Consider the following 112,854-nt stretch of genomic DNA (forward strand, 5'->3'; position numbering starts at 1 on the left):
GCTACCGCTTCGAGCGAACGGGAGAGATCAGCTTCCGGACGCCAGATTCAATATACAAGTAACCAAAGAAAGCAGCTCGTCACCGCCCGCGGTCACACGCAATTTGGGTAGTACTCTCGTCCAAGGTGGCACTCGCCTAAAGAGTGCCCTCAAAGGACTAACGGGGCTTGGATCGCGCACGGTCTGACGAGCTAGTTTTCCAAGGACACTGGTTCAGCACGAAAGAGCTTCGGCACAGCGCTACGCGCTGCCGCCGGGTATGCAAGGGAAACCAACGTGCGGCACTTGCGGTGAGATGGAGACGTTAGTAGAGAAGCACGCGCAGACCCGATTGACCGGTCGGCCGCGAAGCGGGCTGGAGCTATATGGTGCTGAACCAGTTTGGTGTGTGGTGCGATGTGACAGACCGTGCGCGAGCCAAGCCCGATTAGGTGTTTGAGGGCACTCTTTAGGCAGCCCACGATGGACGAGAGGACTACCCAAATTGCGTGTGACCGCGGGCGTATCGGGAGCTGCTTTCTTTGCTTACTTTCTTTGCAGCAGCAAAGAAAGTGAGTGCCGCCCCGCACAGGGGCAGTGCTAACAGACCGACACGAAAACGGGATCCAGCGAAATCGCAAGCGAACCACCACAACAAGCGCCAGCAAGAACCCCAAAAAAAACCATGCCCCGCCCAACCCCAGAAGAACTCCTCGACAAACTCCACCGCGAGGAAGAAAAACGCGAGCGCGGCAGACTGAAGATTTTCTTCGGCGCATCGGCGGGCGTAGGCAAGACCTTCGCGATGTTGCAGGCCGCACGCCGCCGCCGCGATGAAGGCGTGGAAGTAGTCGTCGGCCTGGTCGAAACGCATGGCCGCAAGGAAACCCTCGCACTGGTCGAAGGCCTCGAAACGCTGCCGCCCGCGCGCATCGAACACCGCGGCCGTCTGCTCGCCGAATTCGACCTCGACGCCGCGCTCGCCCGAAAACCGCAACTCATCCTCGTCGACGAACTCGCGCACTCGAACGTGCACGGCTCGCGCCACATGAAGCGCTGGCAAGACGTGCAAGAACTGCTCGACGCGGGCATCGACGTCTATACGACCGTCAACGTCCAGCACCTCGAAAGCCTCAACGACATCGTCGGGCGCATCACCGGCATTCGCGTCTGGGAGACCGTGCCCGATCGCATCTTCGACCTCGCCGATGAAGTCACGCTCGTCGACCTGCCGCCCGAAGAACTGCTCGACCGTCTGCGCGAAGGCAAGGTCTACCTGCCGGCGCAGGCCGAGCACGCCGTGCGCAACTTTTTTCGCAAGGGCAATCTGATCGCGCTGCGCGAACTCGCCTTGCGCCGCACGGCCGATCGCGTCGACGCGCAAATGCGCGAATACCGCGCCGATCAGTCGATCGAACGCATCTGGCGCGCGCGCGAACGGCTCATCGCGTGCATCGGCCCGGGACCGGAAAGCGCGACGCTCGTGCGCGCGGCCGCGCGGCTCGCCACGGCGCTCAAGGCCGACTGGCTCGCGGTGTACGTCGAGACGCCGAAGCTGCAGCGCCTCTCCGACGATCAGCGCCGCCGCACGCTCGACGCGCTCAAGCTCGCCTCCGAACTCGGCGCGGAAACCGTCACGCTCGATGGCGCCGATGCCGCCGCGACGCTCATCGACTACGCGCACATGCGCAACGTGTCGAAGCTCGTGGCGGGCGCGTCGGCGAGCGGCGAATGGCGGCGTCTCATCGCTCGGCCGGTGAGCGAGCGCATCATCCGGCAAGGATCCGATATCGACGTGACGCTCGTGTCGACCGGCACACGCGACGAGCCACGCCGCAGGATCACGCAAGCCTTCGGCACCTGGCGCGACGGCGCGCACTCGCCGCCGCGCGCCTATCTTCATGCGTTCGCGATCGGCGGCGGCATCACGCTCGTCGCCGACATACTCGCCGCCCGTCAGTTCGCAATCACGAATCTCGTGATGCTGTATCTGCTCGGCGTGATCTTCGCGGCCGTGCGGCTCGGGCGCGGTCCCGGCGTGATGCTGTCGTTTCTGTCGGTCGCCGCGTTCGACTTCTTCTTCGTGCCGCCCGAGCTGTCTTTCTCCGTGACGGACACGCAGTATCTGCTCACGTTCCTCGTCATGCTGCTGACCTCGCTCACGATCAGTCATCTGACGTCGAGCCTGCGGCGCGAGGCGCGCATCGCATCGCAACGCGAGCGGCGCACGGGCGCGATGTACGCGATGACCAAGGAACTCGGCGCCGCGTTGATGACCGAGCAGATCATCGAGATCGGCACGCGCCACGTCGCGGAAGTGTTTCAGGCGAAGGTCGCGATGCTCCTGCCCGACGCCGCCGAGAAAGTGCGGCAGAAAGTGGACGAACCGAATCCCGATGTGACGCTCGATGCCGCGCGTCTCGATCTCGACATCGCGCAATGGGTCTATGACCAGCAGAAACCGGCGGGACGCGGCACCGAGACCTTGCCCGCGAGCCAGGCGCTTTATCTCCCGCTCAAGGCGCCGATGCGCACGCGCGGCGTGCTCGCGCTCGTGACCGGGCGCGAAGCCGAACTCGCGGTGCCCGAGCAGCGCCGCATGATCGAAACGTTCGCGTCGCAGATCGCGCTTGCGCTGGAACGCGTGCATTACGTCGAAATCGCGCAGGACGCGCTCGTCAACATGGAATCGGAGCGCCTGCGCAACTCGCTTTTATCCGCGATATCGCACGATCTGCGCACGCCGCTCACGTCGATCGTCGGCTTCGCTTCGGTGCTGGAGGAAGAGGCGCGGGAAGCAGGCGGCCAGAGCGAGGCATCGCAGGAACTCGTGCACGCGATCCACGAAGAAGCGCTGCGCATGAGCGGCCTCGTGATCAATCTGCTCGACATGGCGCGTCTGCAGGCGGGCGCGATCCGGCTGAATCGTCAATGGTCGATGCTCGAAGAAACCGTGGGCGCCGCGCTCGCGAGTTCGCGCCGCGTGCTCGCCGGGCGTCCCGTACAGACGCGCGTGCCGGCGAACTTGCCGTTGCTGCAACTCGACGCCGTGCTGATGGAGCGTCTCTTCGCCAACCTGCTGGAAAACGCCGCGAAATACACGCCGCCCGCGACGCCGATCCGCATCGGCGCCGCGCTCGCGCACGACGGCGATGCGCGCTTCGTGCGCGTGTGCATCGACGATGAAGGGCCGGGCGTGCCGGCCGGCATGCAGAACCGTCTCTTCGACAAGTTCACGCGCGGCGAGAAGGAATCGGCGCAACCGGGCATCGGGCTCGGTCTCGCCATCTGCCGCGCGATCGTCGAGGCGCATGGCGGGCACATCGGCGTCGAGAATCGCGCGGACGCGAACGGGCGCATTCTCGGCGCACGATTCTGGTTCACGCTGCCGGCCAACGATGCGCCGCCCGAAGAATTGCCGCCCGACGAGGATGTCGACTCGAAGGCGGCCGCGCCGGGAACGGACGATGTCTGACGCGGCGAATTATGATGTCGGCTCACGAGCAAACTGAAAACCAACGATGAGCCAACCGACTTTGAACGGCGAGCGCGTGCAGCTTCGTCCGCTGCAACGCGAGGATCGCGCCGCCTTGCTCGATGCAGCCGCCGACGGCGAACTCTGGAATCTGAGCGTGACGGTCGTGCCGAACGAAGACACCATCGATCGTTATATCGACACCGCACTCGCGGGCCGCGATGCCGGCACCGTGATGCCGTTCGTGATCGTGCGCGCCAGCGATGCGCGCGTCGTCGGCAGCACGCGTTACTGGAAGATCGACCGCGTGAACCGCAAGCTCGAAATCGGACATACGTGGCTCGCGGCATCGACGCAGCGAACGGGCATCAACACGGAAGCGAAGTTTCTGCTGCTCGCGCACGCGTTCGAAGCAATGCGTTGCGTGCGCGTGCAGTTCACCACCGACGAGCTCAATGCGAAATCGCGCGCGGCGATACTCGGCGTCGGCGCGAAACAGGAAGGCATCGTGCGGCACGAGCGCATCATGCCCGATGGCCGCAAGCGCAATTCGGTGCGCTTTTCGATCATCGACGACGAATGGCCCGACGTCAAAGCGATGCTGCGCGCCAAGCTCACGCGTCGAGCGTAGCGCGCGCCTTCAGCGCTTTCACGCGCGCCTTCATGAACGCGACGAAGCGGCGCGTGACGGTGTCGTCGCGTTCGTCTTGCCATGCAAGTCCGACGCGCCAGCGCGCCGCTCGATCGCGCAATGTCAGCACGCGCGCATCGCGCAGCAAGTACTGCGCGCGCGATGGCAGGAACGCCGCGCCCACGCCGCCCGCCACCGATGCGAGCACGGACTGGATATCGTCCGCTTCCTGAATCACGCGCGGCGCGAAATCGTGCTCCGCGCACCAGCGATCGATCTGCGCAGCAAGCCCCGGCCCGCGCCCACGCGACAGCGCGATGAATCCCGGTTCGTTCAGTTCGTTCAGATTCGCGGGCAGACACTTGTAGCGCGTGTGCTCGGGCACGGCGAGCGCGAGCGTTTCATCGAGCACGGTGAAGCCGGAAAGCCCGGCGCTCGCGGGCATCCGCATGAATCCGACATCGAGCTTGTTCGCGAGGATGCGGCGCGTCTGTTCGTGCGACGAGAGATCGTGCAGCGTGATGCTCACGTCCGGATTCAGCGCGCCGAATTCGGCGATCAGCTTCGGCACATGCGTGAGCGTCGACAGGCACAAGCCGACGCGCAGAAATCCGCGCGCGCCGCTCGCGGCTTCGCGTGCGCGGGCCAGCACGGCGTCGGCGTCGCGCACGAGCGCTTGCGCATCGCCGATGAAGCCCGCGCCGAACGTCGTCAGATCCGCGCCGTGGCGTCCGCGTTCGAAGAGGCGCGCGCCGAGGCTTTCTTCGAGCGACGCAATCTGCTTGCTGAGCGCAGGCTGGCTCAAGTACAGCGCTTCGGCGGCACGGCCGAAATGACGCAATTCGGCGATGGTGAGAAAGGAGCGCAGGAGTTTTAATTCCATTTGGCGATCGAACACGTCGAAACATTCATTTTACTTATCGATTGCCGAGCGCTTCAATGAGGATACTCACTCGTCACATCGGGAGTTCCACTTGGATGCCGCATCGTTTCGTGTCGCCGTCATCGCGCTCGAATCGCGGAAGGGCGATGCCGCGCTCGACTGTCGATTCATCGCCGCAAAGCTCGCCTATGCCGCGCGCCAAGGCGTGTGGCTCGCGCTGTTTTCCCCTTCGGGTATCGACGATTCGCGCGCCGATCCGTTCGACGATCCGTCGATTCACGCGATCGCCGCCGCCGTCGATGAAAGCGGCGTCGCGGCGGGCGTCGGCTGGATCGAGCGCACCGAAGACGGCGGGCGCTTCGACAGCTACGCGATATGTTTTCCCGGCGGCGCGCGCGTGCGTCATCGCATGCCGCATCTCGCGCGACGCGGTTTGCACAGCGGCAATCGCCTCGGCGTATTCGACGCGCATCCGCTTGCGCACGAGACGGAGCGCACGACGGAACGCACGATGCCGCGCGGTTCGCTGCCGCTCAGTTTCGCGATCGTCGGCCGTCATCGATTGACGGGTTGAATCGCGCCTCCGCACGGCTTTTATGTCCCGATACAATCGGACGAACAGCCCGGCACGGAGGTTTCGCACATGGATTTGATCATTCGCCGCGCGGCGCTCGCTCACTCGCGCGAACTCGTCGACATCGGCATGGAGGCGGGGCGCATCGCCGCGATCGAGCGGCATCTTGCGGCCACCGCGCGCGAGGAAATCGATGCGAACGGCTCGCTCGTCACCGCGCCTTTCGTCGACGCGCACTTCCATATGGACGCGACGCTTTCCTACGGCCTGCCGCGCGTGAATGCGTCCGGCACGCTGCTCGAAGGCATCGCGCTATGGGGTGAATTGAAGCCGGATCTCACGCAGGAAGCGCTCGTCGAGCGCGCGCTGCAGTACTGCGACTGGGCCGTCGCGCGCGGATTGCTCGCGATCCGTTCTCACGTCGATGTGTGCGATCCGCGGCTTCTGGCCGTCGAAGCGCTCGTCGAAGTGAAACGGCGCGTGAAGCCGTATCTCGATCTGCAACTTGTCGCGTTTCCGCAGGACGGCGTGTTGCGCAGCCCGGGCGCGTTCGACAATCTGAAGCGCGCGATCGCGATGGGCGTCGATGTCGTCGGCGGCATTCCGCACTTCGAGCGCACGATGGCGGACGGCGCGGCATCGGTGAAACTGCTGTGCGAATACGCGGCGGAGCAGGGCTTGCGCGTGGACATGCACTGCGACGAGTCCGACGATCCGATGTCGCGCCACATCGAAACGCTCGCTGCGGAGACGCATCGGCTCGGCTTGCATGGACGCGTCACCGGCTCGCATCTCACGTCGATGCATTCGATGGACAACTACTACGTCAGCAAGCTTATTCCGCTGATGCGCGAGGCGGGCGTGAATGCAATCGCGAATCCTCTCATCAACATCACGTTGCAGGGGCGCTCCGATACTTACCCGAAGCGGCGCGGCATGACGCGCGTGCCGGAACTGATGGCGGCGGGCATCACGGTCGCGTTCGGGCACGACTGCGTGATGGATCCGTGGTACAGCCTGGGTTCGGGCGACATGCTCGACGTCGCGCACATGGGCTTGCACGTCGCGCAGATGACGGGCGTCGACGCGATGCGCGCGTGCTTCGATGCGGTCACGAAAAATCCTGCGCGGATTCTCGGGCTCGAAGGGTATGGCATCGAAGTGGGCTGCAACGCGGATTGCGTGGTGCTGGATGCGCGCGATCCTGTCGAAGCTATTCGGCTGCGGGCGGCGCGAACGGTTGTTGTCAGGCGCGGGAAGGTGGTGAGCCGGAGTCCGGCCGTGCGTGCGACGCTGGCGCTGGAAGGAAGGCCGGGGGAGGTGGATTTCAGGATTGAGAGGCGATAAAAAAAACCCGGTCCTCGCGGACCGGGTTTTCGCATCAATCGGCAGGAGACGTCAATGCACCGTCGCGCCCGACATCCCGTTATGCCTCAACAACGCGTCGATATCCGGCTCGCGCCCACGGAACGCCTTGAACGATTCCATCGCCGGACGACTGCCGCCGACTTCCAGAATCTCGCGACGATAACGCGTACCCGTGGTCGCATCGAGCACCGAACCGCTTCCGGCCTTCGCGGCTTCCTCGAACGCGGCGTACGCATCGGCGGATAAAACTTCCGCCCACTTGTAGCTGTAATACCCCGCCGCATACCCGCCCGCGAAAATATGGCTGAACGTATTCGGCCAGCGCGAGAAGGGCGCCTGCGGGATCACATGGAACTTCTCGTTGATCGCGCGTGCGAGATCGTTGACGTTCTGCGTCGCGTTGGCCGGATCGTAGGACGTGTGCAGCACCATATCGAACATCGAAAAGACGATCTGGCGCAGCGTGCCCAAACCGCTCTGGAAGTTCTTCGCGGCGAGCATCTTGTCGAACAGTTCGCGCGGCAGCGGCGCGCCGGTTTCGACGTGCGCGGACATGTCGGTCAACACGTCCCATTCCCAGCAGAAATTCTCCATGAACTGCGACGGCAGTTCGACCGCATCCCACTCCACGCCGTTGATGCCCGACACGCCCAGTTCGTCGATGCGCGTCAGCATGTGATGCAGCCCATGCCCGAATTCGTGGAACAGCGTGATGACTTCATCGTGCGTGAAGCATGCGGGTTTGCCGCCCACCGGCGCCGAAAAGTTGCAGGTGAGATAAGCAACCGGCGTCTGCACGCCGCCTTCGCCGCGCTTGTGACGCGAGCGCGCGTCGTCCATCCATGCGCCGCCGCGCTTGCCTTCGCGCGCGTAGAGGTCGAGATAGAACTGCGCGACGAGCGTGCCGTCCTTGTTCTCGACGCGGAAAAAGCGCACGTCCGGATTCCACACGGCGGCTTCGTCGCGGCGGATCGACACGTTGAAGAGCGTCTCCGTCACCTTGAAGAGGCCCTTCAACACGGCTTCTTGCGGGAAGTACTGCTTCACTTCGTTTTCCGAGAACGAATAGCGCTTCTGACGCAGCTTCTCCGCCGCGTACGCGATGTCCCACGGCTGCAACTCGGGCATGCCGAGCTCGGTCGCGGCGAACGCGCGCAGTTCCATCCAGTCGTTTTCGGCGTAGGGGCGGGCGCGCTTCGCCAAGTCTTCGAGGAACGCGATGACCTGCGCGGGCGATTCCGCCATCTTCGGCGCGAGCGACACTTCCGCGAAGTTCTGATAACCGAGCGTCTTCGCTTCTTCCTCGCGCAGCTTCAGATGCTCGACGACGTTCGCCGTGTTGTCCCATTCGGCCTTGCCGTTGCCATAGGTCGCGCCGAGTTCGGACGCGCGCGTGACGTACGCGCGATACATCGCCTCGCGCATCGGACGATGCTCCGAATACTGCAGCACCGGGAAATACGACGGGAAATGCAGCGTGAACTTCCAGCCGTCCTTGCCGTCGCGTTGCGCGGCTTCGCGGGCGGCTTCGATCACGTCGTCGGGCAGACCGGCGAGATCGCTCTTCTGCGTGACGATGTACGCATAGGCGTTGGTCGAATCGAGGACGTGATCCGAAAACGCCTTCGACAGCGCCGCCTGTTCTTCCTGCAACTGCGCGAAACGCGGCTTGCGGTCTTCGGGTAATTCGGCGCCCGAGAGACGGAAATCGCGCAGCGAGTTTTCGAGGATTTTTTTGCGCTCGGCCGACAAGCCCGCGAATTCGGTACCGGCGGCGATCGCCTTGTACTTTTCGTAGAGCGCGAGATTCTGTCCGACGCTCGCCGAGAATTCGGTCACGCGCGGCAGGTTTTCAGCGTGGGCGGCGCGCAGTTCGGGCGTATCGGCGACGGCGTTCAGATGGCCGACGATGCCCCACGCGCGCGACAATTTTTCCGATTCCTGCTCGACGGCCTCGACGACGTCTTTCCACGTCGCAGGCGTCTCGGGCGCGCTTGCACGGTCGACGGCGGCCTTGGCATTGGCAAGGAGCACATCGAGCGCGGGCGTGACGTGCGCCGGCTGAATCTCGCCGAAACGCGGAAGATCGGAGAAGTCGAGCAGCGGATTGGCCGCTGCCGCTTCGGACGTGATGGCTGACGTGGTATCGCTCATGGCTCTCCCGTGCTGATGTTGGATGACGCCGCACGGGTGTCGCGCCCCGCGCCGGCTCGTTCGGAGATTATTGGGGCGGGCGCGGCAAATTCCAATCGTTTGTTTTTAAGGGGCCGATTAAGGCAATGCCCGGCATTCCCCTACAACCCGCGGCCGCCCCGCGCCGCTCAAGCCTGCGCCGCGCGCTCGGCCGCTTCGATCGTGTTGACGAGCAGCATCGTGATGGTCATCGGGCCGACGCCGCCCGGCACCGGCGTGATATAGCCCGCCACTTCCTTCACGCCCGCGAAATCGACGTCGCCGCACAGCTTGCCTTCGTCGTTGCGGTTCATGCCGACGTCGATGACCGTCGCGCCCGGCTTCACCATGTCCGCCGTGAGGATGTCGCGGCGGCCGACCGCGGCGACGATCACATCGGCGTCGCGCGTATGTTTGGCGAGGTCGCGCGTCTTGCTGTGGCAGATCGTGACGGTCGCGCCCGCTTCGAGCAGGAGCAGCGCCATCGGCTTGCCGACGATGTTCGAGCGCCCGATCACGACGGCGTTCGCGCCTTTCAGGTCGATGCCGTGCGCTTCGAACATCTTCATCACGCCGTAGGGCGTGCACGGGCGAAAGAGCGGCTTGCCGGTCAGAAGCGCGCCGGCATTGGCGACGTGAAAACCGTCGACGTCCTTTTCCGGCGCGATCGCCTCGATGACCTTGTGGCTGTCGATGTGGGCGGGCAGCGGCAGTTGCACGAGGATGCCGTGGATCGACGCATCGGCGTTGAGCTTTTCGATGTGCGCGAGCAGTTCGTTTTCGGCGAGCGTCGCGGGGAAACGGTCCATCACCGAGTGCAGGCCGTTGTCCTGGCAGGCCTTCACCTTGTTGCGCACGTAGACTTCGCTCGCCGGATTGTCGCCGACGAGCACGACGGCCAGGCCCGGCTTGTGTCCACGGGCGGAGAGGGCGGCGGCGCGCCGGGCGACATCGGCGCGAAGGGTCTTGGATAGGGCGTTGCCGTCGATGAGTTGGGCGGTCATGGCGAATCGGATCGAGGATGGGCGAGGGCGCGCGAGGGCGTGAAGCCGACGCCGTGCCCGCCGCTCTGATCGGCGACGGTGCGCGGCGCTCGCGCAAGGTGCTGGGCGCTTGCTTGGCCGCTGTGCGGCAAATGCGCCCTTGGGAAGGGCGAAATTATACCGCCGGGCGCGCTCGGGAGTCTCGGCGGGTCACCGACGTGAAACCAGAATCTCGGATCCGCTGCGTGCCGATGAGTCTTCGCCCAGCGCTTGTCAAATTACTTGCCGCTTACCAGTAAACCACCGTTCTTCCGGGATACTCCCTGCCGCGTTATTTACCGATGCTTGCAGGAGAAAATCAAGAATGTCTTTCGGAAAATGTGCAGTCATATCATTGACGTTTAGCAGTGTCGTTTTGCTTTCCGCCTGCGGTGGCGGAGGCTCCGGCGGCGCGGATGAGAACCGTCAGCCCGCCAGCGCGCCCGCCGCGGCCGCACCGGCCAGCGCGGCGTCGTCGACGGTCCCTTCGACAGATTTGCCGACCAGCGCCAGCGCGCCTGCTGCGGCGTCTTCGCCGGCAACGGTGGGGGAAGCACTGCCGAGCCTCGCGAATCCGCAAGCAGGATCGACGGCGCAAACAGGAACGAACGCCGAAGGAATCTGGACGACGAATTCGCTGACGAACCGCACCATCGCGCTAGTCGATCCGGACGGCAATATCTCGTCGCTCAATGCGATTGGGTCGATCGTGACCAGCGCACTCTATGGCGTCATCTCATACTCGCCGCAGGCCTGGACGCTGACCTCCGGTCTGTCTTTCAACAACATGCTGTTCGCGTATCCGACGAGCTCGGGAAGCGGAACCTACTCGCCGCGAAACACTTTCAGCGGGAGCTACGTCGCGAATGGAGCGACCACGGAGTTCTCGTCGAACTACGATGCAGCGAACGCATTGAGTGTCACGCAGCAGAGCGTCGCGGGCACCTGGACGCAATCGTCGACGTCGCTGACGATCGCCGACGACGGCTCTTTCACAGGCAAACTAAGCGGTTGCGACGTCAGCGGAAAAATGTTGCTGGCGACGCCCGGCAGCAATCGCAACATGTACGCCGTGACGATGAGCGTGGCGCCCGCCACTTCCTGCTCGGTGCCCGCCGGCACGACCTATACCGGCAACGCGGCCATTCTGTTCGTGCCGATCACCGGCAGCAATGGTTATCGCCGAACGGTTCTGTACAACGTGCATAACCTGAACGAACTTCGTTATGCCTACGGCCAGTTGACGAAACAATAGTCCTCTCGCCCTGAGCCGCGCGCCACCCCGCGCCCGCTCAGGGCGTCACCACCTTCCACGACGAATCCGGGTTGAACGACTTGATCGCCGCCGCCTTGCTTGCGGAAGCCGGGCCCAGATCCTTCTCGTAGATCTGTCCGTCCTGATTGACCATGAACGTCATCACGCCCGTCTGGCCGTAGCGCGCGGGCGTCGCGATGACGCCGAAACCCTGCGTCAGCCGTCCGTCCTGAAGATAGTTCTTCGCGCCGCCCGGTGCGTTCGAGCCTTGCGACGTCAGAATGCGGTAGTGATAGCCGTAGTAGCCGTCCTTGTCGGTCGGCTTGTTCGGCATCGTCTCGGCGAGCGGACCGAGCGGGCTTTCCGGCTCGCCCGGCGCCGTGTCCCAGTAAAGGCCGTCGTGCTTGCCGGGCGTGCTCACGAAGCGGTCGGCGTAGCGCCCCGCCGTCTTGCGAAAGTCGTCCTGCGCGGCGACGACCGCGAGCGCGACCTGCATCGCCGATCGCTCGTTGCGCCCGATGCGCCTCGTCAGCAGCTCGTCGCGCGCGGCGCGCATGTCGAAGCGCCAGCCGTTCGCGACCTTGACGAGCGGAATCGGCAGCGTCCAGCCGTCCGTGCCCGCTTCGATGCGCGCTGAAGGATGTCCGTCGACCGTTTGCGCATCCTCGACGATGCGATGCTGCTGCGCCCACGCGCCGAGGTACGCGTAGATATCCTCCCGGCCGATGCTGCCTTCGGGCACATATCGGCGATGGTCCTTGCCGAGCACTTTGGCGAGCGCGGCTTCGTCGTTGGTGGCAATGGCGTCGGTGAACGCTTGCGCCGCCGCTTCGGGCGTCGGATAAACGGCCTGCGCGTGCGCGAGCGACGCGCCGAGCACGAGCGACGCGACCGCGAACGCGCGCAGGACGAGCTTCTTCGATGAGGCGAATGGTTTCATGTCGGGCTCCTGGATCTGGCGTTCGCCGCATTCGCGGCGTTTGACGATGGAATTGATCATCAACGGCGGAAGCCTCCGCCGCCGCCTCGATGGAACCCGCCGCCGCCTCCGCCACCGCCGTGGAATCCGCCACCGCCGCCTTGAAATCCGCCGCCGCCACGTTGCACGCCGCCTCCGCCCGCGCCCAAACCACCGCCACCGCCACCGCCCGCCTGACGCTGAACACCGCCGCCACCCGCGCCGGCGCGCTCATGCGACTGATTGAACGACTGCCGGCTCGCCTGTCCGCGCTGCATGTCCTGGCGCGCGCCGTTGCCGTCGCCCGCGCCGCGCAGCGCGTTGTCGCGATTTACGTCCTGCGAGCGCTGACGAAGATCGCTCGTCGTGCGCGCGTTCGGTCCGCCGCCCTCCCGGATGCTCTGCGCGCGCTGGCTCGCCGATTCGTTGAGGTTCTGGCCGGTGCGCTGCTGCAAGGTCTGCGCGGCTTGCGCGCGCGCATCCTCGCGGCCCCGGAACTGGTTGCCGTTCGCGCCGAGATTGGCGTTGTTCAGGTTCTGGCGGTTCGCGGCGACGTTCGTCCGGTTGAACTGCGGATCGTTGCGGTTCCAGCGCACGTTATTGCTGTTCGCATTGATGCGGTTGGCCGTGTTGATGTTGTTGTAGCGATTCACGTTGACGTTGACATCGCCGTGCCCCCAGTTGCAGTTGCCCCACAGCGAATTCACGACCGCGACGCCTGTTGCGAACGCCATGCCGGTCATGAACGCCGACCCGATCGCATATCCCGGAGGCGGCGGCACATAGACCGGCGGATACGCGGGATATGGCCACGTCCCGTACACGACCGTCGGGTTGTAGGTCGGCACGTAGACGACTTGCGGATTGGCGGGCTCGATCTGGATCACCGTAGTGCTGGTGGTCGTACTGCCCGCCGGCGCGGGCGCGCTCGTGACTTTCTGCTGCTCGTTCGTCTTCAGATTGCCCGCGCTTTGCGCCGCGCGCCGCAGACGCTGAACGGAGTCCATCACGTCGCTCGGCTGCGCGATGAACGCGTTGCCGAGCTGCGTCACCCAGTCGATCTTGGAGGCCATCGTCGCGAGCGCCTGCGGGAAAGCGACGAGCGACTGCACGCTCGGGTCCCATGGCTGCGTCTGCACGGCTTTCACGGCGTCGTCGCCCTTGACGTTCGGATTCGCCTTCGACCAGTCGGCCGCTTCGGTAATCTGCGACGGATACGTCGACGCCATCAGCACTTGCGCGAGCAGCGCATCCGGATAGAGCGCGACCGGCGCGGTCAGCGCGTCGAGTTGCTGGTTCGTGAGTTTCTGGCCGGCCGGCGCGGCGTTCTGCGCTTGCGCGTCGAGCGGATGCGCGGCGAAAAGCGGCATCGCGGCGAGCGTGACGGCGAACGCGATCGCTCTTGCCGTGCCGATTTGCGAACCAATGACACCCATTCGTTTCGACATCGAATCCCCCCGTGCGAGACGTTGCGAGATCGTTGCGCGTAGCCGGGATTGAAGCGAGGAAATCGGGTAGTGATCCGGCGTGATTCAGCCAATATCACTTTTCAGTTCGGCGTTCAACGAACTTTGGCGGGAAGGAGATTCGGGCGCATTCGCTCGCGAGCGCGCCGATAAACGCGCGGCCGGCATGACGATGCCGGCCGCGAAGGGGAGAGCCGAAGCGCTTATTGCTGCGGCTTGTTCGACAGCGCGAGACGCAGCAGATCGGCCACCGTGTTCACGGAAAGCTTCTCCATGATGTTCGCGCGATGCGCTTCGACCGTCTTGATGCTGATGCCGAGATCGTCGGCGATCTGCTTGTTCAGCCGCCCGGCGATGATGCGTTCTAGCACCTGATGCTCGCGCGCCGTCAGCTTGCCCAAGCGCTCTGCGGCCGCGCGCTGCTGCTGCACGCTGGTGCTCTCGCTGCGCGCCTTTTCGAGCATGCGCTCGACGAGCTTGCGCAGTTCGGCTTCGTCGAACGGCTTCTCGATGAAGTCCATCGCGCCCTTCTTCATGGTCGAGACGGCCATCGGGACGTCGCCGTGCCCCGTCACGAAGATGATCGGCAAGAGCGAGTTCTCGGCGATGAGCTTCTCCTGCAGTTCGAGCCCCGTCATGCCGGCCATGCGCACGTCGAGGATCAGGCAGGAAATCGCGCCGGAATGGGCGATCGGCAGGTAGACGTCGAGGAACGATTCCGCGCTGGAGAAACACTGAACGCGATAGCCGTTTGCTTCGAGCAGCCAGCGCAAGGAATCACGTACGGCTTCGTCATCGTCGACGACGAAGACGGTTTCCTGAGTGGTGACTGTGCTCATAGTTCTCCCGTAACTGTTTGTTGTCTCGTATGTTCGTCCTGCGCATCCGTGCCGCCCGTGCCCGAGCCGCCTTCCACTTCGCCGATCGGCAGGCTGCAGTGGAAAGTCGCGCCGGTCACGTGGCCGTCCGCTTCGACGTTGTTGACCACCCAAAGGCGCCCGCGATGCGACTCGATGATCGAACGGCAGATGTTCAACCCCATGCCCATGCCGTCGGACTTGGTGCTGTAGAACGGCTCGAAGAGACGCTCGGCGGTTGCTTCGTCCACGCCCGGACCCTGGTCGACCACGCTGATGCACACGAAGCCGCCGTCCATGCGCTGCACGACTACGCGTATCACCGGATCGACGGCGTGTGGTTTCGCATCATGCATCGCCTCGGCCGCGTTTTTCAACAGGTTGACCAACACTTGTTCGATCAAAACCGGGTCGACGTAAATGACGGGCATCCGCGAACGGATTTCGGTGACGATGCGGATCTTGCGTTTGCGCGCCTCGATCTCGGCGAGACCGACCGCGTCCGCGACGATATCCGCGACGCGCGCCGCCTGGCGCTTCGGTTCGCTGCGCTTCACGAACTCGCGGATGCGCTTGATGATCATGCCCGCGCGCACGGCCTGCTGCGCCGTTTTTTCGAGCACCGGAAGCAGCGTTTCCTGCGTCATGCGGCCGGATTTCACGAGCGCGACGCAGCCCGAGCAATAGTTGTTGATCGCGGCGAGCGGCTGATTCAACTCGTGCGCGAGCGACGACGCCATTTCGCCCATCGTCATCAGGCGGCTCGTGAACTGGAGCTTTTCTTCCTGCTGATGCGCGAGTTCCTGCGCCTGCTTCCTCTGCGTGATGTCGGTGGCGATCTGCATCTGCGCGAGATGGCCGTCGACCCACTGAATGTACTGGCGGCGCACCTCGAACCACTTCTGAATGCCTTCGACGTAGACCTCCTGCGCGTCCGCCGAGCTTTCCGTGAGGGCGGTGGCGGGCAGGCCCGCGTAGGTGTCGACCATGTCGATGGTGTCGGACGAACTCTGCGAACCGCCGTCGAACGCCGCGCCCGCGAGTTCCAGATGGCCATCCGGACGAATGCCGAACAGATGCCGGTAATAGCGGTTCGCGAACAGCAGTTCGGCTTCGTCGGCGGCGAGCACGGAGACGGCGGCGTCGAGACTTTCGAGGACGGTGGTGAAGCGCTCGTGCGCGGCGGCGAGTTCCTCACGCGCGCGTTTCGGTTCGGTGATGTCCGTCATCGACGACATCCAGCCCGTCTGACGGCCGGAACTGTCGATGAGCGGCGAGACATAGAGTCGCGCGTGGAAAAATGACCCGTCTTTTCGGCGCACACGCAGTTCGAAACCGGAAGAGGGCGCTTTGCCGCGCAGCGTCATGTCGAGCTGGCGCTGCATCTCCGGATACGCGTCGCGCGGCCAGTACGGGAACGGCGCGTTCTTGCCGACGAGATCGCTTTCGTCCCAGCCCGTCATCCGGCAGAACGCCGGATTCACGTGCGTGATGCGGCCGTGCATGTCGAGCACGCGCATGCCGATCAGCACGGAGTTTTCCATCGCGCGACGGAAGAACGCCTCGGCGTAGAGCGCCTGCTGCGCCTCGAAGCGCTGGCGCGTGTGCTTCCACAGACTCCAGAGACTCCACAGCACGAAGCACGACAAACCGGCGACGAGCCAGACGAGCGTGTTGTTGGTGAAGTTCGTGAGCTGCGGATACGAGTACACGCGCACCGACAGGCCTTGTCCGGGCGGGTCGAGCGGCAGGTCGTAGAACATGTCGCGCGGCAGGCGCGGGCGGCTCGATGTGGTCGCGAGCTCGCGGTTGTTCAGATCGGTGATGGAAATCTTGTATTTCGCCGACAATTCGCTCGGAATGTCGTGCTTCAGTATGCCTTCGATCGAGAACACGGCCGCGATCGAGCCGAGGAATTCGCGGTCGCGGAAAACCGGCGTCTGCAGCGTGATGTAGCCGTTGCCGAGATCGTCGTACAGCAACGGCGAGTAGACTTGGCGGCGGGTGGTGCGCGCTTCGTCGAAGGCGGCCTGCACGGCCTCGTCCATCTGCGTGTCGTTCGGCTTGGCGAGGCGCGATCCGAGCACGGGCAGCGGCGTATTCGGCCAGCGCGGCTTATGCTCGCTCGTGTACCAGTTCATGTAGAGGATCTCAGGATGCCCCTGCATGATGTCGGTGGACGATGTCTGGAAGGTTTGCGGATCGCCGTGCCCGGTCGCGATGTCGCGCGCGAGCGCCTGGATCTGCTCCTGCGCACCGGTCATCGACAGGCGAATTTGTTGCTGAGCCCACGCGACGTTGCGATAAAGCGTGTCTTCCTGCTGCTGTTGCTCGCGCCGGTTCAGGCTCCAGAGAATCAGACTCATCACGATCAGAAACACCAGGATCGAAATGAGCGGCGTGAGTAAATAGGAGTTCGACCACCACGGTCCGTGGTGCCAGCGGGAGGGCGAGGCGTCGGTCGGCTTGCGCGCGGACCTCGCCGAGCGTTTGATCAGCCGTTCGGTCAACATGGAGCGATTGTAACGCACCACCTGATTGTTAAATGGCGTAAAAAGACGGTAAAGCGTGCTCAGTTGCAGGAAAAGGAGGAGAAACATCTGAACAAAAAAGTCTTATCGGACGGTGCGTTGCAGCAATTTTTCGCATGGTGAGATTAGCTCTCATGATTTGAAAAATTCCTTGCGTCATGGTCTGGACCCTCTTTAGAATTGCCGGCACGCGGCCAGTGCCCGCTTTTCCGCGTGTGTTGCGGGCGTGCGCCGGCGGTTCTCATCGAGTGTTCCTCACATCAGGAGACGAGCATGTCCGCTGTACCCGACGAAGTTCTCAAATATGTCGCCAACGCCAAGGACGACGATCCTCAGGAAACCGCCGAGTGGCTCGATGCGCTCGACGGCGTGATTTCCGCGGTCGGTCCTGATCGCGCGCACTACCTGATCGAGAAACAGATCGAATTCGCTCGCGTGCATGGCGAGCACCTGCCGTTTTCGGCGAACACGCCGTACATCAACACGATCCCCGTCGCTTCGCAGGCGAAGATTCCGGGCGATCAGGACATCGAACACCGCATCCGCTCGTACACCCGCTGGAACGCCATCGCGATGGTGCTGCGCGCGGGCAAGGACACGAACGTCGGCGGTCACATCGCTTCGTTCGCATCGGCCGCGACGCTCTACGACGTCGGCTTCAATCACTTCTGGCACGCGCCTTCGAAAGATCACGGCGGCGACCTCGTCTTCGTGCAGGGCCACTCGTCGCCGGGCGTCTATTCGCGCGCGTTCCTGCTCGGCCGCCTGACCGAGAAGCAACTGAACAACTTCCGCCAGGAAGTGGGCGGCGAGGGCATCTCGTCGTATCCGCATCCGTGGCTGATGCCGGATTTCTGGCAATTCCCGACCGTGTCGATGGGCCTCGGCCCGATCATGGCGATCTATCAGGCGCGCTTCATGAAGTACATGGCCGCGCGCGGCATGGCGAAGACCGAAGGCCGCAAGGTCTGGGCGTTCCTCGGCGACGGCGAAACGGACGAGCCGGAATCGCTCGGCGCGATCGGCATGGCCGGCCGCGAGCGTCTGGACAACCTCGTGTTCGTCATCAACTGCAATCTGCAGCGACTGGACGGCCCGGTGCGCGGCAACGGCAAGATCATTCAGGAACTCGAAAGCGAATTCCGCGGCGCCGGCTGGAACGTCATCAAGGTCATCTGGGGCAGCCGCTGGGACGCGCTCTTTGCACGCGACAAGACCGGCGCGCTGATGCGCCGCATGATGGAAGTCGTCGACGGCGAGTACCAGACGTACAAGTCGGAGTCGGGCGCGTTCGTGCGCGAGCACTTCTTCAACACGCCGGAACTCAAGGCGCTCGTCGCCGACTGGTCCGATGACGACATCTGGAACCTGAACCGCGGCGGCCACGATCCGCACAAGATCTACGCGGCCTTCGACGCAGCGACCAAGACGAAGGGCGCGCCGACCGTCATCCTCGCCAAGACCATCAAGGGCTATGGCATGGGCGAGCATGGTCAGGCGATGAACATCACGCACCAGCAGAAGAAGCTGCCGATCGACACGCTGAAGAAATTCCGCGACCAATTCCGTCTGCCGCTTACCGACGAGCAGATCGCCGACGTGCCGTATCTCACGTTCGAGGAAGGCTCGAAGGAACTCGAATACATGCGCCAGAAGCGCATGGACCTGGGCGGCTATCTGCCGACGCGCCGCGAGAAGGCCGAATCGCTGCCGGTGCCGGCGCTGTCCGCGTTCGAGCCGCTCTTGAAGGGCACGGGCGAAGGCCGCGAAATCTCCACGACGATGGCGTTCGTGCGGATCCTCAACATCCTGCTGAAGGACAAGGCGCTCGGCAAGCGCATCGTGCCGATCGTCCCGGACGAGTCGCGCACGTTCGGCATGGAAGGCCTCTTCCGCCAGATCGGCATCTGGAATCAGGACGGCCAGAAGTACATCCCGGAAGACTCCGACCAGCTGATGTTCTACAAGGAATCGGAGACGGGGCAGATCCTGCAGGAAGGCATCAACGAAGCGGGTGGCATGTGTGACTGGATCGCGGCCGCGACGTCGTACTCGACGCACGGCGAGATCATGATCCCGTTCTACATCTTCTACTCGATGTTCGGCTTCCAGCGCATCGGCGATCTGGCGTGGGCCGCGGGCGACATGCGTTCGCGCGGATTCCTGCTGGGCGGCACCGCTGGCCGCACGACGCTGAACGGCGAAGGGCTGCAGCACGAAGACGGCCACTCGCTGCTGTGGGCGGCATCGATTCCGAACTGCGTGAGCTATGACCCGACGTTCGGTTACGAACTCGCCGTCATCATGCAGGACGGCCTGCGCCGCATGGTCGCGGACCAGGAAGACGTGTACTACTACATCACCGTGATGAACGAGAACTACGAGCATCCGGCGATCCCGCAAGGCGATGCCGTGGCTTCGGACATCATCAAGGGCATGTACGCCTTCAAGAAGGCCGATGCGCCGGCCAAGGCGCACGTTCAGTTGATGGGCGCGGGCACGATCTTCAACGAAGTCATCGCCGCGGCTCAACTGTTGAAGGACGACTGGGGCGTCAGCGCCGATCTGTGGAGCGTGCCGAGCTTCACCGAACTGGCCCGCGACGGTCAGGCGTGCGAGCGCTGGAACCTGCTGCATCCGACCGAAGAGAAGAAGCTGCCGCACGTCACGGCGCTGCTGAAGGACGCGAAGGGCCCGGTGATCGCATCGACGGATTACATCCGCGCGCTCGTCGACCAGATTCGCGGCTATGTCCCGCAGAAGTTCGTGGTGCTCGGCACCGACGGCTATGGCCGCTCGGATACGCGCGAAGCGCTGCGCCACTTCTTCGAAGTCGACCGCTACTGGGTGACGCTGGCTGCGCTCAACGCGCTGGCCGACGAAGGCACGATCGAGCGCAAGGTCGTCGCCGAGGCGATCAAGAAGTACAACCTCGACCCGTCCAAACCCAACCCGATGACCGTCTAAAGGCATCGCCCCCGTGCGTTGTGACGCGGCCTCTTTCCGAAGCGGAAGGAGGCCCGCGTGCGACCCAGGAGACACTAATAATGAGTCAAGCGATCGAAGTCAAAGTGCCGGACATCGGCGATTTCAAGGACATCCCCGTGATCGAGGTGCTGGTCAAGGTGGGTGATACGGTCGAACCCGAGCAGTCGCTCGTCACGCTCGAATCCGACAAGGCCACGATGGACGTGCCGAGCTCGGCAGCGGGCGTCGTGAAGGAAGTGAAGGTCAAGGTCGGCGATAACGTGTCGGAAGGCTCGCTCATCGTCGTGCTGGAAGGCGGCGCAGGCGGCGCGGCCGCACCGGCGCCCACGCCCGCGCCGGCGGCACCGAAGGAAGTGCCCTCGGATGCGCCCGCGAAGCCCGCGCCCGCGCCGAAGGAAGCGCCGTCCGCGCTCGCGCAGGCGCCTGTCATTCCCGCCGGCGACGGCTCGCGCACGTCGAGCCACGCGTCGCCGTCGGTGCGCAAGTTCGCGCGGGAACTGGGCGTCGATGTGTCGCGCGTGCGCGGCACCGGGCCGAAGAACCGCATCACGCAGCAGGACATCACCGCGTTCGTGAAGGGCGTGATGTCGGGACAGGGCGCGGCGCCTGCGGCTGCGGCGCCGGCTGGCGGTGGCGGCGGCGAACTCGGCCTGTTGCCGTGGCCGAAGATCGACTTCACGAAGTTCGGTCCGGTCGAGCCGAAGCCGCTCTCGCGCATCAAGAAGATCTCGGGCGCGAACCTGCATCGCAACTGGGTGATGATCCCGCACGTCACGAACAACGACGAAGCCGACATCACCGAGCTCGAAGAATTGCGCGTGAAGCTCAACAAGGAGCACGAGAAATCGGGCGTGAAGTTCACGATGCTCGCGTTCGTCATCAAGGCCGTGGTCTCGGCGCTGAAGAAGTTCCCGGACTTCAACGCGAGCCTCGACGGCGACAACCTCGTCTTCAAGCAGTACTACCACATCGGTTTCGCGGCCGATACGCCGAACGGCCTCGTCGTTCCGGTGATCCGCGACGCGGACAAGAAGGGCCTCGTCGATATCGCCAAGGAAATGGCGGAACTGTCGAAGCTCGCGCGCGAGGGCAAGCTGAAGCCCGATCAGATGCAGGGCGGCTGCTTCTCGATCTCGTCGCTGGGCGGCATCGGCGGGACGCACTTCACGCCGATCATCAACGCGCCCGAAGTCGCGATCCTCGGTCTGTCGCGCGGCTATCAGAAGCCCGTGTGGGACGGCAAGCAGTTCGTGCCGCGCCTCACGCTGCCGATGTCGCTGTCGTATGACCATCGCGTCATCGACGGCGCGGCCGCGGCGCGCTTCAACGCTTATCTGTCGGCGATTCTGGGCGATTTCCGTCGCGTCATTCTCTGATCTGCTGATCTGGCCGACGGCGGAACCTCGGACGTTCGTCCGAGGTTCCATCCGCATATCTCTTAGGGGACAACATGAGTCTCGTCGAACTAAAAGTACCCGACATCGGCGACTTCTCCGATGTCGATGTCATCGAAGTCAATATCAAAGCCGGCGACGTCATCGAAAAGGAACAGGGCGTCATCACGCTCGAAACCGACAAGGCCACGATGGAAGTGCCCGCGGATGTCGCGGGGACCATCAAGGAAGTGAAGGTCAAGCAGGGCGACAAGGTGAGCCAGGGCTCGGTCATCGCGATGATCGAAACCGCCGGCGCTGCGGCCGCGCCATCGCCGGCTCCGGCTCCGGCTCCGGCTCCCGCCGCTGCGCCCGCACCGGCTGCGGCTTCGGGCGGCGGCGTGCAGGACGTGAAGGTGCCGGATATCGGCGACTTCAAGGACATTCCCGTCATCGAAGTGCATGTGAAGCCGGGCGATACGGTCGAGAAGGAGCAGTCGCTCATCACGCTCGAATCCGACAAGGCGACGATGGACGTGCCGTCGCCTGCCGCCGGCACGGTCAAGGAAGTGAAGGTGAAGGTCGGCGACAACGTGTCGGAAGGCACGCTGGTTCTGACGCTCGAAGGCGGCGCGTCCGCTGCGGCGCCTGCTCCCTCGCCCCAGAAAGCGGCGCCGGCAGCCGCGCCGACGCCCGCGCCGCAAGCAGGCAGCTACGCCGGCGCGGCCGATGTCGAATGCGACATGCTCGTGCTCGGCGCCGGTCCCGGCGGTTATTCGGCGGCATTCCGTTCCGCCGATCTCGGCATGAAGACCGTGCTCGTCGAGCGTTATTCGACGCTCGGCGGCGTGTGTCTGAACGTCGGCTGCATTCCGTCGAAGGCGTTGCTGCACACGGCGCTCGTCATCGACGAAGCGGCCGAGCTCGCGGCGCACGGCATCAGTTTCGGCGAGCCGAAGGTCGATCTCGACAAACTTCGCGGCTTCAAGGAAGGCGTCGTCAAGAAGCTGACCGGCGGTCTCGCGGGCATGGCGAAGGCGCGCAAGGTCCAGGTCGTGACGGGCGTCGGCGCGTTCGTCGATCCGAATCACATGGAAGTGAACGGCGCGGACGGCAAGAAGGTCGTCAAGTTCAAGCAGGCGATCATCGCGGCGGGTTCGCAGGCGGTGAAGCTGCCGTTCTTCCCGGACGATCCGCGTGTCGTCGATTCGACCGGCGCGCTCGAACTGCGCCAGCTTCCGAAGCGCATGCTGGTGGTGGGCGGCGGCATCATCGGGCTGGAAATGGCGACGGTGTATTCGACGCTCGGCGCGGACATCGACGTCGTCGAAATGCTCGACGGCCTGATGCTCGGCGCGGACCGCGATCTCGTGAAAGTCTGGGAGAAGTTCAATTCCAAGCGCTTCACGAACGTGATGCTCAAGACCAAGACGACCAAGGCGGAAGCCAAGGAAGACGGCATCTATGTGACGTTCGAAGGCGAGAAGGCGCCGGCCGAGCCGCAGCGCTACGACCTCGTGCTGCTCGCGGTCGGCCGCAGCCCGAACGGCGGCAAGATCGGCGCGGACAAGGCGGGCGTCGCGGTGACGGATCGCGGCTTCATCAACGTCGACAAGCAGATGCGTACCAACGTGCCGCACATCTTCGCGATCGGCGATCTCGTCGGCCAGCCGATGCTCGCGCACAAGGCCGTGCACGAAGGCCACGTCGCGGCGGAAGCGGCGCACGGCGAGAAGGCGTATTTCGACGCGCTGCAGATTCCGTCCGTCGCTTATACGGATCCGGAAGTGGCGTGGGCCGGCAAGACGGAAGAGCAGTGCAAGGCCGAAGGCATCAAGTTCGGCAAGGCGGTGTTCCCGTGGGCCGCGTCGGGCCGCGCGATCGCCAACGGCCGCGACGAAGGTTTCACCAAGCTCATCTTCGATGAAGAGACGCATCGCGTGATCGGCGGCGGCATCGTCGGTCTGAATGCGGGCGATCTCATCAGCGAAGTGTGTCTCGCGATCGAGATGGGCGCGGATGCGACCGACATCGGCAAGACGATCCACCCGCACCCGACGCTCGGCGAATCGGTCGGCATGGCCGCCGAGTTGTACGAAGGCGTGTGCACGGACTTGCCGCCGCAGCGCAAGAAGTAAGCGTCCGCAGTTACAGAAGAAAGGCGCGCTCCTTGACCGGAGCGCGCCTTTTTGTTTGTGGGATTCACGAGCAATAGGCGACAAAAAACCCGGCGCGATGGCCGGGTTCTTCGTGATTCTTGCTGCATCGGCCGGGCAGGGGCCCGGCGGCAAACTTACGCAACCGACTTCTTGGTGGCGCGGGCAGCTTGCTCGGTCGCTTGCGTAGCGGCCTTCGTCGCAGCCGTAGCGGCAGCGTTGAAGTTGCTTTCAGCAATTTCGACAGCTTGCTTCGTTGCCTTGTGAACCGTTTCGTACGTCGTGTTGGCGGCGGTGATGGCCGACTTCATGACGGCGACGGCGGTTTCCGAACCGGCCGGTGCGTTCTTCGCGACGTTGTCGACGAGCGTTTGGACCTTGCGGTTCTGTTCTTCGTACTGCGCTTCCGCGACGCGGGCGAATTCGGCTTGCGTGGCCGACGCGATTTCATACAGGTGACGGCCGTACGACAGCACCTTTTCCGCGACCGGCTGGGTCAGGCTGGCTTGCAGGGCGAGCAGTTCCTGCGCGTCCTTCACCGACAGCGCGCGCTGTGCGTTTTCCTGGCTTTCGGCCAGCGTGGACTTCACAACTTGCAGGTTCAGTTCGACGAGCTTCTCAACGCCTTCGAACGCCTTGTTCGTGAGGCCGAACAGCGTGTCGAAGTTGGCTTTCTGTGCAGCGGCGATTTGCTCGGGGGTCAACAGCGTCATCTCAGGCTCCTGATGGCAGACCCATCAACGCGGGTCGTGGTTTGGGTAGATCCGGCGCGATATACCTGCCGGCTAGGTGCAACTGCGATTGGTGCGTCGCAACATGAGACCCATTTTAGAGATATTCCGATGGATGTCAAGCACTTTTTGTGCGCCGCACAATAGGCAGAAACCGTATGTTAAACAACAACTTACATGCCGATTGCGTGGTCGAAATAAACGTCCGTGGAAACCCTATGCACTCAAGCTGGGCATGGCTTCCGACACGCATCGGGCCGCATGTTCAACACGATCAAAGCACGGCTCGATGAAACTTTGATGTTCCGGCGACGCGGACAGCGCGGCTTCTGCGGCAATGCGGAAGCGAGATATTTCTGAAGGTCGTCTTATTTTTAGGATGTCGCCGTACACCAAATTGTTGAAGAAACGTTAACATTTCGGCTGTCCGAGTTGTCTCGTGATCGTCTGTGCGCTCCGTTGGTGCTGACTCCCGTTCGTATCTCTGCGTTTTGTCTGATCCGATCCTCACGTTTCACTAAAGTCGTGGAAAGTTTTGCCGATAGTGCGTTTGTCGCGGTGTAGCAAAGCGCGTTTTGGGCAGCACTATTTCGCCGGGCCGATCGTTTTTTCCGATCGAGGCGGTTTTTTGTTCAGCAATACGCAATCACGGCTTACAACTCGGTTTAACGAGTGCCGATAAGTGCTTAATATTGCTTAAATTTCGTAGCTTCACTACACTTGGCGGTACCCTCCAGCCGCCCAACAGAACACTAATGAAAACCGAAATGTTTTCGTCGTTGAAGGTGGTGCATGGCGTGGCAGTGCGCTCGGCATTGTCCATCGCCGTCTCCATCGCAGTAGCGACGTCCTTCGCAGCGGCTCCGGCTGAAGCCCTCGCGAAGACCGCCACCCAAACCAAAACCGCAAAGAAATCCACCGCCAAGGCTGAAAAGCCCGCGCGCGTCGCCAAGACCACGCTGAAAGCGCCGAAGCCCGCGAAAGCGGCGAAAGTCGCCGCGGCCGATGACGACGATGACGCGCCGCGCGCATCGCGCAAGCGTCGCGCGTCGTATCGCATGGAAGCGCATTCGCGACGCGCCGCGGTGCACGCGGTTGCGTTCCAGCCGCGCGCGACGTCGGTTGGTCAGGCGTTCGGCCTGCACGATACCCCCGACAGCCTCGCGCTGCGTTCGAGCGTGGCTTACGTCGTCGACCAGAACACGTCCGAGACGCTCTTCGACAAGAACTCGCGCGCCGTCGTGCCGATCGCATCGATCACGAAGCTGATGACCGCGATGGTCGTGCTCGATTCGCACATGCCGCTGACCGATGAAATCACCGTCACCGACGAAGACCGCGACTACGAGAAGTTCACGGGTTCGCGCCTCGCGGTCGGATCTCAACTGAATCGCGAAGACATGCTGCACATCGCGCTGATGGCGTCGGAAAATCGCGCGGCGGCGGCACTCTCGCGCTATTACCCGGGCGGCCGTCCGGCGTTCATCGCCGCGATGAACGCGAAGGCCAAGTCGCTCGGCATGGTCGACACGCACTTCGAGAATTCCACGGGACTCACGAGCCAGAACGTGTCGAGCGCGCGCGACCTCGTGAAGATGGTCAACGCGGCGTATCAATATCCGCTGATCCGCAAGTTCTCGACCGACCGCAGCTACGACGTCTTCACCGGCAAGCGCAATCTCGCCTACAACAGCACGAACGCGCTGATCCGCAATGCTTCGTGGGACATCGGCTTGCAGAAGACGGGCTTCATCAACGAAGCGGGCGAGTGCCTCGTGATGCAGGCAACCGTCAACGGCCGTCCGGTCGTCATCGTGCTGCTCGATTCGTACGGCAAGTATTCGCGCTTCGCCGACGCGGGCCGTCTGCGTTCGTATCTCGACACGCTCGGCGAGCCGCATATCATGAGCGCGGACATGGGCAGCGGCGCAAATCCTTGAGCGCCTGATCTTCGCTGATGCAAAAGCAAACGGGATTCGTCGAAAGACGAATCCCGTTTTGACATGCGGCGAAGAAATCAGCGATGCGCGTGTTGTTGCGCGTCGGAAGCTGCCTCTTCCGGGTGATATCCCAGCGATTGCGAGATCTCGAGCGCCGTGTGGCTCAATTGTTTCAGCCAGGCGTCCTGCAGACGATCGGCGGGCGCGGACAGCGACAAGCCGGCGACGAGGCGTCCCGTATCGTCGTAAATGCCCGCCGCGATACAGCGCACGCCGAGTTCGAGTTCCTCGTTGTCGCGCGCGCACGCCTGCTGGCGCACCAGCGACAGTTCGCGCTCGAGTTTCGAGAGATCGGTGATGCTGTTCTGCGTGTGGCCGGAGAGACCGGTTCGCATCGCATACGCGCGTACGCGCGCGGCTTCGTCGGCGGCGAGAAACAGCTTTCCGACCGACGTCAGATGCAACGGCGCGCGGCCGCCGATCGCACGCACGACCTGCATGCCCGAGCGCTCCGAGTACGCGCGCTCGATATAGACGATCTCGTCGCCTTGCCGCACGGAAAGATTGACGGTCTGCCCGGTCTGCCGATGCAACTCGCGCATCGGCGGCATCGCGGCTTCACGCACCGAAAGACGCGCCTTGACGAGATTGCCGAGCTCCAGCAAGCGCATGCCGAGGCGATACGTGCCGGGGTCCGACCGGTCCACGAGCCGGCATAGCACCATGTCGTTCAGAATGCGATGCGCCGTGGATGGGTGCAGATCGGTGCTCTGGGCGAGTTCTTTCAGGCTGACGGGGTCAGTGTGATCGGCGAGGGCGTCGAGAAGACGCATCATGCGCTCGATCACCTGAATGGAGGTTTTGGATTCCGGGTTCGTATCGCTCATCGTGAAAAATCGGTTGATGCGTCAAACAGCGGAATGGGGATTGTATCTCATAATGTGAAAAAAGCGAACGCTTCGCCAAAACAATGCGCTCTCAGATGACGTCGATGGCCAGCGAGAAGCCCGTCGCGCGGGACTTATCAAGGATAATCGGCGCTGCGTTCACATCATTCCACAAACAGGAAACGCCCCAATGCGAGTCGGATTATTCGTGACATGTCTCATCGACATGATGCGCCCGGAAATCGGCTTCTCGGTCATCAAGCTGATCGAGCAGGCGGGTTTCGAAGTCGTCGTGCCGCCGTCGCAGACCTGTTGCGGCCAGCCTGCCTACAACTCGGGCGATCGGCCGCTCGCCCGCGATCTCGCCGAAAAAACGCTGCGCGAATTCGAGCAGTTCGACTATGTCGTGGTGCCGTCCGGTTCGTGCGGCGGCATGATCCGCGCGCACTACGGCGATCTCTTTCGCGACGATCCGCAATTGATGAGCCGCTTCGCGCGCCTTCAGCCGCGCGTGTTCGAACTGACCGATTTTCTCGTGAACGTCGCGAAGGCGCGCATGGAGCCGGGCGTGTTCGACGGCATGGTGACGTATCACGATTCCTGCTCGGGTCTGCGCGAACTCGGCGTGAAATCGCAGCCGCGCGAGCTGCTCGCCCAGGCAGGCGTGCCCGTGACCGAGATGGCCGGATGCGAGCATTGCTGCGGCTTCGGCGGCACCTTCGCGGTGAAGTACGGCGACATTTCGACGGCGATCGTCGATGAGAAATGCGCGAACATCAAGGCGAGCGGCGCGGATACCGTCGTGCTCGGCGACCTCGGCTGCATGCTGAACATCGAAGGGCGCCTGCGCCGCACCGGCGATACGTCGACGCGCGTGCTGCATATCGCGCAAGTGCTCGCGGGCGACGCGGCGCGTCGCGCCTGAAGGAGACAAACGGATGCAAGTCCAGACGATGCACTTCAAGGCGCGCGCGGGAAGCAAGCTCGCCGACGAGCGCCTGCAGCAGAATCTCACCAAGCTCTCGACCAAGTTCGTCAGCGCGCGTGCGAGCGCGGTGCGCGACATCGACTTCGAGGCAACGCGCGCCGCGTTGAAGGAGCGCCGCAATCGCGCGCTCGAGAATCTCGACGTGTGGCTCGAAACCTTCGAGCGCGAGGCGACGCGTCGCGGCGCGACCGTGCTTTACGCCGAAACGACGCAGGCCGCGGCGAAGCTCGTCGCGGACATCGCGCGCAAACACGATGTGAAGAAGGTCATCAAGACCAAGTCGATGGTCTCGGAAGAGATGCAGTTGAATCGCGTGCTCGGCGAGATGGGCGTGCAGTCGATCGAGACCGATCTCGGCGAATACATCCTGCAGATCAACGACAACGAGCCGCCGAGCCATATCATCGCGCCGGTCGTGCATAAGGATAAGGAGCAGATCGCGGATCTCTTCGCGAAGACGCACAACAAGCCACGCCTCACCGACATCCCGGAGATGACGCGCGAGGCGCGGGAAGTGTTGCGGCCGCATTTCATGTCGGCGGACATGGGCGTGACGGGCGGCAATTTCCTGATCGCGGAGACGGGGTCGGTGGCGGTCGTCACGAACGAGGGCAACGAAGGCATGTGCACCGTGATGCCCCGCGTGCATGTCGTGGTGACGGGCATCGAAAAAGTGCTGCCGACGCTCGAAGATCTCGCGACCGCGATGCGCCTCCTGCCGCGCTCGGCGACCGGTCAGACGATCTCGAATTACTTTTCGCTCTTGACCGGACCGCGCGCGGCCGACGAGACGGACGGGCCCGATCATATGTACTTCGTGCTCGTCGATGGCGGCCGCACCGGGCTTATCGGCGGCGAGTTTCAGGAGATGCTGCGCTGTATCCGCTGCGGCGCGTGCATGAATCATTGCCCGGTCTATCAGAAGATCGGCGGACATGCGTATGGATGGGTGTATCCGGGACCGATGGGCTCGGTGCTGACGCCGGCTTATGTCGGCATCGACAAGGCGCTCGATCTGCCGCAAGCCGCAACGCTTTGCGGCGAGTGCAACAGTGTTTGTCCGGTCGGCATTCCGTTGTCGGATCTGCTGCGCAAGCTACGCGAGAAGCAGATGGAGCGTCGGCTGCGTCCGTGGAACGAGCGCGCCGCGCTCGCGGCGTGGGGCTATCTCGCGAAGCGGCCGCTCGCCTATGCCCTTTTCACGAAGCTCGCGGTGCGCGTGCTCGAACGCATCGGCGGCAACAAGAAGACGATTTCACGACTGCCGTTCGGCGCAGGATGGACCGACACGCGCGACATGCCCGCGCCAGTCGGGCGCACATTCCGGGAGCTGTACAAGGCGCAGCATTCGCATCTCGGATAAAACAAGGCCGCGCCGGATCTTTCGATCGGGCGCGGCCTTTGTCGTCGAAGCGCTTTTATCCGCCGTACCGTCCCAGGAAGCCGCGCGAATTGCCGCCCTGCGAATTGCCCCCACCGCCATTCGCGGATGGTGGCGGGGCGCGATTCGGTCCCGGCGGCCGACCGCCCACGGACTGAGGCGCCGGCGAGTTGCCTGCTTGCGGGGGCTGCGCTGCCGGAGGACGGCCGCCGCCTGCTTGCGGTGGCGGACCGTTCGGATGTCCGCCGCCCGCCTGCGGAGGCGGGCCGCCCGGACCCCGGTCGCGCGGCGGATGCCCGCCGCGCCATCCGCCCGGCGGCGGACGACGCCAGCCGGGACCATCGTCCCAATATCGGTTAGGCGGACCGTAGTAAATCGGGCCCGGCCCGGAGTAGTAACCGCCGCCTACGACGACGCCCGGCGGCGGGCCACCGTAGTATCCGTAGCCCGGGTCGTCGTAGACAGCAGGGTAGCCGCCGCCATAGGCCGACGCATCGGGATACGCCGCGCAACCACCGAGAAGTGCGGCAGACGAAGCAAGCAAGACACCAGCGACTGCGGATTTCATGATCGTGGGAAATTCTGTAGAACCATTACTGAATAAGACATCATCGGCGCGTGGATGTCGCGAACAACTTTGTAAGCCTTTATGACGGCAAGCTGTCATAAAGGCGCGAGCGGTCGCGACGTTCATCAAAACGGCTTGTTGTCCCGGGCGCAACAATCCTTTGCTTTTCAACGGCTTTTTAAGGTCGGGACAAGTCCGTAAAATTCGAAATGTCCATCAGTGGGTTCCCTTGATCCGATGCCCGCTGCGACACATCGACCAAAGGCAGTCCCATGAGAAAGACAATATCGACCTACTGGCCCGTCGCCATCCTGCTTCCGATCGCGCTCGCGTTCTGCATGCACGCCGGCGAGGGCAGCGGCGCGGCAATGCGCCATGAAGAAACCAGCGTGGCGGGCGTGAGCGCAGAACTGGCGCGCGCGATTTCGCTCGGCTTCGTCGACGACGAAGACGCACAACCCGCTGCCGTCTCGGCGGAAAAGACGCTCTGATTCGCCGGTTTTCGACGCACACAAAAAATGGCGCCCGCAAAGGGCGCCATTTTCATTTGGACGCGGCCGAACTGCTTACTTGAGCACGGCGGCGACCGCGTTCGCGACGGCGTCGAGGTTGCGCGTGTTCAGCGCGGCCACGCAGATGCGGCCCGTGCTCACGGCGTAGATGCCGAATTCTTCACGCAGACGATCGACTTGCGCAGCCGTCAGACCCGAGTACGAGAACATGCCGCGCTGCTTGTTGACGAACGAGAAGTCCCGATCGACGCCGCTCGCCTTCAGTCGCTCGACGAGACCGTTGCGCATTGCGCGGATACGATCGCGCATTTCGCCCAGCTCCTGCTCCCAGGTCGCGCGCAGTTCCGGCGACGCCAGCACGGCCGCGACGATCGAGCCGCCGTGCGTCGGCGGGTTCGAATAGTTCGTGCGGATCACGCGCTTCAGTTGCGAGAGCACGCGTGCCGATTCTTCCTTGCTCGTCGTGATGATCGACAGTGCGCCGACGCGCTCGCCGTACAGCGAGAACGACTTCGAGAACGACGACGACACAAACACGTTCAGTTCCGATGCCGCGAAGAGACGCACGGCGGCGGAGTCCGCGTCGATGTTCTCCGCGAAGCCTTGATACGCCATATCGAGGAACGGCACGAGGTTCTTCGCCTTCACGACTTCGACGATCTGCTTCCACTGCTCGTCCGACAGATCGACGCCCGTCGGGTTATGGCAGCACGCGTGCAGCACGACGACGGTGCCCGCCGCGTAGCTGTTCAGCGCGGCGAGCATGCCGTGGAAGTTCACGCCGTGCGTGGAGGCTTCGTAGTACGGGTAGTGGACCACTTCGAAACCGGCGCCTTCGAAGAGCGCGCGATGGTTTTCCCAGCTCGGATCGCTGATCGCGACGACTGCGTTCGGGTTCAGGCGCTTCAAAAAGTCCGCGCCGATCTTGAGCGCGCCCGTGCCGCCAAGCGCCTGCGCCGTCACGACGCGGCCCGCGGCGATCAGCGGCGAATCGTTGCCGAGGAGCAGCTTCTGCACGGCGGCGTCGTAGGCGGCGATGCCGTCGATCGGCAGATAACCGCGCGGCAGCGCGGCATCGACGCGCGCTTTCTCGGCTTCGCGCACGGCGCGCAGGAGCGGAATCTTGCCTTCTTCGTTCGTGTACACACCGACGCCCAGATTGACTTTGGTCGTGCGCGTATCGGCGTTGAAGGCTTCGTTGAGGCCCAGGATCGGGTCGCGGGGAGCGAGTTCGACGGCAGAGAAAAGAGACATGATCTATCGGCAGTGGAGGAAAGACGTGCGGCGGGGAAGCGTGGCGACGACGGCATCATGCCGGCGAGCCCAGTCGCACATTGTAGCGAATCCGGCGCGGCTTTTCGGCCGAATATGGCGCGAATGCGCGTGCTTTTTGGCCCTTAATTCCGCGAACACGCCAAAAGCGCGCGATAAAAAAGGGCGTGAGCCGGTGCGCTTGAGATCGGCGAACCATGCCCAATCTGATGGAGACTACGCTTCCACATCCCGGTCACGTCCAGGCGAGCGCGCGCATCGCGTACGACGCTAGAATGATTGTTTGCCTCAGGCGCTGACTTTCTCGATTTCTCATGTCCGACACTCTCATCGCCTCCCCGGAAGAACTGGACGAATCGAAGTTCGTCACGTTCGAAGGCTCGCCGTTTCAGTTGTATCAGCCGTATCCGCCCGCGGGCGATCAGCCCGATGCCATCGCGAAGCTCGTCGAAGGCGTCGAGGACGGTCTCTCGTTTCAGACGCTGCTCGGCGTGACCGGCTCGGGCAAGACCTTCACGATGGCGAACGTCATCGCGCGGCTCGGCCGTCCGGCGATCGTCTTCGCGCCGAACAAGACGCTCGCCGCGCAGCTCTACGCGGAATTCCGCGAGTTCTTTCCGCGCAACGCCGTCGAGTATTTCGTCTCGTACTACGACTATTACCAGCCGGAAGCGTACGTGCCGCAGCGCGATCTCTTCATCGAGAAGGACTCGTCGATCAACGAGCACATCGAGCAGATGCGGCTTTCGGCCACGAAAAGCCTGCTCGAACGGCGCGACGTGGTGATCGTCGCGACGGTGTCCGCGATTTACGGTATCGGCAATCCGTCCGAATATCACAAGATGATTCTCACGCTGCGCACGGGTGACAAGCTCGGCCAGCGCGACGTCATCGCGCGCCTGATCGCGATGCAGTACACGCGCAACGAAGCCGATTTTCAGCGCGGTTCGTTTCGCGTGCGCGGCGACACCATCGATATCTTTCCGGCCGAGCACGCGGAAATGGCGGTGCGCGTCGAGCTCTTCGACGACGAAATCGAATCGATGATGCTCTTCGATCCGCTCACCGGACGCGTGCGCAACAAGATTCCGCGCTTCACCGTGTACCCGTCGTCGCATTACGTGACGCCGCGCGACACCGTCATGCGCGCGATCGAAACCATCAAGCTCGAATTGCGCGAGCGGCTCGAATTCTTCCACAGCGAGGGCAAGCTCGTCGAAGCACAGCGGCTGGAGCAGCGCACGCGCTTCGATCTGGAAATGCTGCAGGAGCTCGGTTTCTGCAAGGGCATCGAGAACTACTCGCGGCACTTCTCGGGCGCGGCGCCTGGCGAGCCGCCGCCGACGCTCGTCGACTATCTGCCGCCCGATGCGCTGATGTTGCTCGACGAGTCGCACGTATTGATCGGCCAGTTGAACGGCATGTACAACGGCGACCGCGCGCGCAAGGAAAATCTCGTCGACTACGGTTTCCGGATGCCGTCCGCGCTCGATAACCGGCCGCTCAAGTTCAACGAGTTCGAGCGCAAGATGCGCCAGGCGATCTTCGTTTCCGCGACGCCCGCCGACTACGAGCAGCAGAAGGCAGGGCAGGTGGCCGAGCAGCTCGTGCGGCCGACGGGTCTCGTCGATCCGGAAATCGAAGTGCGTCCGGCGCGCTCGCAGGTCGACGACGTGCTCTCGGAAATCAACGCGCGCGTGGCGGTGCAGGAGCGCGTGCTCGTCACGACGCTGACCAAGCGCATGGCCGAGCAGCTGACCGAGTTTCTCGCCGATCACGGCGTGAAGGTGCGTTATCTGCACAGCGATATCGACACGGTCGAGCGCGTGGAAATCATCCGCGATCTGCGGCTCGGCACATTCGACGTGCTCGTCGGCATCAACTTGCTGCGCGAGGGTCTCGATATTCCCGAAGTCTCGCTCGTCGCGATCCTCGACGCCGACAAGGAAGGCTTCCTGCGCGCCGAGCGCTCGCTGATCCAGACCATCGGGCGCGCGGCGCGTAATGTGAACGGCAAGGCGATTCTCTACGCCGACAACATGACCGACTCGATGAAGCGCGCCATCGGCGAAACCGAGCGGCGCCGCGCCAAGCAGATGGCGCACAACGAGAAGATGGGCATTACGCCGCGCGGGGTGGAGAAGCGCATCAAGGACATCATCGATGGCGTCTACAACGCCGACGACGCCCGCGCCGAGCTGAAGGAAGCGCAGGCCCGCGCGAAGTTCGAAGACATGTCCGAGAAGCAGATCGCGAAGGAAATCAAGCGCCTCGAGAAGCAGATGATGGATCACGCCAAGAATCTCGAATTCGAAAAAGCGGCGCAGACCCGCGACCAATTGGCGCTCCTGCGGCAGCGCGTGTTCGGGGCGAACGTGGGCGATCACATGAGCGGAATCGGCGGTAAGTAAGCAATATGTAAGTGATTTTCAAGGCTTAATTCGAAAGGCGCGGCGAATCGGACGGTTCGCCGCGCCTTTTTTTATCCCGCCGCGATCGTGCGATTCGGCGAAAAGCCTTACTGCGCCTAGGTCTGTAAGCTCGCTCAAATTGTTGCGGGAATCGAACGATGCTAAACTGACGAACATTGAGAATGGTTCGTATTAACGTTCACAGAGTTGTGCTAACGCCGCCGACCGAGCGGCGCTCCGGTATCTCAGTGGCAAGGCTCGCGTGGCACGCGTGCCAATCGATAACAACAAGGAGTTTTCTGATGGGTTCAACGTTGATGCGCGGCCTTGTCGCCGCCGCAGGTCTCACGGCGGTGATGGCAGCGTCGGCAGCCGAATATCCGATCGGCAAGCAGCACATCGAGGCGGGCATGGAAACGGGCGCCGTGTATCTGCAGCCGATCACGATGTCGCCGGAAGGCATGATGCGCAAGGCGTCGGATTCGGATATCCACCTGGAGGCGGATATCCACGCGGTCAAGAACAACCCGACCGGTTTCGCCGAAGGCGACTGGATGCCGTATCTGCAAGTCACGTATGAACTCACGAAGGTCGGCACGACGCAGACCATCAAGGGCGACCTGATGCCGATGGTCGCGAGCGACGGCCCGCACTACGGCGACAACGTCAAGCTCTTCGGGCCGGGCAAGTATCACCTGAAGCTGCATATTTCGCCGCCGTCGCAGGAAGGCCACATGGCGTTCGGCCGTCACACCGACAAGGAAACGGGCGTCGGTCCGTGGTTCAAGCCGTTCACGATCGAGTACGACTTCCCGTTCGCGGGCATCGGAAAGAAGGGCGGTTACTGATCGTCCGTGGCGCCCGGCATCCCGGACCGGGCGCATTCACTCTCAGGAAGTACGCATGAAGCTGAAAAATCAGGTGGCCGCGCTCGCGATGTCCGCGTTTGCCTTTGCCGGGATGAACATGGCGCACGCCGCCGACCTGCCGACGTTCAAGCTCGAAATGAACGACGGCAAGCTCAATCCGGCGCGCATCGAAGTGCCGGCGGGGCAGCGCATCAAGATCGAAGTGCATAACGTCGGCAAGGGCGCCGCCGAGTTCGAAAGCGTGCAGTTGCGCAAGGAAAAAGTGCTCGCGCCGGGGGCGGATTCGTTCGTGGTGATCGCACCGCTGGATCCGGGTGAATACAAGTTCTTCGACGATTTTCATCAGTCCGCGCAAGGCGTGATCGTCGCGAAGTAACGGAATGTGCCGCGCGATGTTCGCACCGCGCGCGGCCGCTTGAAGTGGAATTGCTGGAGGTCGGGTATGGGGCAGGTACTTTTCATCGTGTGGCGAGAGAGCGTCGAGGCGTTGCTCGTCGTCGGCATTCTCTACGCGTGGCTGAAGAACGGCGATCATCAGGCGCGCCGGGGCCTGCCTTATCTGTGGGCCGGCGTTGTCATCGGCCTGCTTGCGGCGGTGGCACTGGGCGCCGCGCTCATCGGCTTCACGGAAGTGCTGTCGGGCGATGCACAGGATTACTTCCAGACCGCGATGGTGCTGATCGCCTGCGTGCTGATCGTGCAGATGGTCCTGTGGATGAAGCGCCACGGACGCACGCTCAAGCGCGACATGGAAACATCGCTGCAAAAGAGCACGCAGGACGGACACTGGTGGGGCATCGCCCTGCTCGTCGCGCTGGCGATCGCGCGCGAAGGCAGCGAGACGGCCGTGTTTCTCTACGGCGTCGGCTTCGGTCAGTCGGGGCACGTCGACGCGTCGCAGTACATCGCGATCATTCTCGGCTTCGGTCTCGCGCTGCTGACGTTCTATATCCTGCAACTCGGCGGCAAGATCTTCTCGTGGCGCTCGTTCTTTCGCGTCACCGAAATCATGCTGCTGTTCCTGGCGGCCGGCCTCTTCGAAACGGGCGTCGACAAGCTGATCGACATGGAAGTGCTGCCGGTCATCGTCAATCAGGTGTGGAACACGTCGTGGCTGCTCGATGATTCGAGTACGTTCGGATCGCTCGTTGCTACGCTCACCGGTTATCGCGCGCATCCCGCGGGCATGAATCTCGTCGCGTATGCGGTGTACTGGGTCGTCATCTATCTTCTGCTGCGCCGTTCGAACACCCAGATGGCGCAAAAACAAAAGGCGGCAAGCCGTCCAGCATGAGTTCCGTAATGCGTAGACCGGGCCGGCTTCAACAAGCCGGCCACTGGATGCAACGTCACGGCAGCACGATCCGCATGATTCAGTGGGTCGTCGTTGCCGTGTATGCATTTCTGATCATCGTTCCCGCCGTGATGCCGCTGCCGGACGGCGCCGCGCATCTGTGGAGCAATCTCACGCTCGCCGCGCAGTTCGTGTTCTGGGGCATCTGGTGGCCATTCGTGCTGCTGTCGATGGTCATGCTCGGGCGCGTCTGGTGCGGCGTGTTGTGTCCCGAAGGCGCGCTGTCGGAGTTCGCGAGCAAGTTCGGCCGCGGCTGGGCGATTCCGCGCTGGATGCGCTGGGGCGGCTGGCCGTTCGTCGCATTCGGGCTCACGACGATCTACGGGCAGATGGTCAGCGTCTATCAGTATCCGAAGGCGGTGCTGCTCGTGCTCGGCGGCTCGACCGTCGGCGCGATGATCATCGGCGTGCTGTATGGCCGCGAGAAGCGCGTGTGGTGCAAGTATCTGTGCCCGGTCAACGGCGTGTTCTCGCTGCTCGCGCGCCTCGCGCCGTTTCACTACAAGGTCGACGAAGAAGCGTGGCGCCGTTCGTACACGAAGGGCGAGCACGGCCATCGCGTGATTCCGATCAACTGCGCGCCGCTCGTCCCGCTGCGCAACATGAAGGGCGCACAGGACTGCCACATGTGTGGCCGATGCAGCGGCCATCGCGACGCCATCGCGCTCACATGGCGCTCGCCGTCCGAGGAAGTCGTGAAGCTCGGCGACAAGGCCGCGAATCCGTGGGACACCGCGCTCATTCTGTACGGCCTGCTCGGCATCGCGATCGGCGCGTTCCACTGGACCGTGAGCACCTGGTTCGTCGATCTGAAGCAATTTCTCGCCGCCTGGCTGATCGATCACGACATCCTCTGGCCGCTCGACACCAACGCGCCGTGGTTCCTGTTCACGCATTACCCGGAACAGAACGACGTCTTCTCGTGGCTCGACGGCACCATGGTCATCGGCTATATCGTCGCGACTGGGCTCGTGTACGGCACGGCGCTGCTCGGGCTGCTCGCCATCGGCACGCGCATGCTCGGCAAGATGAACGCGACGCGCCTGCATCACCTGACGCTCGCCCTGATCCCGATTGCGGGCGTCGGCGTGTTCCTGGGCCTGTCCGCGACGACGGTATCGCTGCTGCGCGCCGAGCATCTACCGTTGTGGTGGGTGCCGGGTCTGCGGCTCGGCTTGCTCGCGGCCGCGAATCTCTGGAGCGCGTGGCTTGCGTGGCGCGTGACGGGGCGCCATGCATCGTCACTTGTTCCGCGCCTTCTTGCGATGGTATGGTTTGTCGCTGCGCTGGCCGTTGCGGACAGCGCGTGGTACCTGATGTTCTGGGGCTTCAGCCGATAAACCGTCCACGCCGTCAAGCGCGGCAACGAGAGCGAGAAGTGAGAACCAAACCCGTACTGACCGACGAAGACGTCAAGACGATGGCCGCGGCCGCCGAGACGCATGCGAGAGAACACAACTGGAACGTGACGATTGCGATCGTCGACGATGGCGGACATCTGCTGCATCTGCATCGTCTCGACGGCGCAGGCGCGAGCACCGCCGAAATGGCGACGGGCAAGGCGCGCACCGCCGTGCTCGGCCGTCGCGAAACCAAGGTCTACGAAGACACCATCAAGCAGGGCCGCACGGCGTTCCTCTCCGCGCCGATGACCGCAATGCTCGAAGGCGGCGTGCCGATCTTCGTGGGCACGGACATCGTCGGTGCCGTCGGCGTGTCGGGCGTGAAATCGGATCAGGATGCGCAGATCGCGAAGGCGGGCATCGCGGCGCTCGGCATCGAGAACGTCTGAAGCATTCGCGCAATAAAAATGGCACGTCCTCGTAACGAAGACGTGCCATTCTGTTTTCGGATGCAGCGCTCGTCGGCGCGCATCGTGACCCAAGCAGGAACCAAAAAAAAGCGGCTTCGCTTGCTATCGACGACTGGCTGGTGTTTGCACGAAGGGGTCTAATTTCTCGCGTGCAAGTCGTCCTCGCTGGCTAAGGCCAAACACCTCTTGGCGAGGTGGTCCCCACAATACCCGGTACTACGGCTGTTCTTGCCTGCGCGTCATTTCGTCAGGATCAGTTTGCCCAAACGCGTCGCACGCAATTGGTACGTCTCTCCGTTATGCACGATGCTCACGTGACTGCGTCCCTGCAGCAGCGCGTCGCTTTTCAGCGATCGCTCGCCGGTACTGTCCCCCGCGTGCGCGACATGAACCGTGGTCACGGTCGTCGCTTTCGGGCGGGTGATCGCGGCGTCGCGGACAGCCGGGCGGCGCAGGCTGAGCGTGGAGGATCGCGGCGTATCGGTCATGTCGGAAAATGTGCGTTCGTTGATTCGATGGGTCTATTGTAAATGATAACTATTCCTATTTGCAACTAGACTTTCCGATTGAAGCGCCTCTTTCGATAGCCAGTCTCGATGCGGCCGCGAAACATTCGCCACCGCATCCGTCAGAGGCTCAATGCAGCGGACTCTCGTCCCTGCGGCCGTGCGCGAACTGGCGAATGAGCCGCACGGTGTCGATGTCCGACTCGCGGTACGCCGACTTCACGATTTCCTGCGTCTGACGCTCATCGGGCGTGGCGTTTTCGTTCTCGGGCAGCGTCGTGGCGTAAGTGAAGCGCAGGAAGAGCTGGACCGCATCGGGCTGCTCGATCGCCATCGTGAGCGAGCCGCCGACGTAATCGGCGGTCGGCAGAATGTCGTAGCGCACGCTGGTGCCGGGCGTGAGCGTCACGCGGTCGCGCACGGTCGCCTGGCCGTAGTGGAGTTCGCGTTCCATCGTGTCGCCATCGCGCGCGAGGATGTCGCAGCTATCCAGGCCGATCACGAATAGTTGCGGCTGCTCGGCGCGCAGGACGAGGCCTTCCCAGAGCTGCTCGCGCGTCAGCGATTCGAGAAGCGGATTGAGCGGATCGTTGATCTGGATCAGGTGTTCGAAATTCAAGACGACGTTTCCCTTGGACGTTCGTGGTGCCCGCGATGCGTCACTGCGGCGCGAGTCCGGATTCGATGCGAATCGCGCCGGACAGGACCTTGTGCATCGGGCACGCATTGGCAATTTGCAAGAGCCGTTCCCGCTGCTCATCGGACAGCGCGCCCGTGAGCGCGATGCGCCGGTCGATGTTCGTGCCGTCGGCGGTGCTTGTCATCGACAACTCGACGTGTACGCCTTCGAGCGGCCACTCCTTGCGCTTCGCGTACATCTTCAACGTGATCGACGTGCATGCGCCGAGGCTCGCGAGCAGCAGCGACGCGGGTTCCGGTCCGGTATCGCCGCCGCCGATGGCCGCCGGCTCGTCCGCGACCCACGAATGCGTCCCGTCGCCGAGACGGACCTGATAGTCGATGTTGCCGATGCTGGCGGTCACGGAAGGTCCGGCCATGCGTGCTCCTGGTTGAAGTTGAGACTGCAAGATTGACGACAAAGGCGAAACGGCGCGGCAAGAACGGTCATTGTGACGCAATGTGTCCGTTCGTGCCGCACCGTTTCGCGGTTTTCGCTGTGATTATCAATGCGCGATGGCGCCCATCCGGCCCGCCTGATAGTCGATCACGGCCTGGCGGATCTCGTCCTCGGTGTTCATCACGAACGGGCCGTAGCGCACGACCGGCTCCTTCAGCGGCACGCCGCCGATCAGCAGCAGCTCGACGGGCTCATCGCCGGCGGCGAGCGCGATCGTATCGCTGTCGTCGCGGAAAATCACCATCTGCTGCGCGCGCACCGGCTGGCTTTGCGGACCGTACAGCGCGGTGCCCGACAGCGGATAGGCGAACACGCGGTAATCGCGCGGCACCGCGAGTTCGATCTTCGCGCCCGGCTTGAGCGAAAAGTGCTGATACAGAATCGGCGTGCGCGTCTCGATCGCGGCCTTCACGCCGAGCGCCTCGCCCGCGATGACCTTCACGCTGACCTTGCCGTCCTCGCTCGTCGCGACGGGAATCTGCACGGACGGAATCTCCTGATAGTGCGGCGCGATCATCTTGTCGCGCTGCGGCAGGTTGACCCAAAGCTGCAGGCCGTGCACGCGGCCGCCGCGTTGCGTGAATTCCTCGGCGGGCATCTCGCTATGCACGACGCCCGCGCCCGCGGTCATCCATTGCACGTCGCCGGGACGCAGCGTGCCGGAATGCCCGGCCGAATCCTTGTGACCGAACTCGCCTTCGAGCATGTACGTGACGGTTTCGAAGCCGCGATGCGGATGGTCCGGCGCGCCTTTAGCCTCGCCGGGTGCGTAGTCGGCTGGGCCCATCTCGTCGAGAAGGAGGAACGGATCGAAATCCATCAGAAGACGGGTCGGGAAAGGGCGATGCACGACGAATCCGCCGCCTTCGACAGTGCGGGTCGCCGGAATGATGCGTTCGATGCTGCGGCTGGTGGACATTATTGCCTCGCGTCGGGAATACGGAAAAGAGGGGAATAGCGATAATTTTGAAACACAGAGCTATTATATGGGCCGCATTTCGCGGTAAAAGCCGTCGCGGCGCAATGGATTGTCCCGCTGGGGATAACGAACCGCGTCGATCTTCATCTCTTCCAAGTCCACCGGGCGACTCATGAAAGCCGACTCGCATGACCTGAACGATCTGATGTACTTCTCGCACGTCGTCGAGCACGGCGGGTTTTCCGCCGCCGAGCGCGTGCTCGGCATCTCGAAGTCGCGGCTGTCGCGGCGCGTGTCGGAGCTGGAAGCGTCGCTCGGCGTGCGTCTGTTGCAGCGCTCGACGCGCAAGCTCGCGCTGACCGAGGCCGGGCAGCTTTTCTATCAGCATTGTCAGGCGATGCTCGCCGAGGCACAGGCGGCCGTCAACGTCGTGCAAAGCCTGCGCGATTCGCCGCGCGGCACGGTGCGCGTGAGCGTTCCGGTCACGATCGCGCAGACGTTCCTGTCCGCCGTGATGCCGGATTTCATGCACCGCTATCCGGAAGTGCGCGTCGTCATGCGCGTGACGAACCGTGTCGTCGATCTGTTCGAGGATGCCGTCGATGTCGCGCTGCGCGTGCGCTCGGAGCCGCCCGCGAGCTCGAACGTCGTCGCGCGGCCGCTGTGGCGCACGGAGCAGATGCTGGTCGCGGCGCCATCGCTGCTGAAGTCGAATGCGCCGCCGATGACACCCGCCGAACTCGCCCAGTACGACACGATCGACACGCCGTCGGCGGACGGCCGCCACGTCTACCGCCTGATCGCGCCGGACGGCACGCGCCATGAGTTCGAGCACGAGCCGCGCCTCGTCACAGCCGATCTGTCGATGATCCGCGAGGCCGTCATGCGCGGCGTCGGCATCGCGGCGCTGCCCGAGATGATGTACGGCGCGCCGCTGCGCTCCGGGCAGCTATCGCCGGTGATGCCCGGCTGGACGTTTCCGTCGCCGCAACTCTACGCGGTGTTTTTGTCGCGTCAGGGCATGGTCCCGGCCGTCCGCGCATTCGTCGATTTTCTCGTCGAGTCGATCGGTAGCGGCCAGCGCTTTCCGGGAGAATGTCCTGTTCACGAACAGCCGGAACGGGAAACAGTTTGACCGCATCGGCGTTTGTCATTGGTTTATGGCATTGAAGCGCGCGCTTGCGATGGACAGATTCAATTGATCGTCACAATTTGTGGCGGTATATTGAAGCCTCCTTCGCTAAGGAGCTCCTTATGCGAAAACTGACGGCTGCTCTGATAGTTAGCCTGATAGGGTTGATTGCACTGTCCGTGTCGACCACGGCTGCTGCATGCGACGGAACTTCCGGTTCTGGCTATTCGAACCCAAAGTGACCGCCTCACCCGAATGCGCCGAGCGCGCACGAAAAAAGGCCTTCATCCGACGATGAAGGCCTTTTACTTTGTGCGCCCGGAAGAGGGCGCGTCGAGCTGTTACTTGCCGCTCTTCGGCTCGGTGACGAAACCGATCTTCGTCAATCCGCCTGCCTGCGCCGCCGACATCAGATCGGCGACCTTTTCGTACGCCACCTGACGATCGGCGCGCAGATGAATCTCCGGCTGCGGGTTCTGCTGCGCCGCCTGCGCGATGCGCGCGTTGAGCGCCGCTTCGTCGATCGGCTGATCGTCCCAGAGCGTGGTGCCGTCAGCCTTGATCGCGATGTTCACGTGCGCGGGCTTTTCGTCCTGCGGCTGGCTGCTCGCGTGCGGCAGGTCGATCTTGACCGCGTGATGCATGGCCGGAATCGTGACGAGGAAGATGATCAGCAGAACCAGCATGACGTCGACGAGCGGCGTCATGTTGATCTCGCTCATCATGCCGTCGTCTTCGTCTCCGGCGAAAGGGCTCATGGCCATGATGCGGACCTCCCCGGCTTACGACGCGCGCGTCGCGAGACGCAGGTTGTCCGACGCGGCGTTCGTCGCGCGCTTGGTCGACGAGAGCTTCGAGCCCGTGACGAAGAACGCGTGCAGGCCGTGCGCGAAGCGGTTCAGCTTCGTGACGATGCCCTTGTTCGCGCGGGTCAGCGCGTTATAGCCGAGCACGGCGGGAATCGCGACGAACAGGCCGAACGCCGTCATGATGAGCGATTCGCCGACCGGACCGGCGACCTGATCGATCGACGTCTGTCCCGTCGCGCCGATGGTCAAGAGCGCGTGATAGATGCCCCAGACCGTACCGAAGAGGCCGACGAACGGCGACGTGGAACCGATCGACGCGAGGATCGCGAGGCCCGCCTGCATGCGGCCGACGCCTTCGTCCATGACGTCTTTCAGGCAGCGCGTGATCCAGTCGGACACGTCCATGCGGTCGTGCAGATGCGGCTGCGTCTGATGATGATGGTCGGCGGCTTCCTGGCCGGCGAGCGCGAGCGCGAGAAACGGGTTGTCCGCCGGGCTCGACGACTGGCTGCCGAGCTTCTTGATGCCGTCGTTGAAGTCGTCGGAGTGCCAGAACGCCTGTTCGGCGTTCTTGGTGAGGCGCTTCAGGCGCACGACGTTCCACGCCTTCACGACGATCACCGTCCACGAAAGCACCGACATGATGACGAGCGCGAGCGCGATGCCCCGCGTCACGAAGTCGCCTTGCGCCCAGACGTGCGCAATCCCGTAGTTTTCCATTCCTGTTTCCTTCCTTGTATCTAAAAATAAACGATCAGTCGTTCAGACTGAAAACGAATGGCACCGTGGCGCTAGCACGAATCGCTTCGCCATTTTCCTTGTAAGGGCTGCACGCGCTGCCGCGCACCGCGTCGAGCGCCGCGTCATCGAGGCGCGACGAGCCGCTGCTCTTTTGCAGCGTGACGTTTTCGATCTTGCCCGACAGGCCTACCGTCAGACGGATGACGGCCGTGCCCGTTTCGCCGCGGCGCTTGGACATCGCCGGATAGTCGGGCTGCGCGATGTTGCAACTCAGGTGCGCGACGTTCTTCGGCGCGGCGAGATCCATGCTCGGCTTGCCGATCGCGGGCGCGGCCGGCGGCGGCGCAGGCTGAGCCGGAGCGGGCGGCGTGGGTTCCGGCGCGGGCGCGGCGATCTGCGAAGGCGCTTCCGTGACCGGCATCGGCGTCGGCTTCGGCTCGACTTTCGGTTTCACCTTCGGCTTGGGCTGCGGCTTCGGAACGGGCTGCGGCACGGGCTTGGGCGGCGGCGGCGTTTCGACGGCGACCGGCTGCGGCGCGGGCTGCGGTGTCTCGCTGATCAGTTGCGCGGTGATGGATTTGGCTTCGATCGGGCGGGGCGGCGGCTCGTTCTTCATCGTCAGCGCGACGCCCAGCAACGCAGCGTGAATGGCGACGACGGCGACGCACGCCGCGATCACGCGCGGATTCGCATTTGCTGTCGGCGCGGTCTGGAATGCGGCGGGAGAAGTGGTCGGGGACTGCATCGTTATTGGCTGCTTGTGATGCTGCGTGAATGCTTGCTGATAACGCTGCCTTCGAGTTCGCTGTCCAACGAGCGCACAGGCACGGTGCGGAAGAAACCAGACGACGTCATTTTCGGAAAATCAGCAGGGAGATGAACAGGGTAGTCACAAAACCAATCAGCAATTCCATCTTTCCCTCCAGGGGTAAGGGTTGCGCGGCTGGCTGAAAGTGACCGGAAATACGAAGGTAACCTGGCTTGCTGGAGGCGATAAAACGACTGGGCGGCGCATCCGGAGCATCGGCGTCGCCGGTTGAGCGCGGCGACGCCGCGCGAATTGCTTCAGGCAGCCTGGCGCTCGTAGAACGTCAGCGGCGCAACGTGCTCGCGCTGCTGAACGCCGCATCGCGACGCGCAGACGCCGCTTTGTGCCATTACGTCGCGAACGCTTTCTTCACACTTGCCGCAGCACAGCGCGACGCCGAGTTCGAACTGCAGTTCATCAAAGGAGTCCACCCCTTCGGCGATGGCGCTTCGAATCTTTCGGTCGGACACTGATTTGCAGACGCAGACAATCATGATCGTTCGCAATAGTTAGCGTTAATGCGAATTATTATCATTCGGTATTGCCGCCTTTGCAAGCGCAGGACCGTGTTTTTTGTAACAGAGGGCGAAAGTTAGCGGGTTTATTGCTAGGAGCCTTGTCTGACGGGGCAAAGCGCGCGATGGAACTGCCAACGCGCGTGAGAAACCCTCAGACGATGTCGGGTTCGGCGAGGCGCGTTCGGCGCGAGGGGATGTCGACGTGCTCGACTTTGGCATCGAGCTGAAGGAGCGCGGCGGCGAGTTGACGCTGCGATTCGCCGTCGGCGGTGGAGCAGAAGCGCGGCATATCGTCGGACGGCGCGCCGAGATTTTTGAGCGCGTGCGCGTCGAGCAGACGATCGAGCTGCCGCGCGATGGCGACGCTCGTGTCGACGATCTGCAGCCGCTCGCCCGCGATGTCGCGGATTGCGCGATCAAGAAAAGGGTAGTGCGTGCAGCCGAGCACGAGCGTGTCGGCGCCGGCATCGAGCATCGGCGCGATATAGCGTTCGAGCAGCGCCATCAGCGCGGGCGACGAGGTGTCGCAGCGCTCGACAGCCTGCACCAGCCCATGCCCCGCCTGACAGATGAAGCGGCAGTCGCCGGCGTAGCGGTCGAGCAGCGACTGAAAGCGCGCAGAGCGCAGCGTGACGGCGGTCGCCAGCACTCCGACCACGCGCGACTTCGAGACCGCCGCCGCCGGCTTCACGCCCGGTTCCACGCCGACGAGCGGAATCGGCAGACGCTCGCGCACGAGCGCGATCGACTGCGCGGTGGCCGTGTTGCACGCGACGACGAGCGCCTTCGCGCCCTGACCGACGAGCCACTCGCCGATTGCCATCGTGCGGTCGACGATGAAATCGTCGTCGCGTTCGCCGTAGGGCGCATGCAGTGAATCGGCGACGTAGATCAGACGCTCGTGCGGCAGAATCGCGCGCACGGCGCGCAGCACCGACAATCCGCCGAGGCCGGAATCGAAAATGCCGACCGGCGCGCTCGCGTCAGACGCGGCACGCTCGTTCGGCATCGGGAAGGGCGCTACGCGGGACATCCGATTATTCGTGATCGCCCATCATGGTCTGCTGGTAATTCTGGATGCCGACCTTGTCGATCAGATCCAGCTGCGTTTCCAGCCAGTCGATGTGCTCTTCGGTGTCGTGCAGGATCTTTTCGAAGATTTCGCGCGAGACGAAATCACGCACCGACTCGCAATACGCGATGGCTTCCTTGCAGGTCGACTGGGAAATCTGCTCGAGCTTCAGGTCACATTCGAGGATTTCCTTGGTCTCTTCGCCGATCAGCAGCTTGTGCAGGTCTTGCAGGTTCGGCAGGCCGTCGAGCATGAACACGCGCTGAATGAGCCAGTCGGCGTGCTTCATCTCACCGATGGATTCGTCGTATTCGTGCTTGTTGAGCTTTTCGAGGCCCCAGTGCTGGTACATCCGCGCGTGCAGGAAGTATTGGTTGATCGCGGTCAGTTCGTTTTTCAACTGCGCGTTTAGATATTCGATGACTTTCGCGTCGCCTTGCATGATTTTGTTTCCTGTTCGTAACGTGGGGCTGTTGGAAAGATAAACCTTGAGTGTGCCGATGCCAAGGTTAGGTAGAAATTTTTTGTTTCAGACGAAACTGAGAATGAAAACGCTTCTCGACTGGCGGCGGTTCAAAGAAAAGAGCCGGGCGCATCGCCCGGCTCTCGTCGTTCAGTCACGGTGATAAACCGCCATTAAGCGGCGATCAAGCCGTCGCGACCGGAATCTTGCCGATTTTCGCCTGCCATTCGGCCGGGCCCGTCTTGTGAACCGACGTGCCGCTCGAATCGACTGCCACCGTCACGGGCATGTCCTGCACGTCGAACTCGTAGATCGCTTCCATGCCGAGGTCTTCGAACGCGAGCACCTTCGCCTCGCGGATCGCCTTCGACACGAGATACGCCGCGCCGCCGACCGCCATCAGATACGCCGCCTTGTGGTTCTTGATCGCCTCGATCGCGACCGGGCCGCGCTCGGCCTTGCCGATCATCGAGATGAGGCCGGTTTGCGCGAGCATCATCTCGGTGAACTTGTCCATGCGCGTGGCAGTGGTCGGGCCAGCCGGACCGACCGCTTCGTCGCGAACCGGATCGACCGGGCCGACGTAATAGATCACGCGATTGGTGAAATCGACCGGCAGCTTCTCGCCCTTCGCCAGCATGTCGGCAATGCGCTTGTGCGCGGCGTCGCGGCCCGTCAGCATCTTGCCCGACAAGAGCAGCGTCTGGCCCGGCTTCCACGATGCGACTTCTTCCGGCGTCAACGTGTTCAGGTCGACGCGCTTGCTCGTCTCCGTGTTCGGCTGCCATGTGACCTTCGGCCATGCGTCGAGCGGCGGGGCTTCGAGCTTCGCCGCGCCCGAGCCGTCGAGCGTGAAGTGCGCGTGGCGCGTCGCCGCGCAATTCGGGATGATCGCGACCGGCTTCGATGCCGCGTGCGTCGGCGCGGCCATGATTTTCACGTCGAGCACGGTCGAAAGACCGCCGAGACCTTGCGCGCCGATGCCGAGCGCGTTCACCTTCTCGTGCAGTTCCACGCGCAGTTCTTCGATCCAGTCCTGCGGGCCGCGCGCGATGACATCCTGAATGTCGATCGGGTCCATCAGCGATTCCTTCGCCATGACCATCGCCTTTTCGGCCGTGCCGCCGATGCCGATGCCGAGCATGCCCGGCGGACACCAGCCCGCGCCCATCGTCGGGACGGTCTTGAGAATCCAGTCGACGATCGAATCGGACGGATTCAGCATCGCGAACTTCGACTTGTTTTCCGAGCCGCCGCCCTTGGCCGCGACCTGAACGTCGACCTTGTCGCCCGGCACGATCTCGTAGTGGATCACGGCCGGCGTGTTGTCCTTCGTGTTCTTGCGGCCGCCTTCGGGCGGGCTCACGATCGATGCGCGCAATACGTTGTCCGGGTTCAGATAACCGCGGCGCACGCCTTCGTTGATCATGTCGGTGACCGACATCGTCGCGCCGTCCCAGCGCACGTCCATGCCGACCTTCACGAACACCGTGACGATGCCCGTGTCCTGGCAGATCGGACGCTTGCCTTCCGCGCACATGCGGCTGTTGGTCAGGATCTGCGCGATCGCGTCCTTCGCGGCCGGGCTTTCTTCCAGCTCGTAGGCGCGGCCGAGCGCCTGGATATAGTCGAGCGGATGGTAGTAGCTGATGTACTGCAGCGAATCAGCGATGCTCTGAATCAGGTCTTCCTGCTTGATGACTGTCATGGCTTTGGGCTCTGGGGGACTGAATTTTTTCCTGCGGGCGTTCTGAAGGACGCTTCACTCGACTGCGTTTTTCGGCGGCGCAAAGGACTCGTCGTGGAAATGGCGCGGATGCGTATGCGTGGTCAGCCGGTCGACATACGCCATGATGAGCGCGGAAACGAGGAACGCGACGTGGATGATCACCTGCCACAACACGGTGTGAAACGTGTGCTGGTCGGGGTTGATGAAGGTTTTCAGCAGATGGATCGACGAGATGCTGATGAGCGCCATCGACAGCTTCACCTTCAGCACGCCCGCGTTGACGTGATCGAGCCACTCGGGCTCGTCGGGATGGCCTTCCACGCCGAGCTTCGACACGAACGTCTCGTATCCGCCGACGATCACCATGATGAGCAGATTCGAGATCATCACCACGTCGATCAGGCCGAGCACGACGAGCATGATATTGGTTTCGTCGAGCGTCATCGCGTGCGTGACGAGATGCCAGACTTCCTTCAGAAACAGGACGACGTACACGGCTTGCGCGACGATCAGGCCCAGATAGAGCGGCACCTGGAGCCAGCGGCTCATGAAGATGACTTTCGGCAGCAGTTTCATCGAGCCGGGCTGCTTGGGCGAGGCGGGAGAATGCTTGGGAGCGGACATGGGCGGCTTTTCAGTCGGGGCGGGTCGAACCGGAATGATGACTGGCGAATATGACGAACCGGAACGTGCAAAGTGCGTGCGGAGCGTTGGCAATCCGCCGGCGAGCGGCGGGTATTGGCGCATTCGCGGTGTCGGGAAGCCCGCTATTGTAGCGTGTCGTCGCGCGGACTTCCCAAATGCTTTCAGAATCCGCTGAACCCGTTCTAGGCGCCGGTTTCGCCCGAAACGGAAGCCCGGGCGCGCGCCTTCAAGCTTGCGAGCACGATGCCCGTCACGACGCACGCGAGCGCGATGCCGTGCGCGAGCGTCGGACGTTCGTCGAGAAAGGCGATGCCGTAGAGCGCCGCCGCGACCGGCAGCACGGCGCAGAAGACGCCGGCGAGACTGCCGTCCACGTGACGGATGCCCTTCATCCACAGCCAGAACGAGAAGATGCTCGCCGAAAGCCCGTACCACAGGACGAGCGCCCACGTGTTCCAGGCGACGCTCGTCCAGTCGAAGTGCGCGAGCGATGTTGCGCCGAGCGGGAGCATGAGCAACAGGCCGATCGCGTGCGTGTACGCGCAGATGTCGATGGCGGGCAGCGTCTGCGTGAGACGGCGCGAGAGGATCACATAGAGCGATTCGCAGCACACGGCGCCGAGCACCATCAGATTGCCGGGCAGGGAGCTCGCGCCCGCATCCCCGGCCTGCGCGACGTTGATGACGAGCACGCCCGCGATCGCCAGTCCGATCGACGCGAGCGCGCGCGGACCCGGCTTCTCCTTGAGCAAGATCCACGCGAAGAGCGCGACCACGGCCGGAATGGTGCTCGTGATGACGCCCGCCGCGACGGCGCTCGTGCGCGCGACGCCGTTCAACATCAGCAAGGTGAAGCCGAACGTGCCGAAGAATGCCTGCAGGAAAAGGTTGAGCCATTCACCGCGCTCGACGCGCTTCATCTTCGACCAGCGCAGAAGCGGCCAGAGCACCGCGAGCGCGATCACGAAGCGCAGCAGCGCGAAGAGCGGAACGGGAACGAATGCGACGATCGATTTGCCGATGCCGACGTTGCTTCCGACGAGCAGCATCGCTGCAATCAAAAGAAGGGCGTAGCGATTCAAGCTGGATACCGCGCTGGGAGTTCAGTTACGATTGTGGGGACGCATTGTAGAAGCCGCGCGGACTCCGTGTATACCCCGTGCCTGTTGGCCCGGCCACGTAAGAAGCGGGTAAGTTGAGCGGCTTATCTTGAATTCAATGCAGGATGTCGCCGGCATGCGAATGTGCCGTGACATTGTTCCGTGCCGCTCCGGTACGGTAGAAAGGAGACAAGGTCGAAGCCAGGAACGCCGCGCGTTCTCCGCTTTCGAACCTCATAAACATGCGGCGCGCGCAACCCATTCAGCGATGCGCGCGCCGCCGGATTTCGGAATCACCATCAGGAGAGGTTGTCGATGTCTGCGATCGAATCGGTTCTTCAGGAAAAACGTGTGTTCCCGCCGTCAGCCAAGGCAAGCGCGGGTGCGGCAATCTCCGGCATGGACGCCTACAAGGCGCTTGTAGCGGAAGCGGAACGTGACTACGAAGGCTTCTGGGCGCGCATCGCGCGCGAGACGCTCACGTGGCACAAGCCCTTCACGCAGGTGCTGGACGAATCGAAGGCGCCTTTCTACAAGTGGTTCGAGGACGGCGAGCTCAACGCGTCGTACAACTGTCTCGACCGTCATGTGGAAGCGGGCCGCGGCAACGACAACGCGATCATCTTCGAAGCCGACGACGGCACCGTCACCAACGTCACCTATCAGGATCTGCTGGACCGCGTCTCGCGTCTCGCCAATGCGCTCAAGAAGCGCGGCGTGAAAAAGGGCGACCGCGTCGTGATCTATCTGCCGATGTCGGTGGAAGGCGTCGTCGCGATGCAGGCGTGCGTGCGTATCGGCGCGACGCATTCGGTCGTGTTCGGCGGCTTCTCGTCGAAGTCGCTCAACGAACGTCTCGTCGATGTCGGCGCGGTGGCGCTCATCACCGCCGACGAACAGATGCGCGGCGGCAAGGCGCTGCCGCTGAAAAGCATCGCCGATGAAGCGCTCGCCGCGGGCGGCTGCGAGAAGGTGAAGGACGTCATCGTGTATCGGCGCACGGGCGGCAAGGTCGCATGGACCGAAGGCCGCGACGCGTGGCTGCATGAAATCGTCGAGAACGAATCGGCGAAGTGCGAGCCGGAATGGGTGAGCGCGGAGCATCCGCTTTTCATCCTTTACACGTCCGGCTCGACGGGCAAGCCGAAGGGCGTGCAGCACAGCACGGCCGGCACGCTGCTGTGGGCCGCGCAGACCATGAAGTGGACCTTCGACATGAAGCCGGGCGACATCTTCTGGTGCACGGCGGATATCGGCTGGATCACGGGGCATAGCTATATCGCGTACGGGCCGCTCGCCATCGGCGCGACGCAGGTCATGTTCGAAGGCGTGCCGACGTATCCGCACGCGGGGCGCTTCTGGGAGATGATCGCGCGCCACAAGGTCACGATCTTCTACACGGCGCCCACGGCGATCCGCTCGCTCATCAAGGCATCGGAAGCGGACGCGAAGGTTCATCCGAAGAGCTTCGATCTGTCGACGCTGCGCATCCTCGGCACGGTCGGCGAACCGATCAATCCGGAAGCGTGGATGTGGTATCACGAGAACGTCGGCCGTGGGCAATGTCCGATCGTCGATACGTGGTGGCAGACCGAAACCGGCGGCCACATGATCACGCCGCTGCCGGGCGCGACGCCGCTCGTGCCGGGTTCCTGCACGCTGCCGCTGCCGGGCATCATGGCCGCGATCGTCGATGAAACCGGCCAGGACGTGCCGAACGGGCAAGGCGGCATTCTGGTCGTGAAGCGCCCGTGGCCGTCGATGCTGCGCAACGTCTGGGGCGACCCCAAGCGCTATCAGACGAGCTATTTCCCGGAAGAACTCGGCGGCAAGCTGTATCTCGCCGGCGACGGCGCGGTGCGCGACAAGGAAACCGGCTACTTCACGATCATGGGCCGCATCGACGACGTGCTGAACGTCTCCGGCCACCGCCTCGGCACGATGGAAATCGAGTCGGCGCTGGTCGCGAATCCGATCGTCGCGGAAGCCGCGGTCGTCGGCCGTCCGGACGATACGACGGGTGAAGCCGTGGTCGCGTTCGTCGTGCTGAAGCGCGCGCGCCCGGAAGGCGACGAAGCGAAGCAGATCGCCACCGAACTGCGCAACTGGGTCGGCAAGGAAATCGGTCCGATCGCGAAGCCGAAGGACATCCGTTTCGGCGAGAACCTGCCGAAGACGCGCTCCGGCAAGATCATGCGGCGGCTCTTGCGCTCGCTCGCGAAGGGCGAGGAGATCACGCAGGACGTCTCCACGCTGGAAAATCCCGCGATTCTGGATCAGCTCGGCGAAGCGCGCTGATCGTCCGCGACCGCTGCCTCGCGCGGCAGCGGTCGATCCTTATTGCCGATGACATGCGGTTTTGTTAAAAAACCGCATGTCCGATTCTTCCAACCCGACGCCTGCCTCGCCGCCGCCCGTATCGGCGGCGATGGCGCGCGCGCATCGGCGCTACTGGCGCTTCAATATCGCGCTGATCGGCGTGCTGATGACCATCGGCTTCGTCGTCTCCTTCGGCCTGCCGCTCTTCGCGCAACGCTTCCAACATGCCCGCGTCGCCGGCTTTCCGCTGCCGTTCTATTTCGGCGCGCAGGGCGCGATTCTCGTCTACATCGCGCTGATCCTCATCTATATCGTGCTGATGCAGATGGCCGATGCGCGTCTTGCCCGCGCCGCCCGCGCCGAACAGGGCGACGCCGCATGAAGCTCACGAACCGGCTGATCCTCTCCTACGCGCTCTATACGGTCGGCTTCCTGCTGTTCATCTTTCTGATGGAGCGCATCGAGCGCACGACGGGGCCGGGAACGTGGATCGGCTATGTGTTCCTGTTCGTGCCCATCGCGGTGTACGCGGTGATCGGTCTTTTGTCGCGCACGTCGGATCTCGTCGAATACTACGTGGCAGGACGGCGCGTGCCGTCCGCGTTCAACGGCATGGCGACGGCCGCCGACTGGCTTTCGGCGGCATCGTTCATCGGGCTAGCCGGGTCGATCTACGCAAGTGGTTACGACGGCCTCGCGTACGTGATGGGTTGGACCGGCGGCTATTGCCTCGTCGCGTTCCTGCTCGCGCCGTACGTGCGCAAACTCGCGCGCTACACGATTCCGGATTTTCTCGGCACGCGCTTCTCCAGCAACCTCGTGCGCGGGCTCGCGGCGTTCGCGGCGATTCTCTGTTCGTTCGTCTATCTCGTCGCGCAGATCCAGGGCATCGGGCTGATCGCGTCGAGGTTCATCGGCATCGAGTTTTCGATCGGCATCTTCTGCGGTCTCGCGGGCATTCTCGTGTGCTCGTTTCTCGGCGGCATGCGCGCGGTGACGTGGACGCAGGTCGCGCAATACATCATCCTCATCAGCGCGATGCTGATTCCCGTGTCGATGATCGCGCATCGCGAAGGGCTCGGGTGGTTCCCGCAATTCAACTACGGGCGCGTGATGGAGCGCGTCGAATCGCTCGAACGCGCGGTCGCCGTGTCGCCCGACGAAGCGCGCGTGCGCGCCGATTATCAGCGGCAGGCCGCGCTGATTCAGCAACGCATCGACGCGCTGCCGCAGTCGTTCCATGCCGAGCACGCGCGCCTCGCCGCGGAGATCGCGGAACTGCGCCGGCACAACGGGCCGCTGCGCGAGATCAACGAGCGCGAGCGCGAACTCGCGGCTTTTCCACGCGATGCCGCCGATGCGCATGCCAAATGGTCGCGCGAACGCGATGCGTTGATCGAGCGCGTCGCCGCGCCCGTGCCGATGGCCGAAGCGTTCGCTCCCGGCTCGGCCGGTGACGAGAGCCCGCGCGTGCATCAGATCAACTTTCTGTCGCTGCTCCTGTGCCTGTCGATCGGCACGGCGAGCCTGCCGCACATCCTCACGCGCTACAACACGACGACGTCGGTGTCGTCGGCGCGGCGCTCGGTCGGCTGGACGCTGTTCTTCGTCGCGTTGTTCTATTTGACGGTGCCGGTGCTCGCGGTGCTCATCAAGCATGAAATATTGACGGGGCTCGTCGGGCATCGCTTTGCCGATCTGCCGCAGTGGGTCACGCAATGGCGGCGCGTGGAGCCGTATCTGATCCGCATCGGCGATGTGAACGGCGACGGCATCGTGCGCTGGGCCGGCATTCAGATGCAGCCGGACATGGTCGTGCTGGCGGCGCCTGAAATCGCGGGATTGCCGTATGTGATTTCCGGGCTGATTGCCGCCGGCGCGCTCGCGGCGGCTTTGTCGACGGCGGACGGACTCCTGCTGACGATCGCGAATGCGCTCTCGCACGACGTGTATTACTGCATGGTCGATCGCCGCGCGACGAGCCAGCGGCGCGTGACGATCTCGAAGATTCTGTTGCTCGGCGTGGCGCTGCTCGCGTCGTATGTGGCGTCGCTGAATGCGGGCAACATTCTGTTTCTGGTCGGCGCGGCGTTTTCGCTTGCAGCGTCGAGTCTCTTTCCGGCGCTCGTACTCGGCGTGTTCTGGAAGCGCACGACGCAGCGCGGCGTCGTCGCGGGCATGATCGCGGGGCTCGTCGTCTGCGTGTATTACATCGTGTCGACGTATCCGTTCTTCGTGCAGTTGACGGGTTTCGCCGGGCCGCGCTGGTTCGGCATCGAGCCGATCAGCTCGGGCGTGTTTGGGGTGCCGGCCGGATTCGCGGTGGCGATCGTTGTGAGTCTGTTCGACCGGAAGCCGGATGCGTACACGCGCGCGCTCGTCGATTACATTCGCCATCCGTAGGGGCTGGCGCAGGCGCGGGAACTTGGTATAATCGCGGTCTTCCGGAGAGATGGATGAGTGGTTTAAGTCGCACGCCTGGAAAGCGTGTATAGGGTAAAACCTATCGGGGGTTCGAATCCCCCTCTCTCCGCCAGAACCTCAAGCCCTTGATTTTCAAGGGCTTTTCTTTTTTGTTCTCAGAATTGACGCGGGCGCTGTAAAAGGCCCGTATGCCGAAAAAATCCGAAACGCGGCCCGTCGTTGTTTCGAATCTCAAGTGGTTCAAATCGAAAATGAGGAAGCTTCGTCCTTTTCCTCGCGTTTCGACATCATAGATTCGGATAACTGATTGAACATGGCGGCGCGCAATCGATCGAGCGTCGAGCATGCGGACAACAAGTGGAGGGGAGCGAGAAGAGTTGTCGTAAGAGTCATGAGCGCTGGTACGGTTGCGCCTCTAATAATGCTCGATGAACTCTCGCACATGGCAGGGCGCAGCGGCCCATGCAGCCCATCTCTTACGACATTCAGAAGGATAGACGATGCGGCCAGGAAAGAAATCGGATTAATCGCGTTATGTAAGCGGCAATCGTTCAACGATGCACCGGCTTGCCGGCAAACGCTGCAATTCGATCCGTTTCCGTCGTGGTGACTGCGGATTGTGCCGCCGCTTCGCGCGTCGCCTTCTTGCTTTGCGGCGGTGCAACGGACTTTGGACGGTTGCGCGCGGCGGCCGATCCGCCGAGAAAGAAACGCCCCGCGTAAGACACGGGGCATCGCGTTGCAAGCTCAGTGCGTGAGAATCATCTGAGCGGCGTGATTCTCGGCGTCGTAGTGCAGCGCGGAGTTCGCCGCCTGCTGTTCCTGAATGAGCACTTCGCGCGCCGCCTGAGCACCTCGCTCATAACCGGCCTTCGTCGCGTGCTCCTCGAGTGCGGCGATAAGCGGCAATTGCTCCTCTGCCACCGAGCGCAGCAAATTCAGGATGTCGCGCCGCATCGCTTCGGGATAAGCGCAGAAGTGCTCGAAGCCACCCGGCGCAGCGACGATGTTCACGAGCGACGTCAGCAGTCGCGCGCGGTTGTTGCAATGTTCGCTGATCTGCACCGACTGCGAGAGCGTCGCGTGGCCGTTCGGATCGACGGAAATATGCAGGTCATTCATCTTGAAAAGCCTCTTGTAATAACGGAAGGCCTGCATTTAAGCCGCTCCGGCGCTTGGAAACGCTCGGACGAATCCTATTACCTCGGGTGCGCGACGATCCTTTACTTTCGGATGTTTCCGCTCACGCGAAGCATCGTGCGAGCCAACGCCAGAACGCGCGGCAACGGCCGGCCGTGACGACGCGCGATGCATCCATGTCGCGCTGCCAGGTCGCATTTTCCTGATCGTCGCGCGACCGGGCGACGAGTGTCCCGAAGTACATGGCAGCCCCCTTTGCGGATATCGATGGCGAACGGCGTCACGTGAGCGACTCCGATGCGTTCAGGATGCCGATGCTTCCGCGAGCGCAAAACCCGCATGACGCGGGGAGCGCGCTTTGCATGCGGACATGGGCGAAAGGAGGGGTACGCGCGTCAGCATGCGCGCAGCGAAAGTTTTACATGAACTGTTGACACAAAAGATTCACAGTCGGAAAGGTCGACGGACCGTATCTTTGCTCCGCTACGGTGAACGCGAGGCAACCATGCCGGATATCGCATTTCCTCAGCAGGGCGGCGTGAGCGAACGCACGCGCCGGACCGGTCTCATCGTTTTCGGTCTCATACTTCTCGGCGGTATCGGTTATGTCGGATTGCATCTGGCTAACGATCTCGAATCCGTCCGGCTGAGTTCCGCACTGCCTTATTTCCTGCTCGCCGTCGCGCTGCTGATCGCGCTCGGATTCGAGTTCGTCAACGGCTTCCACGACACCGCCAACGCGGTCGCGACCGTCATCTACACGCACTCGCTGACGCCGAACCTCGCGGTGGTCTGGTCCGGGACGTGGAATTTCATCGGCGTGCTGGTTTCGAGCGGCGCGGTCGCGTTCGGCATCCTGCAACTGCTGCCCGTCGAGCTGATACTCCAGGTCGGCAGCAGCGCAGGCTTCGCGATGGTCTTCGCGTTGCTCATCGCCGCGATCATCTGGAACCTCGCGACGTGGTATTTCGGCCTGCCGTCGTCGAGCTCGCATACGCTGATCGGCTCGATCATCGGCGTCGGTCTCATGAATCAGCTATTGCGCGGGCCGAACGGCACGAGCGGCGTCGACTGGTCGCAGGCGGCGGGCGTCGGCAAGTCGCTGCTGTTCTCGCCGATCGTCGGCTTCATCTGCGCGGGACTGCTCTTGCTTTTGCTGAAGGCGCTCGTGCGCGTGCCGGCGCTCTATAAGGAACCGAAGAAAAATCATTCGCCGCCGTTCTGGATTCGCGCACTGCTGATTCTGACGTGCACGGGCGTATCTTTCGCGCACGGCTCGAACGACGGGCAGAAAGGCATGGGTCTCATCATGCTGATTCTGATCGGCACGGTGCCGACTGCCTACGCGCTCAACAAGGCGGTGAGCCCCGCCGAAACGCAGAACTTCGTAGCCGTGGCGCACGAGGCATCGGCGAGCTTCGCGAAATATCTGAACGATGCGCCACCATTCGCCGATGCACGCGAAGACGTTCAATCCTACGTGCGTACGCGCCAGCTTTCGCCCGCGACGCTGCCCGCGCTGAAGCAACTGACCGACATCATCGCGAACCAGGTCGGCGCGTCCGGATCGCTCGCGGCGGTGCCACGGAACCTTGTCGATAACGTGCGCAACAACATGTATCTCGCGTCCGAAGCGATCCGCCTGATGGAGAAGGCGAACGCGCCCGCGTTCGCGCCCGCGGACCGCGCCGTGATCGACAACTACAAGAAGCAGCTCGATCACGCGACGAAGTTTATCCCGACGTGGGTGAAGGTCGCGGTGGCGATCGCGCTCGGGCTCGGCACGATGGTCGGCTGGAAGCGCATCGTCGTGACCGTGGGCGAGAAGATCGGCAAGCAGCATCTGACGTACGGGCAGGGCGCGTCGGCGGAGTTGATCGCGATGCTGACCATCGGTGCGGCGGATGCCTACGGCCTGCCGGTCTCGACGACGCACGTGCTGTCTTCGGGCGTCGCCGGAACGATGGCCGCCAACGGCTCGGGGCTGCAATGGAACACCGTGCGCAGCCTCGTGCTCGCGTGGGTGCTGACGTTGCCGGCGTCGATCGCGCTCGCCGCCGGTCTCTACTGGGCGTTCAGAAATCTCTTCTGAGTGCGTGACGTTCAGGCGTTCGCCGGGCGGCCGGTCTTGACCGTTTCGAGCGCCTTGATCGCTTCGACGAGGCGTTTCTCGGGCGCGGCGTCGAGCATCGCGAGCGCGGCCCGCAGCAGTTCGCTCTTCTTCACGCGCACGCCGTTCTTCTGGCACTTCTCCTTGAGCGCGGCGATCTTCGCGTAGTCGGACTTGGGCATCGTGAAGCTGTCGCGCACGACTTTTTCCTTCTTCACGCGGCGGGCTTTCGCGTCGGCGTTCGGCTGGCTCGCGACGGTCTTCTCCGTTTTCTTCGCGGCAGCGGCTTCGACTGTCGGCGTCTTCCCGGCTTTCTTTGCGACGGGCGCTTTCGCGGCCGGCTTCTTCGCGGTCTTCGGCGTCGTGGCCGCGGCCTTGGTCTGCTCTGCGGGTTTAGCCGTCTTCTTGCTGGCCTTGGCCCCGCGCTTCGCGGGAGCGGGCGCGGCTTCCGTTGCGCCCTTGGGGAAATGAAACGCCTTCTTCGTCGGCGCCTTGACTTGCGGTGTGCTCATCCCGTTCTCTCCCGTCGTATGTGGAGAAAACAGTATATACGGTTTAAGGAGGCGCGCGTTCGCCGGACGCATCCGCGAAACGCGTGTCGCATCAACGGGATAGACGCGCGGCCCTCGACTTATCTACACGCTTGTCCACCGAAACTGTGGATAAGCGCGCGAAGGGGCCGCGTCAATCGTCATGACCGCGATGGCCGTGATCGTCGTCGTGGCGGGAGCGGCAAGCCTTGTCGTCGAGACGTTGCGCGACATAGCCCGGCAGATCGGCATCGTCGATCGCGAAGACGAAGAACTGGTTCGGATTATCGATGCCGTCCGGATGGTTCGTGTCCGTCACGGTGCCGACGAAGTCGTTGTCGTTCGCGATGAACAAGGTGTGCTTGAGCGCGCCGCCGACGCGCACGTCCGGCCCGAACGCGAGGCTTTCGAGCTTCGCCGGAATGTCGGTCGACGCGATGCCGTGCGCGTTCAGCGCCTTGACGACATCGAGGAACAGCGTCTTCTGCAGCGCGAAAGGCGCGAGGCCGCTCGCGCCGCTCGTCTGGCTCACGTCCTGCGCGCCCGAAATATCGACGTGATACACGCGCTTGACGGCCGCGCTCGAATCGTCGCCGAGGCCCTTGCCGTCGCGCTCGTCGAGCAGAAGCTCGTGGTCGTTCACGGCGACGATATCGCTGATCGTCGGATAGTTCGGTTTGTCGGCCGTGCCCATGTTGGTGAGCGGATAGGCGAACTGCGTCGACTTGCCGGTGCGCAGATCGATGCGCAGGATGCGCGTGTACGCGCCATTGGTGCCGCCGTCCTGCAGCAGCGGACTTTGCATCGCGCCGAAGAGCGCGTCGCCGTCCGGCGAGATCGCGAGGCCTTCCATGCCTTTGTTCGCGACGCGGCCCGACGCGTTCGCGCCGATCTCGTCGCTGCCGACGGGCGAGAGCGCCGTCACCGCGAACGACGCCGGCACCGCGTACGCCGCGATGCGCTCGCCGCTCTGCCGGTCGAAGCGATAGATGTACGGGCCGTATTCGTCGGAGATGAAGACGCTCGCGCCGTCGCGCGCCACGCGGATGCTTTCCGGATCGAAGCGCGCGTCGCGCGGATACGTCGACGGCCGCGTCGGCGCGAAGTTGTCGGAGCGGCCGGTGAAGTAGTGCGTGTGCTTCTTCGCGTTGAACGCGGGCGCGCCGTTGCCGACGTTCGCCGCGGCGCCGTCGCCGTACACGAGCGGCTCGCGCGTATGGAGGAGCGTCGTGTCGACGAGTGTCGGATCGAGCGTGTAGGGCAACGTGCCGCCTTTCCCGCCGGCTTGGAGGCGCAGGATCAGCGTCTGGAAACGGTTGATGTACGACGCGGTGTCGTCGATGGCCTTGTTGTACGAGATCGCGTTCGGGCCGCGATCGGGCACGGCGAGAAACGTGTCGCAGCCGGCATACGCGAGTCCGGAGCCGAGCCCGCCGAGCAGATTGCCCGGCGCGCCGTTTTCGAGCGGCGCGGCCGTCGCCTTCGAGCGATCGACGGCATTGCCGCTCAACTGACCGATCGCGATGAGATCGACGCTCGCCCACGCGGACGAACCCGCGATGGTCAACGCTAAAAAACCGAACGACAAGGCACATGCACGCGCTCGAACCATGAACGTCTCCTTTCGATGGAATTGCCCGCGCATTATTACGAGCGGCAAGTGACGTTCGTATGACTAAGGAAGCGATCCTTACTTCGAGCCATATCCAACCGATGCGAGCGCGCGATCCCGAAACGACAACGCCGGCGCAAGGCCGGCGTCGTGGACGAACGTTCGGAAGTTACTGCTTGATCGTCCCGGTCGATTTGGAGTCACCCGGCTGAGCCGGCGACATCCCTTGCTCGCGCTGCTGCATCAGCGTGCCGCCGCCGGAGGTGCCGGACTGCACGCCGCCTTGCGACGAGTCGCCCGTGCGCGGGGCGGGCATCGGTTCATTCTTGCCCGGCTGCATCTGCTGCTGACGCTGCATCAACTGATCGCGCGACATTTCCTGCGAAAGCGCGCTGGTGCTGGCGAGCGCGAGGAGCGCGCCAGCGATCGCGGTAGTGGTTTTCATATCTGTCTCCTTGAGCCGGCGCCAGGCGCGCCGCTTACAGAACCGTCAGCATCGAACGTGCCGCGTGCGCCGCGATTAGGACTGTCCTTATTTATGTCTTAAGCGACGCTAAATGGCCGATAAACGGATAGGATATTTGACAGGCGATCCAGGGCGCGGGTCTATTACAATTCGCGATCCAAACAATATCGAATTGCCTGTTTCCCGTTCGAAAGTCTGCACGCCACGGAGTACTTCATGTCGATCATCGCACTGAGCGAATTATTGAAATGGCGCGATCAATTGCCCGAGGAGTCGGGCGAGGAAGCGCACATGCTGAACGCATTGATTGCGCGTCGCGAAGCGGAAATGCGCGCGCGTATCGCGGATTCGATCGCGGCAGTCAGTCAGCGCGAAAACTGGAAACTGCAACGCTGCGCGGCGATTGCACGGCGTGTCGAAGAAACGCCGGTTCGTTATTTGGAATCGATTGACGAATTTTTTCAGAATCGAAACGAAGGCGCGCCTCATGTCGAAACGCCAGAGGTTCTGTCAGATTTCTTCGCGGACGATCGGCGCGAAGCCGCACTGACGCACGCGCCGCTGCACAGGCCCGCGACGCAGATCGGCATGCCCGACTTGCCGACGCCTGTCGTCAATCTGCATGGCGTCATGGGTTCGCTCGAGTCGCGCGTCGCTGAGACGCCGGGCATTGCGTGCGGTCTTCAGGGCATCAGGATCATGCGTATGGTCGCCTTGATGTCGAAAGCGCGCTCCGCTCAAATCGCCAGGATGAGGATGAACGGGACGCAAGCGTTTTATCGCCACTCTTGATTTTCGATCGTTGCATTCGGCGCATTCCGATTTTTTCATCGCGTTACATTTTTATCCTCTTTCTCACGGAATCCGCGCACTGCGTCGGCGGCATTTTCTGCATCGTTTGAATCGCCGGACGTCTCGCCTATACTTGATCCGATAGCTTATTCGAGCGAAAGAAAGCAGATTCCGTTCGTCATGCAGAATGGTTGCGCCGGTATTCATTCGAATCGAATAACGCGTGTCGCGGTACCGAATTTAAACCAACCTCAATGCATGACGGCCAGTGCTGGAAAAGACTGGCCAGGGAGCCATCGTGAAAAGCCTGCTGAGCAGAAGAGGGAGCTTGCTCGACAACGCACCATCGTTTCTCGTGCGTCAAAAAGCCAACATTCCACGCGGCTTCACCGCGCCGGAGATCCACGCCGAAGACCTGTCCGAGGGGGAGTCCGTCCCGGTTCAGCTTTCGACGCGCGTCACGCCGCTGCGGCCCGGGGTCGTTCCCGCCACCCAGCAATCCGGCAAGGAAGCCGTGCAGGCCGCGCATCTCGCGGAAGTCGAATGGCTCGTTCAGCAAGGCGCGCTCTCGACGTTTCGCACGTTTCAGAGCTTCGCCTATTCCGCGACCCTGCTGTTTTATCCGCGCGATCTGATCTATTACGCCGTGCTCCATCATGAGGATGCGGTCTGGCGCGTGCTCAAGGCCGGCGACCTCGGCGCGGCGGAATCGCGTTCCGTCATTTCGTCGAACAGGCGATGCGGCTTGCCGACGCCGAAATGCGGCGCGCGCATCTCGAAGCGCAGAACGAGCAGATCGAACGTCTCACCGCGGAATCGGACGCGCAGATCGAGCGCGTGCGCGTCGATTTGCAGCGAGGCGGGCGGCACGATCAGGAGGTTGCGCTCAAGCAGCAGGAAATTCGCAAGGAGCTGGCGCAACTCGAAGGACGGCGCGCCGCGGCGCAGGCGCAACTCAACAAACTGCAGCGCCAGCTTCACCAACTCAACACGGCGGTCAACGAGAACGTGCCGAATCTGCCTGTCGTTCGATGACGCCACATTCAATCGTCCGAAGAAAACTTCCCGATCTCGCGTAGAATCGCCCCTTCGGGCAGCTAGTCGATTCTTTCGGCATACTCCCCACCGAACTTCGCAATGTATGTGCTGAGCCCGCGTCCGGCGCGGGCCAGTTGCTTCATTTCCTCGACGCGCGCGCGACCGGGCACGCGATAGTCATACAGGTATGTCCCGCCGTTGACGAAGCGCACTTTGATGCCGTCGTGCAGGATGTCGAATGCTTCGACGCCCGAATTGCCGGCAATATTTCGATAAGGCTGCATGGTGTCTTCAAACTCGAACGTACGCAAACGATTGCGCGCTCGTAGCAGGCCTAAAGTTTCGTCGGCGGGGACCGTTAAGGATGTCATGGATAAAGACCAATTCCCGTTCCTCGACTCGGACGATCCGCACTTTCAGCACGCTCGCGCGCTGAGCCTCTCGGTCGGTGCGATTCGCCGTGCACAAGGCAAGTGCAGCCCCAACGACTTCCCGGTCGGCTCGCTCGAATGGCACTTCGCCATCGAGGATTTCGCAGGCGATGTCCTGCGCGCGCTGATGGGCGAAACCGAAGGCGTCAACATTCAGGTTGGAGAGCGGCCGCTCGACTGACCGCGCGCCGCGCGTCTTAAACGCCGCCCATCGGCGGCGATTCCCCTTTGCTATAGCTTCACGCCGCCCGCTTCGGGCGCATCCACGCCGCCGGGCGGGATCGCGCCGCCCGGGCCGACGTCGCTCGTCCGGTCGCTCGACCAGTACGGCTCGCGTCCGTAGTGCTGATGCACGGTGCTCGCCCAGACGCGATCCGCCATCGAAGGCCAGGAATCCTTGTCGAAGCCCGGCGAGTTGCGCACCTGCTCGGCCGTCGCGTCGATCCGGAAGCAGTGGTTGTCCGTATCGAGCGTGAGTGCGCTCCACGGCACAGCGAGCAGTTTGTCGCCGATGCCCAGAAAGCCGCCGCTCGACAGCACCGCATAAGCGATCCGTCCGCTCGTCACGTCGAGCATGATTTCCTTCAGCGATCCGACATCCTGGCCGTCGCTGCTTCTTACCGAATTGCCGTCGAGCGTGCTCGCCGCCATGACATCGGGTCCGGGGCCGGCGGCCGTCGCCGCGCCCTTGCCGACGATCTTCGCGCCCGCGGAAGCCGGTTCCATCGATTGACTCATGATCCGCTCCTTTGACCATCGTGAGACACGTTATGGTGAGCAACGGCCGTACCCATGGCGTGTCATCGCGCTCTGCTAAGCTCGGAATTCGTTCATTCCGTCCGCTGCCCATGATCGCTTTCGAGGAATTGCTGGCCGTCGCCTACAAGAAGGAGCGCATGCAGAGCCGCCGTCTCGCCAAAGGCGCGGCGCTCACCGAGCACGCGGCGCTCGTCAGGACGTTGCAGAAGGCGGCGGGCGAGCAATCCTTGCGAGATTTCGTCGATGCGCGCCGCGCCGAGCAAATCCGAAACGCCGATGCGCTGCGCTCACGCGACGCCCGGCGCGCCGAACGGAGCAGGCCGCGTAGGACCGAGCCCGAAGCGACAGGATGGCGCGGCTGGTTCGACGGCTCCGCGCTGCCGAATCCCGGGCGGCTGGGAATGGGAGGGGTGCTCGTCGGTCCGCTCGGGGAGACGGTCGAGATCAGCATCGCCGCGGGCATCGGCGACAGCAGCGCGGCGGAATATCTCGCGCTGATCGCGGTTCTCGAAGCGGCGCTGCGCGAAGGTGCAGCGGAAGTGGTGATCTACGGCGACAGCCGCGTCGTCATCGACGACGTCAGCGCATCGGAGAACGCCGGCATCCGCTCGCTCGCGCATCACGCCGCGCGCGTGCGCTCGCTCATCGCGCAGATCGGCGATGTGCGTCTGCAGTGGATTCCGCGTGCGCGCAACGCCCGCGCCGATGCGCTGTCGCGTCAGGCGCTCGACGCGGTGCGCGCATCGGTCGAAGCGGCCTGACTTGCGGAATCATTACAAATCGCGGACGTCCGCCGTCGGGGTGTCGCCGAATGCGTCGCTCAGGAGATAATCGACGACCTTGCGCGCCGACGCCTCGGGCGTTGCGAGATGGCCGTCGCGCTTGAGCGCGTCGAAGCGCTCGCGCATCGGGAAGCGTTCGAGCGCGGTGCCGCGGATTTCGGCCTGCATGTCGGTGTCGACGACGCCCGGCGCGACGCTGCAGATGCGCAGCGCGCGATTGCCGTCGAGCGCGACCGCGCGCGCGTGATGATCGAGCGCCGCCTTGGTCGCGCAGTAGATGCTCCAGCCGGGGTAAGCGTTGCGCGCCGCGCCGCTCGAAATATGCACGATGCGTGTGTCGATCGACGGCCCGGCCGCCTGCGCCACCGCCGACGCAAGCATCAGCGGTGCGGCGACGTTCACACTGACCGCGCGCGCGACGTCGGCCGGCTTCTGATCCGCGAGACTGCCGACCGGCGCGAGCAGGCCCGCGTTGTTGACGAGCACCACGCGTTGCGCGCCGGACACGAAGCGCGACAGGGCGTCGCCCGACAGCCATTCGGTGAGCTTCGGGAGATCGGCGAGATCGAGCTCGACTTCGTGCAACTGACCGGGATGGCGCGCGGCGAGTTCGTCGTTGCGCTTTCGGGAAATCGCGAGCACTTGCGCGCCTTGCTCGAGCAGCAGCGAAGCGAGCGCGGCGCCGAGTCCGCGGGTGTGGCCGGTGAGGATGACGCGAATCGGTTCGGACATGAGCGTGGTCGGGTTGGCTGAAGTCGTCCGATTCTATCGACAAGCGCGGCGGGGCGCCGGCTACGCCAAAACGCGCCATTCCCGCCACAGGAGCGAGCGGGGAATACGGTCGTTCGTTGGTTCCTGGACACAGATGCGATCCGGCATCTTCTTTTGACTGACAAGCTTCTTCACAAAATTGACAATCGATCTCAAACAAGAATCATCGGAGCCTGCCATGCCGAATCGCCGCAAAGCATCCCGAGCTGCGTCGTCGATCTCCGAGTCCGATCACCTTGCCGCGCGCAACAATCGCTCGCTGACTTGCTGCATCGCGGCTTGCGCGACCTTCATCGGCTTGCCTGCGGCGTCGTGGGCTCAGAGCTCGGTGCAGCTCTACGGTGAACTCGACGCGGGCATCGCTTATACGAACAACGTCGGCGGCCACTCGCAATATCGCCTGACGAGCGGCACCATCGACGGCAGTTACTGGGGACTGCAAGGCACCGAGGATCTCGGTGGCGGCGCGCGCGCGATCTTCCGGCTCGAGCGCGGCTTGTCCGTCGCGACGGGCGAGGGGCTGAACGATCATCCGATGTATGTCGGCATCGGCACCGATACGCTCGGCACGCTCACCTTCGGCCATCAATACGACTCGATCCACGATTACTTCCAGACCTTCACGCTGACCGGCAACACGGGCGGCACGGCGTTCGCGCATCTGCTCGACAACGACAATGCGAACAACTCGTTCCTCGCGGCGAACTCCGTCAAATACACCAGTGGAAACTATGGCGGCCTGAGTTTCGGCGGTCTCTACGCGTTCTCGAATCAAGCGGGCGGATTTTCGGACAATCGCGCGTACAGCGTCGGGGCCAACTATTCGGCGGGCTCCTTCAACGCGGGCGCCGCCTATCTGCACAACAACGGGCGCGGCAACACGACGAGCGGCGCATACGATTCGCTCGCGCTGCCCGGCCCGGGCAACACGATATTCAACGCCAACGTGCAGCGGCAGAACACGTTCGGCGTCGGCATGAGCTACGAGATCGGCGAATTCACGTTGGGCGGCGCATTTTCCCGCGCGATCAATTCCGGCGTCACCGATGCCGACACCGGCGAGCTGATGCCATCGCTCGCGCTCAACAATTACGAGATCAACGGCATCTACAAGCTGACGCCGGCGATTCAGATCTCCGGAATGTACGTGTACACCAACGGCGGCGGCGCGCACTGGCACGAGGGCGCGCTGCAGGTGGACTATCTGCTCTCCAAGCGCACGGACGTGTATCTGGAGTCGATCTATCAGCGCGCTTCGTCGGGCGCGCCGGCGGTGATCAACACCAACGATCCGTCGAGCGGCCGCAATCAGCTGATGTTGAGCACGGGCATCCGTCATCGTTTCTGACCATTCTGCGGGCGTCGCGCGCGTGCTAATTTTGCGGTTTGTTTTGCGCCGATCCGCAGGTGTCCCATGTCGCTCCAGACTTTCTCGCTGTTCCTGCCCGCGTGCTTCGCCATCAACATGGCCTTCGGGCCGAACAACGTGCTGTCGCTGTCGAACGGCGCGCGCGATGGCGTTCGCGCGTCGGTGCTGGCGTCGTTCGGGCGGATCGTCGCTTTCGCGATCATGATCGCCATCGCCGGGCTCGGGCTCGGCGCGCTTTTGCTCGCATCGCAGACGCTCTTCACGGCGATCAAGTTCGCCGGCGCGGCGTACCTCGTGTGGATCGGCGTGAAGCTGATCCGCTCCGGACCTTCGCTCGTCGTCAAGGAGGAGGGCGCGGCGCGCGGTCCGATGAATCTCGCGCGGCTTACCAAACAGGAATTCTGGGTCGCGGCGGGCAATCCGAAGGCGATCCTCGTATTCACGGCCTTCTTCCCGCAATTCGTCGATCGCAGCGCGTACGCGACGAGCTTCGCCATTCTCGGCGCGACGTTCCTGCTGCTCGAACTGGTGGCGATCTTTATTTACGCCGCGCTGGGCGCGCGCCTTGGCTCGCTTTCGCGCGGCGCGCGCGGTTTCACATGGTTCAATCGCGTGAGCGGGGCGCTGATGATCGGCTTCGGCGTGATGCTCGCGTTCGTGCGGCGGCCCGCGACCTGATTCAGCGACTTTCGGGATCGATTTAATCGCGCGAATTATTACATTGAGTCATAGTCGATAACCGCGCATTAATTCTCGCGACAAATTACGCCAATCGCAGAATCCGAGAACTTTGCGTTTCGCTTGATTTACCCGCCATGCGAGAAAGCGGCGACGAAACGTCGCGCGCCCGCATTTTGCCGATTACCCGAAACTTCCTTGCCTCGCGCGTCGAGGAAAGCGAACGCCGCGCGTGCGCCGCTGATTCAGGATTCGATAGCAATCGAATGTCTCCGATTTGCGATAATCGCGTGTTTACCGCGGATAATCGCCCAGCTATTCATCTGATCATTTCGCGGACTATTCGCTCGTTTCGTCATTACGTGCAATCGGTATCTCGAAATGCGCCGATTCGCTTACGCCGTTTGAAGGATTTTTTCCGATGCTAACTCACTCGTCCCGCGCCTCGCAGACGCGCTCGTTCACGACCGTCTTTCTGATCGAAATGTGGGAGCGCTTCGGCTATTACGGCATGGCTGCGCTGCTCGTGCTGTTCATGGTCGACAAGATCGGTTTCGCCGATGAGCACGCCAACCTCACCTGGGGCGCGTTCACCGCGCTCGTGTTTTCGGCGCCGTCGATCGGCGGCTGGATCGGCGACAAGATACTCGGCGCGCGCCGCACCATGACCGCGGGCGCTTTCGTGCTGGCGCTCGGCTATCTGATGCTCGCGCTTCCGGTCGACACGCTCGGCTTCATGTATGCGTCCCTCGGCGTGATCGTCGTCGGCAACGGGCTCTTCAAGTCCAACGCGGCGAATCTCGTGCGCCGCATCTACGAGGGCGATGACGCGCGCATCGACAGCGCGTTCACGATCTATTACATGGCGGTCAATATCGGCTCGACGTTTTCGATGCTCGCGACGCCGTGGATCAAGGATCACTGGGGCTGGCACGCGGCGTTCGCCGTGTGCTGCGGCGGCATGGTGCTCGGCCTGCTGAATTTCGCGGTGATGCGCCGCACGCTCGCGCACATCGGTTCCGCTCCGGACGACCAGCCGATTCGCTGGAAGCACGCGTTCGCGGTGGCGGCGGGGAGCATCGCGCTGGCGGCATCGACCGTATTCATCCTGCAGCACAAGACCGTGGCGGTCGCGTGTGTCTACGCGGCGGGCGTGGCCATTCTGGCGATCTTCGGCTACATGTTGATCAAGTGCGACCGCAGCGAGCGCGCGGGCCTCGTCGCCGCGCTGATCCTCACGTTGCAGGTCATTCTCTTCTTCGTGTTTTACCAGCAGATGTCGACATCGCTCACGCTGTTCGCGCTGCGCAACGTCGATCCGTCGTTCTCGATCGGCAACGCAGAGCTGTTCACGTGGAGCGCGGCGCAGTTTCAGGCGCTCAACCCGATCTGGATCATGCTTCTGAGCCCGATTCTCGCGTTCCTCTACACGCGACAGGCGCAGCGCGGCCGCGGCATGTCGGTGGCCTTGAAGTACGCGCTCGGCTTCGTCGTCGTGGCGATCGGATTCTTCGTGTTCGGTCTGAGCGGGCATTACGCGGTGGATGGGCGTGTGTCGTCGTGGTTCATGGTGGCGGGCTACGGTCTCTATTCGCTCGGCGAACTGCTCGTGTCGGGCCTCGGCCTCGCGATGATCGCGCGCTACGTCCCGGCGCGCATGAGCGGCTTCATGATGGGCGCGTATTTCGTCGCGACGGGCGTGTCGCAGTATCTCGGCAGCGTCGTCGCCAATTTTGCGCGCATGCCGTCCGGCAACCTCGAACCGGTGCAATCGCTGCCGCTCTATACGCATCTCTTTTTCGGGCTCGGCTGGCTGGCCGCGGGCGGCGCGGCGGTCGCCATGGCGCTCCTGCCGGTGCTCGGCAGACTGTCGCGGGCGCATCAGCAGGCGGTGGAGCAGGCCGTCAACGCCGCCGCGAACGAACGCGCGACGCCGGCAGCAACGTTGAGTACAAACAACGTTTGACTTCGGGGAATGCTTCGGTCTATAATTTAATTCTTCAGACGCGGGGTGGAGCAGTCTGGCAGCTCGTCGGGCTCATAACCCGAAGGTCGTAGGTTCAAATCCTACCCCCGCAACCAGTTTCAAAAAGCGAAGAGCCCGGTTCAGCCGGGCTCTTCGCTTTTGTGCGTTCGTTTCTTCTTCGTTCTCAATGGCGCAGGTCCGGCAGCGAAAAAGCGCGACCGCTCATCCGACCGAAAATTTCCTTCCCAAGCACGAAAAGCCTGCATGAGCTTTGTGCTCATGCAGGCTTTGTGCGATCTTGCCAGCTTTAATCGATTGGGGCGCTACGATAGTGGGCGAATCCGCGAGCTTTCACGCGACCTGCGCGTGAAACCGCGACCCGATCGATCTCAGGTTGCGATGCCGATCTTGCCTAAGCAGACGAGGGCGCGATGCCCTGCGTCGATCAATAGAACTTCTTCGGCAGTTGCGCGCGACGGATCTGCTTGCGCAGACGAGCGACAGCAGCAGCTTTCTTGCGCTTGCGCTCGGTGGTGGGCTTTTCATAAGCCATGCGCGACTTGAGCTCTTGAATCAGGCCCGTGCGTTCGACGGTACGGCGAAAACGACGCATGGCGACGTCGAAAGGCTCGTTCTCTTTCAACAGTACTTTAGTCATTGAAATCTCGGTTGATCTGGCCCTGCCAGAATTTAGGGCAAAACGCAATTGTACACTTTTTGAGCGTGACCCTGCACGCACTTTGTACGAAAGCATGCATATGCGGACTCGGGAATCACATCGTAGGTCGTTGAATCGAGACGACAATCCCGGAATACCCGCGCTCAGAATCCGCGCGAGCGAGGAGGCCTTCGATCGGGCTCGGCTCGGCGCGCGTCCGGCTGCTCGATCGTCACGTCGGACAGGGCGAGCGCGACGCACGGCAGAATCCAGCGTTCGGCTTTTTCCTCCGCGGTGAGTCCCGGCCATTCCACGCGATACGCGATCTCGCCTTCGACGATCCGGCAGATGCACGCACGGCAGGTGCCGTTGCGGCACGATCGCGGCAGCGACAGATTCGCCCGCAGCGCGGCTTCGAGCAGCGTCTCGCCGCCTTTCACCGCGACGAAGTGTCCGGCAGGCTCGATGACCATCGCGAAGGCGCGCGGCTCGTCGTCATTCACGCCTGTACCTCGACGTTCGCGCGGCCGTTGGTGAGATCGCGCAATTCGGCGACGGCCGGCTCGCGCGCGATCGCGGCCATCCGCACGACGAGGCGCACGGTCATCCCATATTCGCTTTGCACGAGTTCGGCGTCGTGCTGCTCGATCCATCGGCGCACGCGCGCTTCGTCGGCATAGTCGATGTCGATGCCGATCAGCCCGCGCTCGATGCGCTCGACGCGCTCGGCCAACTGCATCGCGCTTGCGATCGCATCGGTGTAGGCGCGCACGAGGCCGCCCGCGCCGAGCTTGATGCCGCCGTAATAGCGCACGACCGCGGCCAGCACGCCATCGACTTCGTGATGCCGCAGCACTTCGAGAATCGGCCGTCCGGCGGTGCCGGAAGGCTCGCCGTCGTCGGACATGCCCGACTGGCCGCCCGCGAGCAGCGCCCAGCAGACATGCGTCGCGCCCGGATGCTCGGCGCGCAGGCGCTCGAGCTCGCGCATGGCTTCGTCGCGATCCGCGACGGGTATCGCGAGCGCGATGAAGCGGCTCTTGCGGATGTCGATTTCAGCGCTGACGGAAGCGGCGAGAGTGTACGTTGGCAAAGCGGAAAACGCGCGGGAGGCAAATATCGAATCATAGCCGCTCGACGCGGCCGGTCATGCCGCCACGTCCGAGCCGTCTTTCAGCGCGCGCTGCATGAGCACTGTATCGACCCATCGTCCGTGCTTGAAGCCGACGTCGCGCAGCACGCCGACATGTTCGAACCCGAGCCGCGCATGCAGCGCGATCGAGCCGGCGTTGCCGCTGTTGCCGATCACCGCGATCATCTGCCGCCACGGTCCGCGCTCGCATCGTTCGATGAGCGCCGTGAGCAGCGCGACGCCGACGCCGCGGCGACCGAAACCATCGGCGACGTAGACCGAATCTTCGATCGTATGCCGGTAAGCCGAGCGCGGCCGGTATGCCGACGCATACGCATAGCCCGCCAGCCGTCCGTCCCGCTCCGCGACGAGATACGGCAAGCCCGCCGCCGCGATGGCCGCGTGACGCGCGCGCATGTCGTCGACCGACGGCGCGATCTCTTCGAAAGTCGCGAGCGCGTTTTCGACGTAGTGCGAGTAAATGCGCGCGATGGCGTCGAAGTCGCCTTGCGCGGCGTCGCGCACGAGCGGTCGGGAGGAAACGTCGGAGGCCATGTCTGTCGTTCGATGCAAGGAAAACGCGGTTTCTGGTCTGGCCATTTTCGCACGGTGCATCGGCGGCAAAAAAAGCTTGCGCGGGCCGTGCGGAAGACCACCAAAAGGCAGCGTTTTCGGGCAAAGAAAACGTTGAATCGAGCGATGCGCGACCCCTACACTAAGTCGTTTGTCCGAGACTCGGGCGCGGCGCAACGCACGCCGGCCACGTCGGACAGGAAATACACAACGCGCGCGCGACAGTCTTTGCGCCGCGGTCCATAAGACGCAATGAACAAAATTCAACGTGGGGCGCTGGCGGCGCTTCTGATCGTCATCGTGGGAATCGCGGCGCTGGCGCCGGCGGGGATCGGCTTTTTGTTCGCGCAGCGCAGTCAGCGGCATGACGAGACCGCGCGCCTGAACACGGTCGCGGCCGCCGCGCTCTTTCGCGCCGAAGATGTCACGCGGCGGCTGTCGGGCGCGCTCGGGGAAATCGGCAAAGTGGCGGCCGTGCCGTGTTCGACGCCGTATCTGCAGGAGTTGCGACGCATCGCGCTCACGCACGAGCAGGTGCGCGACGCCGGCGCTTACGATCGCGACGGCCGCTGGCAATGTTCGTCGCTCCTGGGCGCGGTGTCGGCGGGCGTGCTCGACGGCCTCACGCTGCCGCCGCCCGACTGGCGCTCGCGCGACGGCGTGATGGCGTGGTACGGGCTGTCACGTCTGCCGGGCGGCAAGTCTTCGCTCGTGATGGGGCGCAACGGCTTCTACGTCGCCGCCGATCCATCGCTTTACGTCGACACGCTCGACGCGAACGACGAGGTCGCGAGCGGCGTCGCCGTCATCAACACGGAAGTGAGCCGCGTGATCGCGACCACGCCCGCCACCGACGCCAACGCGATCCTCGCCGTCTATCGCACCGAGCCGCCCGTGCGCGACGACTCGCCGTACGTCGTGCGCCGTTCCGTGTCGATGCCGCTCGCGGTCGTCGTGAGCGCGCCGCATCAGACGCTGCGCCAGCGCCTGCGCACGCTGCCGTGGGGCTGGCTGCTCGGCGGCGTCGTGGTCGGGCTCGCGCTCGCGAGCTGGGCGGCGTTCTTCTTCGTGCGACGGCTCTCGCCGCGCGGCCAGTTGAGCGATGCGGTGCGGCGGCATCAGTTCATCGTCGCGTATCAGCCGATCGTCGATCTCGCCACGCGGCGCTGCGTCGGCGCGGAGGCGCTCGTGCGCTGGAAGTATCACGATCGCATCGTGCGGCCCGATCATTTCATCCCGCTCGCGGAGCATCAGGGGCTGATCCAGGCGATCACCGATCAGGTGCTCGACACGATCCTGCTCGAACTCGGCGACTTTCTTAAGCGCTACCCGGAGTACTACGTGTCGGTGAATCTGTCCGCGCCGGATCTCACCACGCATCGCTTTCTCGACGTGCTCGGCCCCGCGATCGCGCAGCAGGGCGTGCGGCCGGAGCAGATTCACATCGAGGCCACCGAGCGCAGCTTTCTCGACGCCGATGCCGCCAAGGAAGTCATCGGCGCGTTTCGCGAAGCGGGCCATGCCGTCTATCTCGACGATTTCGGCACCGGTTATTCGAGCCTCTCGCACTTGCAAAACTTTCGCATCGACGGCCTGAAGATCGACAAGTCGTTCGTCGATACCGTCGGGCAGGACGCGGCGTCGAGCAGCGTCGCGTCGCACATCATCGACATGGCCGCGACGCTCGACGTGCAGGTGATCGCCGAAGGCATCGAGCGTGAGGAACAGGCTGCGTATCTGCTCGCGCGCGGCGCGCGGTTCGGGCAGGGCTGGCTGTTTTCAGCGCCGCTCACGGCCGCGGAATTCATCCGCTACGCGGGCAAGACGCGCGCCGCTTGATCGGCCTCGATTCGTCCTTATCTACGATGTTTCCTGACGAGGCCCGATCATGACCACTCCGATGAACGACCCGACCGCCACCGCTTTCCTGCGCGACGTGCGGCATCCGCTGCTCGTGCTTCATCGCAGCGTGCTTGCGCATTTGCGCGCGCGCCACGAGGCCGAGTTCGGGCCGACGTCGCCGGGCGAATTCCTGCAGATCGTGATCAACGGATCGGCGTATCGTTGGCTTACGCCGTTCTCGACGCTCATCGCCGCCATCGACGACGTCCTCGACGACGAGGAAGCCACCGCCGACGCGCGCATCGCGCACGCGCAAGCCGTCATCGACATGTTCAGCGCCGGCACGCGCGACCCGGCATTCGCCGAACAATTCCTGCCTTTGCTGCAGGACAGCCCGGAGATCGCCGTGGCGAACGGGCAGGTCGCGCAACGCGTGCGGGACGTCGCGCGCGCGTAAATGGCGTGATCGACGGGCGCGCGGTCTATCGAAAATGCGACCTGAAAACCGCAATTTCCGGATTCCGCGCGCATCGGGGTTTTCCTGTCTGTCGCGTGCGAACAGCGTTGCGCGGCGGGCCCGTGGCCGCGTGACGGCTCACCGCGTCGTCGTGCTGCATCGCAGCAAAGACGTTTCATCACAATTGAGCGATTAATTTTCGCTTGCGAGTATCGCCGCCAATCGCCGGAGCGCTCGTAGTCGCGCTCCGCTTCTTTCAACGAAGACGATGGAGGCGACTCTTGATCCTGTACGGCTTCGGCCCGCTCCTCTGGGCGGGCGCCAAAGAGACGCTCGCGCTCGCGGTGCTGTCTCTCGCGGTATCGGTGCTGCTCGGCTTGGCCGGCGCATCCGCGAAACTTTCGCGTCACGCGCCTTTGCGCGCCGTCGCGACCGCATACACGACGCTCATCCGCTCGGTTCCCGACCTCGTGTTGATGCTGCTGCTCTTCTACAGCATTCAGATCGCGATCAACAATGTCACCGATGCCTTCGGCTGGAGTCAGTTCGACATCGATCCGTTCACGGCCGGCGTGCTCACGCTCGGCTTCATCTACGGCGCGTATTTCACCGAGACGTTTCGCGGCGCGTTTCTGGCGGTGCCGCGCGGGCAACTCGAAGCGGGCAGTGCGTACGGCATGAGCGGCATGCGCGTGTTCGGCCGCATTCTCTTTCCGCAGATGATGCGTTTCGCGCTGCCGGGCATCGGCAACAACTGGCAGGTGCTCGTGAAGGCGACGGCGCTCGTGTCGATCATCGGTCTCGCGGATGTCGTCAAGGCGGCGCAGGACGCGGGCAAGAGCACGTTCAACATGTTCTTCTTCATCCTGATCGCGGCGCTGATCTATCTCGCGATCACGAGCGCATCGAACCTCGTGTTGATGGCGCTCGAGCGCCGCTATTCGATCGGCGTGCGGCACGCCGAACTCTGACTCCTGCCAGCGAGCAAAAAGCCATGATCCAGATCTTCGCCGAATGGTGGCGTCCGTTCCTGTATTCCGACGGCATGCGCGCGTCGGGCCTCGTCGTCACGTTGTGGCTGCTCGCGGCGTCGATCGCGCTCGGCTTCTGCGCGGCGGTGCCGCTCGCCTGCGCGCGCGTATCGCGCAACCGCTGGCTTTCGACGCCCGTGCGCCTCTACACGTACGTGTTTCGCGGCACGCCGCTTTACGTGCAACTGCTGCTGCTCTACACCGGCATGTACAGCCTGGAATTCGTGCGCACGCAGTCCCTGCTCGAAGCGTTTTTCAAAAGCGGCTTCAATTGCGCGATCCTCGCGTTCGCGCTCAACACCTGCGCCTATACCACCGAAATCTTCGCCGGCGCGATTCGCGGCATCGCGCACGGCGAAGTGGAAGCGGCGCGCGCATACGGCATGAGCACCTTCACGATGTATCGCCGCATCATCCTGCCGTCCGCGCTGCGGCGCGCCTTGCCTTTGTACAGCAACGAAGTGATCCTGATGCTGCACGCGACGACCGTCGCCTTCACCGCGACCGTGCCGGACATCCTGAAGGTCGCGCGCGATGCGAATTCGGCTACCTATCAGTCGTTCGAATCGTTCGGCATCGCGGCGCTGCTGTATGTCGCGATCTCGTTCGCGCTGGTCGCGGCATTCCGGCGCGCCGAGCGGCGCTGGCTCGCGTATCTGCGGCCGGCGGGCGCGGTGCGCGCTGTGCGTCATTAACGAGCGGTAAAATTCGAAGCCATGCGTCACACCCTGTCATCACCCGAGGAGAAAGCGTTGCAGCCAACCGCCAAAGACGTCGCGACCAAGCTCGTCGCCGAGGACATTCACAAGCGCTACGGCGACAACGAAGTGCTGAAGGGCGTCTCGCTCGCGGCCAAAGCGGGCGATGTGATCAGCATCATCGGCGCGAGCGGCTCGGGCAAGAGCACGTTTCTGCGCTGCATCAACTTCCTGGAGCGGCCGAACGCGGGGCAGATCATCGTCGATGGCGAAGCCGTTCGCACCAAGACCGATAAATCCGGCAATCTCGAAGTCGCGGATCACAAGCAGTTGCAGCGCGTACGCACGAAGCTCGCGATGGTCTTCCAGCACTTCAACCTGTGGTCGCACATGACGGCCATCGAGAACGTGATGGAAGCGCCGCTGCATGTGCTCGGCATATCGAAGAAGGAAGCCGAGGATCGTGCGCGCGAATATCTCGAGAAAGTGGGCCTGCCGCCGCGCGTCGAGAAGCAGTATCCGTCGCATCTGTCGGGCGGTCAGCAGCAGCGCGTCGCGATTGCGCGCGCGCTCGCGATGCATCCGGATGTCATGCTCTTCGACGAACCCACGTCCGCGCTCGATCCCGAGCTCGTCGGCGAAGTGCTGAAGGTGATGCAGCGTCTCGCCGAAGAAGGCCGCACGATGATCGTCGTTACGCATGAAATGGGCTTCGCGCGCAACGTGTCGAATCACGTCATGTTCCTGCATCAGGGACGCACGGAAGAAGAGGGCGCGCCGTCCGAAGTGCTGAGCGCGCCGAAGAGCGAGCGTCTGCGCCAGTTCCTGTCGGGCAGCCTCAAGTAACGTGACGCTGCAAGTTGCGATCGTCGCGCTGCCGCCGGTGTCGATGAGCGGCATTGGGCCGATCATCGACAGTCTTTCGCTCGCCAATGAAATCGACGGGCATCGTCTCTACGAATGGCGCATCTGTTCGTGGGACGGCCGTCCGGTGCCGCTTTCGGGCGGCGCACAGCTTCCCGCCGATTGCGCGTTCAACGACGCCGTGCGTTGCGACTGGCTCATCGTCGTGTCGGAGCGCTATCAGCAGTTCGCCGATTACCGGCTCTTTCTCGCGAGCCTCGCGCGCGTCGCGCCGCGTACGCCGCTCGTTTCCGGCATTCATCACGGCGTATGGTGGCTCGCGATGGCCGGGCAGCTTTCGCAATATCGCGTCGCGGTGAACTGGGAAACGTATCAGCAGTTCACCGAGCAGTTCGAGCGCGCGATCGTCAGCCAGCAGATTTTCGAAATCGACCGCGATCGCGCTACTTGTTCCGGCGGGCAAGCGGCCATCGATTTCATGCTCGCGATGATCGCGCGCGATCACGGCCCGGACCTCGCGGAGCGCATCGCGGATTCGCTCGGCATCGGCACCTTGCGCGCGGGCACGGAGCGTCAGCGCATTCCGTTCGTCACGGCGCCGGGCGAGCGGCATCCGCGCCTGAACGACGCGCTTCAACTGATGGAAGCGAATATCGAAGACCCGCTCGCCACCGATGAAATCGCGAATCTCGTCGGCATTTCGCGCCGGCAGCTGGAGCGGCTTTTTCGTCAGTATCTCGGCGCGATGCCGTCGAAGTATTACCTCAATCTGCGTCTCACGAAGGCGCGCACGCAACTGCAGCGCACGAGCAAATCGGTGGTGCAGATCAGTCTCGCGTGCGGGTTTTCATCGGCGGCGCATTTTTCCAATGCGTATCGCGACCGTTTCGGCGTGACGCCGCGCGAGGAGCGCCGTAACTGGATCGAAAAGCAGCGCGGCGGCGCGATCGACGAACCGCGCGGCGGCGCGCTGATCGAGCCGCCCGGCGCGGCATAGAAGCTGCACGGTATCTGCGGAAAAGCTCATCGAAGCATGTCGCGAACGCGCAAGACGGAACGCGGGCGATTGCCTAATATCGACGTAATGCTCAAACCGAGGAGTGGCTCATGACCGACATCAATGTGAATCGCGGTACGTTCGACGAAGTAATGGTTCCGGTGTTCGCGCCGGCCAATTTCGTGCCCGACCGGGGCCGCGGCTCGCGCGTCTGGGACACCGAAGGCCGCGATTATGTCGATTTCGCCGGCGGTATCGCGGTGACGGCGCTGGGCCACGGTCATCCGGAACTGCTGAAAGTACTGCACGAGCAGGGCGAGAAGCTCTGGCACATCGGCAACGGTTACACGAACGCGCCGGTGTTGCGCCTCGCGAAACGCCTGACCGATCTCACCTTCGCCGACCGCGCGTTCTTCGCGAATTCGGGCGCGGAAGCCAACGAAGCGGCGCTGAAGCTCGCGCGCCGTTACGCAATCGACAATCACGGCGACGACAAGATCGAAATCATCTCGTTCACCCAGTCGTTCCACGGGCGCACGTTCTTCACGGTGAGCGTCGGCGGACAGCCGAAGTATGCGGAAGGCTTCGGTCCGCAGCCGGCGGGCATCCGTCATCTGCCGTACAACGATTTGCCGAAGGCGCTGGAAGCCATCGGGCCGAAGACGTGCGCGGTCATCGTCGAGCCGGTGCAAGGCGAAGGCGGCGTGCTGCCCGCCGATCCCGCGTTTTTGAAGGGCTTGCGCGAAGCCTGCGACAAGCACGGCGCGCTGCTGATTTTCGATGAAGTGCAGACCGGCGTCGGCCGCACCGGCACGTTTTACGCGTACATGCAGTACGGCGTGACGCCGGACATCCTGACGAGCGCGAAGGCGCTGGGCAACGGCTTTCCGATCGGCGTGATGCTGACCACGAACGACATCGCCGCGCACTTCAAGGTCGGCGTGCACGGCACGACTTACGGCGGCAATCCGCTCGGCGCGTCGATCGCGGAGAAAGTCGTCGAACTCATCAGCGATCCGAAGCTGCTCGAAGGTGTCGCCGAACGCAGCAAAGCGATCAAGGCGCATCTGGAGCGCATCAACGAGCGCTTCGGCATGTTCAGCGAGATACGCGGACGCGGCCTGCTGATCGGCGCCGAACTGAACGACAGCTACAAAGACCGCGCGAAGGACGTACTCAACGCGGCGGCCGCGAACGGCGTCATCATGCTGATCGCGGGGCCGAACGTGCTGCGCTTCGCGCCGTCGCTCATCATGCCGATGGCCGATCTCGACGAAGGCTTCGCGCGCATCGAAAAGGCGATCGAGCAGGTCGTCGGCACGGTTGCGGTCAAGTGACCAACGGAATCCGATGATGCTCTTCGTCCGCCCCGCAAGACTCTCCGATCTCGACGAGCTCGAACGCATGGCGCGCGCCGCGCTGCCCGTGCTGCACTCGTTGCCGCGCGACCGGCGCGCGCTCGAAACGCGCGTCGCGCTCTCGGAAGACTCGTTTCGCGCCGAAGTGGAATTTCCCGGCGAGGAGTTCTATCTCTTCGTGCTCGAAGACTCGCAGACAGGCAAGTTGCTCGGCACGTCGAGCATCGTCGCGTCGGCGGGGTATTCCGAGCCGTTCTACGCGTTTCGCAACGATGCGCTGATTCACGCCTCGCGCGAACTCAAGGTAAACCGAAAAATCCACGCGCTCACGATGTCGCACGAACTGACGGGCAAGAGCCGTCTGACGGGCTTTTATATCGATCCGTCGTTGCGCGACGAAGCGAACGAAGCGGCCGCGCATCTCTTGTCGCGCGCACGCATGATTTACATCGCGGCGAATCGCAAGCGCTTCTCCAGCGAAGTCTTCTCGCTGATGCTGGGCGTCACCGACGAATCAGGCGCGTCGCCGTTCTGGGACGCGGTCGGACGCAAGTTCTTCGGCCGCGACTTCGAACAGGTCGAATCGGAATCGGGCGGACGCAGCCGCACGTTCATCGCGGAAGTGATGCCGAGCTATCCGCTCTATGTGCCGCTGCTGCCCGGCGATGCGCAGCGCGTGCTCGGCGAGCCGAACGAAAGCACGCTGCTCGCCTACGACATTCATCTCGAGGAAGGCTTCGAGCCGGATCGTTACGTCGATATTTTCGATGCCGGTCCGGTGCTGACGATCGCCGTCGACAAAAGCGCGTCGGCGAGTTCGGGCGAATTGCGCGCCGTGCGCGATGCCGCCGTCGAAAGCGGCGCGCCGTATCTCGTCGCGGCGGGCGGCGCGCATGCGTTCCGTTGCATCGTCGCGGGACTCGCGGGCACGCGCGCGGACGGCGCCGAATTGACCGCACAGGCGCGCGATGCGCTCGGCGTCGAAGACAAGGACACGGTGCGTTGCGTGCCGTTGCATCAGGCATCGGGAGAATTGCAATGATCGTCGTGCGATGCACGCAGCCGGGCGATGTCGACGCGCTCGTCGCGCTCGCCCAGGAAACGGGCCCGGGCCTCACCACGTTCAAGCCGGATCGCGGCGCGCTCGCGGCACGCGTCGAACGCGCGCGCCGCACGCTGACCGGTGAAGCGCAAGCCTTCGAAGCAGGCTATTTCTTCGTGATGGAAGACACCGCGACCGGCGATGTCGCGGGCGTGTGCGGCATCGAAACGGAAGTCGGGCTGGAGCAGCCGTTCTACAACTATCGCGTATCGACGGTCGTGCACGCGAGCCAGGACATGCGCGTGTGGACACGCATGTCGCTGCTCAATATCTCGCACGATCTGACGGGTTATGCGGAAGTCTGTTCGCTCTTTCTCAGCCCGCGCTATCGCACGGCGGGCGTGGGCGGCCTGTTGTCGCGCTCGCGCTTCATGTTCATCGCGCAGTTCGCGGATCGCTTTCCGCAGCGTTTGTGCGCGGAATTGCGCGGCCACTTCGACGAAAACGGCGAGTCGCCGTTCTGGAACGCGGTCGGCTCGCATTTCTATCAGATCGATTTCAACGAAGCGGATTACCTGAGCTCGCACGGCAAGAAGTCGTTCGTCGCCGAACTGATGCCGCGCTATCCGGTGTATCTGGACTTGCTGCCGGAGACCGCGCAACAGGCGGTCGGCGTCACGCACAGGGACACCGCGCCCGCACGCAAGATGCTCGAGGCGGAAGGGCTGCGTTACGAGAATCACGTCGATATCTTCGATGCCGGTCCGGTGCTCGAATGCCACATCGCGGACTTGCGCACGGTGCGCGAGAGCGTGATCGCGCGCGTGCGTATCGGCGATCGAAGCGACACGGGCAGCGATGCCAAAAGCCTCGTATCGAACACCTTGCTCGAAGATTTCCGCTGCGGCGCGACGACGGGCGCGATCGAGGACGGCGCGTTCCTGCTGACGGCGGAAGAAGCCGCGGCGTTGCGCGTGAAGGAAGGCGATCAGGTGCGCGTGCTGACTTCTCATCCGCGCGCCAAGTAAATGAGACACGACATGGATATTTCGAACCAGTTGTATATCGGCGGTGAGTGGCAGGACGGCAAGGGCGCGGCGTTTGCATCGCGCAATCCCGGCACCGATCAAACCGTGTGGCAGGGCAAGAGCGCATCCGCGCAAGACGTGGATCGCGCGGTGTCGTCGGCGCGGCGCGCGTTCGCGTCGTGGTCGGCGCTGTCGTTCGACGAGCGCGTCGCGGTCGCCAAACGCTTCGCCGCCTTGCTCAACGAGAACAAGGAAGCGCTCGCAAACGCGATCGGCCGCGAAACCGGCAAGCCGCTGTGGGAAGCGCGCACGGAAGTGGCGTCGATGGCCGCGAAGGTCGATATCTCCGTGCAGGCGTATCACGAGCGCACCGGCGAAAAGCGCGCGCCGATGGCCGATGGCGTCGCGGTGCTGCGGCATCGTCCGCATGGCGTCGTCGCCGTGTTCGGGCCGTACAACTTTCCGGGGCATCTGCCGAACGGACATATCGTGCCGGCGCTCATCGCGGGCAATACGGTCGTGTTCAAGCCGTCCGAACTCGCGCCCGGCGTCGCGGCCGCAACCGTCGCGCTGTGGATTCAGGCTGGCTTGCCCGAAGGCGTGCTCAATCTCGTGCAAGGCGAAAAGGACACGGGCGTCGCGCTTGCGAATCATCGGCAGATCGACGGGCTTTTCTTCACCGGCAGCTCGGATACCGGCACGCTCTTGCACAAGCAGTTCGGCGGACGTCCCGAAATCGTGCTCGCACTGGAGATGGGCGGCAACAATCCGCTCGTCGTCGCGAACGTCGAGGATGTCGATGCCGCCGTGCATCACGCGATTCAATCGGCGTTTCTGTCGGCGGGCCAGCGCTGCACCTGCGCACGCCGTCTCTTCGTCCCCGACGATGCCGTCGGCGAGCGCTTCATGCAGCGCTTCATCGAAGTGAGCGCGAACATTCGCGTCGGGAAATACGACGATGAGCCGCAGCCGTACATGGGCGCCGTGATCTCGGCGCGCGCGGCGGCGCGTCTCGTCGATGCGCAGACGCGTCTGATCGAAGCCGGCGCGAAGCCCGCGCTCGAAATGAAGCAGCGCGCGGCGCATCTCGGCTTTGTCTCGCCCGCGATCCTGGACGTGACGAACGCGCGCGACGTCCCCGACGAAGAGCACTTCGGCCCGATGGTGCAGGTCACGCGCTACAAGACGTTCGACGAAGCCATCGAGCGCGCGAACGACACCGCTTACGGCTTGTCCGCGGGCCTGCTCGCCGACGACGAATCCGCGTGGAAGCATTTCCAGCGCACGATCCGCGCGGGCATCGTCAACTGGAACCGGCCGACCAACGGCGCATCGTCGGCGGCGCCGTTCGGCGGCATCGGACGTTCGGGCAATCAGCGGCCGAGCGCGTACTACGCGGCGGACTATTGCTCGTATCCGATGGCGTCGGTGGAAAGCGCGCAATTGCAAATGCCGGCGAGCGTATCGCCGGGACTTACGTTCTAAGCGGCGGAAATGAACATGCTTGCAACCGAAGCGAACTTCGACGGGCTCGTCGGCCCGACGCACAACTACGCGGGACTCTCGTTCGGCAACGTCGCGTCGCGCAACAACGAGAAGTCGGTGGCCAATCCGAAGGCCGCCGCGAAGCAGGGCTTGCGCAAGATGAAGCGGCTCGCCGATCTCGGCTTTCGGCAGGGCGTGTTGCCGCCGCTCGAACGCCCGTCGATCAGGCTGTTGCGCGCCGTCGGCTTTTCCGGCGACGACGCCAGCGTGATCGCCCGCGCCGCGCGTGAAGCGCCGGAACTGCTGGCGGCGGCGAGCTCCGCATCGGCGATGTGGACCGCGAATGCGGCGACCGTGAGTCCGTCCGCGGATACGGAAGACGGGCGCGTCCACTTCACGCCGGCGAATCTCGCGGCCAAGCTGCATCGCGCGATCGAGCATGGCGAAACGCGCCGCTCGCTTGGCGCGATCTTCGCCGACGAAGCGCGCTTTCGCATTCATCACGCGCTGCCCGGCACGCCCGCGCTCGGCGACGAAGGCGCGGCGAACCATACGCGTTTTGCGCGCGAGTACGGCGAGAAGGGCGTCGAGTTCTTCGTGTACGGGCGCAGCGAGTACGGCCAGGGTTCGCAGCCGCAGCGCTATCCCGCGCGTCAGACGCTCGAAGCGAGCCGCGCGGTCGCGCGCCTGCACGGTTTATCCGCCGATGCGACCGTGTTCGCGCAGCAATCGCCCGATGTGATCGATGCGGGCGTGTTCCACAACGACGTCATCGCGGTCGGCAATCGCACGACGCTCTTTTGCCATGAGCGCGCGTTCGTCGATCAGCACAAGGTCTACGACGAGCTACGTGAGAAGCTCGGCGCGCAAGGCACGCCGTTTCACGCGCTCGAAGTGCCGGACAGCGAAGTGAGCGTCGAGGATGCGGTTTCGTCGTATCTCTTCAATAGCCAGTTGTTGTCGCGCGAGGACGGCAGGCAAGTGCTCGTCGTGCCGCAGGAATGCCGCGAGAACGCGCGCGTGGCGGCGTATCTCGATTCCCTCGGCGGCCGCAAGACGCCGATCGACGAAGTGCTCGTCTTCGATCTGCGCGAAAGCATGAAGAACGGCGGCGGGCCGGCTTGTTTGCGTCTGCGCGTCGTGCTGAACGACGCCGAGCGCGCCGCGGTGAACCCGCGCGTGTGGATGAACGACGCGCTTTTCACGCAACTCGACGCGTGGATCGACAGGCATTACCGCGATCGCCTCGCGCCCGCCGATCTCGCCGATCCGAAACTGCTCGCCGAATCGCGCGGCGCGCTCGACGAACTGACGACCATCCTCGGACTTGGTGCCGTCTATGACTTTCAGCGCTGATTCGTCCTTGCTCGAAGACTTCCTCGCCTTCACGCTCAACGGCGGGCGCCCTTCCGTCGCACAGGGCGTCGCGCCTTCGGGCGTGCGCTGGACCTGGCAGGGCGAGGGCGTGTTGCTGCTGGAACCCGCGACAGAACCGACGCATAGCGTGCTCGCGTCGGCGGGCATTCACGGCGACGAAACCGCGCCGATCGAAATGCTGTGCTCGCTTGTCGCGGATATCGCGAACGGCCGCGCGCCGCTCGTCGCGCGCATGCTCGTGATCCTCGGCAACATCGACGCGATGCGTGCCGCCGACCGCTATCTCGACGACGACCTGAATCGCCTGTTCAGCGGCCGTCATGCGGATTTGCGCGACAGCCGCGAAGCACCGCGCGCCGCTGAACTGGAAGACGCCGCGTTGAAGTTCTTCGATGGCGTCACGCATCGGAAATGGCACATCGACATGCATACGGCGATTCGCGCGTCGGTGTTCGAGCAGTTCGCGTTACTGCCGCACACCGGCGCGCCGCTCGCCCGCGCGATGTTCGACTGGCTGCGCGATGCGCGTCTGCAGGCGGTGCTCCTGCATCGCGAGAAGGGCAACACGTTCACGCACTTCACGGCGCAGCACGCGGGCGCGCTCGCCTGCACGCTCGAACTCGGCAAGGTGCGCCCGTTCGGTCAGAACGATCTCGCGCGTTTTGCCGCATCGGATGCGGCGTTGCGTCGCCTGATTGCGGGCGAGGCGGCGAAGGAAAGCGCGCCGCTGCGCGTGTTCACGGTCGTCGCGCAAATCGACAAGCAGAGCGAGCAATTCGTGCTGAACGTGGCGAGCGACGTGCCCAACTTCACCGCGTTCGCCGCCGGCACCGAGCTCGCGCGCGACGGCGATTATCGTTATCGCGTGTCGCACGACGAAGAGCGCATCGTGTTTCCGAATCCGAAGGTCAAGCCGGGCCTGCGCGCCGGCTTGATGGTCGTCGATACGACCGATTCGACGCTCGCCTCTCTCGATTGACCGGCAACGGTTCATCGATTCACTTCCCGCTGTTATCCGACGCACCGCGGGTGCGCGCTACAATCGCGCCCCGGTGTCGGATCATCACACCTGTATCGAACCGCAATGGAAGGAGATGGAAGTTGAAGAAATCGCATCTGATCGGTCGCAAGCTCGCCGCGCTGGCGGTGCTGGGCGCCGCCGTCGTCGCGTCGAACGCGCAAGCGGCCGATGACATGAAGCAACTGCGCTTCGGCGTCGAAGCGTCTTACGCCCCGTTCGAATCGAAGTCGCCGAGCGGCGAGCTGCAGGGCTTCGATATCGACATCGGCAACGCGGTGTGCGCGAAGCTGAAGATGAAGTGCGTGTGGGTCGAGAATTCGTTCGACGGTCTCATTCCCGCGTTGCAGGCGCGCAAGTTCGACGGCATCAACTCGGACATGACGATCACCGACAAGCGCAAGCTCGCCATCGACTTCACCGATCCGATCTACACGATCCCGAATCAGCTGATCGCGAAGAAGGGCAGCGCGATTCAGCCCACGGTCGAGGGTTTGAAGGGCAAACGCGTCGGCGTGCTCCAGGGCTCGATCCAGGAAACCTACGCGAAGGCGAAGTGGGCGACGGCGGGCATCGATGTCGAGTCGTATCAGGCGCAGGACCAGATTTATGCCGATCTGGCGTCGGGCCGTCTCGATGCGGCGTTCCAGGATGCCGAAGCGGCGTCGAAGGGCTTTCTGAAGCAGCCGCAGGGCGCGGGCTTCGCGTTCGCTGGCCCGGCCGTGGCGGATGACAAGCTGCTGGGTTCGGGCGTCGGCTTCGGCGTGCGCAAGAACGACAAGGCGCTCAAAGATGCGCTCAATCGCGCGCTGAAGGAGCTGAAGGACGACGGGACGATCGATCGCTTCGCGCAGAAGTATTTCGATGTGAAGGTGGTGTTGAAGTAAGGCTTCGGTTTGCCGGATGTGAGAAGCCCGCTTCGGGAGTGGTCCCGGGAGCGGGCTTTTTTTAGGTCACATCGACGGCGTGACGATCACCGTCGCCGTCGTCCCCGCACTCAGCAGCACCCCATCCGGCACTTCATCGATATGCACGCGCACCGGCACGCGCTGCGCGAGCCGCACCCAGTTGAACGTCGGGTTCACGTCGGCGAGCAGCTCGCGGCTTTGCGGATTGTCGCGATCATAGATGCCGCGCGAAATGCTCTCGACGTGCCCCTTCAGCTCGCCGCCGCTCATCAGGCGAATCGATGCCTTGTCGCCGATACGCACATGCGGCAGCTTCGTTTCCTCGAAGTATCCATAGACCCAGAATGAATGACTGTCGACGATCGCGAGCTTGGCGGCGCCCGCCGTCGCGTAGTCGCCGCGAAACACGTTCAGGTTGGTGACGTAGCCGTCGACCGGCGAGAACACTTTGGTGCGTTCGAGGTTGAGCTTCGCGGCATCGAGCGCGGCCTGCGCCTGCTGCAACTGCGCTTCGGCGGTCGATGCGGTCTGCATCGCGTTTTCGCGCGCTTCCTTCGATACGACGAGGCTGTCCATGTCGGCGCGGCGCGCGGCGTCCGCACGGCGCATGCGCAATTCGGCCGCGCGCGCGGTGACGTTCGCCTGCGCCTGCTCGACCGCGATCCGGTAATGCGACGGATCGATCTCCATCAGCAGATCGCCCTTCTTCACGAACTGATTGTCACGAACCGGCAACTGCACGACCGCGCCCGACACGTCCGGCGCCACGTTGACGACATCCGCGCGCACGCGGCCATCGCGCGTCCACGGCTCGTCCATGTAATGCACCCACAGCACGCGCCCGATGACGAGCGCGACCGCGAAAATGGCGATCGTCAAAACCAGCCCGATGATTTTCCTGAGAATCATGATGCGAACTCTTTTTCAGCTTGTATGAAGGTGATGTCGATTCAGCGATACGCGATGAGCCCGAGCGTCCCGCAAATGCAGACGAGCAGACTCGCGCGAAACAGCGCCGGATGCCAGACCACGCGATAAAGGCCCGTCAGCGCGAGCGCGCGGTCGACGACCCATGTGATCATCGCGCCGGCGATGAAGAGCAGCAGGATCGTCGGCACATAGGCTTCGAGGATCGCGACGTTACGCGGGAACATGGTCCGCTCCTTCTGGCGTGTGTTTCCGAACCGGCGCACCGTGCACGAAGGGCGCGAACGGCGATTCGTGATCGAGCAGCGCGGTCCGGACAAAATGAAGATGACTGGCGATGCGCTGCAGCCGATGCTTTTCCTCGCGCGGCAGATCGAACCGCGCGAGCACATCCCGCGTATCGTCGATCGCGCGTTCGGTCGCGGCGAGCGTGGCGTCGAAGCGCTGCGCATTCGGGCGATCGAAAAGGCGCGCGATGGCGTCGAGCGTCGCGTCGATCGAGCGGCGCCACGGCATCGACGCCGCGTACTGCGGCGCGTTCGACAGCCCTGCGATCTCGCGTCGCAGATCGATCACCGCGTTGCCGAATTCGAGCACGGCGAAGAGCCATTGCAACGCATCGCGCTGCAAGTCGGGACGTCCGGTCGCGAGCGCGTTGATTTGCGCGAGCAGATCGCGCGTGCGGCTTTCGAAGTGCGTCGTGAGACGCGTGAGACGTCCATGGCGCGCGCTCACGACTTCGCGCCGCAGATCGCCGAGCAGGAGACGCCGCAGCCACGGCGCATCGGTCGGCAGCAGGACGGCGAAGGCGACCGCCGCGACGATCATCGACAGCACGAGCGCGAGGGCATCGTTCATGTAGCCGGTCGGATCGTAGTGCACGAGATTGTCCGGCCCCGCGAGAAAGCAGAAGAAGATGCAATAGCCGATGCCCACGCCGGCGAGCGCGCGCCGCGTGCTCAGATACGCGCCGAGCAAAAGCGCGGGCGCGAGCGCGGCGCACATCATCGCGAAGCCCTCGATATGCGGAAACACGCCGAACACGACGATCATCCCGGCGACGGCCGCGAGCATCGTGCCGAGCGCCATTTGCGCGGACATGAGCGTCGGACGCGGCGACGACGACGCGAGCGCGCACACGGCCGCCGCGTTGAGCACCATCGTGCCGCCGCTCGGCCACGCCGTCGCGATCCAGAACGCGGACAGGACGAACATCACGATCGCGCCGCGCAGGCCCGAAATCGCCGCGGCGAGCAGGTTCGTCTTCGGCACGTAGCGCGCGATCCAGCGCTCGCGTTCGTGCGACGGCGAGCTCAGCGACGCATACGTTTCGGCATAGGCGAGCATGTCGTCGACGAAGCGATACAGCAGTTCCGTCGCGGTATCGAACTCCAGTTGCGCGAAGTCCGGATCCGCTTCGAGCGCGGCACGCGTCGCGCGCACGCGCCGGGGCAATGCGGCCTTGTAGTCGCGCAGTTGCGCGGCGGCGTGCGCGGCATCGGCGGCGTTTTTCACCGGTTCGCCCGATACCGAGAAGAGCGGCGGCACTTCGCGAAAGAATGGCTCCAGCGCGGCGATCGTCGTCGCCGATGCGTTCTCGCGCAGCCGGTTCATCAACTGATGCAGCGCGTGAAAGCGCGTCGACGCGCTCATGAACTCGCTGTTGAGACGTGCGAGCCGCCCGCCGCGCATCCGCGATTCGGGATTCTCGAACACGGCGACGCTGCGCGCGGCCTCGAAGCCGACGATATCCGACACGAACGCGAGATTGGTTCGCTCGATCTGCGCGCGTTCCATGTTGCCCGACAGCGCGCGGCACACGTAATCGACGAACTGCGCGAAGCGGCGGCGCACCGTCGTGCGAACCTGCTCGCCCGCGTGCTGCGGAAAGACGAGCGCGCTCACCGCGCCGGAACACACGATGCCGAGCGTCACTTCGCCGACGCGCGTGAGCGCCGACAGATACGCGGCCTCCGGATGCTGCGCCGCCGGAATGCCGATCAGCGCGGCCGTGTAACCGGCGAGCACGAAGCCGTACGAGCGGAAGTTGCGATTGCGCGCCGCGCCCGCCGTGCAGACGCCGACCCACAGCGCCGTCGCCGAGAGGAACAGCACCGGCTGCTGAGAGAACAGGCTGATGAAGATCATCATCACGACGAGACCGACCATCGTTCCGCAGAAACGATAGAAGCTCTTTGCGAGCACCATGCCGCTTTGCGGCTGCATCACGACGAACACGGTGGTCATCGCGGTGCGCGGCTGCGCCATGTCGAGGCGCATCGCGATCCACAGCGACAGCAGCGCAGCGAGCACCGCCTTGAAGATGTAGATCCACGCGAGGCCGTCGGTGCGCGCCCAGTCGAGCACGACCTCCTTGAGCGGCTGTCGTCCGATGAGAGAAGCGGGCGTCGACATGCTCAATCCCGTGCCTTGCTGAACGGCCCGATATGCTTCGACGGCGCGAGCGCGGTCTGCTGCGGCCCGTTCGACGGATCGTCGATGCCGCCGCCGAGCGCCGACGTCAACGTCGCGTAGGACGCGAGGCGTTGCGCGCGCACGCGCGCCTCGCCGTCCTGCGCCTTGAGCAATTGCGTCTGCGCGATCAGCACGTTCAGATAATCGGTGAGGCCGCGCTTGTAGCCTTCGTTCGCGAGATCGTAGTTCTTGCGCGCGGCGGCGACGGAGCGGCCCGACGCTTCGAGCTGCGTATCGAGCGAATGCACGCGCACGACCTGATCGGCGATGTCCTTGAGCGCGGCGACGAGCGTCGCGTTGTAATGATCGACGGCCTGATCGTATTGCGCCGATGCCGCGCCGAGCTGCGCGCGCAGGCGTCCGCCTTCGAAGATCGGCAGCGAGATCGCGGGGCCGAAGCTGTAGCCGGATGCGTCGCGCGTCAGGAACGAGAGCAGCGCGCCGCCCGCGAACGCCTGCGTCAGCGACGCAGCGAGATTGATGTTCGGATAGAACCCGGCCTTCGCGACATCGATGCCACGCGCTTGCGCGGCCACCATCCAGCGCGCCGCGACGATATCCGGCCGATGTCCGACGAGTTCCGCCGGCAGCGCGGAGGGCAGGGGGAGCGGCGTGGCGAGCGACAGGTCGGGACGCGTGAGCGCTTCGCCCGCGCCGGGGCCGTCGCCAGCGAGCGCCGCCAACTGGTTGCGCGCCAGTTGGATCTCTTCCTTGTAGACATCGACCTGACGTTCGTACTCGGGCAAGGGCGCTTCGGCCTGGCTGACTTCGAGCTGCGTGCCGAGACCGCCTTTCAAACGTCGCCGCGCGAGATCCGCGATGCGCTCCTGCTGCGCGAGCGTCTGCTCCGCGATATCGAGCAGCGCGAACGACTGCGAAAAGCCGATGTACGCGCGCACGACGTTCGTTTCGAGTTCGAGTTGCGCGGCGCGGGCATCGGCGGCGCGAACGTGTGCGACGTCCAGCGCGCGCTCGGCGTTGTTGTCGTCGCGATGCCAGAGATCGAGGTTGTACGACAGCGACAGGCCCGCGGTGTTGTCCCAGGTGGTCGTGTCGGCGTACGTGCCCGGGCCGTAGAAATCGTTGTTGGGCCAGTTCTTGCGAGCGATGCTCATCGAGCCGTCGACGTGCGGCAGCAACTCGGAGTGCGCGACGCCCGCCTGTTGCTGCGCTTCGCGCACGCGCGCCGCGGCCATCGCGAGCGTGGGGCTGCCGGCGGTCGCGCGTGCGATCCACGCGTCGAGTTGCGGGTCGCGATAGGCGCGCCACCATTGCTCGGCGGGCCATTGGGCGTCTGCGTTGGCGGCGCGAATGGCGCTGCCGGCATCGAGCGTCGCCGCGTCCGTGAGGGAATCCTGCGGCGCGATTTTGCCCGTGCTTGCGCATCCACCGATTGTTAATAGTGCTGCAAGAACGGCCGCGCCTGCAGCGCTTCTGGACAGTCGTCCCCGCACGATTCACTCCTAAAATGAATTAGATGCCAAGAAGCGATTATATTTTTGCGCAGATTGTCGAATAACCCGTAATGATGCAAAGCATTTTTACGATGGATGTGATAATCGTTGTTGTTACGCGTGTAACAATCCGAGTCACGAACGATTTTTAAGACGGAATTAGCGGCATGGACACGCTTCAGAACATGCGCGTATTTGTGCGGGTCGTGGAAGCGGGCAGCTTCACCGCGGCCGCGCAGCATCTGAATACGACGACGGCTTACGCATCGCGCGCCGTATCCGACCTCGAGGCGCACTTGCGCGCGCGCTTGCTGAACCGGACGACGCGGCGCATCGCGCTCACCGAAGCGGGCGAGCGCTATCTGCAACGCTGCGAGCAAATCCTTGCCTATGTCGATCAGGCGGAAGCCGAGGCCGGCGATGCGCACGCGCGTCCGTCCGGCAAGCTCAAGGTCCATTCGATGACGAGCTTCGGCCAGCACTACGTCGTGCCGATGATCTCGCGCTATCAGCAGCGGCATCCTTCGGTGCAGGTCGATCTGACGCTCGCGCAGCGCGTGCCCGATCTGCTCGACGAAGGCTACGACGTGTCGATCGTGCTCGCTTCCGATCTGCCGGATTCGGGTCTCGTGTCGGCGCGTCTCGGCTCGGTGTACAGCATCGCGTGCGCGTCGCCGGCGTACATCGAGAAGAACGGCGCGCCGCACGTGCTCTCCGATCTCGTGCGCCATACCTGCCTGCATCTGATGACGCCGGTGTTTCCGGCCGACCGCTGGGTTTTCGACGGCCCGAACGGTCAGGAGACGGTGAGTCTCGGGCCGTCCACGTTCACGGTCAACGTCGCCGAGGCGATGGTCGCCGCGATCCGCGAAAGCATGGGCATTGGCGTGCTGCCGACGTCGTCCGCGCTGCCGGGCTTGCGCGCGGGCACGCTCGTGCGCGTGCTGCCGCAATACACGATGCAGGAGTTGAACGTGTACGCGCTCTATCCGTCGCGGCAGTATCTCGATGCCAAGATCCGCACGTGGGTCGAGTTCCTGCGCGAGGCGCTGCCCGACACGCTCGCGGCCGACGCGGAATCGCTCAAGGAATTCGTCGTCGCCTGAACACGGATGAAGCTGCGTTCAGTTACGAAAAAAGCCGCGGCGCAACACTTGCTTACTCACGATTTGTCCGCAGCTTGATGCTTTCTGCACTGGTTCTCACGCATCTTTGACCGGGATAAGTCACATGAGTACGCCTCTTTTGCTCGCACTCGCCGCGCTTCTCGTCCTGATCGCCGTTCCGGCGTCGCGCGATCTGTTCAACGCCATGCGCGCGCAGTCGGAGCGCGAGGCGAAGCGGCGCCTGGTGCCGATCCGTATCGACGACGATCGGCCGCGGCGCTAAACGAACTTCACACAGCCTTCACAGCGAGGCTTCGAGCGGCTCGATGAGTCGCGGCTCATCATTGGTCGCGCGATTCACATCGGCCGATACGCGGTGCCAGACGAAGTGCGACGCCGGCACGCCGTCCGACTTGACGAGCGCCGCGAGATCGTCGGGCGACGCGTCCGGATCGAGCCAGCGGCGCGCGTTTGCCGGCGCGAACACGAGCGGACGCCGGTCATGCACGTCGACGAGTCCTTCGTCCGCCGCCGCCGTCACGATGACGAAGCCCGCGCCGGGCGCGGCAGCGTCGTCGTCGCGCATGATGCTCGTCAGCGCGGCGAGGTACATCGGCTCGCCGTCCGCGCGCTGAATGAAGTAGGGCTGCTTGAAAGGCTTCGCGGCGGGGTCTCCCGGGCGTGGCTCGATACGCCATTCGAACCAGCCATCGGCCGGCACGAGAATGCGCGCCTTCTTCCATAAATGCTTGAAATACGCGCTCGTCGCCGCCGTCTCGACGCGCGCGTTGATGGTCTGCGGCAGCTTCTTCTGAATCGCCCACGGCGGGCAATAGCCCCAATGCACCGCGCGGATGGTTTCGTCGGGATAGACGGCGAGCGGATGCGTGCCGGGCGACAGGTTATAGCCGGGACGCCTGTCGGCGGCATCGACCAGCACGAACGGATTTCTCAGATGCAGACGCTGCGCGTAATGCATCGGCAGTCGGTACTGGCTGATTCGGCCGCACATGGCGTTCCTCCGCAAAGTCCGCGACGTTTCAAATTTCGACGACCTTGTCCCACGCGAAATCCGGATTCTCCCACCGTTGCTCGCGGCGGCTGAAGTAGCCGCGCGGATTGCACACGACGCGCGTGCCGTCCACCTCGTAATCGAACGACGTATGCGTGTGGCCGTGAATCCACAACGACGCGGGCGCGCGCGCGAGCGACGGCAGATGATTCACGAAGCCCGCGGACACGAGATCTTCCGCGTAACGCGGCGCGAGGCTCTGGCGCATCGGCGCGTGGTGCGTGACGACGATCGTTTGCCCTGCGAACGGCTTCGCGAGTTCGCTCTCGAGCCATGCGCGCGACTGTTCGTGCAGCGCGAGGGAATCGTCCGGTGCGAATTCGCGCGGTTCGCCGTCCGGCTCGGGCCACGCGAGTTGAATGAGGCCCTTATAGTCGAGCATCACTTTCGTGCACGCGGCCTTGGCGTTTTCGATTTGCGCATCGCCGGAGCCGAACAGCGCGAAGTCGGTCCACAGCGTCGTGCCAAGCACGCGCCACGCGCCGCGCCGATCCACCAGCGACGCGTTGTTCAGATAGTGCACGTTGTCGACGCTGCGCGCGGCGTCCTGCATTGCCGCTTCCATCGCGCCGAACTCGGCGTCGTAGTATTCGTGATTGCCGGGCACGTAGACGACGGGCACGTCGGAATCGAAATTTTCCGCGGCCCAGCGCAAACCTTCGGCGTGGTTGTGAATGTCGCCAGCCAGCACGACGAGATCGGCCTCTGCATACGGAATCGCCAGCGGCTCGTCGCATTCGAGATGCAGGTCCGACAGCACGCGAATCTTCATGCGATGTTCTCCTTCGCGAGCGTCGCGTTCCAGCGCACGACCTTGCCGGGATTCATCAGGTTGTCCGGATCGAGCGCGGCCTTGATCGTCTGCATGAGACGGACTTCGACCGGCGACTTGTAGTGCATCGCTTCATCCACCTTCAACTGGCCGATGCCGTGCTCCGCGCTGATGCTGCCGCGGTGCCGGTGCACCTGGTCATACACGAGCGCGTTGATCGGCGTCTGGAATTCGCCGAGGAAGCGCTTTGGGTCGACCCCTTCGGGCGCCTGCACGTTGTAGTGCAGGTTGCCGTCGCCGAGATGGCCGAACGTCACCATGCGCACGCCGGGCACTGTCTTCGCGATGATCGCATCGGTTTCCTCGATGAACCGCCCGATGCTCGAAATGGGCACGGCGATGTCATGTTTGATGTTCAGACCTTCCTCGGCCTGCGCGAGCGGAATATGCTCGCGCAGATCCCAGAAAGCCTGCGACTGCGCGAGGTTTTCCGCGACGACGGCATCTTCCACGATGCCCTTCTCGAGCGCTTCTTCCATCAGCCGCTCGAAGAGGGCGCGGGCGTGCTCGTCGCTTTCGCTGTCGGAAAGTTCGAGCAGCACGGTTTGCGCGTGCGGTTCGCCGAACGGATAGCGCAGTTGCGGGAAATGCTTGCCGACGAGGCGCATCGAGAAATCGGACATCAGCTCGAAGCCGGTCAGAAGCGCGCCCGCGTGATGCTGCGCCAGCGAGAGAAAGTCGAGCGCGGCATGCGGCGAAGCGAGCCCGGCCAGCGCCGTGACCTTCGCGACCGGCGCGGGATGCAGCTTCACGACCGCCGCCGTGATGATGCCTAGCGTGCCTTCCGCCCCGATGAAGAGATCGCGCAGATCGTAGCCGGTGTTGTCCTTGCGCAGCCCGCGCAGGCCGTCCCAGATTTCGCCCTGCGGCGTCACGACTTCGAGGCCGAGACACAGCTCGCGAGTGTTGCCATAGCGCAGCACACCAGTGCCGCCCGCGTTCGTCGAGAGATTGCCGCCGATGGTGCAGCTGCCTTCGGCGGCGAGACTCAACGGGAACAGCCGTTGCGCTTCTTCGGCGCGCGCCTGGATTTCGGCGAGCACGACGCCCGCTTCGACGGTGATCGTGTTGTTATGCGGATCGACGCCGCGCACGCGATTGAGCCGCTTCAGGCTGATGACGGCTTGCGCCCCGCTCGAATCTGGCGTTGCGCCGCCTGCGAGACCGGTGTTGCCGCCCTGCGGCACGATCGCGACGCGATGCTCGCGAGCGATCCGGACCACGGCCGCGACCTGCGCGGTATCGGCGGGCAGCAGCACGGCGCACGCAGTGCCGCGATAGCGCTTGCGCCAGTCGATGAGGTACGGCTCGGTATCGTAGGCGTCGGTCAGGACATGCGATGCACCGAGAATGTCGGCGCACGCGGCGATGAAAGCTTGAGTGGCGGTCATGGGCAGATGGGCAAAGGATCCGGTAGAGCGTAGTGCACAGTATCGCGCAAGCGAGCGGCGCGCGACCCTCGTCCGAATGGCATAGGCACGCGCGCACGGTGAGGTTTCATGCTACAAAGCATCACGTCCGGGCAGAACGCGGGCGAAAAAAGCGAACGTTTCAGATTTTTTCCGCACGAGCGTTCAACCGGGCCGCGCGTTTGAAGGGCGCGACGTACGCGAGCGCGCAGACGAAGAACGCGAGGGCGAGCGCTGCTTCCAGCCAGGCGAGCGACGCGGGGAGGCGCGCATCGGTCATGCCGCGCACGATGCCTTCGGCGAAATACAGCAGCACGAGCATCGACGCCCATTGCAGCGTGTAGAGATTTTTGCGCGCGACGCCCGGCAGCGCGCACGCGAGCGGTAGCGCCTTCAGCGCAAGCGCCCATGCGCCCGGACGCAGCGGCGCGAGCCAGAGCTCCCAGACGAGCGCGAGCACGACGAGCGCCACGAGGCTCGCAAGCGCGCCCGATGCGAGCGCGCCGTTGGGACGTGCTGTGGAGATCGGCGTGGTCATGCGGAACGGGCGCCGCGCACGAGATTGAGCGCGGTGCGTGAGAGCCGTGCGCCGAGCGCGATTGCGAGCGCCTTCTCGTCGGCGGAAATGCCGTGCCGCTGATTTTCGTCGCCGCCCGCGCGGGCGTGATGAGACGCGCCGTAGGGCGTGCCGCCGCTTTGCGTCGTGGTGAGCCGCGATTCGGTGTACGGGATGCCGACGATCATCATGCCGTGGTGCAGCAGCGGCAGCATCATCGAAAGAAGCGTGCTTTCCTGGCCGCCGTGCAGGCTGCCGGTGGACGTGAACACGCTGGCAGGCTTGCCCGAAAGCGCGCCGGACAGCCATTGCGGCGTGGTGCCGTCGAGGAAGTACTTGAGCGGCGCGGCCATGTTGCCGAAGCGCGTAGGCGAGCCGAGCGCGAGGCCGGCGCATTCTTCGAGATCGCGCAATTCGGCGTAGGGCGGTCCGTCGGCGGGAATGTCGGGCTGGGTCGCTTCGCAGACCGTGGAAACCGGCGGCACGGTTCGCACACGCGCCTGCATGCCGGCCACGCTATCGACGCCCTGCGCGATTGCGAGTGCGAGCTCGCGCGTCGCGCCGTGGCGGCTGTAGTAAAGCACGAGGATGTCGTTCATAAGGCTTTTTTAGTGAACGGCTATTATAGGTATTGGGTGATTTTCGTGGCGAGAAGCGGCTTTGCACGCGGGACGCCATGACGGGAGAACGCGTTTGCAGCACGTTTTTATCGATCTCGCGGCGGTCAGGCGTCTCGCCAGTTTTGTCGCGCGGCGCATCGGCGAAGACCGCGTCGCGCAAGTGGCGGGCAGCCTCACGTTCACGAGCGTGTTGTCGCTCGTGCCGCTCGCCACGGTCGCGTTCGCGCTCTTCACCGCGTTCCCGATCTTCGGCTCCTTCCAGGCGTCGCTTCAGGACTTCCTCGCGGTGCACCTGATGCCGCCGCAGATCAACGATCAGATCTTCAAGTATCTGAACCAGTTCGCGTCGAAGGCGAAGGGGCTGACGACCGTCGGCATGATCATTCTGTTCGTGACCTCCGTCATGACGATGATGACGGTCGAGTCCGCGTTCAACGTGATCTGGCGCGTGAAGAAGGCGCGCCCGATCGCGCAGCGCGTGCTCGTCTACTGGTCGATCATCACGCTCGGGCCGATTCTCTTCGGCTGCAGCCTGTCGATCTCCTCGTACGTGTTCGCGCATTCGGTCGCGTTCGCGGGCTCGCACAACCTGATGCCGCCGATCGTCGAATGGGCGCTCACAGGCGTCTCGCTGCCGCTGACGGCGCTCGCCTTCACGTTCATCTACGTCTATATGCCGAACTGCAAGGTCGAATGGCGCGATGCGATCGTCGGCGGGCTGATCGCGGCCGTCGCGTTCGAACTCGGCAAGCGCGGCTTCGGCTATTACGTACGGCGCATTCCGACCTACACCGCCGTCTACGGCGCGTTCGCGGCGCTGCCGGTCTTTCTGCTGTGGGTGTATCTGTGCTGGATGTTCGCGCTCATCGGCGCGATGGTCACATCCGCGCTGCCTGCGATTCGCACGGGGCAATATCATCGGCGCGATTTTCCGGGTAGCGATCTGCTCGATGCACTCGAGATCCTCGCGCGGCTCGTCGAGGCGCGGGACGAGGGCAAGCCCGGCTACACGTCCTTGCAGCTTTCGACCCTGGCGCGCTGCGATCTCGATACGTCGACGAGGCTGATCGCGCGGCTCGACGCGCTCGGCTGGATCGGCAGGCTGGAGGATTCGCGCATGCCGCGTTATGTGCTGATCGCCAATCCGAATCAGATCACGGTGACGATGCTCTTCGAGCAGTTCGTGATCGATCGCGCGGAACTCGAATATCAACTGAAGCTGGATGCGGCGCAGGTCGACTGCGGCGCGCTGATGAACGCGCTGGATAACGAGAAGCTGGAAATCACGCTCGGCTCGCTGATCGCGGCACGCGCGTCTGCGCTGACGAGCGCGCGTCTGCGCGAGGTGCCGCGCTCGTCCATGCCGGAGCAGCCGGCCTGAGCCTTCGTTCGACGCATATCAAAGCGAGATTCTGCCGACGCAGATGTCCTTGAACATCACCCAGTCGCCCATCAGGCTGTAGATCGGGTGGCGAAACGTCGCGGGGCGGTTCTTCTCGAAAAAGAAATGGCCGATCCACGCGAAGCCGTAACCGCAGACGACGGCCGCGGGCAGCCAGAGCCAGTCGCCGGTTGCGATCGCCATCGCGAGACAGCCGATCACGCCCAGCGATCCGATGAAGTGCAGCCTGCGCGACACCAGGTTGCGATGCTCTTCGAGGTAATAGGGATAAAACTCGGCGAAATTCGCGAAATGTTCACCATGTGCGGTGTGCGCCATGACGGCCTCCCTGATGATGCGTGCCGGTGTCTGAAGATTAGCCAGCAAGAATCATTCTGCGACTGCCAGTCGCGCCATGCAAGCAGCCACGGCGGGCTTGCGCGGCCCGCCGCACGCGCGTTTTCAGGCCGACGGCGCTTTCGCGCTGGCGCACGCGAGCGCGAAAGCGAACAGCGCATCGAGCGTCGCGTCGGGCTGCTCGGTCATGATCGCGTGGCCCGCATCGAGTTCCACGGTCTTCAAGGACGCGCCGGCTTTCCTGAAGGCATCGACGAGCGGACGGGCAGCGCGCGGCGGCGTCATCAGGTCGCGCTTGCCGCTCACGATGCACACCGGGCAACGCACGGCGGCCGCGCGTTCGAGCGCGTCGGCGTAGGTGTTGCAGGCGCTGAAATCGGTGTGAAAAAGCAGCGCTTCGCCGCGCAGGCTCACGCGTTCCATGAGCCGCTGATTCACGCCTTGCAGCCAGAAGCCCGGCGCGGGACTCGACGGCTTCGCGGCGATCGTCGAATGCGACCATTGGTTGACCATCGCGATGGCTTCGGGCTCGTGCTCGCGTGCGGCGTCGAGCAGCGTATCGGAGACGGCCATCGGCGCGGCCGTCGCGAGCAGGGCGAGACCCGCCGCGCGGTCGGGATAGCGGCCAGCGGCATCGAGTGCGATCAGCGAGCCCATGCTGTGGCCGACGAAGAGCGCTTGCTGCACGCCGGCCGCGTCGAGCACGGCGATGACCCAGTCGGCGAACTCGCCGATGGTCGAAAGCGCGGGACCGGCGCTTCTTCCGTGACTCGGCAGATCGAGCGCCAGCACGCCGAAACCGTGATGCGCGAAATAGCGCGTCTGCAAGGCCCAGACGCTGTGATCGTGTTCCGCGCCGTGAATGAACACGACGGCGGGGCGCGTCGCGTCGAAAGGCTTGCCGCCGGTGTAGGCATAGGCCGCGCGGCCGTGGACGTCGAGGATCATGCGCGGCTCCCGAGCGGCGCGGCGGCGCTCGCGTCCGGAGCGCTTTCTGCCGCTTTCTGCGCGGCTTTCAGCGCGCGCTTGAGATCGTCGATGAGATCGTCGGGATCTTCCAGTCCGATCGACAGACGGATGCGCCCCGGCCCGATGCCCGCAGCTTCGAGCGCGGCGGCATCCATGCGGAAGTGCGTCGTCGATGCGGGATGAATCACGAGCGAGCGCGCATCGCCGACGTTCGCGAGATGCGAAAACAGCGTGAGCGTTTCGATGAACTTGCGCGCCGCCGGCACGCCGCCCTTCAGATCGAAGCTGAAGACCGCGCCGGCGCCGCGCGGCAAGAGACGTCCGGCGAGCGCGTGATCGCGATGCGTCGGCAGTTCGGGATAGGCCACGCCTTCCACTGCCGGCGAACTCAGCAGGAACTCGATCACCTTGCGCGTATTCGCGACATGCCGATCCATGCGTAGCGGCAAGGTTTCGATGCCTTGCAGCAGTTGCCACGCCGCCTGCGGATGCAGACACGCGCCGAAATCGCGCAAGCCTTCGCGCCGCGCGCGCAACAGGAACGGCGCGACGGTGCTCTCTTCGGCGAACACCATGCCGTGAAAGCCGTCGTAAGGCTCGGTGAACTCGGGGAAGCGTCCGCTCGCGGTGAAATCGAACGTGCCGCCGTCGACGAGCACGCCGCCGATCGTCGTCCCATGTCCGCCGAGAAACTTGGTCGCGGAGTGATAGACGAGATCCGCGCCGTGCTCGAACGGACGCAGCAGATACGGCGTCGTGAACGTGGAATCGACGAGCAGCGGCACGGCGTGCTCGTGCGCGATTTCCGCGACGCCCGCAATGTCGAGCACGTCGAGCCCCGGATTGCCGAGCGTTTCGCCGAAGAAAAGCCGCGTGTTCGGCCGTGCCGCCGCGCGCCATGCATCGAGATCGTGCGGCTTCACGAATGTCGTCTCGATGCCGAAGCGCCGCAGCGTGTAATGCAGCAGATTGTGCGAGCCGCCGTAGAGCGCGCTGGACGCGACGATGTGCGAGCCCGCGCCCATCAGCGTCGCGATCGCGAGATGCAGCGCGGCCTGGCCGCTTGCCGTGCCGATGGCGCCGACGCCGCCTTCGAGCGCCGCGACGCGCTCCTCGAACACCGCGACGGTCGGATTCGAGATGCGCGAGTACACGTGCCCCGAGCGCTCCATATTGAAGAGCGCGGCGGCGTGATCGCTGTCGCGAAAGGTGAACGACGTCGTCTGATAAATCGGCGTCGCGCGCGCGCCGGTGACGGGATCGGGCGCGGCGCCCGCGTGCAGCGCGAGCGTGTCGAAACGGTTGGCTGGCATCATAGGCGGCCGGCGCGCGAGACGGCCGGCGTGCGGCGAAAATGAGGGTCAATCATCCTAACATCGGATGCGCGCGCCCAAACCTAGGGCGAACGCGCGGCCTTCGATCGCGCAAAGCCTTGTCCGTTCGGCCAATGCGGGCGAACCGTCGTCCCGTTCGCTTTCCTTTTGCGGGCCTTTCCGATAGCATCGGCCTATGGTTTCATCATCGTTCGGCCAATCGAACAGGCATTTCGCTAGGAGACAGTCATGCGAGTCAGCGACATTCTGAAAGTTAAGGGCAACACGCTGTTCACCGTGACACCGGACACGCCGCTCTCCGACGCAATCGACACGATGGCCGCGCACGATATCGGCTCGCTCGTCGTCATGGAGTACGGCGATCTGGTCGGCATGCTGACTTTCCGCGAAATCATCCTGACGTTGCACAACAATGGCGGCTCGGTCGGCGCGACGACCATCCGCAAGGTCATGGACGACCATCCGCTCACCTGCACGCCCGAAACGGACGTAAACGAAGTGCGCCGCATGATGCTCGAACATCACGTGCGCTATCTGCCGGTCATGGAAAAGCGTCAGTTGATGGGCGTCATCTCGTTTTATGACGTCGCCAAGGCGGTCGTCGAAGAGCAGGGTTTCGAAAATCGCATGCTGAAGGCGTATATCCGCGACTGGCCGGAGCAGCAGGAAGAAGCACGCTGAGCATGTCGATGTCGCGAGGCGTCGCGCTTCGCGTGCATCGGATCCACCGAAGCGCGCCCTCATGGCGCGCTTTTTTACGTCTGGCCCAAGTGGGAGGGTTAGCATTTCGCCCGGTTTCCCTTCCATTCGGATTCGACCGCGGACATTGCGCGATCAACGCCGAACTCAACTATTGCGCAAGACATGAGTGACAAACCGCTGCGCGCCTCGCCGCGCGCTTCCCGACGTTCCCAAGCCGAAGGCGACGGGCAGTTTCGCCTGTTGCGCGAGCGCCGTTTCGCGCCGTTCTTCTGGACGCAGTTCCTCGGCGCAATGAACGACAACGTCTTCAAGGTCGGCTTCACGTCGCTCGTGACGTTTCAGGCCGCGCGCTTCTCCGGCGTCGATCCGAAGACCGCCGCGTTTCTCATTTCCGCGATTTTCATCGTGCCGTTCTTGCTGTTCTCCGCGACGTCCGGCCAGATCGCCGACAAGTACGACAAGGCCGTGCTCGCGCGGCTCGTGAAGAGCTTCGAGATCGTCGTGATGCTGATCGGCGGCGCGGGTTTTCTGCTGCACAGCGCGCCGCTGCTTTACGCGTGCACGTTTTTGATGGGCGTGCATTCGACCGTCTTCGGCCCCGTCAAATACGCGTATCTGCCGCAGCATCTCGATTCGCATGAACTCGTCGGCGGCAACGGACTCGTCGAGATGGGCACCTTCGTCGCGATCCTGATCGGCACGATCATCGGCGGGGCGGCGGCGGGCGCGTCGGAACACGGCGCGATGCTCCTCGCGATCGCGTGCATCGCGTTCGCTGTCATCGGGCGCGTGGCGTCGGCGTTCGTGCCGAAGTCGGACGCATCGCAGCCGGACTTGCGCATCAACTGGAATCCGGTCTCGGAGACATGGCGCAATTTGAAGCTCGCGAAGCAGGACCGCACGGTGTTTCTGAGCCTGCTCGGCATTTCGTGGCTGTGGTTCGTCGGCGCAACCTTTCTCACATCGTTCTTCAATTTCGCGAAGGACGTGCTTTCCGCCGATCCCGACGTCGTGACCATCCTTCTCGCGACGTTTTCCATCGGCATCGGCACGGGATCGCTACTCTGCGAGCGGCTTTCGAAGCGGCGCGTCGAGATCGGGCTCGTGCCGCTCGGCTCGATCGGCATCAGCGTGTTCGCGATCGATTTGTTCTTCGCGAGCCATCGCATCGCGCCGGCCGGGCATCTGCTCAACGTCGGCGAATTCCTGATGACGCTGCCGCACTGGCGCATTCTCGCGGACCTCTTTCTGCTCGCCATGTTCGGCGGCTTCTACAGCGTGCCGCTCTACGCGCTGATCCAGGCGCGCAGTCAGCCGACTCATCGCGCGCGCATCATCGCGGCGAACAACATCCTCAATTCGTTTTTCATGATCGTGTCGGCGCTGATGGCGCTCGCGCTTACGTCGTTGGGCGTCGGCATTCCGGGACTCTTTCTGACGACCGCGCTGCTCAATGTCGTCGTCGCGGTCTATATCTATTCGCTGGTGCCGGAGTTTTTGCTGCGCTTCATCGCGTGGATTCTGGTGCACACGTTCTATCGGATCCGTCTCGTCGACGCCGAGCGCATCCCGGCGCATGGCGCGGCCGTGCTCGTGTGCAATCACGTGAGCTTCGTCGATGCGGTCGTCATCATGGCCGAAAGTCCGCGGCCGATTCGCTTCGTGATGGATCACCGCATCTTTCGCACGCCGTTCGTCGGCTGGATGTTCCGGCATGTGAAGGCGATTCCGATCGCGCCCGCACACGAAGACGCCGACATGCTCGAACGCGCGTACGCCGCCTGCACGCGGGCTTTGGATGACGGCGATCTCGTCTGCATCTTTCCCGAAGGCAAGCTGACGCGCACGGGGGATATCAATCCGTTCCGGCACGGCATCTCGGAGATTCTGCGGCGCCATCCGGCGCCCGTCGTGCCGATGGCGCTGCGCGGTCTGTGGGGCAGCGTGTTCTCGCGCCACGAAGATGCGCAATGGCCGCGTCCGATCCAGCGTGGGGCGATGACGCGGCTGACGCTCGCGGTCGGCGAACCGATCGCGCCAGAGGACGCGACGCCCGCGCATCTGCAGGAAGCCGTGTCGGTCTTGCGCGGCGCGCGGCGGTAGACGGCGCTGGCATAATAGCGGTTTCCCCGACACTTTTTTTCAGGTCGACGCTCATGTCCGGCAATACCCTTGGCACGCTCTTCACCGTCACGAATTTCGGCGAGTCGCACGGTCCGGCGATCGGCTGCGTGATCGATGGTTGCCCGCCGGGCATGGCGCTCAGCGAAGCCGATATTCAGATCGAACTCGACCGGCGCCGCCCCGGCACGTCGCGTCACGTGACGCAGCGGCAGGAAGCGGATCAGGTCGAGATTCTTTCCGGCGTGTTCGAGGGCGTGACGACCGGCACGCCGATCGCGCTCCTGATCCGCAATACCGATCAGCGCAGCAAGGACTACGGCAACATCGCGCAGACCTTCCGTCCCGGTCACGCGGACTACACCTATTGGCAGAAGTACGGCGTGCGCGACTATCGCGGCGGTGGCCGGTCATCGGCGCGTCTGACCGCGCCGACCGTCGCCGCCGGCGCGGTTGCGAAGAAGTGGTTGCGTGAGAAGTTCGGTCTCGAAACGCACGGCCGCATGAGCGCGCTCGGGGAAATCGACATTCCGTTCGTCGACTGGCGCCACGTGCCCGAGAATCCGTTTTTCTCGGCGAACGAAGCAATCGTGCCGCAGCTCGAGGAATACATGGACAACCTGCGTCGCGACGGCGATTCGGTCGGTGCGCGCATCGAAGTCGTCGCGACGGGCGTGCCGGTCGGTCTCGGCGAGCCGCTTTACGATCGCCTGGACGCCGATATCGCCCACGCGATGATGGGCCTGAACGCCGTGAAGGCCGTCGAGATCGGCGCGGGCTTCGCGAGCGTCGCGCAACGCGGCTCGCAGCACGGCGACGAAATGACGCCCGAAGGCTTCGCGACGAACAATGCGGGCGGCATCCTCGGCGGCATTTCGAGCGGGCAGGACATCACGGTGTCGATCGCCATCAAGCCGACGTCGAGCATCCGCACGCCGCGTCAGTCGATCGACAAGGACGGCGCCAGTGCAACGGTCGAGACCTTCGGCCGTCACGATCCGTGCGTCGGCATCCGCGCGACGCCGATCGCCGAAGCGCTGCTCGCGCTGGTGCTGATGGATCACGCGCTGCGGCATCGTGCGCAATGCGGCGATGTGGCCGTCGGAACGCCGAAGATCGCGGCTCAAGCGCCGTCGAAATAAAAGAAAAGGGCGCCGATTTGGCGCCCTTTGTCGTTTCAGACCTCACATGTTCGGATAGTTCGGCCCGCCGCCGCCTTCCGGCGTAACCCAGACGATGTTCTGCGTCGGGTCCTTGATGTCGCAGGTCTTGCAATGCACGCAGTTCTGCGCATTGATCTGCAGGCGCTCGTTGCCGTCGTCCGACTTGACGAACTCGTACACGGCGGCGGGGCAGTAGCGGCTTTCAGGACCGGCATACGTGCGCAGGTTCACGTTGACCGGCACGCTCGGATCCTTGAGCGTCAGATGCGGGGGCTGATTCTCTTCGTGGTTCGTGTTCGAGATGAACACCGACGAGAGACGGTCGAACGTGAGCTTGCCGTCCGGCTTCGGATAGACGATCGGCTTGCATTGCGACGCCGGCTTCAGCATCTCGTGATCCCAGTGCTGATGATGCAGCGTCCACGGCACGTTGCCGCCCATCACCTTTTGCTCCAGACCGACCATGAACGTGCCGAGGTACAGACCCTTGCTCATCCACTGCTTGAAGTTGCGCGCGCGGTAGAGTTCGGTCTTGAGCCACGAACTGTCGAACGCTTCGGGATAGGCCGTGAGTTCGTCGTTCTGGCGGCCCGCCTGAACGGCTTCGAACGCGGCTTCGGCGGCCATCTTGCCGGACTTGATCGCCGCGTGGCTGCCCTTGATGCGCGATGCGTTGAGAAAACCCGCGTCGTCGCCCGCGAGCGCGCCGCCCGGAAACGCGAGCTTCGGCAGCGACATCAGGCCGCCGGCGGTGATCGCGCGCGCGCCGTAGGAAATGCGCTTGCCGCCTTCGAGGAACGCGCGGATCGACGGATGCGTCTTGTAGCGCTGGAATTCCTCGAATGGCGACAGATACGGATTCGAATACCCGAGCCCGACGACGAAGCCGACCACCACCTGATTGTTGTCCATGTGGTAGAGGAACGAACCGCCGTAGGTGTCGGGTTCCAGCGGCCAGCCGGCCGTGTGGATCACGAGACCGGGCTTGTGCTTGACCGGGTCGATTTCCCACAATTCCTTGATGCCGATGCCGTACACCTGCGGATCGGCATTCTTGTTGAGCTTGAATTTCTCGATGAGCTGACGGCCCAGATGCCCGCGCGCGCCTTCGCAGAAAAGCGTGTATTTCGCGTGCAGTTCCATGCCGAGCTGAAAATTCTCCGTCGGCTCGCCGTCCTTGCCGACACCCATGTTGCCGGTGACGACGCCGCGCACCGAGCCGTCGTCCGCATACAAGACTTCGGCGGCCGGAAAGCCCGGGAAGATCTCGACGCCCACGGCCTCGGCCTGCTGGCCGAGCCAGCGCGTGACGTTGGCGAGCGATATGACGTAATTGCCGTGATTCTTGAAATTGTCGGGGAGAAGCCAGTTCGGCACCTGCTTCGCGTCGTTTTGCGACAGGAACAGGAACCGGTCTTCGGTCACTTCGACGTCGAGCGGCGCGCCTTTTTCCTTCCAGTCGGGAATGAGCTCGGACAGGCCGCGCGGATCCATGACCGCGCCGGACAGGATGTGCGCGCCGATCTCGGAGCCTTTCTCCAGGACGCACACGCCGATTTCGACGCCTTTTTCTTCCGCCAGTTGCTTCAACCGGATGGCCGCCGACAAACCGGCTGGTCCGCCGCCGACGATCACGACGTCGTATTCCATCGATTCGCGGGGACCGTATTGCTCGATGAGGCTCGCCGGGGTCATCAATGCTCCTATGTGCCGTTAGAATGCCCTTTCGGGATCGCGTATTTTCAGGGAAGGTGAAGCGGGCCGCAACCAAAGCTCGCTAATTTAGCACGATCGTACTATTATTCACGACACCCGCGCTATCGGTGTTGACGCTTATTGCCCGCATCGGCGCGCCGCGTGCCTGCCCGGGCTGAGCCAACCATAAAAAGGGAAGCACAATGGGCCGTTCGATCAACCTGGAAGGCAAGGTCGCGCTGATTACCGGCGCGTCCAGCGGTTTGGGCAAGCGTTTCGCGCAAGTGCTGTCGCAGGCGGGCGCCAAAGTGGTGCTCGCCAGCCGGCGCACGGAGCGCCTGAAGGAGCTGCGCGCCGAAATCGAGGCGTCGGGCGGCGCAGCGCACGTCGTTTCGCTCGACGTCACCGATTACCAGAGCATCAAAGCGGCGATCGCGCATGCGGAGACCGAAGCGGGTACCATCGACATCCTCGTGAATAACTCGGGCGTGTCGACCACGCAAAAGCTGACGGAAGTGACGCCCGCGGACTACGAATTCGTGTTCGGCACGAACGTGCGCGGCGCGTTTTTCGTCGCGCAAGAGGTCGCCAAGCGCATGATCATGCGCGGCAACAGCAACAGCGCGGCCAAGCCGGCCTATCGCATCATCAACGTGGCGTCGGTGGCAGGCTTGCGGGTGTTTCCGCAGATCGGCCTCTACTCGATGAGCAAGGCCGCCGTCGTGCAGATGACAAAGGCGATGGCGCTCGAATGGGGCCGACACGGCATCAACGTCAACGCGATCTGCCCGGGTTATATCGATACCGAGATCAACCACCACCACTGGAAGACCGAGCAGGGGCAAAAGCTCATTTCGTTGCTGCCGCGCCGCCGCGTGGGCTCGCCAAACGATCTCGACGGTCTTTTGCTGCTGCTCGCCGCCGACGAATCGCAGTTCATGAACGGCTCGGTCATCTCGGCGGACGACGGTTTTTCGCTTTGAACTTTTTAGCGCACGCAATGACCACGCATAACGATTTCCACACCGTCTTCGAACTTTCCATGCCGATCCGCTGGGGCGACATGGACGCCTTCGGGCATGTCAATAACACCGTCTATTTCCGCTACATGGAGCAGGTGCGTATCTCGTGGTTCGAAGAGATCGGTCTCGTCGGCGGCAATGGCGACGGGCAAGGGCCGGTGATCGTAAACGCGTCGATGGAGTTTCTGAAGCAGCTTCAGTATCCCGGCGACGTGATCGGGCGCATGTCCGTCGGCAAGCCGGGGCGCAGCAGTCTCGATACGCGCTTCGAGCTGTATCGCGCCGATGAACCCGCCGCACTGTATGCGCGCGGCGCAGCGAAAATCGTCTGGATCGACTACGCGGCGGGCAAGTCCGTGCCGCTGCCGGACATGTTGCGGCAGATCATCGAGACCGCCGCGCCCGTCGCGCCGTAAAGCGCGCAGGTCAGGTGCCGAGCAGCCGTTGCAGCAGTTCGGTCGCATTGCCCGTGTCGTACTTTCTCATGAGCCGCGCGCGGTAGATATCAACCGTCCGCGGGCTGATATCGAGCACGCGACCGATCTGCTTGCTCGTCTTGCCCGTCACGAGCTGCGCGGCGATCTCGCGCTCGCGCGGTGTCAATTCGATCGCGACCCGCCGCGTCGCGCTCAAGTCCTCGAATGTCCAGACGCCCGCCGCGTGAGGCGCGGTCCGGTCGAGCGCGCGGCCGGTGACGTGACACCAGAACAGTTCGCCGTTCTTGCGCTTCATGATGCGGTCGTCGCTGTACGTGCCTTCCTTGCTGATATGCGCGGCGATGCGCTCGCCGATGCGCGCGAACTCGTCCGGCGAGGGATACAGCACCTCGAACGACTTGCCGATGAGCGCCTCGTGCGTGGAACCGAAGATCGCGCAAAGCTGCTCGTTGCAGTCTTCGATGGTGCGCTCGCGCGAAAGCACGAGCCCGACGGGCGCAAGTTGAAACGCGGTTAGATAATCCAGTGCACGCATGTGAGATCGGGCGCGCGGCGCCTTGCGTTTCGCGGCGAAAAGCGCCGGGAACCAACGCGCGCGGGCAAAGACTTATGTATTTTTGCGTATTGTGCCGGATCATCGGCACAAAGTACGCTTGTGCCACGTCAAAAGGCCGCGCGATGCGCTCGAACAGTGCATCGGCGGCATCAAAAAACCGATTTTCAGTTGGTTTCAACATGGAAGGGACACACAGATGAACAAGGTCTATCCCAGCGCGAAAGCCGCGCTCGAGGACATCGTCAAGGACGGGCAGACGTTCGCCGTCGGCGGTTTCGGGCTGTGCGGCATTCCCGAAGCGCTCATCGCCGCGCTGCGCGATACGGGCGTCAAGGGCATCACCTGCATCAGCAATAACGCGGGCGTCGACGGCTTTGGCCTCGGTCTCTTGCTCGAGACGCGCCAGATCAAGAAGATGATTTCGTCGTACGTCGGCGAAAACAAGGAGTTCGAGCGCCAATACCTCGCCGGCGAACTCGAGCTCGAATTTACGCCGCAGGGCACGCTCGCCGAGAAGCTGCGCGCGGGCGGCGCGGGCATTCCGGCGTTCTTCACGAACACCGGTTTCGGCACGGTGATCGCGGAAGGCAAGGAAACGCGCCAGTTCGGCGAGAACCATTACGTGCTCGAGCATTCGCTCACGGCAGACGTCGGTCTCGTCAAGGCATGGAAGGCCGATAAATCCGGCAACCTGATCTTCCGGCGCACCGCGCGCAACTTCAACCCGATGTGCGCGATGGCCGGCAAGATCACCGTGGCCGAAGTGGAAGAAATCGTCGAGACGGGCGAACTCGATCCGGACGCGATCCATCTGCCCGGCATCTACGTGCAGCGCCTCGTGCTGAATGCGCAGCCGGAAAAGCGCATCGAACAGCGCATCGTCCGCGCGAAAGGAGAGTAATCATGGCTTGGACTCGTGACCAGATGGCCGCGCGCGCGGCGCAGGAACTGCAGGACGGCTTCTACGTGAACCTGGGTATCGGCTTGCCGACGCTCGTCGCCAATCACGTTCCGGACGGCATGGAAGTGTGGCTGCAGTCGGAAAACGGTCTGCTCGGCATCGGGCCGTCGCCGTATGAAGACGAAGTCGACGCCGATCTCATCAACGCCGGCAAGCAGACCGTGACGACGCTGCCGGGCTCGTCGATCTTTTCGTCGGCGGATTCGTTCGCGATGATCCGCGGCGGCCACATCAACCTGGCGATCCTCGGCGCAATGCAGATCAGCAAGAAGGGCGATCTGGCCAACTGGATGATCCCCGGCAAGATGATCAAGGGCATGGGCGGCGCGATGGACCTCGTCGCCGGCGTGAAGAAAGTCGTCGTGCTGATGGAACACGTCGCGAAGGGCGACCAGCACAAGATCCTCGAAGAGTGCTCGCTGCCGCTGACGGGCGTGGGCGTCGTGGATCGCATCATCACCGATCTCGGCGTGATCGACGTCACCGACAATGGCCTCAAGCTCGTCGAGCTGGCCGACGGCGTGACGGTCGAGGAAATTCAGAAGAAGACGGGCGCGCCGCTCGATGTCACGAGCGTGAAGTGATAGCGGCGTGACACGAACGCCGGTTCTCTCGGCGTGAGCGCGAACACGGGCGGGCGAAGCTTTCGGAGCTTCGCCCGCTTTGCTTTTGCGGGTTTCGCCCGCATCTGTGCACGCGGGAAGGGGTCGTCCGTTCGGCATAGGCCCGCTCGATCCGGTGAGATGCGCTTTACAATCGTTTCGACACTTCCACGAGGACCTCTCCATGACCGCATCCATCGTCGCCGAAGCCGTGCATTCCGATCTGAGCGAGCCGCGCCAGCGCTTCGTGCAATGCGCGAGCCCGGCGGGTCTGCATCGCATCGCCTATACGGAGTGGGGCGATCCGGCCAATCCGCGCGTGCTGCTGTGCGTGCACGGCCTGACGCGCTCGGGACGCGACTTCGACAAGCTCGCGCAAGCGTTCGCGCGGGACTATCGCGTGGTGTGTCCGGACGTGGTCGGGCGAGGACTGTCCGACTGGCTCGCGGATCCGCGTTACTACGGCGTGCCGCAGTATGTCGCGGACGTGGTCACGCTGATCGCGCGGTTGAACGTCGAGACGGTGGACTGGTTCGGCACGTCGATGGGCGGTCTCATCGGCATGGCGCTCGGCGGCTTGCCGAACACGCCGATCCGAAAGATGCTGCTCAACGATGTCGGGCCGCATATCGAACCGGTCGCGCTGCAGCGTATCGGCGAGTATCTCGGCAAGCCGGCGCGTTTCGCATCGCTCGACGAAGGCGTGCGGCACGCGGCGGCGCTCGCGTCGTCGTTCGGGCCGTTGACCGACGAGGAGTGGGCGGGCATCAACACGCCGCTCCTGCACGAGCGCGACGGTGCGTGGGGCTTTCGCTACGACCCGGGCATCGCGACGCCGTTCACGTCGGCCACCGATGAGCAGAATGCGGCCGGCGAGGCGTTTCTTTGGCGCTCGCTCGCGTCGATCAGGACGCCGGTGCTCGTCGTGCGCGGCGAGAGCTCGGATTTGCTGTCGCGCGAGACGGTCGCGCAAATGGTCGAGAAAGGTCAGGCCGTGACGAGCGCCGAGATCCCGGGCGCGGGTCACGCGCCGGCCTTTCTTGTCGAAGATCAAATCGCCATCGCCAGGGGGTTCTTTCTCGGCGAGGACGCGAGCGGGGCATAATGTTGGACTGAACATAAGGTGCTTGCGCGCCGCTTGCGCTTCTTTTCTCACCATCACCGATCAGGAACAAACAATGGCAGTCATTCGTCATCACGTCGGGCCGCGCCTTTCCGAAACCGCGATCCACAACGGCACGGTGTATCTCGCGGGCCAGATCGCCGAGGACACGGACCAGGACATCACCGGTCAGACGCGCGAAGTGCTCGGTCACATCGACCGCCTGCTCGAAGAGGCGAACAGCGACAAGTCGCACTTGCTGTCGGTGCAGATCTATATCTCGGACATGATCCATTTCCCCGGCATGAACGCCGTGTGGGACTCGTGGGTCGCGGAAGGCAACACGCCGCCCCGCGCCACCGTCGAGGCGAAGCTCGCCAATCCGGCGTGCCTCGTGGAAATCGTCGTGATCGCCGCACAGCGCAACTGAATCGAGTCGTCTGAAGTATTGGCATCGCCCGAATGACCGAGACCGCCGTCCCCACCGAAACGTTGCCCGAGCCGTCCATCGACGACGCGCTCGCGTTCGTGCGCGAGCACGCGAAGGACGCGCGCGTCTCGACGGGCGAACTGCTCGCGGACCACGCTGCCGGCACCGCGCGCATCATGCAGACGCTCAACGTCGATTCGCACGCGGTCGCCGCCGCGGCGCTCTTCGTGCTGGCGCCGCATCTCGACGATCCGGAGAAGGTGATCGCGGAGCGCTTCGGCCCGGAAGTGCAGCGGCTCGTCGGCGATGTGCGCAAGCTGTTGCGGCTTGGTTCGGTCAGCTCGCGCGCGACGCTCGCGGAACTGCCTGAAAACACGCGCGACGCGCAGGCCGCGCGCCGTGCGCAGGTCGAAGCGTTGCGCAAGATGTTGCTTGCGTTCGCGCAGGACATTCGCGTGGTGCTGATCCGGCTCGCCTCGCGCGTGCAGACGCTGCGCTACTACGCCGCGCACAAGATCGAACCGTCGCCCGACGTGCCGCGCGAGACGCTGGAGATTTACGCGCCGCTCGCCAACCGGCTCGGCATCTGGCAACTGAAGTGGGAACTCGAAGACCTGTCGTTTCGCTTCGAAGATCCGGTCACGTACAAACGCATCGCGAAGCTGCTCGACGAGAAGCGCGTCGAGCGCGAGACCTATGTGACCGAGGCCATCGCTCGTCTGCAGAAGGAACTGGAAACCGCGCACATCAAGGCGGACGTCAGCGGACGGCCGAAGCACATCTACAGCATTTGGAAGAAGATGCGCGGCAAGCAGCTGGATTTCGCCGAACTGAACGACGTGCGCGCATTTCGCGTGATCGTCGGCGACATCAAGGATTGCTACACCGTGCTCGGCATCGTGCACAACCTGTGGCAGCCGGTGCCGCGTGAGTTCGACGATTACATCTCGCGTCCCAAGCCCAACGGCTACAAGTCGCTGCATACGGTCGTGATCGGCGACGACGGGCGCGCATTCGAAGTCCAGATTCGCACGTACGAGATGCATCAGTTCGCCGAGTACGGCGTGGCCGCGCACTGGCGGTACAAGGAAGCGGGCGCGCGTGGCTATGCGGGGCAGGTGACCGCGAGCGAGAAATACGACGAGAAGATCGCATGGTTGCGTCAGCTTCTCGCGTGGAAGGACGACGTCGAAGGCGAGCATCCCGGCTGGCAGCATCTGCGCGACGCGACGCTCGACGACGACCATATCTACGTGCTGACGCCGCAGGCGCGCGTGATCGCGTTGCCGCAAGGCGCGACAGCCGTCGATTTCGCATATCACCTGCACAGCGAGCTCGGACATCGTTGTCGGGGCGCTCGCGTCGATGGCGCGATGGTGCCGCTCAACACGCCGCTGCAAAACGGACAGACGGTCGAGATCGTCGCGGTGAAGGAGGGCGGTCCGTCGCGCGACTGGCTCAATCCGCAGCTCGGCTATCTGCATAGCGCCCGCGCGCGGCAGAAAGTGCGCTCGTGGTTCCTCGCGGCGGATGCGGCGGAGAACATCGCGGCCGGACGGAGCATCGTCGAGAAGACCTTGCAGCGCGAGGGAAAGACATCGGTCAGTCTCGAACAGCTCGCGGCCAAACTCGGCTTCAAGGCGCCCGAGGAGCTTTACGCACTCGTCGCGAAGGACGAGTTCAGTCTGCGCAACATCGAGCAGGCGCTCTCCGATGCGCCGCCGCCCGAGCCCGAACCCGAAGCGCCCGAGCAGTTCGAGAAGCGCAGCAGCGGGCAAAGCGTGGCGCACGGAGCGTCGACGGGCGTGCTCGTCGTCGGTGTCGATGCGCTGCTCACGCAACTCGCGCGTTGCTGCCGCCCGGCGCCACCCGATCCGATCGCGGGATTCGTCACGCGCGGCAAAGGCATGTCGGTGCACCGG

Annotated in this window: 107 protein-coding genes, 2 tRNA genes and 1 pseudogene (1 of these 110 only partly in view); 58 read left to right on the plus strand and 52 right to left on the minus strand. The window is 63.8% G+C overall.

Going from position 1 to position 112,854, the window contains the following annotated elements; genetic code table 11:
* The first annotated feature begins 664 nt into the window (after positions 1-664).
* Both NCT05_RS06035 and NCT05_RS06040 read left to right on the plus strand, forming a co-directional pair.
* Entirely contained in the window at positions 665-3,454 is a 2,790-nt protein-coding gene (locus NCT05_RS06035) for a DUF4118 domain-containing protein (RefSeq protein ID WP_250501907.1), read from the plus strand.
* Positions 3,455-3,500: 46 nt separating this feature from the next.
* The gene (locus NCT05_RS06040; protein ID WP_250501908.1) at positions 3,501-4,085 is read left to right on the plus strand and encodes a GNAT family N-acetyltransferase; all 585 of its coding nucleotides are present in this window, start codon (positions 3,501-3,503) and stop codon (positions 4,083-4,085) included.
* Here NCT05_RS06040 and NCT05_RS06045 read toward each other — a convergent pair.
* The gene (locus NCT05_RS06045; protein WP_250501909.1) at positions 4,069-4,968 is read right to left on the minus strand and encodes a LysR family transcriptional regulator; all 900 of its coding nucleotides are present in this window, start codon (positions 4,966-4,968) and stop codon (positions 4,069-4,071) included. The genes NCT05_RS06040 and NCT05_RS06045 overlap by 17 nt on opposite strands.
* A 91-nt stretch (positions 4,969-5,059) precedes the next feature.
* Here NCT05_RS06045 and NCT05_RS06050 point away from each other — a divergent pair, with 91 nt between their 5' ends.
* Together NCT05_RS06050 and NCT05_RS06055 are read left to right on the plus strand one after the other, a co-directional pair.
* Positions 5,060-5,542 (plus strand): carbon-nitrogen hydrolase family protein, encoded by a 483-nt coding sequence (locus tag NCT05_RS06050; protein ID WP_175979922.1) that lies wholly within the window; start codon positions 5,060-5,062, stop codon positions 5,540-5,542.
* Positions 5,543-5,611: 69 nt separating this feature from the next.
* Complete coding sequence (locus tag NCT05_RS06055) at positions 5,612-6,889, plus strand: amidohydrolase family protein (protein WP_008350489.1); 1,278 nt, start codon at positions 5,612-5,614, stop codon at positions 6,887-6,889.
* Between the two features lie 51 nt (positions 6,890-6,940).
* Here NCT05_RS06055 and NCT05_RS06060 read toward each other — a convergent pair whose 3' ends face one another.
* The 3 genes from NCT05_RS06060 to NCT05_RS06070 form a co-directional block, all read right to left on the minus strand.
* Positions 6,941-9,064, minus strand: coding sequence for a M3 family metallopeptidase (locus tag NCT05_RS06060; RefSeq protein ID WP_250501910.1), 2,124 nt, complete (start codon positions 9,062-9,064; stop codon positions 6,941-6,943).
* Between the two features lie 167 nt (positions 9,065-9,231).
* Entirely contained in the window at positions 9,232-10,086 is an 855-nt protein-coding gene (folD, locus tag NCT05_RS06065) for a bifunctional methylenetetrahydrofolate dehydrogenase/methenyltetrahydrofolate cyclohydrolase FolD (protein WP_008350485.1), read from the minus strand.
* A 444-nt stretch (positions 10,087-10,530) separates the two neighbouring features.
* Positions 10,531-10,758, minus strand: coding sequence for a hypothetical protein (locus NCT05_RS06070; RefSeq protein WP_235366345.1), 228 nt, complete (start codon positions 10,756-10,758; stop codon positions 10,531-10,533).
* A gap of 55 nt (positions 10,759-10,813) precedes the next feature.
* Between NCT05_RS06070 and NCT05_RS06075 the strand changes: the two genes are divergently transcribed.
* On the plus strand, positions 10,814-11,359 hold the full coding sequence (locus NCT05_RS06075; RefSeq protein ID WP_239294958.1) for a hypothetical protein: 546 nt from the start codon (positions 10,814-10,816) through the stop codon (positions 11,357-11,359).
* Between the two features lie 37 nt (positions 11,360-11,396).
* On the opposite strand, the gene NCT05_RS06080 is transcribed toward NCT05_RS06075, so the two are convergent.
* The 4 genes from NCT05_RS06080 to fixL all read right to left on the minus strand — a co-directional run bounded on the left by NCT05_RS06080 (position 11,397) and on the right by fixL (position 17,153).
* Positions 11,397-12,299: a DUF2950 domain-containing protein gene (locus NCT05_RS06080; RefSeq protein ID WP_250496776.1), complete on the minus strand. Its 903-nt coding sequence runs from the start codon at positions 12,297-12,299 to the stop codon at positions 11,397-11,399.
* A gap of 59 nt (positions 12,300-12,358) precedes the next feature.
* Positions 12,359-13,753 (minus strand): DUF3300 domain-containing protein, encoded by a 1,395-nt coding sequence (locus NCT05_RS06085; protein ID WP_502801777.1) that lies wholly within the window; start codon positions 13,751-13,753, stop codon positions 12,359-12,361.
* A gap of 233 nt (positions 13,754-13,986) precedes the next feature.
* Positions 13,987-14,622 (minus strand): oxygen response regulator transcription factor FixJ, encoded by a 636-nt coding sequence (gene fixJ, locus NCT05_RS06090; protein WP_008350478.1) that lies wholly within the window; start codon positions 14,620-14,622, stop codon positions 13,987-13,989.
* Positions 14,619-17,153: an oxygen sensor histidine kinase FixL gene (gene fixL / locus NCT05_RS06095; protein WP_034472179.1), complete on the minus strand. Its 2,535-nt coding sequence runs from the start codon at positions 17,151-17,153 to the stop codon at positions 14,619-14,621. The genes fixJ and fixL overlap by 4 nt, the downstream gene beginning before the upstream one ends.
* A 291-nt stretch (positions 17,154-17,444) precedes the next feature.
* On the opposite strand from fixL, the gene aceE reads away from it, so the two are divergent.
* The 3 genes from aceE to lpdA all read left to right on the plus strand — a co-directional run bounded on the left by aceE (position 17,445) and on the right by lpdA (position 23,670).
* On the plus strand, positions 17,445-20,138 hold the full coding sequence (gene aceE, locus NCT05_RS06100) for a pyruvate dehydrogenase (acetyl-transferring), homodimeric type (protein WP_034472145.1): 2,694 nt from the start codon (positions 17,445-17,447) through the stop codon (positions 20,136-20,138).
* An 80-nt stretch (positions 20,139-20,218) separates the two neighbouring features.
* Complete coding sequence (gene aceF, locus NCT05_RS06105; RefSeq protein ID WP_250501912.1) at positions 20,219-21,535, plus strand: dihydrolipoyllysine-residue acetyltransferase; 1,317 nt, start codon at positions 20,219-20,221, stop codon at positions 21,533-21,535.
* A gap of 74 nt (positions 21,536-21,609) precedes the next feature.
* A complete protein-coding gene (gene lpdA / locus NCT05_RS06110) occupies positions 21,610-23,670 on the plus strand; it encodes a dihydrolipoyl dehydrogenase (protein WP_250501913.1) in 2,061 nt (686 codons plus the stop codon).
* A 155-nt stretch (positions 23,671-23,825) separates the two neighbouring features.
* On the opposite strand, the gene NCT05_RS06115 is transcribed toward lpdA, so the two are convergent.
* Positions 23,826-24,401, minus strand: a complete 576-nt coding sequence (locus NCT05_RS06115) for a phasin family protein (protein ID WP_008350468.1) — start codon at positions 24,399-24,401, stop codon at positions 23,826-23,828.
* 773 nt (positions 24,402-25,174) lie between these two features.
* On the opposite strand from NCT05_RS06115, the gene pbpG reads away from it, so the two are divergent.
* A complete protein-coding gene (gene pbpG / locus NCT05_RS06120) occupies positions 25,175-26,359 on the plus strand; it encodes a D-alanyl-D-alanine endopeptidase (RefSeq protein WP_033537204.1) in 1,185 nt (394 codons plus the stop codon).
* A 77-nt stretch (positions 26,360-26,436) separates the two neighbouring features.
* Here the strand turns inward: pbpG and NCT05_RS06125 are convergent, their stop codons facing one another.
* On the minus strand, positions 26,437-27,246 hold the full coding sequence (locus NCT05_RS06125; RefSeq protein WP_008350464.1) for an IclR family transcriptional regulator: 810 nt from the start codon (positions 27,244-27,246) through the stop codon (positions 26,437-26,439).
* Between the two features lie 190 nt (positions 27,247-27,436).
* Here NCT05_RS06125 and NCT05_RS06130 point away from each other — a divergent pair, with 190 nt between their 5' ends.
* Both NCT05_RS06130 and NCT05_RS06135 read left to right on the plus strand, forming a co-directional pair.
* Positions 27,437-28,171 carry a (Fe-S)-binding protein gene (locus NCT05_RS06130; RefSeq protein ID WP_034472139.1) on the plus strand — a complete coding sequence of 245 codons (735 nt, stop codon included), beginning with the start codon at positions 27,437-27,439 and terminating at the stop codon, positions 28,169-28,171.
* Positions 28,172-28,184: 13 nt separating this feature from the next.
* A complete protein-coding gene (locus NCT05_RS06135; RefSeq protein WP_250456455.1) occupies positions 28,185-29,597 on the plus strand; it encodes a lactate utilization protein B in 1,413 nt (470 codons plus the stop codon).
* Positions 29,598-29,652: 55 nt separating this feature from the next.
* Here the strand turns inward: NCT05_RS06135 and NCT05_RS06140 are convergent, their stop codons facing one another.
* Positions 29,653-30,183, minus strand: a complete 531-nt coding sequence (locus NCT05_RS06140; protein WP_008350459.1) for a hypothetical protein — start codon at positions 30,181-30,183, stop codon at positions 29,653-29,655.
* 272 nt (positions 30,184-30,455) lie between these two features.
* Between NCT05_RS06140 and NCT05_RS06145 the strand changes: the two genes are divergently transcribed.
* Positions 30,456-30,674 (plus strand): hypothetical protein, encoded by a 219-nt coding sequence (locus NCT05_RS06145; RefSeq protein WP_008350456.1) that lies wholly within the window; start codon positions 30,456-30,458, stop codon positions 30,672-30,674.
* A 75-nt stretch (positions 30,675-30,749) separates the two neighbouring features.
* On the opposite strand, the gene NCT05_RS06150 is transcribed toward NCT05_RS06145, so the two are convergent.
* Complete coding sequence (locus NCT05_RS06150; RefSeq protein ID WP_244807889.1) at positions 30,750-31,949, minus strand: amino acid aminotransferase; 1,200 nt, start codon at positions 31,947-31,949, stop codon at positions 30,750-30,752.
* A gap of 332 nt (positions 31,950-32,281) precedes the next feature.
* On the opposite strand from NCT05_RS06150, the gene uvrB reads away from it, so the two are divergent.
* The 6 genes from uvrB (at position 32,282) to NCT05_RS06180 (ending at position 38,393) form a co-directional block, all read left to right on the plus strand.
* Positions 32,282-34,378, plus strand: coding sequence for an excinuclease ABC subunit UvrB (gene uvrB / locus NCT05_RS06155; protein ID WP_250501914.1), 2,097 nt, complete (start codon positions 32,282-32,284; stop codon positions 34,376-34,378).
* A 302-nt stretch (positions 34,379-34,680) separates the two neighbouring features.
* Positions 34,681-35,226, plus strand: coding sequence for an iron transporter (locus NCT05_RS06160; protein ID WP_372492533.1), 546 nt, complete (start codon positions 34,681-34,683; stop codon positions 35,224-35,226).
* Positions 35,227-35,314: 88 nt separating this feature from the next.
* On the plus strand, positions 35,315-35,623 hold the full coding sequence (locus NCT05_RS06165; RefSeq protein ID WP_372492535.1) for a cupredoxin domain-containing protein: 309 nt from the start codon (positions 35,315-35,317) through the stop codon (positions 35,621-35,623).
* A gap of 66 nt (positions 35,624-35,689) precedes the next feature.
* A complete protein-coding gene (locus tag NCT05_RS06170; protein ID WP_250501915.1) occupies positions 35,690-36,541 on the plus strand; it encodes an FTR1 family iron permease in 852 nt (283 codons plus the stop codon).
* Complete coding sequence (locus NCT05_RS06175) at positions 36,538-37,941, plus strand: 4Fe-4S binding protein (protein WP_174447730.1); 1,404 nt, start codon at positions 36,538-36,540, stop codon at positions 37,939-37,941. The genes NCT05_RS06170 and NCT05_RS06175 overlap by 4 nt, the downstream gene beginning before the upstream one ends.
* Positions 37,942-37,979: 38 nt before the next feature.
* Entirely contained in the window at positions 37,980-38,393 is a 414-nt protein-coding gene (locus tag NCT05_RS06180) for a GlcG/HbpS family heme-binding protein (protein WP_250501916.1), read from the plus strand.
* Between the two features lie 260 nt (positions 38,394-38,653).
* Here the strand turns inward: NCT05_RS06180 and hemP are convergent, their stop codons facing one another.
* The 4 genes from hemP to NCT05_RS06200 form a co-directional block, all read right to left on the minus strand.
* A complete protein-coding gene (gene hemP / locus NCT05_RS06185; protein WP_250501917.1) occupies positions 38,654-38,902 on the minus strand; it encodes a hemin uptake protein HemP in 249 nt (82 codons plus the stop codon).
* Positions 38,903-39,050: 148 nt separating this feature from the next.
* The gene (locus NCT05_RS06190; RefSeq protein ID WP_008350440.1) at positions 39,051-39,539 is read right to left on the minus strand and encodes an SRPBCC family protein; all 489 of its coding nucleotides are present in this window, start codon (positions 39,537-39,539) and stop codon (positions 39,051-39,053) included.
* Between the two features lie 40 nt (positions 39,540-39,579).
* Positions 39,580-39,978: an OsmC family protein gene (locus NCT05_RS06195; protein ID WP_175979930.1), complete on the minus strand. Its 399-nt coding sequence runs from the start codon at positions 39,976-39,978 to the stop codon at positions 39,580-39,582.
* Positions 39,979-40,104: 126 nt separating this feature from the next.
* The gene (locus NCT05_RS06200; protein WP_008350438.1) at positions 40,105-40,977 is read right to left on the minus strand and encodes a pirin family protein; all 873 of its coding nucleotides are present in this window, start codon (positions 40,975-40,977) and stop codon (positions 40,105-40,107) included.
* A gap of 172 nt (positions 40,978-41,149) precedes the next feature.
* Here NCT05_RS06200 and NCT05_RS06205 point away from each other — a divergent pair, with 172 nt between their 5' ends.
* Complete coding sequence (locus NCT05_RS06205) at positions 41,150-42,112, plus strand: LysR family transcriptional regulator (protein WP_008350437.1); 963 nt, start codon at positions 41,150-41,152, stop codon at positions 42,110-42,112.
* Between the two features lie 338 nt (positions 42,113-42,450).
* On the opposite strand, the gene NCT05_RS06210 is transcribed toward NCT05_RS06205, so the two are convergent.
* The 9 genes from NCT05_RS06210 to NCT05_RS06250 form a co-directional block, all read right to left on the minus strand.
* Complete coding sequence (locus NCT05_RS06210; RefSeq protein ID WP_008350436.1) at positions 42,451-42,873, minus strand: ExbD/TolR family protein; 423 nt, start codon at positions 42,871-42,873, stop codon at positions 42,451-42,453.
* An 18-nt stretch (positions 42,874-42,891) separates the two neighbouring features.
* Positions 42,892-43,638, minus strand: a complete 747-nt coding sequence (locus NCT05_RS06215; protein WP_008350435.1) for a MotA/TolQ/ExbB proton channel family protein — start codon at positions 43,636-43,638, stop codon at positions 42,892-42,894.
* A 34-nt stretch (positions 43,639-43,672) separates the two neighbouring features.
* The gene (locus tag NCT05_RS06220; RefSeq protein ID WP_034472124.1) at positions 43,673-44,404 is read right to left on the minus strand and encodes an energy transducer TonB; all 732 of its coding nucleotides are present in this window, start codon (positions 44,402-44,404) and stop codon (positions 43,673-43,675) included.
* Positions 44,405-44,724: 320 nt separating this feature from the next.
* Positions 44,725-44,961 (minus strand): (2Fe-2S)-binding protein, encoded by a 237-nt coding sequence (locus NCT05_RS06225; RefSeq protein ID WP_008350432.1) that lies wholly within the window; start codon positions 44,959-44,961, stop codon positions 44,725-44,727.
* Positions 44,962-45,136: 175 nt separating this feature from the next.
* Entirely contained in the window at positions 45,137-46,018 is an 882-nt protein-coding gene (gene murI / locus NCT05_RS06230) for a glutamate racemase (RefSeq protein WP_250501918.1), read from the minus strand.
* 4 nt (positions 46,019-46,022) lie between these two features.
* On the minus strand, positions 46,023-46,499 hold the full coding sequence (gene bfr / locus NCT05_RS06235) for a bacterioferritin (protein WP_008350427.1): 477 nt from the start codon (positions 46,497-46,499) through the stop codon (positions 46,023-46,025).
* Between the two features lie 205 nt (positions 46,500-46,704).
* On the minus strand, positions 46,705-48,228 hold the full coding sequence (locus NCT05_RS06240) for a fumarate hydratase (protein ID WP_008350426.1): 1,524 nt from the start codon (positions 48,226-48,228) through the stop codon (positions 46,705-46,707).
* A 54-nt stretch (positions 48,229-48,282) separates the two neighbouring features.
* Positions 48,283-48,873, minus strand: coding sequence for a TIGR00645 family protein (locus NCT05_RS06245; RefSeq protein ID WP_033537207.1), 591 nt, complete (start codon positions 48,871-48,873; stop codon positions 48,283-48,285).
* Positions 48,874-49,076: 203 nt separating this feature from the next.
* Positions 49,077-49,976 carry a DMT family transporter gene (locus tag NCT05_RS06250; RefSeq protein ID WP_250501919.1) on the minus strand — a complete coding sequence of 300 codons (900 nt, stop codon included), beginning with the start codon at positions 49,974-49,976 and terminating at the stop codon, positions 49,077-49,079.
* A 333-nt stretch (positions 49,977-50,309) separates the two neighbouring features.
* Between NCT05_RS06250 and acs the strand changes: the two genes are divergently transcribed.
* The 4 genes from acs to NCT05_RS06270 all read left to right on the plus strand — a co-directional run bounded on the left by acs (position 50,310) and on the right by NCT05_RS06270 (position 54,849).
* Positions 50,310-52,292: an acetate--CoA ligase gene (acs, locus tag NCT05_RS06255; RefSeq protein WP_008350420.1), complete on the plus strand. Its 1,983-nt coding sequence runs from the start codon at positions 50,310-50,312 to the stop codon at positions 52,290-52,292.
* A gap of 76 nt (positions 52,293-52,368) precedes the next feature.
* A complete protein-coding gene (locus NCT05_RS06260) occupies positions 52,369-52,695 on the plus strand; it encodes a DUF4212 domain-containing protein (RefSeq protein WP_008350418.1) in 327 nt (108 codons plus the stop codon).
* On the plus strand, positions 52,692-54,716 hold the full coding sequence (locus NCT05_RS06265; RefSeq protein ID WP_008350416.1) for a sodium:solute symporter family protein: 2,025 nt from the start codon (positions 52,692-52,694) through the stop codon (positions 54,714-54,716). The genes NCT05_RS06260 and NCT05_RS06265 overlap by 4 nt, the downstream gene beginning before the upstream one ends.
* Before the next feature lie 43 nt (positions 54,717-54,759).
* Positions 54,760-54,849, plus strand: a tRNA-Ser gene (locus NCT05_RS06270).
* Positions 54,850-55,484: 635 nt separating this feature from the next.
* Here the strand turns inward: NCT05_RS06270 and NCT05_RS06275 are convergent.
* Both NCT05_RS06275 and NCT05_RS06280 read right to left on the minus strand, forming a co-directional pair.
* A complete protein-coding gene (locus NCT05_RS06275) occupies positions 55,485-55,859 on the minus strand; it encodes a hypothetical protein (RefSeq protein ID WP_144403848.1) in 375 nt (124 codons plus the stop codon).
* Between the two features lie 121 nt (positions 55,860-55,980).
* Positions 55,981-56,121 carry a hypothetical protein gene (locus tag NCT05_RS06280; protein ID WP_160172896.1) on the minus strand — a complete coding sequence of 47 codons (141 nt, stop codon included), beginning with the start codon at positions 56,119-56,121 and terminating at the stop codon, positions 55,981-55,983.
* 261 nt (positions 56,122-56,382) lie between these two features.
* On the opposite strand from NCT05_RS06280, the gene NCT05_RS06285 reads away from it, so the two are divergent.
* On the plus strand, positions 56,383-57,969 hold the full coding sequence (locus NCT05_RS06285) for an inorganic phosphate transporter (protein WP_250501920.1): 1,587 nt from the start codon (positions 56,383-56,385) through the stop codon (positions 57,967-57,969).
* 11 nt (positions 57,970-57,980) lie between these two features.
* Here the strand turns inward: NCT05_RS06285 and NCT05_RS06290 are convergent, their stop codons facing one another.
* From NCT05_RS06290 to NCT05_RS06300, 3 genes are all read right to left on the minus strand, one after another.
* Positions 57,981-58,499, minus strand: coding sequence for a hypothetical protein (locus tag NCT05_RS06290; protein WP_008350407.1), 519 nt, complete (start codon positions 58,497-58,499; stop codon positions 57,981-57,983).
* A 172-nt stretch (positions 58,500-58,671) separates the two neighbouring features.
* Positions 58,672-60,129 (minus strand): esterase-like activity of phytase family protein, encoded by a 1,458-nt coding sequence (locus tag NCT05_RS06295; RefSeq protein ID WP_250501921.1) that lies wholly within the window; start codon positions 60,127-60,129, stop codon positions 58,672-58,674.
* A 169-nt stretch (positions 60,130-60,298) separates the two neighbouring features.
* Positions 60,299-60,574, minus strand: coding sequence for a hypothetical protein (locus NCT05_RS06300; RefSeq protein ID WP_034472113.1), 276 nt, complete (start codon positions 60,572-60,574; stop codon positions 60,299-60,301).
* Positions 60,575-60,811: 237 nt separating this feature from the next.
* On the opposite strand from NCT05_RS06300, the gene NCT05_RS06305 reads away from it, so the two are divergent.
* Together NCT05_RS06305 and NCT05_RS37175 are read left to right on the plus strand one after the other, a co-directional pair.
* Positions 60,812-61,387, plus strand: coding sequence for a hypothetical protein (locus NCT05_RS06305; protein WP_175979936.1), 576 nt, complete (start codon positions 60,812-60,814; stop codon positions 61,385-61,387).
* A gap of 514 nt (positions 61,388-61,901) precedes the next feature.
* Positions 61,902-62,039: pseudogene (locus NCT05_RS37175) on the plus strand (DUF2968 domain-containing protein); the annotation flags it as partial.
* A 2-nt stretch (positions 62,040-62,041) separates the two neighbouring features.
* Here NCT05_RS37175 and NCT05_RS37180 read toward each other — a convergent pair.
* A complete protein-coding gene (locus tag NCT05_RS37180; protein WP_502801778.1) occupies positions 62,042-62,428 on the minus strand; it encodes a hypothetical protein in 387 nt (128 codons plus the stop codon).
* Between the two features lie 56 nt (positions 62,429-62,484).
* Positions 62,485-62,796: a hypothetical protein gene (locus tag NCT05_RS06315; protein ID WP_372492530.1), complete on the minus strand. Its 312-nt coding sequence runs from the start codon at positions 62,794-62,796 to the stop codon at positions 62,485-62,487.
* Here NCT05_RS06315 and NCT05_RS06320 point away from each other — a divergent pair.
* Positions 62,795-63,037 carry a hypothetical protein gene (locus NCT05_RS06320; protein ID WP_008350396.1) on the plus strand — a complete coding sequence of 81 codons (243 nt, stop codon included), beginning with the start codon at positions 62,795-62,797 and terminating at the stop codon, positions 63,035-63,037. The genes NCT05_RS06315 and NCT05_RS06320 overlap by 2 nt on opposite strands.
* 50 nt (positions 63,038-63,087) lie before the next feature.
* Here NCT05_RS06320 and NCT05_RS06325 read toward each other — a convergent pair whose 3' ends face one another.
* Positions 63,088-63,594: a PRC-barrel domain-containing protein gene (locus NCT05_RS06325; protein ID WP_008350394.1), complete on the minus strand. Its 507-nt coding sequence runs from the start codon at positions 63,592-63,594 to the stop codon at positions 63,088-63,090.
* 110 nt (positions 63,595-63,704) lie between these two features.
* Here NCT05_RS06325 and NCT05_RS06330 point away from each other — a divergent pair, with 110 nt between their 5' ends.
* Entirely contained in the window at positions 63,705-64,376 is a 672-nt protein-coding gene (locus tag NCT05_RS06330; RefSeq protein ID WP_250501922.1) for a ribonuclease HI family protein, read from the plus strand.
* 12 nt (positions 64,377-64,388) lie between these two features.
* Here NCT05_RS06330 and NCT05_RS06335 read toward each other — a convergent pair whose 3' ends face one another.
* A complete protein-coding gene (locus NCT05_RS06335) occupies positions 64,389-65,129 on the minus strand; it encodes an SDR family oxidoreductase (protein WP_008350391.1) in 741 nt (246 codons plus the stop codon).
* Between the two features lie 217 nt (positions 65,130-65,346).
* Here NCT05_RS06335 and NCT05_RS06340 point away from each other — a divergent pair, with 217 nt between their 5' ends.
* From NCT05_RS06340 to NCT05_RS06355, 4 genes are all read left to right on the plus strand, one after another.
* Positions 65,347-66,516: a porin gene (locus NCT05_RS06340; RefSeq protein ID WP_250501923.1), complete on the plus strand. Its 1,170-nt coding sequence runs from the start codon at positions 65,347-65,349 to the stop codon at positions 66,514-66,516.
* Positions 66,517-66,582: 66 nt separating this feature from the next.
* Entirely contained in the window at positions 66,583-67,215 is a 633-nt protein-coding gene (locus tag NCT05_RS06345) for a LysE family translocator (RefSeq protein ID WP_250501924.1), read from the plus strand.
* A gap of 421 nt (positions 67,216-67,636) precedes the next feature.
* On the plus strand, positions 67,637-69,181 hold the full coding sequence (locus tag NCT05_RS06350) for a peptide MFS transporter (protein ID WP_250501925.1): 1,545 nt from the start codon (positions 67,637-67,639) through the stop codon (positions 69,179-69,181).
* A 39-nt stretch (positions 69,182-69,220) separates the two neighbouring features.
* Positions 69,221-69,297 (plus strand) — tRNA-Met (locus NCT05_RS06355).
* Between the two features lie 329 nt (positions 69,298-69,626).
* On the opposite strand, the gene rpsU is transcribed toward NCT05_RS06355, so the two are convergent.
* The 4 genes from rpsU to NCT05_RS06375 all read right to left on the minus strand — a co-directional run bounded on the left by rpsU (position 69,627) and on the right by NCT05_RS06375 (position 71,526).
* On the minus strand, positions 69,627-69,839 hold the full coding sequence (gene rpsU / locus NCT05_RS06360; protein ID WP_006999077.1) for a 30S ribosomal protein S21: 213 nt from the start codon (positions 69,837-69,839) through the stop codon (positions 69,627-69,629).
* 164 nt (positions 69,840-70,003) lie between these two features.
* Positions 70,004-70,312 (minus strand): 2Fe-2S iron-sulfur cluster-binding protein, encoded by a 309-nt coding sequence (locus NCT05_RS06365; protein WP_033537218.1) that lies wholly within the window; start codon positions 70,310-70,312, stop codon positions 70,004-70,006.
* Between the two features lie 26 nt (positions 70,313-70,338).
* Entirely contained in the window at positions 70,339-70,932 is a 594-nt protein-coding gene (locus NCT05_RS06370; RefSeq protein WP_250501926.1) for an IMPACT family protein, read from the minus strand.
* A 54-nt stretch (positions 70,933-70,986) separates the two neighbouring features.
* Positions 70,987-71,526: a GNAT family N-acetyltransferase gene (locus NCT05_RS06375; RefSeq protein WP_250501927.1), complete on the minus strand. Its 540-nt coding sequence runs from the start codon at positions 71,524-71,526 to the stop codon at positions 70,987-70,989.
* A 270-nt stretch (positions 71,527-71,796) separates the two neighbouring features.
* Here NCT05_RS06375 and NCT05_RS06380 point away from each other — a divergent pair, with 270 nt between their 5' ends.
* The 13 genes from NCT05_RS06380 (at position 71,797) to NCT05_RS06440 (ending at position 85,628) form a co-directional block, all read left to right on the plus strand.
* Positions 71,797-73,383, plus strand: a complete 1,587-nt coding sequence (locus tag NCT05_RS06380) for an EAL domain-containing protein (RefSeq protein WP_008350376.1) — start codon at positions 71,797-71,799, stop codon at positions 73,381-73,383.
* A 61-nt stretch (positions 73,384-73,444) separates the two neighbouring features.
* Positions 73,445-73,843, plus strand: a complete 399-nt coding sequence (locus NCT05_RS06385; protein WP_250434589.1) for a hypothetical protein — start codon at positions 73,445-73,447, stop codon at positions 73,841-73,843.
* 281 nt (positions 73,844-74,124) lie between these two features.
* Positions 74,125-74,814: an ABC transporter permease gene (locus tag NCT05_RS06390; RefSeq protein ID WP_008350371.1), complete on the plus strand. Its 690-nt coding sequence runs from the start codon at positions 74,125-74,127 to the stop codon at positions 74,812-74,814.
* A 23-nt stretch (positions 74,815-74,837) separates the two neighbouring features.
* Complete coding sequence (locus NCT05_RS06395; protein ID WP_008350370.1) at positions 74,838-75,569, plus strand: ABC transporter permease; 732 nt, start codon at positions 74,838-74,840, stop codon at positions 75,567-75,569.
* A 21-nt stretch (positions 75,570-75,590) separates the two neighbouring features.
* Positions 75,591-76,418: an ABC transporter ATP-binding protein gene (locus NCT05_RS06400; protein WP_051996525.1), complete on the plus strand. Its 828-nt coding sequence runs from the start codon at positions 75,591-75,593 to the stop codon at positions 76,416-76,418.
* A 43-nt stretch (positions 76,419-76,461) separates the two neighbouring features.
* A complete protein-coding gene (locus tag NCT05_RS06405; protein WP_235366349.1) occupies positions 76,462-77,433 on the plus strand; it encodes a GlxA family transcriptional regulator in 972 nt (323 codons plus the stop codon).
* 110 nt (positions 77,434-77,543) lie between these two features.
* Entirely contained in the window at positions 77,544-78,770 is a 1,227-nt protein-coding gene (locus NCT05_RS06410; RefSeq protein WP_008350365.1) for an aspartate aminotransferase family protein, read from the plus strand.
* 16 nt (positions 78,771-78,786) lie between these two features.
* Positions 78,787-79,833: an arginine/ornithine succinyltransferase subunit alpha gene (gene aruF / locus NCT05_RS06415; protein WP_033537219.1), complete on the plus strand. Its 1,047-nt coding sequence runs from the start codon at positions 78,787-78,789 to the stop codon at positions 79,831-79,833.
* Positions 79,830-80,861, plus strand: coding sequence for an arginine N-succinyltransferase (gene astA / locus NCT05_RS06420; RefSeq protein ID WP_034472088.1), 1,032 nt, complete (start codon positions 79,830-79,832; stop codon positions 80,859-80,861). The genes aruF and astA overlap by 4 nt, the downstream gene beginning before the upstream one ends.
* Positions 80,862-80,873: 12 nt before the next feature.
* Positions 80,874-82,346 carry a succinylglutamate-semialdehyde dehydrogenase gene (gene astD, locus NCT05_RS06425; protein WP_250439564.1) on the plus strand — a complete coding sequence of 491 codons (1,473 nt, stop codon included), beginning with the start codon at positions 80,874-80,876 and terminating at the stop codon, positions 82,344-82,346.
* A gap of 15 nt (positions 82,347-82,361) precedes the next feature.
* Positions 82,362-83,702: an N-succinylarginine dihydrolase gene (astB, locus tag NCT05_RS06430; protein WP_008350361.1), complete on the plus strand. Its 1,341-nt coding sequence runs from the start codon at positions 82,362-82,364 to the stop codon at positions 83,700-83,702.
* On the plus strand, positions 83,686-84,702 hold the full coding sequence (astE, locus tag NCT05_RS06435) for a succinylglutamate desuccinylase (protein WP_175979944.1): 1,017 nt from the start codon (positions 83,686-83,688) through the stop codon (positions 84,700-84,702). Before astB ends, astE begins: the two co-directional genes overlap by 17 nt.
* 122 nt (positions 84,703-84,824) lie before the next feature.
* On the plus strand, positions 84,825-85,628 hold the full coding sequence (locus NCT05_RS06440; RefSeq protein ID WP_008350359.1) for an ABC transporter substrate-binding protein: 804 nt from the start codon (positions 84,825-84,827) through the stop codon (positions 85,626-85,628).
* Positions 85,629-85,694: 66 nt separating this feature from the next.
* Here the strand turns inward: NCT05_RS06440 and NCT05_RS06445 are convergent, their stop codons facing one another.
* From NCT05_RS06445 to NCT05_RS06460, 4 genes are read right to left on the minus strand one after another with little or no spacing between them, the layout of a single operon-like run.
* Positions 85,695-86,558: an efflux RND transporter periplasmic adaptor subunit gene (locus NCT05_RS06445; RefSeq protein WP_008350358.1), complete on the minus strand. Its 864-nt coding sequence runs from the start codon at positions 86,556-86,558 to the stop codon at positions 85,695-85,697.
* A 41-nt stretch (positions 86,559-86,599) separates the two neighbouring features.
* Complete coding sequence (locus NCT05_RS06450; RefSeq protein WP_008350357.1) at positions 86,600-86,803, minus strand: DUF1656 domain-containing protein; 204 nt, start codon at positions 86,801-86,803, stop codon at positions 86,600-86,602.
* Positions 86,790-88,991, minus strand: a complete 2,202-nt coding sequence (locus NCT05_RS06455) for an FUSC family protein (RefSeq protein ID WP_239294952.1) — start codon at positions 88,989-88,991, stop codon at positions 86,790-86,792. The genes NCT05_RS06450 and NCT05_RS06455 overlap by 14 nt, the downstream gene beginning before the upstream one ends.
* A 2-nt stretch (positions 88,992-88,993) precedes the next feature.
* Positions 88,994-90,505 carry an efflux transporter outer membrane subunit gene (locus NCT05_RS06460; RefSeq protein ID WP_008350355.1) on the minus strand — a complete coding sequence of 504 codons (1,512 nt, stop codon included), beginning with the start codon at positions 90,503-90,505 and terminating at the stop codon, positions 88,994-88,996.
* A gap of 167 nt (positions 90,506-90,672) precedes the next feature.
* On the opposite strand from NCT05_RS06460, the gene NCT05_RS06465 reads away from it, so the two are divergent.
* Both NCT05_RS06465 and NCT05_RS06470 read left to right on the plus strand, forming a co-directional pair.
* Positions 90,673-91,611, plus strand: a complete 939-nt coding sequence (locus tag NCT05_RS06465) for a LysR family transcriptional regulator (RefSeq protein ID WP_008350353.1) — start codon at positions 90,673-90,675, stop codon at positions 91,609-91,611.
* Positions 91,612-91,735: 124 nt separating this feature from the next.
* The gene (locus NCT05_RS06470) at positions 91,736-91,894 is read left to right on the plus strand and encodes a hypothetical protein (protein ID WP_244807928.1); all 159 of its coding nucleotides are present in this window, start codon (positions 91,736-91,738) and stop codon (positions 91,892-91,894) included.
* Positions 91,895-91,912: 18 nt separating this feature from the next.
* Here NCT05_RS06470 and NCT05_RS06475 read toward each other — a convergent pair whose 3' ends face one another.
* From NCT05_RS06475 to wrbA, 5 genes are all read right to left on the minus strand, one after another.
* Entirely contained in the window at positions 91,913-92,623 is a 711-nt protein-coding gene (locus NCT05_RS06475; protein WP_008350351.1) for an SOS response-associated peptidase, read from the minus strand.
* A gap of 28 nt (positions 92,624-92,651) precedes the next feature.
* A complete protein-coding gene (locus NCT05_RS06480) occupies positions 92,652-93,455 on the minus strand; it encodes a metallophosphoesterase (RefSeq protein ID WP_008350349.1) in 804 nt (267 codons plus the stop codon).
* Positions 93,452-94,906: an FAD-binding oxidoreductase gene (locus NCT05_RS06485; protein WP_250501928.1), complete on the minus strand. Its 1,455-nt coding sequence runs from the start codon at positions 94,904-94,906 to the stop codon at positions 93,452-93,454. Before NCT05_RS06485 ends, NCT05_RS06480 begins: the two co-directional genes overlap by 4 nt.
* A gap of 160 nt (positions 94,907-95,066) precedes the next feature.
* Positions 95,067-95,462 carry a DUF2069 domain-containing protein gene (locus tag NCT05_RS06490; RefSeq protein WP_008350344.1) on the minus strand — a complete coding sequence of 132 codons (396 nt, stop codon included), beginning with the start codon at positions 95,460-95,462 and terminating at the stop codon, positions 95,067-95,069.
* Complete coding sequence (wrbA, locus tag NCT05_RS06495) at positions 95,459-96,079, minus strand: NAD(P)H:quinone oxidoreductase (protein ID WP_008350342.1); 621 nt, start codon at positions 96,077-96,079, stop codon at positions 95,459-95,461. Before wrbA ends, NCT05_RS06490 begins: the two co-directional genes overlap by 4 nt.
* A 94-nt stretch (positions 96,080-96,173) precedes the next feature.
* Here wrbA and NCT05_RS06500 point away from each other — a divergent pair, with 94 nt between their 5' ends.
* Entirely contained in the window at positions 96,174-97,481 is a 1,308-nt protein-coding gene (locus tag NCT05_RS06500) for a YihY family inner membrane protein (RefSeq protein ID WP_175979951.1), read from the plus strand.
* A gap of 18 nt (positions 97,482-97,499) precedes the next feature.
* Here the strand turns inward: NCT05_RS06500 and NCT05_RS06505 are convergent, their stop codons facing one another.
* The 3 genes from NCT05_RS06505 to NCT05_RS06515 form a co-directional block, all read right to left on the minus strand.
* Positions 97,500-97,820, minus strand: coding sequence for an Mpo1-like protein (locus NCT05_RS06505; RefSeq protein WP_008350338.1), 321 nt, complete (start codon positions 97,818-97,820; stop codon positions 97,500-97,502).
* Between the two features lie 123 nt (positions 97,821-97,943).
* Positions 97,944-98,786: an alpha/beta fold hydrolase gene (locus NCT05_RS06510; RefSeq protein WP_175979952.1), complete on the minus strand. Its 843-nt coding sequence runs from the start codon at positions 98,784-98,786 to the stop codon at positions 97,944-97,946.
* Positions 98,783-100,120: an O-acetylhomoserine aminocarboxypropyltransferase gene (locus NCT05_RS06515; RefSeq protein ID WP_033537221.1), complete on the minus strand. Its 1,338-nt coding sequence runs from the start codon at positions 100,118-100,120 to the stop codon at positions 98,783-98,785. The genes NCT05_RS06510 and NCT05_RS06515 overlap by 4 nt, the downstream gene beginning before the upstream one ends.
* Positions 100,121-100,369: 249 nt before the next feature.
* Here NCT05_RS06515 and NCT05_RS06520 point away from each other — a divergent pair, with 249 nt between their 5' ends.
* The 3 genes from NCT05_RS06520 (at position 100,370) to aroC (ending at position 104,106) form a co-directional block, all read left to right on the plus strand.
* A complete protein-coding gene (locus NCT05_RS06520) occupies positions 100,370-100,822 on the plus strand; it encodes a CBS domain-containing protein (RefSeq protein WP_008350333.1) in 453 nt (150 codons plus the stop codon).
* Between the two features lie 183 nt (positions 100,823-101,005).
* Positions 101,006-102,946 (plus strand): MFS transporter, encoded by a 1,941-nt coding sequence (locus tag NCT05_RS06525; RefSeq protein WP_008350330.1) that lies wholly within the window; start codon positions 101,006-101,008, stop codon positions 102,944-102,946.
* Between the two features lie 53 nt (positions 102,947-102,999).
* Positions 103,000-104,106, plus strand: a complete 1,107-nt coding sequence (aroC, locus tag NCT05_RS06530; protein WP_008350328.1) for a chorismate synthase — start codon at positions 103,000-103,002, stop codon at positions 104,104-104,106.
* A gap of 42 nt (positions 104,107-104,148) precedes the next feature.
* On the opposite strand, the gene NCT05_RS06535 is transcribed toward aroC, so the two are convergent.
* Positions 104,149-105,822, minus strand: coding sequence for an electron transfer flavoprotein-ubiquinone oxidoreductase (locus tag NCT05_RS06535; RefSeq protein ID WP_008350326.1), 1,674 nt, complete (start codon positions 105,820-105,822; stop codon positions 104,149-104,151).
* Between the two features lie 203 nt (positions 105,823-106,025).
* On the opposite strand from NCT05_RS06535, the gene NCT05_RS06540 reads away from it, so the two are divergent.
* Both NCT05_RS06540 and NCT05_RS06545 read left to right on the plus strand, forming a co-directional pair.
* Positions 106,026-106,805 carry an SDR family oxidoreductase gene (locus NCT05_RS06540; protein ID WP_008350325.1) on the plus strand — a complete coding sequence of 260 codons (780 nt, stop codon included), beginning with the start codon at positions 106,026-106,028 and terminating at the stop codon, positions 106,803-106,805.
* Positions 106,806-106,822: 17 nt separating this feature from the next.
* A complete protein-coding gene (locus tag NCT05_RS06545; RefSeq protein ID WP_008350323.1) occupies positions 106,823-107,260 on the plus strand; it encodes an acyl-CoA thioesterase in 438 nt (145 codons plus the stop codon).
* A 10-nt stretch (positions 107,261-107,270) separates the two neighbouring features.
* Here the strand turns inward: NCT05_RS06545 and NCT05_RS06550 are convergent, their stop codons facing one another.
* Positions 107,271-107,816: a LuxR C-terminal-related transcriptional regulator gene (locus NCT05_RS06550; protein WP_250496800.1), complete on the minus strand. Its 546-nt coding sequence runs from the start codon at positions 107,814-107,816 to the stop codon at positions 107,271-107,273.
* Between the two features lie 217 nt (positions 107,817-108,033).
* Here NCT05_RS06550 and NCT05_RS06555 point away from each other — a divergent pair, with 217 nt between their 5' ends.
* The 5 genes from NCT05_RS06555 to NCT05_RS06575 form a co-directional block, all read left to right on the plus strand.
* Positions 108,034-108,738 carry a CoA transferase subunit A gene (locus tag NCT05_RS06555; RefSeq protein ID WP_008350318.1) on the plus strand — a complete coding sequence of 235 codons (705 nt, stop codon included), beginning with the start codon at positions 108,034-108,036 and terminating at the stop codon, positions 108,736-108,738.
* Positions 108,739-108,740: 2 nt separating this feature from the next.
* Positions 108,741-109,382: a CoA transferase subunit B gene (locus NCT05_RS06560; protein WP_008350316.1), complete on the plus strand. Its 642-nt coding sequence runs from the start codon at positions 108,741-108,743 to the stop codon at positions 109,380-109,382.
* 202 nt (positions 109,383-109,584) lie between these two features.
* The gene (locus tag NCT05_RS06565; RefSeq protein WP_250496801.1) at positions 109,585-110,505 is read left to right on the plus strand and encodes an alpha/beta fold hydrolase; all 921 of its coding nucleotides are present in this window, start codon (positions 109,585-109,587) and stop codon (positions 110,503-110,505) included.
* Positions 110,506-110,578: 73 nt separating this feature from the next.
* Entirely contained in the window at positions 110,579-110,932 is a 354-nt protein-coding gene (locus NCT05_RS06570) for a RidA family protein (protein WP_008350311.1), read from the plus strand.
* A 32-nt stretch (positions 110,933-110,964) separates the two neighbouring features.
* Positions 110,965-112,854, plus strand: the 5' portion of a protein-coding gene (locus NCT05_RS06575) for a RelA/SpoT family protein (protein WP_034472050.1). It continues 333 nt past the right edge of the window; the window shows 1,890 of its 2,223 coding nt (coding positions 1-1,890); its start codon is at positions 110,965-110,967; its stop codon lies off the right edge, out of view.

The sequence above is a fragment of the Caballeronia sp. AZ7_KS35 genome (genome assembly GCF_023631045.1).
In the GTDB taxonomy this organism is placed as follows: Bacteria; Pseudomonadota; Gammaproteobacteria; order Burkholderiales; family Burkholderiaceae; genus Caballeronia; species Caballeronia zhejiangensis.

What these genes read in the sequence shown, in the direction of transcription:
- NCT05_RS06035 (WP_250501907.1), top strand. Translation starts at nt 665, where the DNA reads ATGCCCCGCCCAACCCCAGAAGAACTCCTCGACAAACTCCACCGCGAG.
- NCT05_RS06040 (WP_250501908.1), top strand. Translation starts at nt 3,501, where the DNA reads ATGAGCCAACCGACTTTGAACGGCGAGCGCGTGCAGCTTCGTCCGCTG.
- NCT05_RS06045 (WP_250501909.1), bottom strand. Translation starts at nt 4,968, where the DNA reads ATGGAATTAAAACTCCTGCGCTCCTTTCTCACCATCGCCGAATTGCGT.
- NCT05_RS06055 (WP_008350489.1), top strand. Translation starts at nt 5,612, where the DNA reads ATGGATTTGATCATTCGCCGCGCGGCGCTCGCTCACTCGCGCGAACTC.
- NCT05_RS06060 (WP_250501910.1), bottom strand. Translation starts at nt 9,064, where the DNA reads ATGAGCGATACCACGTCAGCCATCACGTCCGAAGCGGCAGCGGCCAAT.
- folD (WP_008350485.1), bottom strand. Translation starts at nt 10,086, where the DNA reads ATGACCGCCCAACTCATCGACGGCAACGCCCTATCCAAGACCCTTCGC.
- NCT05_RS06070 (WP_235366345.1), bottom strand. Translation starts at nt 10,758, where the DNA reads ATGGTGCGGTTCGTCAGCGAATTCGTCGTCCAGATTCCTTCGGCGTTC.
- NCT05_RS06080 (WP_250496776.1), bottom strand. Translation starts at nt 12,299, where the DNA reads ATGAAACCATTCGCCTCATCGAAGAAGCTCGTCCTGCGCGCGTTCGCG.
- NCT05_RS06085 (WP_502801777.1), bottom strand. Translation starts at nt 13,753, where the DNA reads ATGGGTGTCATTGGTTCGCAAATCGGCACGGCAAGAGCGATCGCGTTC.
- fixJ (WP_008350478.1), bottom strand. Translation starts at nt 14,622, where the DNA reads ATGAGCACAGTCACCACTCAGGAAACCGTCTTCGTCGTCGACGATGAC.
- fixL (WP_034472179.1), bottom strand. Translation starts at nt 17,153, where the DNA reads ATGTTGACCGAACGGCTGATCAAACGCTCGGCGAGGTCCGCGCGCAAG.
- aceE (WP_034472145.1), top strand. Translation starts at nt 17,445, where the DNA reads ATGTCCGCTGTACCCGACGAAGTTCTCAAATATGTCGCCAACGCCAAG.
- aceF (WP_250501912.1), top strand. Translation starts at nt 20,219, where the DNA reads ATGAGTCAAGCGATCGAAGTCAAAGTGCCGGACATCGGCGATTTCAAG.
- lpdA (WP_250501913.1), top strand. Translation starts at nt 21,610, where the DNA reads ATGAGTCTCGTCGAACTAAAAGTACCCGACATCGGCGACTTCTCCGAT.
- NCT05_RS06115 (WP_008350468.1), bottom strand. Translation starts at nt 24,401, where the DNA reads ATGACGCTGTTGACCCCCGAGCAAATCGCCGCTGCACAGAAAGCCAAC.
- pbpG (WP_033537204.1), top strand. Translation starts at nt 25,175, where the DNA reads ATGAAAACCGAAATGTTTTCGTCGTTGAAGGTGGTGCATGGCGTGGCA.
- NCT05_RS06125 (WP_008350464.1), bottom strand. Translation starts at nt 27,246, where the DNA reads ATGAGCGATACGAACCCGGAATCCAAAACCTCCATTCAGGTGATCGAG.
- NCT05_RS06130 (WP_034472139.1), top strand. Translation starts at nt 27,437, where the DNA reads ATGCGAGTCGGATTATTCGTGACATGTCTCATCGACATGATGCGCCCG.
- NCT05_RS06135 (WP_250456455.1), top strand. Translation starts at nt 28,185, where the DNA reads ATGCAAGTCCAGACGATGCACTTCAAGGCGCGCGCGGGAAGCAAGCTC.
- NCT05_RS06140 (WP_008350459.1), bottom strand. Translation starts at nt 30,183, where the DNA reads ATGAAATCCGCAGTCGCTGGTGTCTTGCTTGCTTCGTCTGCCGCACTT.
- NCT05_RS06145 (WP_008350456.1), top strand. Translation starts at nt 30,456, where the DNA reads ATGAGAAAGACAATATCGACCTACTGGCCCGTCGCCATCCTGCTTCCG.
- NCT05_RS06150 (WP_244807889.1), bottom strand. Translation starts at nt 31,949, where the DNA reads ATGTCTCTTTTCTCTGCCGTCGAACTCGCTCCCCGCGACCCGATCCTG.
- uvrB (WP_250501914.1), top strand. Translation starts at nt 32,282, where the DNA reads ATGTCCGACACTCTCATCGCCTCCCCGGAAGAACTGGACGAATCGAAG.
- NCT05_RS06160 (WP_372492533.1), top strand. Translation starts at nt 34,681, where the DNA reads ATGGGTTCAACGTTGATGCGCGGCCTTGTCGCCGCCGCAGGTCTCACG.
- NCT05_RS06165 (WP_372492535.1), top strand. Translation starts at nt 35,315, where the DNA reads ATGTCCGCGTTTGCCTTTGCCGGGATGAACATGGCGCACGCCGCCGAC.
- NCT05_RS06170 (WP_250501915.1), top strand. Translation starts at nt 35,690, where the DNA reads ATGGGGCAGGTACTTTTCATCGTGTGGCGAGAGAGCGTCGAGGCGTTG.
- NCT05_RS06175 (WP_174447730.1), top strand. Translation starts at nt 36,538, where the DNA reads ATGAGTTCCGTAATGCGTAGACCGGGCCGGCTTCAACAAGCCGGCCAC.
- hemP (WP_250501917.1), bottom strand. Translation starts at nt 38,902, where the DNA reads ATGACCGATACGCCGCGATCCTCCACGCTCAGCCTGCGCCGCCCGGCT.
- NCT05_RS06195 (WP_175979930.1), bottom strand. Translation starts at nt 39,978, where the DNA reads ATGGCCGGACCTTCCGTGACCGCCAGCATCGGCAACATCGACTATCAG.
- NCT05_RS06200 (WP_008350438.1), bottom strand. Translation starts at nt 40,977, where the DNA reads ATGTCCACCAGCCGCAGCATCGAACGCATCATTCCGGCGACCCGCACT.
- NCT05_RS06205 (WP_008350437.1), top strand. Translation starts at nt 41,150, where the DNA reads ATGAAAGCCGACTCGCATGACCTGAACGATCTGATGTACTTCTCGCAC.
- NCT05_RS06210 (WP_008350436.1), bottom strand. Translation starts at nt 42,873, where the DNA reads ATGGCCATGAGCCCTTTCGCCGGAGACGAAGACGACGGCATGATGAGC.
- NCT05_RS06215 (WP_008350435.1), bottom strand. Translation starts at nt 43,638, where the DNA reads ATGGAAAACTACGGGATTGCGCACGTCTGGGCGCAAGGCGACTTCGTG.
- NCT05_RS06220 (WP_034472124.1), bottom strand. Translation starts at nt 44,404, where the DNA reads ATGCAGTCCCCGACCACTTCTCCCGCCGCATTCCAGACCGCGCCGACA.
- NCT05_RS06225 (WP_008350432.1), bottom strand. Translation starts at nt 44,961, where the DNA reads ATGATTGTCTGCGTCTGCAAATCAGTGTCCGACCGAAAGATTCGAAGC.
- murI (WP_250501918.1), bottom strand. Translation starts at nt 46,018, where the DNA reads ATGTCCCGCGTAGCGCCCTTCCCGATGCCGAACGAGCGTGCCGCGTCT.
- bfr (WP_008350427.1), bottom strand. Translation starts at nt 46,499, where the DNA reads ATGCAAGGCGACGCGAAAGTCATCGAATATCTAAACGCGCAGTTGAAA.
- NCT05_RS06240 (WP_008350426.1), bottom strand. Translation starts at nt 48,228, where the DNA reads ATGACAGTCATCAAGCAGGAAGACCTGATTCAGAGCATCGCTGATTCG.
- NCT05_RS06245 (WP_033537207.1), bottom strand. Translation starts at nt 48,873, where the DNA reads ATGTCCGCTCCCAAGCATTCTCCCGCCTCGCCCAAGCAGCCCGGCTCG.
- acs (WP_008350420.1), top strand. Translation starts at nt 50,310, where the DNA reads ATGTCTGCGATCGAATCGGTTCTTCAGGAAAAACGTGTGTTCCCGCCG.
- NCT05_RS06260 (WP_008350418.1), top strand. Translation starts at nt 52,369, where the DNA reads ATGTCCGATTCTTCCAACCCGACGCCTGCCTCGCCGCCGCCCGTATCG.
- NCT05_RS06265 (WP_008350416.1), top strand. Translation starts at nt 52,692, where the DNA reads ATGAAGCTCACGAACCGGCTGATCCTCTCCTACGCGCTCTATACGGTC.
- NCT05_RS06275 (WP_144403848.1), bottom strand. Translation starts at nt 55,859, where the DNA reads ATGAATGACCTGCATATTTCCGTCGATCCGAACGGCCACGCGACGCTC.
- NCT05_RS06280 (WP_160172896.1), bottom strand. Translation starts at nt 56,121, where the DNA reads ATGTACTTCGGGACACTCGTCGCCCGGTCGCGCGACGATCAGGAAAAT.
- NCT05_RS06285 (WP_250501920.1), top strand. Translation starts at nt 56,383, where the DNA reads ATGCCGGATATCGCATTTCCTCAGCAGGGCGGCGTGAGCGAACGCACG.
- NCT05_RS06290 (WP_008350407.1), bottom strand. Translation starts at nt 58,499, where the DNA reads ATGAGCACACCGCAAGTCAAGGCGCCGACGAAGAAGGCGTTTCATTTC.
- NCT05_RS06295 (WP_250501921.1), bottom strand. Translation starts at nt 60,129, where the DNA reads ATGGTTCGAGCGCGTGCATGTGCCTTGTCGTTCGGTTTTTTAGCGTTG.
- NCT05_RS06300 (WP_034472113.1), bottom strand. Translation starts at nt 60,574, where the DNA reads ATGAAAACCACTACCGCGATCGCTGGCGCGCTCCTCGCGCTCGCCAGC.
- NCT05_RS06305 (WP_175979936.1), top strand. Translation starts at nt 60,812, where the DNA reads ATGTCGATCATCGCACTGAGCGAATTATTGAAATGGCGCGATCAATTG.
- NCT05_RS06320 (WP_008350396.1), top strand. Translation starts at nt 62,795, where the DNA reads ATGGATAAAGACCAATTCCCGTTCCTCGACTCGGACGATCCGCACTTT.
- NCT05_RS06315 (WP_372492530.1), bottom strand. Translation starts at nt 62,796, where the DNA reads ATGACATCCTTAACGGTCCCCGCCGACGAAACTTTAGGCCTGCTACGA.
- NCT05_RS06325 (WP_008350394.1), bottom strand. Translation starts at nt 63,594, where the DNA reads ATGAGTCAATCGATGGAACCGGCTTCCGCGGGCGCGAAGATCGTCGGC.
- NCT05_RS06330 (WP_250501922.1), top strand. Translation starts at nt 63,705, where the DNA reads ATGATCGCTTTCGAGGAATTGCTGGCCGTCGCCTACAAGAAGGAGCGC.
- NCT05_RS06335 (WP_008350391.1), bottom strand. Translation starts at nt 65,129, where the DNA reads ATGTCCGAACCGATTCGCGTCATCCTCACCGGCCACACCCGCGGACTC.
- NCT05_RS06340 (WP_250501923.1), top strand. Translation starts at nt 65,347, where the DNA reads ATGCCGAATCGCCGCAAAGCATCCCGAGCTGCGTCGTCGATCTCCGAG.
- NCT05_RS06345 (WP_250501924.1), top strand. Translation starts at nt 66,583, where the DNA reads ATGTCGCTCCAGACTTTCTCGCTGTTCCTGCCCGCGTGCTTCGCCATC.
- NCT05_RS06350 (WP_250501925.1), top strand. Translation starts at nt 67,637, where the DNA reads ATGCTAACTCACTCGTCCCGCGCCTCGCAGACGCGCTCGTTCACGACC.
- rpsU (WP_006999077.1), bottom strand. Translation starts at nt 69,839, where the DNA reads ATGACTAAAGTACTGTTGAAAGAGAACGAGCCTTTCGACGTCGCCATG.
- NCT05_RS06365 (WP_033537218.1), bottom strand. Translation starts at nt 70,312, where the DNA reads ATGGTCATCGAGCCTGCCGGACACTTCGTCGCGGTGAAAGGCGGCGAG.
- NCT05_RS06375 (WP_250501927.1), bottom strand. Translation starts at nt 71,526, where the DNA reads ATGGCCTCCGACGTTTCCTCCCGACCGCTCGTGCGCGACGCCGCGCAA.
- NCT05_RS06380 (WP_008350376.1), top strand. Translation starts at nt 71,797, where the DNA reads ATGAACAAAATTCAACGTGGGGCGCTGGCGGCGCTTCTGATCGTCATC.
- NCT05_RS06385 (WP_250434589.1), top strand. Translation starts at nt 73,445, where the DNA reads ATGAACGACCCGACCGCCACCGCTTTCCTGCGCGACGTGCGGCATCCG.
- NCT05_RS06395 (WP_008350370.1), top strand. Translation starts at nt 74,838, where the DNA reads ATGATCCAGATCTTCGCCGAATGGTGGCGTCCGTTCCTGTATTCCGAC.
- NCT05_RS06400 (WP_051996525.1), top strand. Translation starts at nt 75,591, where the DNA reads ATGCGTCACACCCTGTCATCACCCGAGGAGAAAGCGTTGCAGCCAACC.
- NCT05_RS06405 (WP_235366349.1), top strand. Translation starts at nt 76,462, where the DNA reads ATGAGCGGCATTGGGCCGATCATCGACAGTCTTTCGCTCGCCAATGAA.
- NCT05_RS06410 (WP_008350365.1), top strand. Translation starts at nt 77,544, where the DNA reads ATGACCGACATCAATGTGAATCGCGGTACGTTCGACGAAGTAATGGTT.
- aruF (WP_033537219.1), top strand. Translation starts at nt 78,787, where the DNA reads ATGCTCTTCGTCCGCCCCGCAAGACTCTCCGATCTCGACGAGCTCGAA.
- astA (WP_034472088.1), top strand. Translation starts at nt 79,830, where the DNA reads ATGATCGTCGTGCGATGCACGCAGCCGGGCGATGTCGACGCGCTCGTC.
- astD (WP_250439564.1), top strand. Translation starts at nt 80,874, where the DNA reads ATGGATATTTCGAACCAGTTGTATATCGGCGGTGAGTGGCAGGACGGC.
- astB (WP_008350361.1), top strand. Translation starts at nt 82,362, where the DNA reads ATGCTTGCAACCGAAGCGAACTTCGACGGGCTCGTCGGCCCGACGCAC.
- astE (WP_175979944.1), top strand. Translation starts at nt 83,686, where the DNA reads ATGACTTTCAGCGCTGATTCGTCCTTGCTCGAAGACTTCCTCGCCTTC.
- NCT05_RS06445 (WP_008350358.1), bottom strand. Translation starts at nt 86,558, where the DNA reads ATGATTCTCAGGAAAATCATCGGGCTGGTTTTGACGATCGCCATTTTC.
- NCT05_RS06450 (WP_008350357.1), bottom strand. Translation starts at nt 86,803, where the DNA reads ATGTTCCCGCGTAACGTCGCGATCCTCGAAGCCTATGTGCCGACGATC.
- NCT05_RS06455 (WP_239294952.1), bottom strand. Translation starts at nt 88,991, where the DNA reads ATGTCGACGCCCGCTTCTCTCATCGGACGACAGCCGCTCAAGGAGGTC.
- NCT05_RS06465 (WP_008350353.1), top strand. Translation starts at nt 90,673, where the DNA reads ATGGACACGCTTCAGAACATGCGCGTATTTGTGCGGGTCGTGGAAGCG.
- NCT05_RS06470 (WP_244807928.1), top strand. Translation starts at nt 91,736, where the DNA reads ATGAGTACGCCTCTTTTGCTCGCACTCGCCGCGCTTCTCGTCCTGATC.
- NCT05_RS06475 (WP_008350351.1), bottom strand. Translation starts at nt 92,623, where the DNA reads ATGTGCGGCCGAATCAGCCAGTACCGACTGCCGATGCATTACGCGCAG.
- NCT05_RS06480 (WP_008350349.1), bottom strand. Translation starts at nt 93,455, where the DNA reads ATGAAGATTCGCGTGCTGTCGGACCTGCATCTCGAATGCGACGAGCCG.
- NCT05_RS06485 (WP_250501928.1), bottom strand. Translation starts at nt 94,906, where the DNA reads ATGACCGCCACTCAAGCTTTCATCGCCGCGTGCGCCGACATTCTCGGT.
- NCT05_RS06490 (WP_008350344.1), bottom strand. Translation starts at nt 95,462, where the DNA reads ATGACCACGCCGATCTCCACAGCACGTCCCAACGGCGCGCTCGCATCG.
- wrbA (WP_008350342.1), bottom strand. Translation starts at nt 96,079, where the DNA reads ATGAACGACATCCTCGTGCTTTACTACAGCCGCCACGGCGCGACGCGC.
- NCT05_RS06505 (WP_008350338.1), bottom strand. Translation starts at nt 97,820, where the DNA reads ATGGCGCACACCGCACATGGTGAACATTTCGCGAATTTCGCCGAGTTT.
- NCT05_RS06510 (WP_175979952.1), bottom strand. Translation starts at nt 98,786, where the DNA reads ATGATCCTCGACGTCCACGGCCGCGCGGCCTATGCCTACACCGGCGGC.
- NCT05_RS06515 (WP_033537221.1), bottom strand. Translation starts at nt 100,120, where the DNA reads ATGCCAGCCAACCGTTTCGACACGCTCGCGCTGCACGCGGGCGCCGCG.
- NCT05_RS06520 (WP_008350333.1), top strand. Translation starts at nt 100,370, where the DNA reads ATGCGAGTCAGCGACATTCTGAAAGTTAAGGGCAACACGCTGTTCACC.
- NCT05_RS06525 (WP_008350330.1), top strand. Translation starts at nt 101,006, where the DNA reads ATGAGTGACAAACCGCTGCGCGCCTCGCCGCGCGCTTCCCGACGTTCC.
- aroC (WP_008350328.1), top strand. Translation starts at nt 103,000, where the DNA reads ATGTCCGGCAATACCCTTGGCACGCTCTTCACCGTCACGAATTTCGGC.
- NCT05_RS06535 (WP_008350326.1), bottom strand. Translation starts at nt 105,822, where the DNA reads ATGACCCCGGCGAGCCTCATCGAGCAATACGGTCCCCGCGAATCGATG.
- NCT05_RS06540 (WP_008350325.1), top strand. Translation starts at nt 106,026, where the DNA reads ATGGGCCGTTCGATCAACCTGGAAGGCAAGGTCGCGCTGATTACCGGC.
- NCT05_RS06545 (WP_008350323.1), top strand. Translation starts at nt 106,823, where the DNA reads ATGACCACGCATAACGATTTCCACACCGTCTTCGAACTTTCCATGCCG.
- NCT05_RS06550 (WP_250496800.1), bottom strand. Translation starts at nt 107,816, where the DNA reads ATGCGTGCACTGGATTATCTAACCGCGTTTCAACTTGCGCCCGTCGGG.
- NCT05_RS06555 (WP_008350318.1), top strand. Translation starts at nt 108,034, where the DNA reads ATGAACAAGGTCTATCCCAGCGCGAAAGCCGCGCTCGAGGACATCGTC.
- NCT05_RS06560 (WP_008350316.1), top strand. Translation starts at nt 108,741, where the DNA reads ATGGCTTGGACTCGTGACCAGATGGCCGCGCGCGCGGCGCAGGAACTG.
- NCT05_RS06565 (WP_250496801.1), top strand. Translation starts at nt 109,585, where the DNA reads ATGACCGCATCCATCGTCGCCGAAGCCGTGCATTCCGATCTGAGCGAG.
- NCT05_RS06570 (WP_008350311.1), top strand. Translation starts at nt 110,579, where the DNA reads ATGGCAGTCATTCGTCATCACGTCGGGCCGCGCCTTTCCGAAACCGCG.